The organism is uncultured Thioclava sp. (genome assembly GCF_913064665.1).
Taxonomy (GTDB): domain Bacteria; phylum Pseudomonadota; class Alphaproteobacteria; order Rhodobacterales; family Rhodobacteraceae; genus Thioclava; species Thioclava arctica.
In genome coordinates this window covers 1-111258 of the sequence record NZ_CAJYBT010000006.1, presented here as the reverse complement: position 1 = coordinate 111258, position 111258 = coordinate 1, and the positions used below count along the sequence as shown (strand labels likewise).

The 111258-nt window shown below is 60.8% G+C and carries 118 protein-coding genes (1 of these 118 only partly in view); 66 read left to right on the top strand and 52 right to left on the bottom strand.

Annotated elements, in window-relative coordinates:
• From QZ571_RS04100 to ribA, 4 genes are all read right to left on the bottom strand, one after another.
• A protein-coding gene (locus QZ571_RS04100; protein WP_295532160.1) for an ABC transporter ATP-binding protein crosses the window boundary here: on the bottom strand, nt 1-638 show its 5' portion. 490 nt of this gene lie to the left of the window's left edge; 638 of the gene's 1128 nt are visible here — the first part of the coding sequence; it begins with the start codon at nt 636-638; its stop codon lies beyond the left edge, outside the window.
• Nucleotides 639-666: 28 nt separating this feature from the next.
• Nucleotides 667-1317 carry an ABC transporter permease gene (locus QZ571_RS04095; protein WP_295532158.1) on the bottom strand — a complete coding sequence of 217 codons (651 nt, stop codon included), beginning with the start codon at nt 1315-1317 and terminating at the stop codon, nt 667-669.
• 461 nt (nt 1318-1778) lie between these two features.
• Nucleotides 1779-2294, bottom strand: coding sequence for a L,D-transpeptidase family protein (locus QZ571_RS04090; protein WP_295532157.1), 516 nt, complete (start codon nt 2292-2294; stop codon nt 1779-1781).
• Nucleotides 2294-3373 (bottom strand): GTP cyclohydrolase II, encoded by a 1080-nt coding sequence (ribA, locus tag QZ571_RS04085; RefSeq protein WP_295532156.1) that lies wholly within the window; start codon nt 3371-3373, stop codon nt 2294-2296. The genes QZ571_RS04090 and ribA overlap by 1 nt, the downstream gene beginning before the upstream one ends.
• Before the next feature lie 142 nt (nt 3374-3515).
• On the opposite strand from ribA, the gene QZ571_RS04080 reads away from it, so the two are divergent.
• On the top strand, nt 3516-4202 hold the full coding sequence (locus QZ571_RS04080; protein WP_295532195.1) for a response regulator transcription factor: 687 nt from the start codon (nt 3516-3518) through the stop codon (nt 4200-4202).
• A 102-nt stretch (nt 4203-4304) separates the two neighbouring features.
• On the opposite strand, the gene QZ571_RS04075 is transcribed toward QZ571_RS04080, so the two are convergent.
• The 10 genes from QZ571_RS04075 to QZ571_RS04030 form a co-directional block, all read right to left on the bottom strand.
• Nucleotides 4305-4649 carry a DUF3775 domain-containing protein gene (locus QZ571_RS04075; protein ID WP_295532154.1) on the bottom strand — a complete coding sequence of 115 codons (345 nt, stop codon included), beginning with the start codon at nt 4647-4649 and terminating at the stop codon, nt 4305-4307.
• Between the two features lie 58 nt (nt 4650-4707).
• Nucleotides 4708-6156 carry a DNA recombination protein RmuC gene (rmuC, locus tag QZ571_RS04070; RefSeq protein ID WP_295532152.1) on the bottom strand — a complete coding sequence of 483 codons (1449 nt, stop codon included), beginning with the start codon at nt 6154-6156 and terminating at the stop codon, nt 4708-4710.
• Nucleotides 6153-8006, bottom strand: a complete 1854-nt coding sequence (gene mutL, locus QZ571_RS04065) for a DNA mismatch repair endonuclease MutL (protein ID WP_295532150.1) — start codon at nt 8004-8006, stop codon at nt 6153-6155. The genes rmuC and mutL overlap by 4 nt, the downstream gene beginning before the upstream one ends.
• 65 nt (nt 8007-8071) lie before the next feature.
• Nucleotides 8072-9397 (bottom strand): pitrilysin family protein, encoded by a 1326-nt coding sequence (locus QZ571_RS04060; RefSeq protein WP_295532148.1) that lies wholly within the window; start codon nt 9395-9397, stop codon nt 8072-8074.
• Nucleotides 9394-10722 carry a pitrilysin family protein gene (locus QZ571_RS04055; RefSeq protein WP_295532193.1) on the bottom strand — a complete coding sequence of 443 codons (1329 nt, stop codon included), beginning with the start codon at nt 10720-10722 and terminating at the stop codon, nt 9394-9396. The genes QZ571_RS04060 and QZ571_RS04055 overlap by 4 nt, the downstream gene beginning before the upstream one ends.
• Before the next feature lie 153 nt (nt 10723-10875).
• Nucleotides 10876-11427, bottom strand: coding sequence for a DUF3035 domain-containing protein (locus QZ571_RS04050; protein WP_295532146.1), 552 nt, complete (start codon nt 11425-11427; stop codon nt 10876-10878).
• A 71-nt stretch (nt 11428-11498) separates the two neighbouring features.
• A complete protein-coding gene (lspA, locus tag QZ571_RS04045; RefSeq protein ID WP_295532144.1) occupies nt 11499-11978 on the bottom strand; it encodes a signal peptidase II in 480 nt (159 codons plus the stop codon).
• 75 nt (nt 11979-12053) lie between these two features.
• Nucleotides 12054-13640, bottom strand: coding sequence for a bifunctional phosphoribosylaminoimidazolecarboxamide formyltransferase/IMP cyclohydrolase (gene purH / locus QZ571_RS04040; protein WP_295532142.1), 1587 nt, complete (start codon nt 13638-13640; stop codon nt 12054-12056).
• 67 nt (nt 13641-13707) lie between these two features.
• A complete protein-coding gene (locus QZ571_RS04035; protein ID WP_295532140.1) occupies nt 13708-15429 on the bottom strand; it encodes a heparinase II/III family protein in 1722 nt (573 codons plus the stop codon).
• An 84-nt stretch (nt 15430-15513) separates the two neighbouring features.
• Nucleotides 15514-16785: a transcription antitermination factor NusB gene (locus QZ571_RS04030; protein ID WP_295532138.1), complete on the bottom strand. Its 1272-nt coding sequence runs from the start codon at nt 16783-16785 to the stop codon at nt 15514-15516.
• Nucleotides 16786-16865: 80 nt separating this feature from the next.
• On the opposite strand from QZ571_RS04030, the gene QZ571_RS04025 reads away from it, so the two are divergent.
• On the top strand, nt 16866-17063 hold the full coding sequence (locus QZ571_RS04025; protein ID WP_295532136.1) for a DUF1674 domain-containing protein: 198 nt from the start codon (nt 16866-16868) through the stop codon (nt 17061-17063).
• A gap of 85 nt (nt 17064-17148) precedes the next feature.
• On the opposite strand, the gene dapB is transcribed toward QZ571_RS04025, so the two are convergent.
• The gene (gene dapB / locus QZ571_RS04020; RefSeq protein WP_295532134.1) at nt 17149-17958 is read right to left on the bottom strand and encodes a 4-hydroxy-tetrahydrodipicolinate reductase; all 810 of its coding nucleotides are present in this window, start codon (nt 17956-17958) and stop codon (nt 17149-17151) included.
• A 98-nt stretch (nt 17959-18056) separates the two neighbouring features.
• On the opposite strand from dapB, the gene rbfA reads away from it, so the two are divergent.
• The 14 genes from rbfA to QZ571_RS03950 all read left to right on the top strand — a co-directional run bounded on the left by rbfA (nt 18057) and on the right by QZ571_RS03950 (nt 31852).
• The gene (rbfA, locus tag QZ571_RS04015) at nt 18057-18485 is read left to right on the top strand and encodes a 30S ribosome-binding factor RbfA (RefSeq protein WP_295532131.1); all 429 of its coding nucleotides are present in this window, start codon (nt 18057-18059) and stop codon (nt 18483-18485) included.
• Nucleotides 18466-19218 carry a phosphodiester glycosidase family protein gene (locus QZ571_RS04010; protein ID WP_295532127.1) on the top strand — a complete coding sequence of 251 codons (753 nt, stop codon included), beginning with the start codon at nt 18466-18468 and terminating at the stop codon, nt 19216-19218. The genes rbfA and QZ571_RS04010 overlap by 20 nt, the downstream gene beginning before the upstream one ends.
• Nucleotides 19219-19269: 51 nt before the next feature.
• Complete coding sequence (gene truB, locus QZ571_RS04005) at nt 19270-20178, top strand: tRNA pseudouridine(55) synthase TruB (protein WP_295532124.1); 909 nt, start codon at nt 19270-19272, stop codon at nt 20176-20178.
• A gap of 121 nt (nt 20179-20299) precedes the next feature.
• Nucleotides 20300-20830 (top strand): DUF1643 domain-containing protein, encoded by a 531-nt coding sequence (locus tag QZ571_RS04000; protein WP_295532121.1) that lies wholly within the window; start codon nt 20300-20302, stop codon nt 20828-20830.
• Nucleotides 20831-20947: 117 nt separating this feature from the next.
• A complete protein-coding gene (locus QZ571_RS03995) occupies nt 20948-22030 on the top strand; it encodes a calcium-binding protein (RefSeq protein ID WP_295532117.1) in 1083 nt (360 codons plus the stop codon).
• Nucleotides 22031-22174: 144 nt separating this feature from the next.
• Entirely contained in the window at nt 22175-22444 is a 270-nt protein-coding gene (gene rpsO / locus QZ571_RS03990; protein WP_295532114.1) for a 30S ribosomal protein S15, read from the top strand.
• Nucleotides 22445-22718: 274 nt separating this feature from the next.
• Entirely contained in the window at nt 22719-24188 is a 1470-nt protein-coding gene (gene putP, locus QZ571_RS03985) for a sodium/proline symporter PutP (protein WP_295532111.1), read from the top strand.
• A gap of 251 nt (nt 24189-24439) precedes the next feature.
• On the top strand, nt 24440-26584 hold the full coding sequence (gene pnp / locus QZ571_RS03980) for a polyribonucleotide nucleotidyltransferase (protein WP_295532109.1): 2145 nt from the start codon (nt 24440-24442) through the stop codon (nt 26582-26584).
• A gap of 92 nt (nt 26585-26676) precedes the next feature.
• The gene (locus QZ571_RS03975; protein WP_295532106.1) at nt 26677-27726 is read left to right on the top strand and encodes a glycosyltransferase family 2 protein; all 1050 of its coding nucleotides are present in this window, start codon (nt 26677-26679) and stop codon (nt 27724-27726) included.
• A 98-nt stretch (nt 27727-27824) separates the two neighbouring features.
• Complete coding sequence (locus tag QZ571_RS03970) at nt 27825-28541, top strand: FkbM family methyltransferase (protein WP_295532103.1); 717 nt, start codon at nt 27825-27827, stop codon at nt 28539-28541.
• Nucleotides 28542-28544: 3 nt separating this feature from the next.
• Entirely contained in the window at nt 28545-29306 is a 762-nt protein-coding gene (locus QZ571_RS03965) for a glycosyltransferase family 25 protein (RefSeq protein WP_295532099.1), read from the top strand.
• Entirely contained in the window at nt 29299-30366 is a 1068-nt protein-coding gene (locus QZ571_RS03960; protein ID WP_295532096.1) for a glycosyltransferase, read from the top strand. The genes QZ571_RS03965 and QZ571_RS03960 overlap by 8 nt, the downstream gene beginning before the upstream one ends.
• An 8-nt stretch (nt 30367-30374) precedes the next feature.
• A complete protein-coding gene (locus QZ571_RS03955; protein WP_295532093.1) occupies nt 30375-31130 on the top strand; it encodes a glycosyltransferase family 25 protein in 756 nt (251 codons plus the stop codon).
• The gene (locus QZ571_RS03950; protein ID WP_295532090.1) at nt 31130-31852 is read left to right on the top strand and encodes a sulfotransferase family 2 domain-containing protein; all 723 of its coding nucleotides are present in this window, start codon (nt 31130-31132) and stop codon (nt 31850-31852) included. The genes QZ571_RS03955 and QZ571_RS03950 overlap by 1 nt, the downstream gene beginning before the upstream one ends.
• Before the next feature lie 60 nt (nt 31853-31912).
• On the opposite strand, the gene QZ571_RS03945 is transcribed toward QZ571_RS03950, so the two are convergent.
• A complete protein-coding gene (locus tag QZ571_RS03945; RefSeq protein ID WP_295532087.1) occupies nt 31913-32560 on the bottom strand; it encodes a peroxiredoxin in 648 nt (215 codons plus the stop codon).
• Between the two features lie 163 nt (nt 32561-32723).
• On the opposite strand from QZ571_RS03945, the gene QZ571_RS03940 reads away from it, so the two are divergent.
• Nucleotides 32724-34160 (top strand): aldehyde dehydrogenase family protein, encoded by a 1437-nt coding sequence (locus QZ571_RS03940; protein WP_295532084.1) that lies wholly within the window; start codon nt 32724-32726, stop codon nt 34158-34160.
• Between the two features lie 181 nt (nt 34161-34341).
• Here the strand turns inward: QZ571_RS03940 and QZ571_RS03935 are convergent, their stop codons facing one another.
• On the bottom strand, nt 34342-35607 hold the full coding sequence (locus tag QZ571_RS03935; RefSeq protein ID WP_295532081.1) for an AGE family epimerase/isomerase: 1266 nt from the start codon (nt 35605-35607) through the stop codon (nt 34342-34344).
• Nucleotides 35608-35634: 27 nt separating this feature from the next.
• The gene (locus QZ571_RS03930; RefSeq protein ID WP_295532077.1) at nt 35635-36033 is read right to left on the bottom strand and encodes a hypothetical protein; all 399 of its coding nucleotides are present in this window, start codon (nt 36031-36033) and stop codon (nt 35635-35637) included.
• Nucleotides 36034-36136: 103 nt separating this feature from the next.
• Between QZ571_RS03930 and QZ571_RS03925 the strand changes: the two genes are divergently transcribed.
• The 4 genes from QZ571_RS03925 to QZ571_RS03910 all read left to right on the top strand — a co-directional run bounded on the left by QZ571_RS03925 (nt 36137) and on the right by QZ571_RS03910 (nt 38829).
• Nucleotides 36137-36925: an exodeoxyribonuclease III gene (locus QZ571_RS03925; protein WP_295532074.1), complete on the top strand. Its 789-nt coding sequence runs from the start codon at nt 36137-36139 to the stop codon at nt 36923-36925.
• A gap of 100 nt (nt 36926-37025) precedes the next feature.
• A complete protein-coding gene (locus tag QZ571_RS03920) occupies nt 37026-37940 on the top strand; it encodes a tetratricopeptide repeat protein (protein WP_295532071.1) in 915 nt (304 codons plus the stop codon).
• 26 nt (nt 37941-37966) lie between these two features.
• Complete coding sequence (locus QZ571_RS03915; RefSeq protein ID WP_295532191.1) at nt 37967-38605, top strand: LON peptidase substrate-binding domain-containing protein; 639 nt, start codon at nt 37967-37969, stop codon at nt 38603-38605.
• A 68-nt stretch (nt 38606-38673) separates the two neighbouring features.
• Entirely contained in the window at nt 38674-38829 is a 156-nt protein-coding gene (locus tag QZ571_RS03910) for a Trm112 family protein (RefSeq protein ID WP_295532189.1), read from the top strand.
• On the opposite strand, the gene QZ571_RS03905 is transcribed toward QZ571_RS03910, so the two are convergent.
• Nucleotides 38826-40052 (bottom strand): FAD-dependent monooxygenase, encoded by a 1227-nt coding sequence (locus tag QZ571_RS03905; protein WP_295532068.1) that lies wholly within the window; start codon nt 40050-40052, stop codon nt 38826-38828. The two genes, QZ571_RS03910 and QZ571_RS03905, sit on opposite strands and share 4 nt — an antisense overlap.
• Before the next feature lie 83 nt (nt 40053-40135).
• Here QZ571_RS03905 and QZ571_RS03900 point away from each other — a divergent pair, with 83 nt between their 5' ends.
• From QZ571_RS03900 to QZ571_RS03885, 4 genes are all read left to right on the top strand, one after another.
• Nucleotides 40136-41452 carry an amidase gene (locus tag QZ571_RS03900; RefSeq protein ID WP_295532065.1) on the top strand — a complete coding sequence of 439 codons (1317 nt, stop codon included), beginning with the start codon at nt 40136-40138 and terminating at the stop codon, nt 41450-41452.
• A gap of 121 nt (nt 41453-41573) precedes the next feature.
• The gene (locus tag QZ571_RS03895; protein ID WP_295532062.1) at nt 41574-42752 is read left to right on the top strand and encodes an aminotransferase class I/II-fold pyridoxal phosphate-dependent enzyme; all 1179 of its coding nucleotides are present in this window, start codon (nt 41574-41576) and stop codon (nt 42750-42752) included.
• Nucleotides 42753-42764: 12 nt separating this feature from the next.
• Complete coding sequence (locus QZ571_RS03890) at nt 42765-45887, top strand: DNA translocase FtsK (RefSeq protein WP_295532059.1); 3123 nt, start codon at nt 42765-42767, stop codon at nt 45885-45887.
• A 92-nt stretch (nt 45888-45979) separates the two neighbouring features.
• Nucleotides 45980-46576: an outer membrane lipoprotein carrier protein LolA gene (locus QZ571_RS03885; RefSeq protein WP_295532056.1), complete on the top strand. Its 597-nt coding sequence runs from the start codon at nt 45980-45982 to the stop codon at nt 46574-46576.
• 9 nt (nt 46577-46585) lie between these two features.
• Here QZ571_RS03885 and QZ571_RS03880 read toward each other — a convergent pair whose 3' ends face one another.
• Nucleotides 46586-47161, bottom strand: a complete 576-nt coding sequence (locus tag QZ571_RS03880) for a lytic transglycosylase (protein WP_295532053.1) — start codon at nt 47159-47161, stop codon at nt 46586-46588.
• A gap of 193 nt (nt 47162-47354) precedes the next feature.
• On the opposite strand from QZ571_RS03880, the gene hspQ reads away from it, so the two are divergent.
• Nucleotides 47355-47681 carry a heat shock protein HspQ gene (hspQ, locus tag QZ571_RS03875; protein ID WP_295532050.1) on the top strand — a complete coding sequence of 109 codons (327 nt, stop codon included), beginning with the start codon at nt 47355-47357 and terminating at the stop codon, nt 47679-47681.
• A gap of 5 nt (nt 47682-47686) precedes the next feature.
• On the opposite strand, the gene QZ571_RS03870 is transcribed toward hspQ, so the two are convergent.
• A complete protein-coding gene (locus tag QZ571_RS03870) occupies nt 47687-48187 on the bottom strand; it encodes an ATP-binding protein (RefSeq protein WP_295532046.1) in 501 nt (166 codons plus the stop codon).
• Nucleotides 48180-48524, bottom strand: a complete 345-nt coding sequence (locus QZ571_RS03865) for an STAS domain-containing protein (protein ID WP_295532043.1) — start codon at nt 48522-48524, stop codon at nt 48180-48182. The genes QZ571_RS03870 and QZ571_RS03865 overlap by 8 nt, the downstream gene beginning before the upstream one ends.
• Nucleotides 48525-48614: 90 nt before the next feature.
• Between QZ571_RS03865 and QZ571_RS03860 the strand changes: the two genes are divergently transcribed.
• From QZ571_RS03860 to QZ571_RS03815, 10 genes are all read left to right on the top strand, one after another.
• On the top strand, nt 48615-49793 hold the full coding sequence (locus QZ571_RS03860) for an acetyl-CoA C-acyltransferase (RefSeq protein WP_295532040.1): 1179 nt from the start codon (nt 48615-48617) through the stop codon (nt 49791-49793).
• Nucleotides 49790-50242 (top strand): GAF domain-containing protein, encoded by a 453-nt coding sequence (locus tag QZ571_RS03855; RefSeq protein ID WP_295532038.1) that lies wholly within the window; start codon nt 49790-49792, stop codon nt 50240-50242. The genes QZ571_RS03860 and QZ571_RS03855 overlap by 4 nt, the downstream gene beginning before the upstream one ends.
• 36 nt (nt 50243-50278) lie before the next feature.
• Nucleotides 50279-50926, top strand: coding sequence for a pseudouridine synthase (locus tag QZ571_RS03850; RefSeq protein WP_295532035.1), 648 nt, complete (start codon nt 50279-50281; stop codon nt 50924-50926).
• A gap of 76 nt (nt 50927-51002) precedes the next feature.
• Nucleotides 51003-51746 (top strand): pyridoxine 5'-phosphate synthase, encoded by a 744-nt coding sequence (locus tag QZ571_RS03845; RefSeq protein ID WP_295532032.1) that lies wholly within the window; start codon nt 51003-51005, stop codon nt 51744-51746.
• The gene (locus tag QZ571_RS03840; RefSeq protein WP_295532029.1) at nt 51743-52216 is read left to right on the top strand and encodes an ABZJ_00895 family protein; all 474 of its coding nucleotides are present in this window, start codon (nt 51743-51745) and stop codon (nt 52214-52216) included. Before QZ571_RS03845 ends, QZ571_RS03840 begins: the two co-directional genes overlap by 4 nt.
• A gap of 3 nt (nt 52217-52219) precedes the next feature.
• Nucleotides 52220-52621 (top strand): holo-ACP synthase, encoded by a 402-nt coding sequence (acpS, locus tag QZ571_RS03835; RefSeq protein WP_295532025.1) that lies wholly within the window; start codon nt 52220-52222, stop codon nt 52619-52621.
• 51 nt (nt 52622-52672) lie between these two features.
• The gene (gene lepB, locus QZ571_RS03830; protein ID WP_295532022.1) at nt 52673-53458 is read left to right on the top strand and encodes a signal peptidase I; all 786 of its coding nucleotides are present in this window, start codon (nt 52673-52675) and stop codon (nt 53456-53458) included.
• Nucleotides 53455-54141 (top strand): ribonuclease III, encoded by a 687-nt coding sequence (gene rnc / locus QZ571_RS03825; RefSeq protein WP_295532019.1) that lies wholly within the window; start codon nt 53455-53457, stop codon nt 54139-54141. Before lepB ends, rnc begins: the two co-directional genes overlap by 4 nt.
• Complete coding sequence (gene era / locus QZ571_RS03820; RefSeq protein WP_295532014.1) at nt 54138-55046, top strand: GTPase Era; 909 nt, start codon at nt 54138-54140, stop codon at nt 55044-55046. The genes rnc and era overlap by 4 nt, the downstream gene beginning before the upstream one ends.
• A gap of 1 nt (nt 55047) precedes the next feature.
• Nucleotides 55048-55383 carry a DUF1491 family protein gene (locus QZ571_RS03815; protein ID WP_295532011.1) on the top strand — a complete coding sequence of 112 codons (336 nt, stop codon included), beginning with the start codon at nt 55048-55050 and terminating at the stop codon, nt 55381-55383.
• Here the strand turns inward: QZ571_RS03815 and QZ571_RS03810 are convergent.
• Complete coding sequence (locus QZ571_RS03810; protein WP_295532008.1) at nt 55373-55996, bottom strand: Pr6Pr family membrane protein; 624 nt, start codon at nt 55994-55996, stop codon at nt 55373-55375. The genes QZ571_RS03815 and QZ571_RS03810 overlap by 11 nt on opposite strands.
• A gap of 84 nt (nt 55997-56080) precedes the next feature.
• Here QZ571_RS03810 and recO point away from each other — a divergent pair, with 84 nt between their 5' ends.
• A complete protein-coding gene (gene recO / locus QZ571_RS03805; RefSeq protein WP_295532005.1) occupies nt 56081-56803 on the top strand; it encodes a DNA repair protein RecO in 723 nt (240 codons plus the stop codon).
• Here recO and QZ571_RS03800 read toward each other — a convergent pair.
• The 3 genes from QZ571_RS03800 to QZ571_RS03790 all read right to left on the bottom strand — a co-directional run bounded on the left by QZ571_RS03800 (nt 56794) and on the right by QZ571_RS03790 (nt 60176).
• The gene (locus QZ571_RS03800) at nt 56794-57297 is read right to left on the bottom strand and encodes a GNAT family N-acetyltransferase (RefSeq protein WP_295532003.1); all 504 of its coding nucleotides are present in this window, start codon (nt 57295-57297) and stop codon (nt 56794-56796) included. The two genes, recO and QZ571_RS03800, sit on opposite strands and share 10 nt — an antisense overlap.
• A 56-nt stretch (nt 57298-57353) precedes the next feature.
• A complete protein-coding gene (locus tag QZ571_RS03795; protein WP_295532000.1) occupies nt 57354-58352 on the bottom strand; it encodes an NAD-dependent epimerase/dehydratase family protein in 999 nt (332 codons plus the stop codon).
• A gap of 159 nt (nt 58353-58511) precedes the next feature.
• Nucleotides 58512-60176, bottom strand: coding sequence for an acyl-CoA dehydrogenase family protein (locus QZ571_RS03790; RefSeq protein ID WP_295531997.1), 1665 nt, complete (start codon nt 60174-60176; stop codon nt 58512-58514).
• A gap of 208 nt (nt 60177-60384) precedes the next feature.
• On the opposite strand from QZ571_RS03790, the gene QZ571_RS03785 reads away from it, so the two are divergent.
• Entirely contained in the window at nt 60385-61143 is a 759-nt protein-coding gene (locus QZ571_RS03785) for a sulfite exporter TauE/SafE family protein (protein WP_295531994.1), read from the top strand.
• Between the two features lie 28 nt (nt 61144-61171).
• On the opposite strand, the gene QZ571_RS03780 is transcribed toward QZ571_RS03785, so the two are convergent.
• Together QZ571_RS03780 and QZ571_RS03775 are read right to left on the bottom strand one after the other, a co-directional pair.
• Nucleotides 61172-62275, bottom strand: a complete 1104-nt coding sequence (locus QZ571_RS03780; protein ID WP_295531991.1) for a Hint domain-containing protein — start codon at nt 62273-62275, stop codon at nt 61172-61174.
• Nucleotides 62272-62595 (bottom strand): Hint domain-containing protein, encoded by a 324-nt coding sequence (locus QZ571_RS03775; protein ID WP_295531988.1) that lies wholly within the window; start codon nt 62593-62595, stop codon nt 62272-62274. Before QZ571_RS03775 ends, QZ571_RS03780 begins: the two co-directional genes overlap by 4 nt.
• Before the next feature lie 273 nt (nt 62596-62868).
• Between QZ571_RS03775 and dapE the strand changes: the two genes are divergently transcribed.
• Both dapE and QZ571_RS03765 read left to right on the top strand, forming a co-directional pair.
• Nucleotides 62869-64011, top strand: a complete 1143-nt coding sequence (gene dapE, locus QZ571_RS03770) for a succinyl-diaminopimelate desuccinylase (protein ID WP_295531985.1) — start codon at nt 62869-62871, stop codon at nt 64009-64011.
• A complete protein-coding gene (locus QZ571_RS03765; protein ID WP_295531982.1) occupies nt 64008-64421 on the top strand; it encodes a GNAT family N-acetyltransferase in 414 nt (137 codons plus the stop codon). The genes dapE and QZ571_RS03765 overlap by 4 nt, the downstream gene beginning before the upstream one ends.
• 140 nt (nt 64422-64561) lie before the next feature.
• Here the strand turns inward: QZ571_RS03765 and QZ571_RS03760 are convergent, their stop codons facing one another.
• The 5 genes from QZ571_RS03760 to fsa all read right to left on the bottom strand — a co-directional run bounded on the left by QZ571_RS03760 (nt 64562) and on the right by fsa (nt 68129).
• Nucleotides 64562-65254 carry a CDP-alcohol phosphatidyltransferase family protein gene (locus QZ571_RS03760; RefSeq protein ID WP_295531979.1) on the bottom strand — a complete coding sequence of 231 codons (693 nt, stop codon included), beginning with the start codon at nt 65252-65254 and terminating at the stop codon, nt 64562-64564.
• Between the two features lie 71 nt (nt 65255-65325).
• Nucleotides 65326-65535 carry a hypothetical protein gene (locus QZ571_RS03755; RefSeq protein WP_295531977.1) on the bottom strand — a complete coding sequence of 70 codons (210 nt, stop codon included), beginning with the start codon at nt 65533-65535 and terminating at the stop codon, nt 65326-65328.
• 186 nt (nt 65536-65721) lie between these two features.
• Nucleotides 65722-66636 carry a tyrosine recombinase XerC gene (locus QZ571_RS03750; RefSeq protein ID WP_295532187.1) on the bottom strand — a complete coding sequence of 305 codons (915 nt, stop codon included), beginning with the start codon at nt 66634-66636 and terminating at the stop codon, nt 65722-65724.
• Nucleotides 66636-67340 (bottom strand): DUF484 family protein, encoded by a 705-nt coding sequence (locus QZ571_RS03745; RefSeq protein ID WP_295531974.1) that lies wholly within the window; start codon nt 67338-67340, stop codon nt 66636-66638. Before QZ571_RS03745 ends, QZ571_RS03750 begins: the two co-directional genes overlap by 1 nt.
• Before the next feature lie 135 nt (nt 67341-67475).
• A complete protein-coding gene (fsa, locus tag QZ571_RS03740) occupies nt 67476-68129 on the bottom strand; it encodes a fructose-6-phosphate aldolase (protein WP_295531971.1) in 654 nt (217 codons plus the stop codon).
• A 155-nt stretch (nt 68130-68284) separates the two neighbouring features.
• Here fsa and QZ571_RS03735 point away from each other — a divergent pair, with 155 nt between their 5' ends.
• Nucleotides 68285-70474, top strand: a complete 2190-nt coding sequence (locus QZ571_RS03735; RefSeq protein WP_295531968.1) for a primosomal protein N' — start codon at nt 68285-68287, stop codon at nt 70472-70474.
• Here QZ571_RS03735 and QZ571_RS03730 read toward each other — a convergent pair.
• Nucleotides 70471-71538 (bottom strand): YeeE/YedE family protein, encoded by a 1068-nt coding sequence (locus QZ571_RS03730; protein WP_295531965.1) that lies wholly within the window; start codon nt 71536-71538, stop codon nt 70471-70473. The genes QZ571_RS03735 and QZ571_RS03730 overlap by 4 nt on opposite strands.
• Nucleotides 71539-71657: 119 nt before the next feature.
• Between QZ571_RS03730 and QZ571_RS03725 the strand changes: the two genes are divergently transcribed.
• The 4 genes from QZ571_RS03725 (at nt 71658) to QZ571_RS03710 (ending at nt 74966) form a co-directional block, all read left to right on the top strand.
• The gene (locus tag QZ571_RS03725; protein WP_295531961.1) at nt 71658-72893 is read left to right on the top strand and encodes an MFS transporter; all 1236 of its coding nucleotides are present in this window, start codon (nt 71658-71660) and stop codon (nt 72891-72893) included.
• Nucleotides 72894-72942: 49 nt separating this feature from the next.
• Nucleotides 72943-73593, top strand: coding sequence for a peptide-methionine (S)-S-oxide reductase MsrA (msrA, locus tag QZ571_RS03720; protein WP_295531959.1), 651 nt, complete (start codon nt 72943-72945; stop codon nt 73591-73593).
• A 68-nt stretch (nt 73594-73661) separates the two neighbouring features.
• Entirely contained in the window at nt 73662-74531 is an 870-nt protein-coding gene (locus tag QZ571_RS03715; protein WP_295531956.1) for a 50S ribosomal protein L11 methyltransferase, read from the top strand.
• A gap of 87 nt (nt 74532-74618) precedes the next feature.
• Nucleotides 74619-74966, top strand: a complete 348-nt coding sequence (locus tag QZ571_RS03710; protein WP_295531953.1) for a hypothetical protein — start codon at nt 74619-74621, stop codon at nt 74964-74966.
• Between the two features lie 75 nt (nt 74967-75041).
• Here the strand turns inward: QZ571_RS03710 and QZ571_RS03705 are convergent, their stop codons facing one another.
• Complete coding sequence (locus QZ571_RS03705; RefSeq protein ID WP_366929937.1) at nt 75042-75227, bottom strand: DUF1127 domain-containing protein; 186 nt, start codon at nt 75225-75227, stop codon at nt 75042-75044.
• Nucleotides 75228-75445: 218 nt separating this feature from the next.
• On the opposite strand from QZ571_RS03705, the gene ruvC reads away from it, so the two are divergent.
• The 4 genes from ruvC to QZ571_RS03685 all read left to right on the top strand — a co-directional run bounded on the left by ruvC (nt 75446) and on the right by QZ571_RS03685 (nt 78221).
• Nucleotides 75446-75982 carry a crossover junction endodeoxyribonuclease RuvC gene (gene ruvC / locus QZ571_RS03700; RefSeq protein WP_295531951.1) on the top strand — a complete coding sequence of 179 codons (537 nt, stop codon included), beginning with the start codon at nt 75446-75448 and terminating at the stop codon, nt 75980-75982.
• On the top strand, nt 75979-76644 hold the full coding sequence (gene ruvA / locus QZ571_RS03695) for a Holliday junction branch migration protein RuvA (protein WP_295531948.1): 666 nt from the start codon (nt 75979-75981) through the stop codon (nt 76642-76644). Before ruvC ends, ruvA begins: the two co-directional genes overlap by 4 nt.
• A gap of 85 nt (nt 76645-76729) precedes the next feature.
• Nucleotides 76730-77764 carry a Holliday junction branch migration DNA helicase RuvB gene (gene ruvB, locus QZ571_RS03690; protein ID WP_295532183.1) on the top strand — a complete coding sequence of 345 codons (1035 nt, stop codon included), beginning with the start codon at nt 76730-76732 and terminating at the stop codon, nt 77762-77764.
• A gap of 49 nt (nt 77765-77813) precedes the next feature.
• Complete coding sequence (locus QZ571_RS03685; protein ID WP_295531945.1) at nt 77814-78221, top strand: group III truncated hemoglobin; 408 nt, start codon at nt 77814-77816, stop codon at nt 78219-78221.
• Nucleotides 78222-78284: 63 nt separating this feature from the next.
• Here the strand turns inward: QZ571_RS03685 and QZ571_RS03680 are convergent, their stop codons facing one another.
• Both QZ571_RS03680 and QZ571_RS03675 read right to left on the bottom strand, forming a co-directional pair.
• A complete protein-coding gene (locus QZ571_RS03680; RefSeq protein WP_295531942.1) occupies nt 78285-79283 on the bottom strand; it encodes a YcjF family protein in 999 nt (332 codons plus the stop codon).
• Nucleotides 79280-80683: a YcjX family protein gene (locus QZ571_RS03675; RefSeq protein WP_295531939.1), complete on the bottom strand. Its 1404-nt coding sequence runs from the start codon at nt 80681-80683 to the stop codon at nt 79280-79282. Before QZ571_RS03675 ends, QZ571_RS03680 begins: the two co-directional genes overlap by 4 nt.
• A 157-nt stretch (nt 80684-80840) precedes the next feature.
• On the opposite strand from QZ571_RS03675, the gene QZ571_RS03670 reads away from it, so the two are divergent.
• The gene (locus QZ571_RS03670; protein WP_295531936.1) at nt 80841-81482 is read left to right on the top strand and encodes a hypothetical protein; all 642 of its coding nucleotides are present in this window, start codon (nt 80841-80843) and stop codon (nt 81480-81482) included.
• On the opposite strand, the gene QZ571_RS03665 is transcribed toward QZ571_RS03670, so the two are convergent.
• Nucleotides 81473-82513 (bottom strand): hypothetical protein, encoded by a 1041-nt coding sequence (locus QZ571_RS03665; protein ID WP_295531934.1) that lies wholly within the window; start codon nt 82511-82513, stop codon nt 81473-81475. The two genes, QZ571_RS03670 and QZ571_RS03665, sit on opposite strands and share 10 nt — an antisense overlap.
• 104 nt (nt 82514-82617) lie before the next feature.
• Here QZ571_RS03665 and ybgC point away from each other — a divergent pair, with 104 nt between their 5' ends.
• From ybgC to QZ571_RS03590, 15 genes are all read left to right on the top strand, one after another.
• Complete coding sequence (gene ybgC / locus QZ571_RS03660; protein ID WP_295531931.1) at nt 82618-83019, top strand: tol-pal system-associated acyl-CoA thioesterase; 402 nt, start codon at nt 82618-82620, stop codon at nt 83017-83019.
• Nucleotides 83020-83138: 119 nt separating this feature from the next.
• On the top strand, nt 83139-83834 hold the full coding sequence (gene tolQ, locus QZ571_RS03655) for a protein TolQ (protein ID WP_295531928.1): 696 nt from the start codon (nt 83139-83141) through the stop codon (nt 83832-83834).
• A 1-nt stretch (nt 83835) separates the two neighbouring features.
• Nucleotides 83836-84315 carry a protein TolR gene (tolR, locus tag QZ571_RS03650; protein ID WP_295531925.1) on the top strand — a complete coding sequence of 160 codons (480 nt, stop codon included), beginning with the start codon at nt 83836-83838 and terminating at the stop codon, nt 84313-84315.
• A 19-nt stretch (nt 84316-84334) separates the two neighbouring features.
• Nucleotides 84335-85588: a cell envelope biogenesis protein TolA gene (locus QZ571_RS03645; protein ID WP_295531922.1), complete on the top strand. Its 1254-nt coding sequence runs from the start codon at nt 84335-84337 to the stop codon at nt 85586-85588.
• Between the two features lie 103 nt (nt 85589-85691).
• Entirely contained in the window at nt 85692-87014 is a 1323-nt protein-coding gene (gene tolB, locus QZ571_RS03640; RefSeq protein WP_295531920.1) for a Tol-Pal system beta propeller repeat protein TolB, read from the top strand.
• Nucleotides 87015-87088: 74 nt separating this feature from the next.
• A complete protein-coding gene (pal, locus tag QZ571_RS03635) occupies nt 87089-87613 on the top strand; it encodes a peptidoglycan-associated lipoprotein Pal (protein WP_295531917.1) in 525 nt (174 codons plus the stop codon).
• A gap of 6 nt (nt 87614-87619) precedes the next feature.
• Complete coding sequence (gene ybgF / locus QZ571_RS03630) at nt 87620-88468, top strand: tol-pal system protein YbgF (protein WP_366929936.1); 849 nt, start codon at nt 87620-87622, stop codon at nt 88466-88468.
• Nucleotides 88465-89685, top strand: coding sequence for a tRNA lysidine(34) synthetase TilS (gene tilS, locus QZ571_RS03625; protein WP_295531914.1), 1221 nt, complete (start codon nt 88465-88467; stop codon nt 89683-89685). Before ybgF ends, tilS begins: the two co-directional genes overlap by 4 nt.
• Nucleotides 89686-89766: 81 nt before the next feature.
• Nucleotides 89767-91680: an ATP-dependent zinc metalloprotease FtsH gene (ftsH, locus tag QZ571_RS03620; RefSeq protein WP_295531911.1), complete on the top strand. Its 1914-nt coding sequence runs from the start codon at nt 89767-89769 to the stop codon at nt 91678-91680.
• A gap of 19 nt (nt 91681-91699) precedes the next feature.
• Nucleotides 91700-92497 (top strand): methyltransferase domain-containing protein, encoded by a 798-nt coding sequence (locus tag QZ571_RS03615; protein WP_295531908.1) that lies wholly within the window; start codon nt 91700-91702, stop codon nt 92495-92497.
• Nucleotides 92497-93090 (top strand): sulfurase, encoded by a 594-nt coding sequence (locus QZ571_RS03610; protein ID WP_295531906.1) that lies wholly within the window; start codon nt 92497-92499, stop codon nt 93088-93090. The genes QZ571_RS03615 and QZ571_RS03610 overlap by 1 nt, the downstream gene beginning before the upstream one ends.
• 91 nt (nt 93091-93181) lie before the next feature.
• Nucleotides 93182-94849 (top strand): formate--tetrahydrofolate ligase, encoded by a 1668-nt coding sequence (locus QZ571_RS03605; RefSeq protein WP_295531903.1) that lies wholly within the window; start codon nt 93182-93184, stop codon nt 94847-94849.
• 66 nt (nt 94850-94915) lie between these two features.
• Complete coding sequence (locus tag QZ571_RS03600) at nt 94916-95221, top strand: chorismate mutase (RefSeq protein WP_295531900.1); 306 nt, start codon at nt 94916-94918, stop codon at nt 95219-95221.
• Nucleotides 95218-96120: a bifunctional methylenetetrahydrofolate dehydrogenase/methenyltetrahydrofolate cyclohydrolase FolD gene (gene folD, locus QZ571_RS03595; protein ID WP_295531897.1), complete on the top strand. Its 903-nt coding sequence runs from the start codon at nt 95218-95220 to the stop codon at nt 96118-96120. Before QZ571_RS03600 ends, folD begins: the two co-directional genes overlap by 4 nt.
• 75 nt (nt 96121-96195) lie before the next feature.
• The gene (locus QZ571_RS03590) at nt 96196-96954 is read left to right on the top strand and encodes a LytTR family transcriptional regulator DNA-binding domain-containing protein (protein WP_295531894.1); all 759 of its coding nucleotides are present in this window, start codon (nt 96196-96198) and stop codon (nt 96952-96954) included.
• Between the two features lie 4 nt (nt 96955-96958).
• Here the strand turns inward: QZ571_RS03590 and QZ571_RS03585 are convergent, their stop codons facing one another.
• The gene (locus QZ571_RS03585; RefSeq protein ID WP_295531891.1) at nt 96959-98269 is read right to left on the bottom strand and encodes an ATPase; all 1311 of its coding nucleotides are present in this window, start codon (nt 98267-98269) and stop codon (nt 96959-96961) included.
• A gap of 166 nt (nt 98270-98435) precedes the next feature.
• On the opposite strand from QZ571_RS03585, the gene QZ571_RS03580 reads away from it, so the two are divergent.
• On the top strand, nt 98436-100118 hold the full coding sequence (locus QZ571_RS03580; RefSeq protein WP_295531888.1) for a glycosyltransferase family 87 protein: 1683 nt from the start codon (nt 98436-98438) through the stop codon (nt 100116-100118).
• 9 nt (nt 100119-100127) lie between these two features.
• Here the strand turns inward: QZ571_RS03580 and QZ571_RS03575 are convergent, their stop codons facing one another.
• From QZ571_RS03575 to QZ571_RS03515, 13 genes are all read right to left on the bottom strand, one after another.
• Nucleotides 100128-100631: a prepilin peptidase gene (locus QZ571_RS03575; protein WP_295531885.1), complete on the bottom strand. Its 504-nt coding sequence runs from the start codon at nt 100629-100631 to the stop codon at nt 100128-100130.
• A 4-nt stretch (nt 100632-100635) separates the two neighbouring features.
• Complete coding sequence (locus QZ571_RS03570) at nt 100636-101511, bottom strand: hypothetical protein (RefSeq protein ID WP_295531882.1); 876 nt, start codon at nt 101509-101511, stop codon at nt 100636-100638.
• Nucleotides 101512-101537: 26 nt separating this feature from the next.
• A complete protein-coding gene (locus QZ571_RS03565) occupies nt 101538-102107 on the bottom strand; it encodes a tetratricopeptide repeat protein (protein WP_295531880.1) in 570 nt (189 codons plus the stop codon).
• Between the two features lie 4 nt (nt 102108-102111).
• Nucleotides 102112-103113, bottom strand: coding sequence for a type II secretion system F family protein (locus QZ571_RS03560; protein WP_295531877.1), 1002 nt, complete (start codon nt 103111-103113; stop codon nt 102112-102114).
• A 10-nt stretch (nt 103114-103123) separates the two neighbouring features.
• Complete coding sequence (locus QZ571_RS03555) at nt 103124-104089, bottom strand: type II secretion system F family protein (protein ID WP_295531874.1); 966 nt, start codon at nt 104087-104089, stop codon at nt 103124-103126.
• Nucleotides 104090-104100: 11 nt separating this feature from the next.
• On the bottom strand, nt 104101-105528 hold the full coding sequence (locus tag QZ571_RS03550; RefSeq protein ID WP_295531871.1) for a CpaF family protein: 1428 nt from the start codon (nt 105526-105528) through the stop codon (nt 104101-104103).
• Nucleotides 105529-105543: 15 nt separating this feature from the next.
• Nucleotides 105544-106806, bottom strand: coding sequence for an AAA family ATPase (locus QZ571_RS03545; protein ID WP_295531868.1), 1263 nt, complete (start codon nt 106804-106806; stop codon nt 105544-105546).
• A gap of 242 nt (nt 106807-107048) precedes the next feature.
• Nucleotides 107049-107732: an OmpA family protein gene (locus tag QZ571_RS03540; protein WP_295531866.1), complete on the bottom strand. Its 684-nt coding sequence runs from the start codon at nt 107730-107732 to the stop codon at nt 107049-107051.
• Between the two features lie 3 nt (nt 107733-107735).
• Nucleotides 107736-109166, bottom strand: coding sequence for a type II and III secretion system protein family protein (locus QZ571_RS03535; RefSeq protein ID WP_295532179.1), 1431 nt, complete (start codon nt 109164-109166; stop codon nt 107736-107738).
• Nucleotides 109167-109377: 211 nt separating this feature from the next.
• On the bottom strand, nt 109378-110247 hold the full coding sequence (gene cpaB, locus QZ571_RS03530) for a Flp pilus assembly protein CpaB (RefSeq protein WP_295531863.1): 870 nt from the start codon (nt 110245-110247) through the stop codon (nt 109378-109380).
• Nucleotides 110248-110376: 129 nt separating this feature from the next.
• On the bottom strand, nt 110377-110580 hold the full coding sequence (locus QZ571_RS03525; protein ID WP_295532178.1) for a pilus assembly protein: 204 nt from the start codon (nt 110578-110580) through the stop codon (nt 110377-110379).
• A 184-nt stretch (nt 110581-110764) separates the two neighbouring features.
• Nucleotides 110765-110965 carry a hypothetical protein gene (locus QZ571_RS03520; RefSeq protein WP_295531861.1) on the bottom strand — a complete coding sequence of 67 codons (201 nt, stop codon included), beginning with the start codon at nt 110963-110965 and terminating at the stop codon, nt 110765-110767.
• An 81-nt stretch (nt 110966-111046) separates the two neighbouring features.
• Nucleotides 111047-111258: hypothetical protein (locus tag QZ571_RS03515; protein ID WP_295531858.1), on the bottom strand; the 212-nt coding region annotated here is incomplete at its 5' end.

The window sequence follows — 111258 nt, the reverse complement described above, 5'->3', positions numbered from 1 at the left end:
AAGATCGCGACCTTGTCGCCCATCTTCACCGCCTCGTCGATATCGTGGCTGACGAACATGATCGTCTTTTTCAGCTCTGACTGCATCTTCAGGAACTCGTCCTGAATGATTTCGCGGTTGATCGGGTCAATCGCGCCGAAAGGCTCGTCCATCAGCATCACCGGCGGGTCTGCCGCCAGCGCACGGATCACGCCGATGCGCTGCTGCTGGCCACCCGAGAGTTCTTTGGGATAGCGGTGCAGGAATTGCCGCGGGTCAAGCCCCACAAGGTCAATCAGTTCGGTGGCCCGTGCCCGGGCACGCTTGATATCCCAGCCGAGCATCTTCGGAACGACGCAGATATTTTCCTCGATCGTCATGTTCGGGAACAGGCCGATCTGCTGAATTACGTAGCCGATCTGGCGGCGCAGCTCGATATCGTTGAGCCGCGCGGTATCCTCGCCATTGATCAGGATCCGCCCAGAGGTCGGCGGGATGAGCCGGTTGATCATCTTGAGCGCGGTGGTCTTGCCGCAGCCCGAAGGCCCAAGCAGGACGCAGATTTCTCCGCTTGGCACGGTCATGTTCACTTTGTCAGCGGCCACGATCGTCGTCGTCGACAGGGTGAAGGTCTTGGTCAGGTTCTCGAGCTCGATCATGTCTATAGTCCTTCAAAGCTTGGGCGGATCAGTGCTTGAGCCCGGGGGGCGTGAGGTGTTTTTGAAGCTGCAAAAGCGCCCAATCGGCAAGGATCGCGAGAAGAGAAACGGCGAGCGCGCCGGTAACGAGCTGACGCGGATCGGTTTGGCTAATCCCGCGCGAAATCAGCACCCCCAGACCGCCGGCGCCAATATAGGCGGCGATCGCGGCAACCCCGATATTCATCACCACGGCCGTGCGCACCCCGGCCATGATCACCGGCACAGCAATCGGGATCTCGACTTGCCAAAGACGTTGTGTGGCGGTCATACCCATCCCCTTCGCAGCCTCGCGCAAGGCGGGGTCGATATTGGTGATGGCGGTGTAGGTGTTGCGCACGATCGGTAACTGCGAATAGAGCAGAATCGCTATCACTGCGGGCAGCCAGCCGATCCCTTGACCGATATGTGACAGGATCGGGATCATCAGACCGAACAGCGCAATCGAGGGGATCGTGACGATGATCGACGCGATATAGAGCACAATATCGGCGGCACGTCGGTTCTGAGTAATCGCGATGCCGAGCGGCACGCCGGTCAAGATCGCGAGTCCGACCGCAGTGCCGACGATAGCGATATGCTGAAGCGCCATCCCGAGGATCGAGCTCCAGTTGTTAGCGATGAATTGGATGATGTCCATGCGTCCTCCGAAACCGCCAGATCGCGCATCTGATCGACACACGCTCAACTTATGAGGGACGATAGTGCAGGCGATGAGAGGCGGGCTGACAGGGTTCCGCCACTAAATAGCAATAATCCGCCATCTGTAGCCGCTTTACGTTAATTTTGGAGATGTGAATGTAGTTGTCGCGCCTGCTCAGCTCTTCGCTGGATCGGTTCATTCTCTGCGGTCAATAGCTCAGCCGAAGAACAGGCTGACTCAATGATAGCTGCAGTTTGGTGGGGGGCAGTTCATCCCGTTACTCAGACCGTTTGGTCCACTGAGCGGTCGTCAACTTGGTTACAACGCTGCGCTGAGCACCAATGACCGGTTTCGAGGCACGCGACCAACGCGCTGCATGCCTGTATCGGGCCGATTTCGTCCCGCCGTAGTGAGCCAGGGGGGCTCATATCCGCCGGGGTGCGCAATTGACGGCCGGGTCAGGCCCCGGAGCTCGGAGTATTTCTGGCTAGATGAATGGGGATGTCGAGCGCTTCGCCGGGCGTGACTCGCTGCGCGATCCAGATCAGGTGGTCGCGGCGAAAGGCGAGGCAGCCCTCTGTGGGATAACCCGCGCGGCGACGTTGATGCAGGAAGATCGCAGAGCCTTTTCCGGGGCGTGCATTCGGGTAGTTCCAGTCGGTGACCAGCACGATGTCATACAGTGGATCAGCGCGGCGCAGGGTCTCGTGACTGGCGGCGAAGGGCGCGCGCACATCGTGGTTGTAATCCGGGTGCCCGGACGCGTCGCACCACAGATCGCGCGGCCCGATGGGCTCGGCCCAGTCTTGCGGCGCGGGCAGGCGATCAGCGCGGTAGAGTATCCGCAGGATCTGCAGCTTGCCCACCGGGGTTGCGCCGTCGCCCTCGTGTTTGTCCATGGTGATCCCGCCGCGCCCAATCTGAACGGGAAATCGGCGGCCGCGAAACAGCAGGCCCGAAGGCGTCAGCCGCATCACAGGATATGACCCGATTTCGCCGCCTTGGTCGCGAGATAGCCCGCATTGTGGCGGCTCATCCCGACTTTGAGCGGCACGCGCTCGGTGACGTCAATGCCGTTGGCTTGCAGCATCTCGACCTTGGCGGGGTTATTGGTCAGCAGTCGCACCGCGCCAAACCCAAGCTTTTTCAGCAGCGCCGCACCGATGCGGAAATCGCGTTCATCATCCTCAAAGCCAAGGCGATGATTGGCCTCGACCGTGTCGAAGCCCTGATCCTGCAAGCTGTAGGCGCGCATCTTGTTGGCCAGCCCAATGCCGCGCCCCTCTTGGTTGAGATACAGCAGCACGCCCGCGCCCTCATGCCCCATCCGGGACAGCGCCGCGTCCAACTGCGGCCCGCAATCGCATTTCAGCGAGCCCAGCACATCGCCGGTGAAACAGGCGGAATGGAGCCGCGCCAGCACCGGTTTGCTACGGTCGGGCTGGCCGATCTCGATGGCGTAGTGTTCTTCGCTGCCATCATCGGGGCGGAAAATATGCAAGCGGCCTGCTTCGGCGGCGCGCAGAGGTACGCGGGCGGCTGACACGGGGGCAAAGGCCTGCGGGATATCGGCGGCTTGCAGCGCGTCCTGCACGGTGATCGTGGTCAGGTCTTGGGGGAGGAATTCGGGACCTGCGACGATCAACGCGGCGGGCAGAAGTTGCGCCGATTTCGTCAGCCGGATCGCAGCACGCGCGAAACCGGGGTCACCGCCGCGCACTGATTGCAGCGGCCCTTTCATCGGCACGCGCAAATCATCCGCCGGATCGGCAAGCGCGCGCAGCCAGCCCAAATCCGCATCCTTGGGAACGGCAATGCGCGCGATATCCTCGTCATAGACACGCGCCTTGAGCGTTTGCGCGCGTCGCGCTGTCAGCACCAGCGTAAGCGCCCCGATTGCGCCCAAGGCGGTTAGTCGTTCGGGGCTGAGGGTCTCGATTGCCACGGCAAGCCCGTGACCGGCCACCACAACGGGCACTCCCATGCGCAGATCTGCACGGGCGCGATTGAGTCGCTCGGTCGGGTTTGGGCCAAGGGTGATTTCTGGTTTCATCCGTTCTGAGATAGCCTCGCCTGTAACAAATTGAAATAACCAAGCGTAAATCGACACGACCGCGTGAGATAGGTTTCACCACCCTTGCCATCGGTGTGAGGGGGCAACAGCTATGTTCAGAATGCAATCGGAGGTAAATATGATGGCATCGTTAAAGAAAATCCTTTTGGTCGATGATGATACCGACCTGCGTGAAGCGCTGGCTGAACAATTGATCGCTACCGATGATTTCGAAGTCTTTGAGGCCGAGAATGGCCACGATGCCGTCGATAAGACGAAGGCCGCACTTTATGATCTGGTCGTGCTGGATGTGGGATTGCCTGATACCGATGGCCGAGAGCTGTGCAAAAAGCTGCGCAAGCATGGGGTGAAATGCCCGATCATCATGCTGACCGGGCATGACACCGATTCCGACACGATCCTTGGCCTTGATTCGGGGGCCAATGATTACATCACCAAGCCGTTCAAGTTCCCGGTGCTTTTGGCCCGTTTGCGCGCCCAGCTGCGCACGCATGAACAGTCAGAGGACGCTGTGTTCCAGCTTGGCCCATATACGTTCAAACCGGCGATGAAGATGTTGGTGGATGATCGCGACAAGAAGGTTCGTCTGACCGAGAAAGAGACCAATATCCTCAAGTTCCTCTATCGCGCCACCGACGGTGTTGTGCCGCGCGATGTGCTGTTGCACGAGGTTTGGGGTTACAATGCCGGGGTCACGACCCACACGCTGGAAACCCACATCTATCGTCTGCGCCAGAAGATTGAGCCCGACCCCTCGAATGCGCGCCTGTTGGTGACGGAATCGGGCGGCTATCGGCTCGTTGGCTAAACGGGGTTTCTGTCAGTACTCTCAGGTTACAAGTATCCTCAGCGGTCCCTTCGGGGACCGCTTTTTTCGCAGTGCGCAGCGATCAGACAGCGAAAAAAGAACTCAGACGGAGGGGTAAATGTCTTCCTCAGCCTCTTCCAGGCTGACTCCCAGCGCGCTCAGACCGTCTTCAAGGTAGTCCGCCAGCATCGGAATTCCCATCAGGTAATCTTCGGTGGGCGCTGTCGCCTCGGCCTTGGCGGTCGCGATCGCCTCGTCCAGTTCAGAGGCGTCGAACGTCTCGCGCCCGATCCACATCACTGCGGTAAGCGATGCCTGTTCGTCTTCGTTCATGGTGGCGATAAAGCTTCGCAACTCGCGGCCATGGCCCGAACCGGGTAGGCCTGCATCGAACTTGCGTGCGCGCAGAATGACAGTCGCAATTTTTGCCGGGCTGATGCTAAGCATGGTACCTCCGATTTGAGCCATTTTCACCCCGACGCAGATTTAACGCAAGCTGCAAAACTTAGTCTTCATGTGTGAAGGCGGGGGCGGACAATGTGCGGGGCTGGCTGTCGACCAGCGCGGGCGTTTCAAGCTGGCCCTCATCAGCGACCACACCCATCGCTTCGAATTTGCGCGCCGAGGGCAGCACGCGGCTTTCCAGCGAGCCGACCGCCTTGTTGTAGCTTTCGACAGACCGGGTCAGTGCCTTGCCCACCGAGTCGATATGGCCACCAAAGGTCTTGATCCGCTCATAAAGATCTTGCGCGGTCTTTTGCACTTCGACCGCATTCTTCGCCATTTTCTCTTGCTGCCAGCCATAGGCAATCGCCTTGACCAGCGCCATCAGCGTCGTGGGGCTGGCGATCAAGACCTTGTTTTGAAACGCATATTCGATCAGACTCGGATCGGCCTCGGCAGCGGCGGCGACAAAGGTTTCGCCGGGGATGAACATCACCACGAAATCCGGGGTCTCGGGAATCTGCTGTTGATAGGCCTTCGAGGCGAGCATTTTCACATGCTGGCGCACTTGCTGGGCGTGGCGAGCGAGGGCCGCGTTTTGTAGCTCGGGCGTCGCGGCCTCAAGCGCGTCAAGATAGGCTTCAAGCGGGGTTTTTGCGTCCACCACAATGCTTTTGCCGCCGGGGATATGCACGATGGCATCGGGGCGGCGTGCGCCTTCGTCGGTGGCCATGTGATGTTCGAGGTGGAAATCGACATTCTCGGTCATGCCCGCCATCTCGAAGACCTGACGCAACTGCATTTCGCCCCAGCGTCCGCGCGTTTTGGGCGCGCGCAAAGCCTGCACCAGCTTGCGGGTTTCTTGGCCCAGCGAGGATTGCCCTTCGGCCAGCGCGCGCACCTGCTGATGGATCGCGCCATAGGCCTCGTTGCGGGCTTTCTCGATCGATTGGATCTGCTCGCCGAACTCGTTGAGCCGCAAATTCAGCGGCTTGACCAGATGTTCGATGGCGTCGCGGCGGCGGTCCAGCTCGTCTTGGGCGGTCTTTTCATGCGCTTTGAAGCGCTCGCTGACCAAGCTGAGGAAGGTCTCAGAGTTCTTCTGCAAGACGCCCGAAGCGACGGTCGAAAATCGGTCCTCAATTTCCTTCTTCATGCCGCGCAATTCATCCAGCCGCGCCTGATGTTCGCGTTGCAAACTGTCATAGGCTTCGGATTTAGCGATTCGCGCCCGGTATTCGGCGTTCAGCTGCGCGCGGGTGTCGATCAGTTCGGCCTCAAGATCAGACATCCGTTCGGCCACCGCTTCGGAAGCGGCCAGCGCCTCACGCAGGTTTTGCGCCTCTTCGCGATAGGGCGCGGCCTGTGCCAGATCGGCGTTTGCCTCGGTTAAATTGCGCCGCGCGGACAGCCAGAGCCACGCAAAGATCACCATCAGAACACAGGCCGCAAGCAGGCCCTGCACCAGCGGATCGTTCAGATCCAGTGTGATATCCCCGATCTGAATCATGTGCGGCCAAACAATCGTTCAATATCGCTCAGTTTCAGTTCCACATAGGTGGGGCGACCGTGGTTGCATTGGCCGGAATGGGGCGTGGCCTCCATCTGGCGCAGCAGCGCGTTCATCTCATCGGCGCGCATCTGGCGACCCGAGCGGATTGAGCCGTGACAGGCCATGCGTGACAGCACGGCTTCGATTTTGGCTTGCACAAGCTGCGTGTCGCCCAGATCGGACAGTTCGTCGAGCACATCGCGCAATAGCGCCTCGGCGTTGATCTCGCCCAGAACGGCGGGGGTTTCGCGCACTGCAATCGCCGCGCCGCCAAAGGGCTCGATGCCCAGACCAAGTTGGCTCAGCGCCTCGGCATGTTCCAGCAGCAGCGCGGAATCCCCTGCGGAGAGTTCGACGATGTCGGGGATCAGCAGCGCCTGCGCGGGCACGCCGTTTTCGGCCATCTGGCGTTTCAACTTTTCATAGACCAGTCGTTCATGGGCGGCGTGTTGATCGACGATCACGATCCCGCTTTCGGTTTGCGCGATGATGTAATTCTCATGAACCTGCGCGCGCGCGGCTCCCAGCGGTTTCTCGGTCAGCGCGGGTTCGGGTGGGGCGGGGGACTCGGCACGTGCGGAGGGCGCATAGTCGAACACCGGAGCGCTTTCGGCGAAGGCGGGGGCTTGCCAGTCATAGGATGCGCGCGTCGCGCCTAGGCTGGGGCGGTCCATCTGGTAGATGCGCGGTGGCTGGCCCGCGGCAGGTTCGGGTCGCATCGCACCAAGGGTCGCATCGGCCACGGTCGAGGACGCGCGGTGACCAGCCTGCGCAAGCGCGTGGCGCAGTTCCGACACGATCAGCCCGCGCACCGTACCCGCCTCGCGAAAGCGCACCTCGGCCTTGGCGGGGTGCACGTTCACATCGACGCGCTCAGGATCACAGGTCAGGAACAGGCAAGCCGCCGGATGACGCTCGCGCGAGAGGAAATCCATATAGGCGGCACGCAGGGCCCCGGTGAGTTGCTTGTCACGTACCGGGCGGCCATTGACGAACAGGAACTGTTCCACCGCCGCGCCGCGCGAATAGGTCGGCAGCGCCGCATAACCGGTCAGGCGCACGCCTTCGCGTTCGGCGTCGATCCGCACAGAATTGTCGGAAAACGCCCGCCCGATCACCCGCGACAGCCGCGCGGCGAGGGCGTCGAACAGCTCTCCCTGCTCGCCATCGACGCGGAAAATCTCGCGCGATTTGTCGCCGGAATTATCGGTAAGCGTGAAGCTGACATAGGGCTCGGCCATCGCGAGGCGTTTTATCGCATCCGCGATCGCCTGCGCTTCGGCGCGGTCGGTGCGCATGAATTTCAGACGCGCGGGCGTGGCGTAGAACAAATCGCGCAACTCAACCACGGTCCCCTGATTGAGCGCGGCGGGCTTGATCGGACCCATCGCCCCCCCGGCCACCGTGATCTGCGCCGCGTCATGGCCTTGCGCGCGCGAGGTAATCGTCAGACGCCCAACGGCGCCAAGCGAGGGCAGCGCCTCGCCGCGAAAACCGAAGGTGTGGATATTGAGCAGATCCGAGCCGTCGATTTTCGACGTCGCATGGCGCGACAGCGCAAGCGGCAGATCATCGCCCGTCATCCCGCAGCCATCATCGCTGACGCGGATCAGCGTCTTGCCGCCATCGCAATAGGTGACGTCGATGCGCGAGGCTCCGGCATCCAGCGCATTTTCAACCAGTTCCTTGACGGCGCTGGCGGGACGTTCGACCACTTCGCCCGCCGCGATGCGGTTGGCGGCGGCATCGTCAAGCTGACGAATGACGGGGCGCTCATTCGCACCCATATTGCGGTTGTGCTGGTTCATGCCACTAGGGATAGCACAGCGCGCGGGTCACCCCAAGAGATTCGCGCAAGCTATCCCCAGCGAAATCAGTTCAGCCCGCTGGGACGCCCGACCACGACAAAGCGCAGCGCCGAGGGGTCAAGGATGCGTTTGGCCACCCGTGCGATGTCTTCTTTCGTCACCGCGTTCACCTGATCATTGCGCGTCGTGATGTAGCTGATCGGCATCCCGTTGAGCTGCATCCCCGTCATGATCCCCGCAATCGTGCCATTGCCATCAAAGCGCAGCGGATAGGCACCTGTCAGATAGGTCTTGGCGTCTTGCAGTTCCTTGTCGGTGACAGCGCCGGTCGCGGCCTTGGCCCATTGCTCTTTGACGACCGAGATCGCCTGCGCGACCTTTTCATTGGCCGAGGCAAAGCTGCCCTGCCAAGTCTTCGCCAGATCCTTGTCCACCAGATAGGAGGCAATGCCATAGGTCAGCCCGCGTTTTTCGCGCACCTCATCCATCAGTCTCGAGGAAAACCCGCCCGCGCCGAGGATCTGGTTGAGAACATAGGCGGCGAAGAAGTCAGGATCGCTCATCGCGATGCCCTTTTGGGCGAACATCACCACTGATTGCGGACTGTCGAAATCGACCGTGGTCACGCCGCCGGTCAGATTGGGCGTGATAGCGGCGGGCATCGGCGCGCCTTTGGCGGGCAGATCGCCCAGCAGATGATCCAGCATCGGGCCCAGTTCAGCCGGGGTGATGTCACCCACCACCGAAACCACCATGTGATCGCGGCTCATCACGCGGGCCTTGGCGTCAAACATATCTTCTTGCGTCAGCGCCTTGACGCTATCGATCGTGCCGTTCAGCGAGGTGCCATAGGGATGATCGCCAAAGGCAAGTTTGCGCATTGTCTTGGCGGCAATCGCGTTTGGGTCGGTTTTGTCAGAGGCGATGATCGACAGCACCTGCGCGCGCACCCGGTCAATCGCGGTTTGTTCAAAGCGCGGAGTGATCAGAGCGGCACGCAACAAATTAACGGATTTATCGCGGTTTTCGCTGAGCATCTGGGCGGAAACCTCGAGTGAATCATCGCCCACATCAAAGCCGAATTGTGCCGCCAATGCCTCTTGCGCCTCGGCAAATTGCTGGCTGTCCATTTGACCCGCGCCCTCTTCAAGCGTCGCGGTCATCAAATTGATCGCGCCACGTTTGTCGGGCGCATCAAGGCTCGCGCCGCCCTTGAAGGCGACATCCAGCGCGATGAAGGGAATGTCGTGATTTTCCACCAGCCACGCCTTGATCCCGCCGGGCGAGGTGACTTGCTGGATTTCAATCGCGCGTGCCGGCAGGGCGAGGATCAGGGCGAACAGGCCCGCCAGCGCAAGCCGCGCGGGTAGGGTGAAAACGGCACGAATCATTGCGTGACCTCCTGCGTGGCGGGCGGTGCCATCGGCACAGAGACCGGGGTCGGGGCCGCAGTGGCGCGTTCGGCATAGCCGGTCACCGACTCGCGGGCCTGGAACAGGTCTTTGGCGGCGGCCATCACATCGGCCTCGGTGACCGAGGTCAGCACATCGGGCCAATTCTCGACGTCTTGCACGCTAAAGCCTGAGGCCAGCGCCTCGCCATAGCGGCGCGCCAGACCTTGGGTGTTGTCGCGTGAGTAAATCTCGGCGGCTTTCACCTGCGTTTTGATGCGGGCGAATTGATCGGGGTCGATCCCGTCCTTGAGGAATTGCGCCAGCGCACCATCCAACGCCTTTTCCGCCTCGGGCAGGGAGACGTCTTTGGCGGGCATGACCGATATGTTGAAAGTCGTGGGGTCAATCGACATTCCGTCATAATAGCTTGACGCATAGATCGCCGTGCCATCGCCGTAAATCAACTTGCGCCCGAGAACCGAGGTCGCCTGATTACCCCCCAAAATCTCGGAGAGAACGGTCAGCGCAGCGGCGGTTTTCTGATCGCCGGGATTGCGTTCGGGGGCCAGATACGAGCGCATCAGATAGGGTTGCGCGATCCGGTCATCCTTGAAGGTGACCTGACGCGCCGCGCGTTGCGGCGGCTCTTGCGGGCGGGCGCGTGGTTTGAGGCCTTCAGTTGGTTTGAGCGGGCCGTAATATTTCTCGGCCAGCGTCTTTACCTCGGCCGGGGTCACATCGCCCGCAACCACGAGGATCGCGTTATTGGGGGCGTAGAATTCGTGATACCAATCCAGCGCGTTTTGTCGCGTCAGGCCTTCCATCTCTTTGCGCCAACCGATCACCGGGGTGCCATAGGGCGAATTCAGGAATTGCGCGGCGCGTTCCTGTTCGGAAAACAGCGCATTGGCGTTGGAATCGGTGCGCTGCGAACGCTCTTCGAGAATCACCTGCAACTCGGTTTTGGCGTCATCGGGCGAGATCCGCAGATTGCGCATCCGATCGGCTTCCATCTTCATCACCAAAGGCAGGCGATCCGCCGCGATACGCTGGAAATAGGCGGTGTAATCATAGCTGGTAAAGGCGTTGTCCGAGCCGCCATTGGCCGCCACGGTTTTTGACAATTCACCCGGCGCCATTGTGTCGGTGCCCTTGAACATAAGGTGCTCGAGGTAATGCGCGATGCCCGATTTGCCGCGTTGCTCATCGGCTGAGCCAACCTTGTACCAGACCATATGCACAACGACCGGGGCGCGGTGATCTTCGATCACAACCGCCTTCAATCCGTTGGGCAATTCAAAGGTCGAGACATCTCCGGCCATTGCCGGGTTCAGTCCCAACAATAGCAGCAGGGCCACCAGAAAAGCACGCAATGCCCAACTCCTTACCAAATACAGTTGGCGCGAAGATAAGCATTCCCACCCGCCGATGAAAGGGCCTGACGTTGTCGTGATTACCGAAGGGATGTCACAGGTTTACTGGTGGCTTTCCTGTGCCGCGCCCGAGGGCGGTGCTGCGGGGGTTTGTGCCCCGGCACGGCGCCAACGCTCGAGCTCTGCGGTCTGATCCAATTCCATCGGCTTGTAGGCCTTGTAATAGGTCGAAACCGAGAACAGCCGCTCTAGTAGGCGCGCGTCACGCTTTTTGCGATAGGCAAGGTCTTCGCCCGCGAGGGTCTGACGAATGCCAGCCTGCGCGCCATAGCGCGAGACCGCCGAGACCAAAGCCTGATCCGACCCCGGCACTTTGCCCGTGATATCAAGCCTGCGCGGATTGCCACCAAGGGCGGCGACAGCATCGGCTTCGGGCGTCGGGTCCGTCAGATTCTTGCCGCCCGGCGTCGGGGGCGGAAGCTGGGCAAGGTTTTCGGGCATTTGCAGCGGTTTGCTCGGCAAAATGCCAAATTCATCCGGCCCCTGGCCCGAAGAGCGCAGATTCATCAGGGTCGGCGTGCGGTCACCACCACAGGCCGCAAGCGTCAGGACCGCTACCATCGCGATGCCGAGCGTGCCGTATCGAACCTGCATGAACCACTCCCGTTGCCGTTTGCGTCCCCGTCTTAGCGCAACATTGCAGCGCCGTCACCTGCGAAAAACGCCTAGTCCTGCGCAGGATGTTTCTCTTTGCCGGTAAAGAGGACCAGCCCCAGCGCGCCCAGGAAAATGGCGACATCGGCAATGTTGAACGAAAAGGGATTGTTCCAACCGGGCAACGACATGTTGATGAAGTCGGCCACCGCGCCGTAAGCGATGCGGTCCACCACGTTGCCCAGCGCCCCGCCCACAAGCAGGCCAGCGGCCATATGGACACGCTTGCAATGGGGTTCGCGCGCGATCCAAAACCAAACCCAGCCCGAAATTGCCAACGCCAAGGCGATCAAAAGCCAGCGGCTGACATCGCCTTCGCCCGAAAACAGCCCGAAATTTACGCCCCGGTTCCATGCCATGCGGAAATTGAGCCAAGGCGACAACACATCAATCGCGCCGTGTCGATCCAGCTGCATCTGGTGCACCACGATGAATTTCGTAAGCTGATCAAGGACCAGCACGCTCGCCGCGGTTTTGCCTGCCAATTGCATCGGGATTTTTGCTTTCGCTTGGTATCGGGGACTCTGCCCCGCTCGATGGCTGAGCTAGGGGCAGAACCCGACAATTCAATGGCGGAAATGGCGCATTCCGGTGAAGACCATCGCGAGACCGCGTTCATTGGCAGCGTCGATCACCTCTTGGTCGCGCATCGAGCCGCCCGGTTGGATGATTGCTGTGGCGCCGGCCTCGGCGGCGGTGATCAGACCGTCCGCAAAGGGGAAGAACGCATCCGAAGCGACGACCGAGCCCTTGGTCGGCGTCTGATCCATCCCGCAGGCTTCCATCATGTCTTGCGCTTTGCGCGCGGCGATTCGGGTGCTGTCAACGCGGCTCATCTGGCCTGCGCCGACGCCGACCGTTGCGCCGTCTTTGACATAGATGATGGCGTTGGATTTGACGTGTTTGGCGACTTTCCACGCGAAAAGCAGGTCTTGGAGTTCGGCTTGCGTGGGCTGACGCTCGGTCACGACTTTCAGATCGTCCAGCGTGATCGCGCCGTTATCCTTGCCCTGCACAAGGAAGCCGCCCGCGACCTGGCGATAGGTGGTGATCGCCGCCATCGGGTCGGGCAGACCGCCGGTTTCCAGCAGGCGCACGTTTTTCTTCTTGGCGATCACCTCTTTCGCGGCTTCTTCGACCGAAGGCGCGATGATGACTTCCGAGAAAATTTTCGTGATCTCTTCGGCGGTGGCCGCATCAAGCGGCTTGTTCAGCGCGATAATGCCGCCAAAGGCCGAGGTGCGGTCGCAGTCAAATGCGCGTTTGTAGGCTTCGATCACGGTGTCTCCGGTGGCGACCCCGCAAGGATTGGCGTGTTTGATGATCGCGACAGTGGGCTTGTCGGTGCCGAACTCTGCGACCAGCTCAAAAGCTGCGTCAGTATCGTTGATATTGTTGTAGGACAGCTCTTTCCCCTGCAATTGCTTGGCCGTGGCCACACCGGGGCGATCGGTGCCATCCAGATAAAATGCCGCCGATTGATGCGGGTTCTCGCCGTAGCGCAGGGTCTGCGCCAAGGTGCCGGCAAAGGCGCGCCGCCGTGGGGTCTCTTCGCCAATCGCGCCCGCCATCCACGTGGAAACGGCAGCGTCATAAGCAGCGGTGCGCGCATAGGCGATTTGCGCCAGATTTTGGCGGAACGGATAGCCAATCGCGCCGTCGTTTTCGTCCATCTCGGCCAGAACTGCCGCGTAATCGTCAACATCCACCACGGTGGTCACAAAGGCGTGGTTCTTGGCCGCAGCGCGGATCATTGCGGGGCCGCCAATGTCGATATTCTCGATGCACTCGGCGTAATCGCCCCCTTTGGCCACGGTTTCTTCGAACGGGTAGAGGTTGACCACCAGCAGGTCGATCGCCTCGATCTGATGCGCCTTCATCGCGGCGAGATGTTCTTGATTGTCGCGCAGCGCGAGCAAGCCGCCATGCACCGCCGGATGCAGCGTTTTCACGCGGCCATCCATCATCTCGGGAAAGCCGGTGACCTCGGCCACGTCGCGCACGCTTAGGCCCGCTTCACGCAGGGTCTTGGCGGTGCCGCCAGTGGACAGCAATTCAACGCCGCGCGCGGCAAGCGCTTTGGCGAAATCAAGCAGGCCGGTCTTGTCAGAAACCGAAATCAGGGCACGGGTCAAAGGGATCGGGCGGGTCACGGGCAGCATCCTCGCATGGCGTTGGTCAGGAAAGCGCCCGAGGCCGGCCTTGGAATTTGCCCCAAGGTCAGGGCGCGTCGATCGCGGACGGGTTATCGCGTGCTTGCGAAAAGGTCCAGCCGATCTGACATGCGCGGTCCAGAACTCGGGCAGAAAGCACGATTTGCAGCGACGGGCGGGGCCGAATGCGCCCACGTTCCAGATAGACCGAGGGCTCCAGCGTCAATTCCGCCACCCCGTCATGGCGAAATACCCAAATCTCGCCCGAGCGTAGCGCCACCGAAACCGCATGCCCGCCCATATCCAGCGTGGCATCGCAATCGGGGTGCAGATGGAAACGGATATCAAAGGGAATGCCGCGCAGGCCTTCGCGTTCGAAAATCTGGTCAAACCGCGCGATATCATTGGGCGTCATCGCCCCCAGCGTGTCATGGCCGATCAGTTCGCGCCCATCCGCGCTGAGGTCGAGCTCGCGGATATGGGTCATGCCATGGGTCTCGACATAGCCGTCATGGCCAAACAGCATCCCGGTATCCGAGCGATCATCGCCGCGCGCCCAGACGTTGTGCGGCACCTTGTCCAAAAAGGCCCGCGGCGCGCGGCCAAACAGCCGCTCGGGGCCAAGGCGAGACGAGGAGTAGCCATAGATCGATAGCGTTGAATGGCTGGCCGTGGCCCGACCTGCGCGCGCCCAATCGCGCCCGAAATGCGTCCCCGAGCCACAATTGACGATCAACGGGCGGCGCCCGGAGGTCAGCTCAAACGCCAGCGTCGAGGCGTGCCCATTGGCCGAGGCCAGCCCTTGCGGCGGCGGCGCAGTGTCGATGATCAGCGAGCTGCGCCCGCCTTGCATGCGTGAAAATCCCATCGCCATCGGCTCGCGCCGCAGCCCGCGAATGCCCGTGGCCGACAGGGCCGCATCCAGCCGCCCCTCCAATCCGCGCCCGCCGCCATGAAACCGCGCCAAGCCGCCATCGGAATGGCGCAACGCGCGCAGGGTCGGGGCGATTCGCGAAATCGCATCAAGCACTTCACCCGGAGGGGAGCGCCCGGCGACATCCAGCGCCTCGCAGGCCCAGTTCAGCAGAGTCAGCACTTCCAGCAGCTCTTGCGGATTGCGCGTGGCGATTGCGCCCTCGGGGTTGATCCGCTTTCCGCATTCGCGTGCCAGCGCCTTGATCGCGGGATCGGCGTGATGCTCCATCCCGGTCAGGGCCAGTCCGGCATAGATCAGCCCGGTCAGCGCCTCAAAACGGGGCAGGCCGGGAGCGGTGGATTTCCAACGGTTCGACAGAAAGATCGTTTGCTGGCCGAGCGCGCGAAAAAAATGATCGGAATCGGTGCTGGAGCGTCCGTTCAAGATCAAGATTGCGTGGTTGATCCAGCGGATCAGGCGGCAGCCCGTCAGATCCGGGGTCCAGCCAGCCCCTTTGCCGGTGCCAAATCGGGTGATCCAGCCAAAGACCCAATCCTGCGCCCGCATGCGGGCCTCGCGGTCACCCACAGCGGCCAGATCATCAAGCCATGAGAAGCCATGCAAAGCCTCTTGAAAGCTTGGATCGGGCATTGTCAGGTCCCAGATATTGACACCCGGCCCTTCAACCAAAAAGCCGGAAAACAGGAAATTCCCCTGAATAAGCTGACGTCCACGCGCAAACGAGCCGATCGTGCGCGGTTCGGGTTGGCTGACAAAACCGGTCGCCGGGCGTGATCGCCCTGCACGCGCCGCCGCCAGCCGGTTCAGCGCCGTGGCGAGTTTTGCCGATGATTGGGAGCTGTCCTTGCTCATGCCTGCTGCTCTAAAGCCCTTCTGCCGGGGATAGGCGTCACGTTACCGGGGCGGCGGCCCGCTGTCACCGGTCTGACGTGCAGATCAGGCCAAGCGTTGCAGTCGCGCCATGTAAAAGCCATCCATGCCACCGCGATCGGCCCAGAAATCGGGGCGCAGACGTAATCCGCCTTCGGGTGTGATCCAGTCGGGGTCAATCCCCGCGAGGTCGGGCGGCGTGATGGATAGGTCTGCGTGGCGCTCCAGCGCGGCCTTGATTTGCGCCTCGCCTTCTTCAGGCAGCAGCGAGCAGGTTGCATAGACCAGAGTGCCGCCCGGCTTGAGCCAACCAATCGCGCGATCGAGCAAGTCGGCTTGCAGCGCAAAGAGCGGTTTGATCGTGGCGCTGTTCTTGACGAAGGGCAGGTCGGGATGACGGCGGATCGTGCCGGTGGCCGAACAGGGCGCATCCAGCAAGATCGCATCGAAGGGCGCATCGGGCTGCCAATTCAGCGCATCCGCAGCTACGATGTCTGCCGCCAGCCCGGTACGTTCGAGGTTTTCCACCAACCGCTCAAGGCGCGGGCCGGAAATATCCAGTGCGGTGACCTGCGCGCCCATCGCGGCCAGTTGCAGCGTTTTGCCCCCCGGTGCTGCGCACAGATCAAGGACGCGCGCCCCCGGTGCTGGCGCCAGCAGTTTCGCAGGCAGCGCCGCAGCGGCATCTTGCACCCACCAATCGCCACTTTCGAACCCCGGCAGATCGGTGATCTTGCCTTGCGCGGGCAGGCGCATAGAGCCGGTGGGCAGCAGTTCGGCGCCCAGCGTTTCGGCCCATTTCGCCGAGTCCGATTTCACGCTGAGATCCGTTGGTGCACCGGCCAAATGCGCGGTTTCGATCAACTGCGCCGTGCGCTTGCCATAGGCGGCCATCACGCGGCCCCGCAGCCAGCCGGGCATTTCCGGCGCGGGTTGTTTTGCCCAAGCCTCGGTTTCGACCGAGACCTTGCGCAGCACTGCATTGACCAGCCCGGAAAAGCTGCTGGTCTTGGGCCCGGCCGATTTCGCCAGCGTCACAGCCGCATCGACGACGCCATGCGGGGCCTGACCCTCTTGCAGCAACTCGACTGTCGCCAGCCGCAGGAGCGCCATGATATCGGCCGAAGGCTTGCGCCGCAGATGCGGTTTGAGCACGCCATCGGCCCGCGCGAGGTGGCGCAATGTCGTTGTTGCCAATCGTTGGGCGCGCGCGCGCTGTGCCGGTTCGAGCCCATCCAGCGCGTCTTGGCCAATTTGATCAGAGAGGCTCTCGTGATCTTCGGTCACGCCGATGATCAGGCCGAGGGCCGCAAAACGCGCTGGATCGGGACGTGCCATGGGATGCGGCCTTGTAGCTTGTTACGATTGGGTCAACGGCCTATATCATGCGCGCGCCCACTGACAAGGAACACCCTCCGATGTCCGAAGAATTTCGCGATAATCCGCAACAGCCATACGATTTGACGCCCGCCGCCCAACGTGCCTTGGCGGAGGCCGAAGAACGCCGCCGCGCCGTGAAGGGGGCCGAACTGCCCACAGAACTGGGCGGACGTGATGGCCCCGAGCCGGTGCGCTACGGCGATTGGGAAAAAAAGGGTCTCGCGATCGATTTCTGAGCGCCGCGCCCTTGGTGCACGCCGGGGGTTTTGCACCCCCGGACCCCCGCAGGATATTTTCAGAATTTGGAATGGGGGCGGCGGTTCAGAGCCCCAAGACGTCGAGCATGTCATATTCTCCGGGCGCTTTGTCTTGCCCCCAAAGCGCAGCCTTGAGTGCGCCGCGTGCAAAAATGGCGCGGTCGGTGGCAATATGGCGCAGCACGATACGCTCGCCTTGGCCTGCGAAAAGCACGTCATGCTCGCCCACGATATCGCCGCCGCGAATGGCAGAGAAGCCGATGGCTCCTTTCGCCCGCGCGCCGGTCATTCCGTCACGCCCCGATTCGCGGTGCTCGGCGAGCGTGATGCCCCGGCCTTCGGCGGCGGCCTCGCCCAGCATCAGCGCCGTTCCTGAAGGGGCGTCGACTTTTTTGTTGTGATGGGCCTCGATCACCTCGATATCCCAATCGGTATCCAGCGCGGCGGCGACCTTTTTCGTAAGCTGCGTGAGAAGATTGACCCCGAGACTCATGTTGCCCGCGCGCACGATCACCGCATGGCGGGCGCAGGGTTTGAGCGCGGCGATGTGATCTGCGCCCATGCCGGTAGTGCCGATGACATGGGTGAGGCGGGCTTGGGCGGCGAGTTTGGCGAAGGCCACGGTGGCATCAGGGGCGGTGAAGTCGATCACGGCCTGCGCGCCCGAAAACGCCACGAGCGGGTCATCGGTCACGAGCACGCCATTGGCGGCTCCACCCATCGCCTCGCCCAGATCGCGCCCGACCCAGTCATGGCCTTCGCGTTCGATTGCGCCGGCAAGACGCGCTTTGGCACTGTCTTGGATGAGGCGGATCAGCATCTGGCCCATGCGCCCCGAAGCCCCGGTCACGACGATACCTGGCAAATCGCTCATCTGACATCTCCTTCTCGCTTTGGCGCTATCTAGCCGCTTGCACGCGCCCATGCAAAGCCCCCGTTGCGCGCGCAGGCCTGAAGCATTATGTGAGCGCCATGGCTAAGAACAGTTCCTCAGCGGCCCGCGGGCCGAAACTCCGTCAGCTTCGCATGGGCGAGCTGATCCGGCACACCCTGTCGGATCTGCTTTTGCGTGGCGATGTGCATGATCCCGATCTCAACCGGATTTCGGTGACAGTGGGAGAGGTGCGGTGTTCGCCCGATCTCAAAGTTGCCACCGCTTATGTCACGCCTTTGGGCGGTCAGGGCGGCAGCGAGTTGATCGCAGCACTGGCGCGCAACAAGGGTGAGCTGCGCCATCTTCTGGGCAAAGAGATGACGGCGAAATACGTTCCCGATCTGCGGTTCCGTCTTGATGAGACCTATGACCAGATGGATGAGACGCGGCGCTTGTTTTCAGATGAAACGGTGCAACGCGACATCGCGGCGCGCGATGAAGGCGATGATGACGACGCGCGTGACTAACGTGGCGTTCGCGGTGCTTGCGCTGCTCGCGGCGCCCGCTTGGGCGCAAACGGTGCCCTGTGAAGACATGCAGTTTGACGGGCTTGGCTATACCGTTTGCACTGCGCATGCGGGCGATGATTTGCGGCTTTACCTCAATGATTCCGATGGTCAGCTGATCGGCACGCCCGAGCGCCTTGCCGCGATCCTGCCCGCTGACAAGCAGGTGGTTTTTGCGATGAATGCGGGCATGTATCATCCTGATCGCAAGCCGGTTGGGCTGTTCGTCGAGGATGGCACCCAAGAGCATAAAATTGTGACCTCCGAGGGGCCGGGGAATTTCGGGTTACTGCCCAACGGGGTGTTTTGCATTGCCGATACGCTATCGGTCATTGAATCGCGTGCCTTTGCAGCCGATCCGCCAAGCTGTCGCTATGCCACGCAATCCGGCCCGATGCTGGTGATCGACGGCGCGCTGCATCCAAAATTTCTCGCCGATGGCACCTCGACCAATATTCGCAACGGTGTCGGGGTTTCGGCGGATGGTCAGACGGCATGGTTCGCGATTTCCAACCAGCCCGTGACATTTCATCAATTCGCGCGGTTTTTCCGCGACGATCTGGGCGCGAAAGATGCGCTTTATTTTGATGGCAAGGTCTCGCGGTTGACGGTTCCTGCGCAGGGGCGCGAGGATCTGGGGCTGCCGATGGGGCCAATCGTGGCGCTGATCGCAGCGAAACCTGCCGCCAATTGACGCGGTCTGCCCCCTGCGATAGCAGACGCGCTGCAAAGATAAGGGACGATTATGGCTCGCAAAAAAGGGCGCGATATTTCAGGTTGGCTGATCGTGGACAAACCTGCGGGTGTGACGTCGACCTCTGTGGTCAATAAGGTGCGCTGGGCCTTGGACGCAAAGAAGGCAGGCCATGCCGGCACGCTTGATCCTGCGGCGACCGGCGTTCTTGCCGTGGCGCTGGGCGAGGCCACCAAAACCGTGCCTTTCATCACCGATGCGCTGAAATGCTACCGTTTCGTGGTGCAATTGGGGGCATCGACCAAGACCGACGATGCCGAAGGCGAGGTGATCGCCACCTCCGATGCGCGCCCCTCAGATGACGAAATCCGCACCGCGCTACACGCCTTTGAAGGCGATATTGAGCAAGTCCCGCCGCAATTCTCTGCCGTAAAGGTGGATGGCGAACGCGCCTATGCTTTGGCGCGCGCAGGTGAGGAAATGGATCTCGCGGCGCGCCCGCTTTTTGTGGAAAGCTTGGTGATGATTGCGCGCCTCGATGCAGATCAGGTCGAGTTGGAAATGGTCTGCGGCAAGGGTGGCTATGTGCGCTCGATCGCGCGCGATCTGGGGCAAAACCTTGGCTGCCTTGGCCATGTTGCATGGCTGCGCCGCGAATGGTCGGGGCCATTCGAGGCCAGTGACGGGATCAGCCTCGATCAGATTGATGCGCTCGCCAAGACCCCCGAACTCGACGCCAAACTGCTGCCGTTGGAACTGGGGCTGGATGACCTGCCCCAGCTCAAAGCCACGCCAGAGGGCGCTGTGCGTCTGAAGAATGGCAATCCCGGCATGGTTATTCCCGGCGCGGATGCAGTGGAATGGGGCGATGAGGCCTGGGTCAGTTTTGAGGGCAAGCCGCTTGCCGTGGGTGTCTATAAATCGGGCGAATTGCACCCCTCGCGCGTCTTCAATCTTTGATCTTTCATCTAGCCCGAAATACCTTTGATCTTTCATCTAGCCCGAAATACTCCCGCCGGAGGCTTCCGCAGCTGGAGCTTGGCGCAATCGGGGCTGGCAGAAGGAAACGGAGCGATTGGTGATGATCTCACGTGAACATATCAAGGGCGATGCGCCCTCTGTCGCGCTCTATTCCGAATGCGAGGCGTATCGCTACGCGCTGACAAGGGTGTGGGATGCTAGCAAACCGCGCGCGCTGTTCGTGATGCTCAACCCTTCGACCGCAACCGAGCGCCAGAATGACCCCACCGTCGAGCGATGCGAGCGCCGCGCCCGCGCGTTGGGTTTTGGCGCGTTCCGGGTGACCAATATTTTTGCATGGCGCGCCACCGATCCCAAGGTGATGCGCGCGCAAACCGATCCGGTTGGGCCGGACAATGACACGATGATCCGCGATAGTGTTGCATGGGCAAGCGGGCCTGACGACCGCATCATCTGTGCCTGGGGGGCGCATGGGGCGCATCTTGATCGCGGCGCTTCTGTCGAGCGCCTGCTGCGCGCGACCGGGCGTGATCTGCACCAGCTTGGGCTGACCAAGTCGGGGGCGCCCAAGCATCCGCTCTATATCGCCTATGACCGCCAACCGGCGCTTTGGCCCGGTCCACACAAGTGATTTCGTGATCGCGTCATGCGGCCTGTGTTAACAAACGCTTAGTATTTTAACCTTTTTTCATTAGAGAACCCTCTGGAAATGGCGTATCAATCACGCGAATTCACAGAGGTGTGATCGATGCTTTTTCTGTCCAGCCTATTGGGGCTTCTCGTTGCCGGGACGTCTGCGGGCATGTTTGCGTTCAAATCGGATACGTCTGAAACCGATACGGACCCTGAAACTGAGGTTTCGGACGAGTCTGAAAATAGTGACGCGCCCGATCTGTTCGATTTGGCGACCGCGACTGAGATGCAGGTCACGCCAGAGGATGCTCCCGGGCCCAATGACGTGCCAGCCGAGGTCACCGCAGGCGAAGAACGTCTTGATCCGGTTGTTTCTCCAAGCGCGGGCGCGGGTGATGATATCGTCTGGGGGGCCGCGCAGGGCGACACGATTGAGGGCGGCGCGGGCGATGATCAGATCGCAGGCTATGAGGGCAACGACACGCTGCTGGGTGGCGATGGGCGCGATCATCTGTTTGGCGATGCGGGCGATGACATGCTGGCCGGGGGCGCGGGCGATGATGCGCTGAATGGTGGGGATGGCGATGATTTGCTGGTTGCCGAAGATGGCGATGACGCGTTGGTCGGTGCCTTTGGCGCGGACACGCTGATGGGGGGCGCGGGCAGCGACACGCTGTCGGGCGGGGCCGATGGCGACTTGCTGCGCGGGGGCAGCGGCGATGACACGCTGGAGGGCGATGCAGGCGATGACACCTTGTCTGGCGATCAGGGCCATGACGAGATGTCGGGCGGGGCTGGGGATGATGTTATCCTTGGGCTTGTTCCCAATGCTGGCTTCGATGACCGAGAGGATGGCGACCTGCTGAATGGCGGCGCTGGGGCGGATACGCTGATAATGGGCTCGGGCGATTGGGCCAATGGCGGTGAGGATAGCGATCTGTTCACTTTGGGCGAATGGATTGATCCTGCCGCGCCGGCCACAATTTCCGATTACGCCCAGAGCGAAGATCAAATCGCGATCGTTTATGACCCCGAGGCGACGCCCGATCCGGTGGTGACGGTTGAGCCATCGCAAGATCATGACGCCGCGTCTTGGGTCTTGCTCAACGGGGTGCGGCTGGCCGAGGTGCTCAACGCGCGCGATCTGAGAAGCGAAGACGTGCTGCTGGCGACGCCGCAGCAATTTGCGTGGCTCTAGGACGCAGACGCCGCGAAAAATCACTTTTCTTCGCGCCGATTCGCGCCTATACGCGCCCATCCGAACCGAACAGGCTCGGTATATATGGACCCTGCTGGACGACATCCCGGCTTGCGCCCGAACCCTCGATATAAGGAGATCCCGATGTCGATCACTGTTGAAGACAAGAATGCGCTGATCAAAGAATACGCCACCAAAGAAGGCGACACCGGTTCGCCCGAAGTTCAGGTCGCGATCCTGACTAAGCGTATCGCAAACCTCACCGAGCATTTCAAAGAGCATAAAAAAGACAACCACTCGCGTCGTGGTCTGCTGATGCTCGTCGCGCAGCGCCGCAAGCTGCTCGATTACACCAAAGCCAAAGATGTGGCCCGCTACCAGTCGCTGATCGAGCGTCTCGGCCTGCGCCGCTAACCGTCGTCAGTTTTCGAACTGCGCAAGCGCCCGCCTTCACAGGCGGGCGTTTTGCTTTGACACCTGCCTTTTTGGCGGAATTTCAAGAAGTCGAATGATCTGTATTCGGCTCTTTGGTGGCGATTTGACCTAAATATTCATTTTTTAAAGACGATTTGACCAAACCATTTGCCGCGCAAGTCCAATGGCCTAATTTTCCTTCGATTTACAATTAAACTGTGTCACGAGTTCCCTGCGAACAGGACACATGAAACATTGCGACATGGAGGAGCAAATGGGAGTTGGCGTCTGGATCAGTCTGACCGCGTATTTCGTTTTGATGATCGGCATCGGCGTATACGCTTGGCGAAAATCCACATCGAATTCTGAGGAATATATGCTGGGCGGGCGCAATCTGCCCCCCGCCGTTGCCGCGCTGTCGGCTGGGGCATCTGATATGAGCGGTTGGCTGCTGCTGGGCCTACCCGGCGCGTTGTTTGTGTCTGGCCTGACGCAAAGCTGGATCGGGATCGGTCTGTTCGTCGGCGCGCTGGTGAACTGGATCGTCGTGGCCCCGCGCCTGCGCGAGCAGACCGAGCGTTATGACAACAGCCTCACCATTCCGGGCTTCTTGGGCAATCGCTTCCCCACCCAAGCCGCGCTGCTGCGCATGGTGTCGGCCGTGATCATCGTGGTGTTCTTCGCTGTGTATACCGCTTCGGGTTTGGTCGGCGGCGGCAAGCTGTTCGCCAGCGCCTTTGGTGGCAGCTACATGGCGGGTGTGATCCTGACGCTGGGGATCGTACTGGTTTACACCGTAATCGGCGGGTTTCTGGCCGTCAGTCTGACCGATTTCGTGCAGGGCTGCATCATGATGCTGGCGCTGGTGATCATGCCGATCGTGATCCTGACCACCGGGCAGGGCGATGGGGTGGGCGCTGCGGCGACCCGTCTGACCGCGATTGATCCGAACTACCTGTCGATGACGCACGGGTTGACCTTTGTGGGCTGGCTCTCGGCTGTGACTTGGGGGCTGGGCTATTTCGGTCAGCCCCATATTATCGTGCGCTTTATGGCCGTGCGCTCGGTCGCCGATGTGCCAAAAGCACGCAATATCGGCATGGGCTGGATGGCGATTTCGCTGATCGGCGCGATTTCGGTCGGGATTTTCGGGCGCGCCTATGCTGAGCGTAACGGGCTGAACGTCACTGATCCCGAGACGATCTTTATTATCCTGTCGAACCTGCTGTTCCACCCGTTGATCACCGGGTTCCTCTATGCCGCGCTACTGGCGGCGATCATGTCGACCGTGTCGAGCCAGTTGTTGGTCTCGTCCTCGTCGCTGACCGAGGATTTCTACAAGATGGTCCTCAACCGGGATGCATCGGATCGTACCTTGGTCAATGTCGGGCGTCTGGCGGTGCTGGCGGTCGGGGTCGCGGCGATTATTATCGCGCGCAATCCTGACAGCAAAGTGTTGGGTCTTGTGTCAAACGCTTGGGCCGGTTTCGGCGCAGCCTTTGGCCCGCTGATCTTACTGTCGTTGACATGGAAGCGAATGACCGGGCTCGGTGCAGTCGCTGGTTTGGTTGTCGGCGCGCTGACGGTGATCATCTGGATCGCTCTGGGGCTGAACAAGTCCTTCATGGGCGGCGCAGGGGTCTATGAGATCATCCCCGGTTTCATCGCCGCGTTCGTCGCGATTGTGGCGGTCAGTCTTGCGACCCGCGACACCGGAGAGTTCCGCGCAATCCCCGCGGAATAATCACCCCGTCCTATCACGGAAACGCCCGTCTCATGTGAGGCGGGTGTTTTTTCGTGGCTGCAACGGGCGGGGCGCGTGCAGCTTGTGCTTCCCAACTCCCTTGTTTTCCTGTATGGCGCTGCCATCTGTGACGTGACGCCCAAAGCCCCCGGGCACATGCGATTAGGATTGGGGGCGGCGGCAATGGGGCCGCCATGCAAATCGGGAGACACGGGATGGGCCCGTGGGTGCTCCCAGACAGGATACGCTGAATGTTCAATATCGTTAAAAAATCAATCCAGTGGGGCGAAGAAGAGCTCACGCTGGAAACCGGCAAAGTTGCGCGTCAGGCTGACGGCTCGGTTATCGCCACTTTGGGCGAAACCTCGGTCATGGCCAACGTGACTTTCGCCAAGGCGCCGAAGCCGGGTCAGGATTTCTTCCCGCTCACGGTGCATTACCAAGAGAAATATTACGCTGCGGGCAAAGTGCCGGGCGGCTTCTTCAAGCGCGAGGCGCGCCCGACCGAGAAAGAGACGCTGACCGCGCGTCTGATCGACCGTCCGTGCCGTCCGCTGTTCGTGCCGGGCTTCAAACATGAAGTGCTGGTGATGTGTACCGTGCTTTCGCATGATCTGGTCAACGAACCCGACGTCGTGGCGATGATCGCGGCCTCGGCTGCGCTGACCATTTCGGGCGTGCCCTTCATGGGTCCGATCGCGGCGGCGCGCGTGGGTTATGCGGATGGCGAATACATCCTCAACCCCGAAGTCGACGACATGCAGAAACTGCGCGAGAACCCCGAGCAGCGTCTCGATCTGGTTGTCGCAGGCACCAAAGACGCCGTGATGATGGTCGAATCCGAAGCTTACGAGCTGTCGGAAGCCGAGATGCTGGGCGCTGTGAAGTTCGGTCACGAGGCGATGCAGCCCGTGCTGGACCTGATCATCGATCTGGCCGAAACGGCAGCCAAAGAGCCCTTCGACTTCCAGGCTCCGGATTATTCCGCGCTGTATGGCAAGGTCAAAGCCGCTGGCGAAGCGCAGATGCGCGCCGCCTTTGCCATCAAGGACAAGCAAGAGCGCACCAATGCGATCGCCGCTGCCCGTGATGCCATCAAAGCCGCATTGAGCGAAGACGATCTGGCCGACGTCAACCTCGGTTCGGCGTTCAAAAAGCTCGAATCCTCGATCCTGCGTGGCGACATCATCAGTGGTGGCGCGCGTATCGACGGGCGTGACAACACCACCGTGCGTCCGATCGTGTCCGAAGTCGGCATCCTGCCGCGCACCCATGGCTCCTCGCTGTTCACCCGTGGTGAAACGCAGGCGCTGGTCGTGACCACGCTGGGCACCGGCGATGATGAACAGATCATCGACGCGCTGCATGGCAACTCGCGCTCCAACTTCCTGCTGCATTACAACTTCCCGCCCTACTCGGTCGGCGAAGTGGGTCGTGTGATGGGTCCGGGGCGTCGTGAAATCGGTCACGGCAAGCTGGCATGGCGCGCGCTGCAAGCGGTGCTGCCGGCTGCGACCGACTTCCCCTACACCATTCGCGTGGTGTCCGAGATCACCGAATCCAACGGTTCGTCGTCGATGGCGTCGGTCTGCGGTGGTTCGCTATCGATGATGGATGCGGGCGTTCCGCTGAAAGCTCCGGTGGCTGGTGTGGCGATGGGCCTGATCCTTGAAGAGGATGGCAAATACGCCGTGCTGACCGACATCCTGGGTGACGAAGATCACCTTGGCGACATGGACTTCAAAGTGGCGGGTACCGAGAACGGCATCACCTCGTTGCAGATGGACATCAAGGTTGCGGGCATCACGCCCGACATCATGGAGCAGGCGCTTGCGCAGGCGAAAGATGGCCGGATGCACATTCTTGGCGAGATGAACAAGGCGCTGTCGGCTGGCCGTCAGGAATTCTCCGCCCATGCTCCGCGCATCGAGACGATGCAGATCCCGACCGACAAGATCCGTGAAGTGATCGGCTCGGGCGGCAAGGTGATCCGCGAGATCGTCGAAGTGTCGGGTGCCAAGGTCGATATCAACGATGACGGTGTCATCAAGATCGCTTCGGCCAATGGTGAGGCTATCCAGAAGGCTTACGACATGATCCACGCGATCGTGGCCGAGCCCGAGGAAGGCCAGATCTACACCGGCAAAGTCGTGAAGCTCGTCGATTTCGGCGCCTTCGTGAACTTCTTCGGCAAGCGCGACGGCCTCGTCCATGTCAGCCAGATCGCCAACACCCGCCTGAACCACCCGAGCGATCTGCTCAAGGAAGGTCAGGAAGTGAAGGTGAAACTGCTCGGCTTTGACGATCGCGGTAAAGTGCGCCTCGGCATGAAGATGGTCGATCAGGAAACCGGGCAAGAGATCGCTCCGGAAAAGGCAAAAGGCGAAGACGCGTAAGCTTTTCGCTTTCGATGAAAATTGCGCTGGCCCCTGCCCAATAGCAGGGGCCTTTGCTATTTGATGTAGCCAAGCAGGTCGCAGGAGATGTCATGAACCAGACAAGCCTACTCAAGCCTATCACAGCGCTGCGCAAGTCTGGTGCGCGTTTGACATGTGTCGCACTTACTCACAATGAAGGGCGGATTTTACCAGAGTTCCTTGCGCACTACCGCTTGCTTGGAGTTGATCATTTTCTGATAGTTGATGATCGTTCGGACGACGGCTCTCGCGAACTACTTGAAGCGCAGCACGACGTGAGCCTTTTTTCGCCTGTGGATGGTTCAAGCTATTCGCGCGATAAGCGTTTCTGGCGTGCTCAACTACTGGATGAGTATTGCGATGGTTCGTGGGTCGTTGTGCCCGATGTCGACGAACATCTAGTCTATCACCAAGTGGAAGATCGTGATTTGCATACGGTTATTTCCGGCTTCGAGTCGGAAGGGGCTGAAGCTGTGCAAGCAACGATGATCGACATGTATCAGGATGCGCCGCTTAGCGAACATCGGTATCAAGAGGGGCGTTTGATCGAAACATTCCCACTTTTTGATGCCCCCGATTCTTATATGCGAATTGCCAGTCCGCGCAAATTTCGCGCAAAGTATCCGACCCCCTATTTCCAAGTGATAGGTGGCATGCGGCAGCGGATTTTCGCTCCATTGGGGGTTTCACGAGATTCCGCCGAAGCAAGAATGATACACCGATTTGCTGACGTTGGTGGCAGTTACGAACCTGGATATGTCGAGAGATTGAGGGCGGCGTTGCTTAGGCACCGGCTAAGAGCCCGACTGCGTAATGTACCGCTATACAATTTGACCAAGATACCTTTGTTACGCTGGCAGTCAGGAATGTATTTCTACAATGGAGCGCATGCACTCTCGCGCAAGCTGCCATTGGCAAAATCACGTATGGCGCTTTTGCATTTCAAGTTTACGAATGGCGTCGACCAAATCCGCTACATCGCAGACCGGGGCGAACATGCTCAGGGAAGCGCGCATTACATGCATATTGTCGAACAGGAAGCATTGCTTGCCCGTTCTCCGACCTTCACAGGCACGCGGCCCTATCAAACTAGCAAGTCACTCGGGCGGCTCTTGGGATAAGTCGTGCGCAGCTTGCCTGCTCTGGAGCCGTCGTCTATTGGACTTGTAGGGCGATCACCAAGAAGAGAGGTGATCGGGAAGCTAACAGGGAGATACGAGTGACACGCAAAAAACCGACTTTCAGAAGTCTGCGCCTCTGGCTGCATCGTGTTACACGCAGGAAAGTTACTCGCCTCGACGGGGTATGTCTGATCTGTGCCGAGGATAAGGTCCCACGTTCAGTTGCGGCAGGCATAATAAAGGGGGGCTACGAACTTGCAGAGAGGCAGCTTGCTCGCAAAGCGATCCGTTCAACTGATAGGGTGATCGAGATTGGCGCTGGGGTGGGCGTGGTTGGTCTTATCTGCACCAAAGCTGCGAGTGAAGGTCGCGTCACTTCCTATGAGGCAAATGCTACGCTAGAGACAATTATCCATGAGAATTATGCTCTCAACGGTTTGTCTCCTAACCTGATACTCAAGGCGGTTACAGTCGATGGCAGCCCGATTACTTTCTTCCGCGATCCGGGTATCGTTTCTTCCTCGGTCATAGATCGCGGCCTTAAGAGTGATCAGGTGACCGTGGAAAGTGTTCCGATCAAGCAGGCTTTGGAGGAAACCAAGGCAAATGTATTGGTAATGGACGTCGAAGGTGCTGAAATTGCACTGCTAGAAGCGGCCGATTTGTCGAGCATACGCGAAATGATTATCGAAGTGCATCCCCATATCATGGGTGAAAAGGCGATTGATGGCATGCTGGCAAATCTAGTTGAGCGTGGCTTTAACCTTCGTGAAAAGCGGCATAAAACAGTCTGGCTTAGTCGAGAGACAAGCTAACCCATGTGGCCTGCCTATGTCATAAACCTTGCCGATAATACTGTGCGGATGGATCAGGCGCGGGCGGTGCTTGAGGGGCAGGGGATTGCGTTTCAGCGAGTTGAGGCGGTGAATGGCTGGCAATTGCCGCAGGCCAAAATCGATGCCTGTTATGACGCTAAGCGCAATGCGCGTGCGGGCCGTCAGCCGCTCGTGCCTGCCGAGATTGGCTGTTACCTGTCGCATATCGACGCTTGGCGCCAGATTGCCGAGGGTCCGGCCGAAGGTGGCGTGATCTTTGAGGATGATTTCGAGGCCGACGACACGTTGCGCCCCGTGATTGAGGCGCTGTCCAACGACGGCGCGCGCGATTGGGACATGGTCAAGCTGTTCACGCTCGATCCTCAGGTCGATTTGGCGCAGGCGCGCGATCTGCTGCCCGGCATCCGCATTGGCGTTCCATATCGCGTGCCGACCTGCCTGATCGGCTATGCGCTGACCCGCGCGGCGGCGCAGCGTTTGGTTGCGCGCGCCACGCCGTTTTTCCGCCCCGTGGATGAAGATCAGAAATTCGTTTGGGAAACCGGTCTGCGGGTGGCCCTTGTGCTGCCCGGGCCCGTGCGTATTGGCGATCAACAGGCGGTCACGGGCACCATTGGCAAGGCCCGTCGTGCGGGGCGGCGCGGCGGCTTGGGCCAAGCGCTGCATTCGCTGATTTATGGGTTGCGCTATCGGCGCGCATTGGCGCGTCATCGGCGCAAGGAAGGTTGGACGCACAATGACTAAGGCGATGCCCAAACGTGTGTTGCATTTCCATTTCGGCAAAGAGGGCGGGGCGGAGCGGTTTTTCGTGAACCTCGCAGGAGCTTTCGCCGAACGCGGACTGGAGCAGCGCTTTGTGATCCGCCCGAACCGGACTTGGGAGGGGGACATCACGCCGCTCGGCCAGGTGATGCGCAACAATTTCAGCCGGATTTCGCCGCTCAGCCTGCTGGCGCATTGGCGAGCAAATGCGTGGGTGCGCGACTGGAAGCCCGATGCGGTGATGGCGTGGATGCCGCGCGCGGGGCGGTTGTTGCATGACTGGCCCGGTGTCGTGAAACTTGCGCGGATGGGGGATTTTCCCGAGAACCTCAAACATTTCGGCAAATGCGATGTGCTGGTGGGAAATCTGCCGGGGATTGCCACGCGCTGTCGCGATCTGGGCTGGCAACGCCCGGTTCTGACGATCTCGAATTTCGCCCGCAAGGTAGATGCAAGCCCGATCAATCGCGCTGCAATGGGCACCCCGGAAGGGGCGTTTGTCGTGGTAGCCTCGGGCCGTTTCGTGCCGCGCAAAGGGTTTGATACGTTGATCCGGGCGGTTGCCCGCCTGCCCGACGCCTATTTGTGGCTGCTGGGGGATGGAGAGCAACGCGGCGCACTCACGGCACTGGCGAAAGAGCTGGGCATGGCCGACCGGGTGCGTTTTGCAGGCTGGGTGAGCGAGCCGATGCATCATGTGGCGGCTGGCGATGCGTTCGTGATGCCCTCGCGCCATGAGCCCTTGGGCAATACCTTGCTTGAGGCGTGGCAGGCCGGTGTGCCGACGGTCGCGACACGCTCTGAGGGGCCGGACTGGTATATGCGCGATGGCGTCGACGGGATCGTCACCGAGATCGACGATGACTTTGCGATTGCCGCTGGTCTGGCGCGGTTGCGCGATGAGCCGGGTTTGGGTGAGATGTTCGTTGCCAATGCCCGCGAACGGCTTGACGCGTATTTCAGTCGTGATGCGGTGGTCGATGCCTATCTGCGCGTGTTTTCGGGCGATTTTACAGCCCAGACCAGACCCGATGCGGAATGAAAGCGCTGGTGATCAATCTTGACCGTGAAACGGCGCGATTGGCGTTTCAACAGGACCAAGCCGCCCGGTTGGGCTATGAGCTGACGCGGATCGCCGCTGTGACGGTCGACGCTATCGCGCCGCCCTTGGAGGCCCCGATCTGGGCGCGCTGGCAGCGCCCGTTGCGCGGCGTTGAGATCGCCACGCTGATGTCACATCGCATCGCATGGGAGCGCGTCGTTGCTGAAGGCTGCGCGATGCTTGTGCTTGAAGATGACGCTTGGCTGATGAACAGCGCGGCGGCGTTTTTGGCGCAGCTGCAAGCGGCTTCGGATGTTGAGCTTGTGACACTTGAGACGCGCGGGCGGCGCAAGATCATGGGGGGGCGTCACGCTGACCTGCCAGGGTTGCGGCGGCTGTATCTTGATCGCAGCGGGGCTGCGGCCTATGTGCTTTGGCCCGACGGCGCACGCAAGTTGTTGGCGCGGGCCGATGCAGTTCCCGCGCTGGCTGATGCGGTGCTGGTTGAGGCGGCGGGGCTGAAGCGTTGGCAAGCCGATCCGGCACAAGCGATCCAGATCGACATGGCTGACCGCTATGGGCTAAGCGCCCCAATCGCGGTGGCCAGCGCGATTTCTAGCGTGGCGCGGCCCGGGCGCGGTGGTTGGCGCTTTCGTGTCAGGCGCATCTATCGCCAAGCTGTGATGGGCTTGATAGGTTTGCGCACTCTATTTGGGGCGCAGCGGTGCGAAGTTCAGCCCGCACCACAACACGAGGGGCGTTGATGGCTGGTCTTCGTATGATCCGTAACTACCTGACTTGGCAGCTTGGTCACCCGACCCATTTGTTTCTGCACATCCCCAAGAATGCCGGGGTGAGTCTGCGCAAGCATCCCCAGTTGCAGGGGCGTATCTTGCCCGCCGATCCATATCTTCTCAAGGATCGCGCCTATCGCAAGGAACTGCTGGCAACGATGAACGCCAATGGAGAGCATCACGGCTATCAGCACGCGCGCTGGCGGGATCTGTCGCACAAAGCGCAGGCGCGCTTGCAGGCCTTTGCGGTGGTGCGCAACCCTTGGGCGCGCACGGTGTCGCGCTGGACCTTCGGCAAGCTGGCGATGGAAAAATCGACCCGCTCCAATGATTACACCGCCCAAAGCTTCGACGCGTTCCTTGAAGAGCGTCACGTCTGGGGCAACAAGCCGTTTTATTGGCATCGTGCGATCCGCGGGTGGTATCCGCAGCTTGACTACGTGACCAATGAGGCGGGTGAAATTCAGGCTGACATCTTGCGTCTTGAGCATTTGCGCGACGAACTGCCCGCCTATTTCAAGGTGGACCCCGCGCCACAACGCAACCGCTCTGCGAAGGCTGATTACCGCAGCTTCTACACCCCGCGCACGATCCAGATCGTTGCCGACTGGTATCACGCCGATATCGAGCGCTTCGGGTTTGATTTCGACACGCCTGCGCAGCGCAATTACTGGGCACAAGAGCGCGCATGAAAAAGCCCCGGCGCGGCGGCCGGGGCTTCATGCTATCGCAGGTGCTGTTCCGCCCTGACCTCAGATCTTGACGGTGCGCAGGTAGGGCAGTTTGACATCGACATCGCCATATTTCGCCTTGGCTTCCTCGGTCGACAGCGACAGGCCCACGATCACGTCTTGACCGGGCACCCAGTTGGCGGGGGTTGCCAGCGGCTGGCCGTCGGTGGCTTGCACGGCATCAAGAGCGCGCAGGATCTCGGCGAAGTTGCGACCAACGGTCATCGGGTAGATGATCATCAGGCGGATTTTCTTGTCGGGGCCGATGATAAAGGTCGTACGCACCGAAGCCGAGTCAGCCGCCGTGCGCCCGTCGGGCATATAGGCCTCTGCGGGCAGCATGTCATAGAGCTTGGAGACATTGAGCGAGGTATCGTCGATGATCGGGAAATTCGCGGGCGCACCAGCGACTTTCTCGATGTCGGCTTTCCATTTCACGTGCTCTTCGACGGTGTCGACGGAGACGCCCATCACCTTGGTGTTGCGCTTTTCGAATTCGGAGGCGAGCTGAGCGACCGCGCTGAATTCGGTGGTGCAAACCGGGGTGAAGTCTTTGGGATGCGAGAAAAGGATCGCGTAGCCGTCGCCGACCCAATCATGGAACTTGATCTCGCCAGCGGTCGAGTCAGCGGTGAAATCGGGAGCAATATCGTTGATGCGCAGGCCCATGAGGCACCTCCTGTCAGTGAAAATTCATCGTCAACCCGGATATAGGCCTTTCGCCGTCTCGCTTCCAGACGGTTGGTATTCTTTTTGGGTTGTGCCGCGTGACATCTTGTCCTTGCGCGGGCGGGGTGACAGATTTGCCCAGTATTCAGCCAAGGAGGCGGCGATGATCGAGAAGCGGGATTTTTATATCAACGGGGCATGGGTGGCACCGAAAGTAGCGCGCGATTACCAAGTGATCGACCCGGCCAGCGAAGAGCCCTGTGCGGTGATTTCTTTGGGGGATCAGGCCGATACCGATGCGGCGGTCGCTGCGGCCAAGGCGGCGCTTCCCGGCTGGAAAGCGGCCGACCCAGCGGTGCGTATCGCCGCTGTCGAGCGGATCGCCGAGATCTATGCCCGCCGCTCCGAGGAGATGGCGCAGGCGATGAGCCTTGAGATGGGCGCGCCGATTGATCTGGCGCGCAGGAACCAATGGGGCGCGGGTGCCTATCACATCGCCAATTTCATCACGGCCGCAAAGGCGTTCCCCTGGGTGCATCCGCTGGGGGATGGCACGCCCGGCGCGATGATCGCGCATGAGGCGGTGGGGGTCGTCGGGCTGATCACGCCGTGGAACTGGCCGATGAACCAAGTCACGCTCAAGGTGATTCCGGCGATTTTGGCGGGCTGCACGATGGTGCTGAAACCCTCCGAGGAATCGCCGCTATCCTCGCTACTCTTTACCGAGATTCTGGACGAGGCGGGCTTGCCGCCGGGCGTGTTCAATCTGGTGAATGGCGACGGTATGGGTGTGGGCTCACAGCTTTCGACGCATCCCGATATCGAGATGATTTCGTTCACCGGATCGACCCGCGCAGGCCGTGCAATTTCCAAGGCGGCGGCAGAGACGTTGAAACGCGTCACGCTGGAGCTGGGCGGCAAGGGGGCCAACCTCGTCTTTGCCGATGCGGATGACGAAGCGGTGGCACGCGGCGTGAAACACTGCTTCCAGAATTCGGGGCAAAGCTGCAACGCGCCAACCCGGATGCTGGTGGAACGCCCTGCCTATGACCGCGCCGTCGAGATCGCGCGCAAAACGGCGGAAGAAACCAAGGTTGCCAGCCCGCGTGAAGAGGGCGGTCATATCGGCCCGGTGGTGAACAAATCGCAATTCGAAAAGATCCAAGGGTTGATCGAACAAGGCATCGCCGAGGGGGCCAAGCTGGTCGCAGGCGGTCCGGGGCGTCCGGAAAATCTGAACCGGGGGTTCTACGTTCGCCCCACGGTCTTTGCCGATTGCGATCCGTCCATGACGATCATGAACGAGGAAATCTTTGGTCCGGTTCTGTCGATCATGCCGTTTGACTCCGAAGATCAGGCGATCGAAGTGGCCAATGCCACGCCTTACGGTCTGACGAATTACGTCCAGTCCGGAGATGGAGCGCGTCGCAACCGTCTGGCACGGGCGTTGCGCTCGGGCATGGTTGAGATGAACGGCGCAGATCGCGGCGCGGGCGCGCCATTTGGCGGCGTTGGTGCTTCGGGGCGCGCGCGTGAAGGCGGTCGCTGGGGAATCGAGGAATTCTGCGACGTTAAGTCAATCTCGGGCTGGGCAGAATAAGGGGGCGCTGTCGCAAACTTTTGGGTGAGGCCATTGGCGCCGAACAGACCATTTTGGAACATGGGGGCGACTTCGATCCCCCCCATGTCCGGTCCGACGTTTGACCCACCCGTAAGTTTGCGACGAGTCCCTTGATCCTTACCCTGTCCGTTCACCTGCCGCTACGGTGCGCGCCTCTTTGTTAAAGATTTGAGGTCTCGGCAGCACTGTCCGACTCCAACCCCTCCGCGATCCGCGACAGACGGGGCACGAGCGGGAAAAGCGCCGCCTGAAGGGAATGGTAGATGTCGGGCTTGCCGAGGAACTGACGCTCGCAGGGCGCTCCCGCCTCATCGATTTCCGGGAACCAGCCGCCCCGTGACGCATCGATGAAATGGGCCGCGGCGTAATTCCAAAGGCGGCGATACCATTCCTCGTCCGAGGCGCGGGCTTCCAGCTTGATCAGGGCCGCCATTGCGCCGATCCCTTCGCTCACCGGCCACCAGTAGCGGTCGCGGATCGCAGGGCGGCCTTCGATATCCAACGTGTAGACAAAGCCGCCATCCTCACGCCAGGCATCGCTCAGCGCCTGCTCGATCAGGTGTCGGGCTCGGATTGGTGCCTCGGGCGTGGGGCGTCCGCTCAGGTCCCAATGTTGTATCAGAAGGCGTCCCAGTTCCAGCGAATGGCCGGGTGTCGTCCCGGCGGGGCGGAACATCGGATTGCCGGCGTAATGTGGGTCGACCTCCCACGCCTCGGTGTAATGTTCGGGCAGACGCCAGCCGTGATGCGACGCGATCCGGTTGATGAAGAAATCGAGAATCCGACCCGCGCGTTGCAAAAAGACGCTCTCGCCGGTCGCTTCGTAAGCCGTGAGCATCGCCTCAATCGCGTGCATGTTCGCGTTCATGCCGCGATAGCGCGAAATCGGCGTCCAGTCGCGAGCATACTCGTCGCGAAAGAGCCCGGCCTCCTCGTCCCAATAGCGGCTGTCTAGCACATCCCAGACATCTTCCAAAAGCCGGTCGGCATCTGGGTGGCCTACGCTTTTGGCCGAGGCTGCGGCGAGCATTACGAAGACGTGGCCATAGGCGAGCTTGATGTCATCCACGGGGCCGTCGGGCGAAACGGCCCAGAAATAGCCACCATGAAGATCGTCGCGGTGTCGGGTTCTCAGCCCCTGAATTCCGGCATCGATCAAGGGCGCGCCCGCAGTGTATCCGGCCTTTTCCCCCAGCGCGTAGGAATGCACCAGCCGGGTGATGGTATGCAGTTCTTGGGTCGTGTCGGGGCGCGGAGCGCCGGTCCAGTCAAGCGTCTTGATCCAGCCGTTAGGGCCAAGGCTCGCGCGGAAGAAGTTGAGCTGCGCGCGCGCTTCGTGTTGCAAAAAGCGGCGGTGCTGCGGGTCATTAAGCCAAGTGCCTTCGGCATCTGCCGGGCCGAGGGCAGGTTGGTCCAAATTGCTCATAGTGTCTCCAGTCTGGCGGTGTCGGTGTCAAATTTCTGGTGCCCCCGTGCGCGCGCCGATCAGGTCCATCTTCGGACAAAGCGCTGTGAGCTCTGTATTATCCGGGATGCGGTCAGGCTGCGGTGCCGGGGGGGCGCCTGCGGCACAGTAGCAAATCAGTATCGTTTGGCCCACGGGAATCGAGCCGATGAATTGGGGCACCCACACGCGCGGAAAAAGGAGATCCGTATTGGCTGGCGGTCCGTGAATGCGGGCGCGGCGTTCGGTCATATCGAGGTTGCGAATGAAGCTTGTCGCGGTGGAGGCGACCTTGGCCAGCGCGTCCGCGCCAATCCGGGCCTCTTGTCCGGCGGCGAGCGCCACCCGCATCACGCCCAGCGTTCCAAGTCGCAACCCCGCGCGGCCATCCTTCTGTTTCGCGCTCACATACTGTTCGTGGAAATCCTCGGTGGCATTGCAGTCACGGATGAAAGCTCTAAAAACTTTGCGACAAGACTTTATCTGTGTGCATTGAAATGAGGAGATGGCGATGGCCTTCACGCTGGCGACTTGGAATATCAACTCGGTGCGGCTGCGCGAAGGGCTTGTCTGCAAACTTTTGCAGGAAGAAGCGCCGGATGTGTTGTGCTTGCAGGAATGTAAAAGCCCGGTTGAGAAAATCCCGACCGAGGCGTTTCGCGATCTGGGCTACACCCATATGGTTGCGCGCGGGCAAAAGGGCTATAATGGCGTTGCGATCCTGTCCAAGCTGCCAATCACCGAAGTTGGGGCGCATGATTTCGCCGATCTTGGCCATGCGCGCCATGTCGCAGCACAGCTGGAAAACGGCGTCACGATCCATAATTTCTATGTGCCTGCGGGGGGCGATGTGCCTGACCGCGCAGTGAATGAGAAATTTGGTCAAAAGCTCGATTATCTGACGCAGATGCGCGATCATTTCCACGCTGAATCGCCGAAAAAAGCGATCTTGGTGGGCGATTTGAACATCGCGCCGCGCGAAGATGATGTCTGGAGCCATAAGCAATTGCTCAAGATCGTGTCGCATACGCCCATCGAAGTAGAGCATCTGAGCGCCGCGATGGATGCCGGGGATTGGGTTGATGTGACGCGTCAGGACATTCCCGAGGGGTTGCTCTATTCATGGTGGAGCTATCGGGCGCGCGACTGGGACGCGGCGGATAAGGGGCGTCGCCTTGATCATGTCTGGGCGACCTCGGATATCGCGGCGGCGGGTCATTCCAGCCGCGTCTTGCGCGCGGCGCGCGGCTGGGAGCAACCCTCGGATCATGCGCCGGTTTTCGCCAGCTTTGATTTGTGACGGGCGGGCGCTGCAAACTGTCGCAGGTCAATCGGGGTTTGCGTTTTCAATCTTAAACGCCATATAGAAATCGAAACTCCGCAACCGGATGGAGAGAGACATGTTAGAACTTGGCACCACGCAAAACGCCGCCCCCGCGGGCGATCTGATCAAGGACGTATCCGAAGCCGACTTCATGGCCGAAGTGGTCGAGAAATCGCAGACCGTGCCGGTTATCGTCGATTTTTGGGCGCCGTGGTGTGGCCCATGCAAGCAGCTTGGCCCGGCGCTTGAGGCCGAGGTGATGGCCGCGAAGGGCGCGGTCGTGATGGCCAAGGTCAATGTCGATGAGAACCAGGGGATTGCCGGGCAGTTGCGGGTGCAGTCGATCCCCACGGTTTACGCGTTCTGGCAAGGCCAGCCGATTGACGGGTTCCAAGGCGCGCTGCCCGGCTCGGAGATCAAGAAATTCGTCGCCAAGGTGATTGAGGCCGCTGGTGGGGCCGATAACGGTCTTGCTGACGCGGTTGAGGCCGCCGAGGCGATGCTGAATGAGGGCGCGGCAGAAGATGCCGCCGAGACCTTCGTTGCGATCCTTGGCGAAGACCCGGAACTGGCCGAGGCGCATGGCGGTTTGATCCGCGCGCGCATCGCGCTGGGCGATCTGGACGCGGCGGGGGCTGCGCTTGCGGCTGTTCCGGCAAAGCTGACCGATGCGGCCCCGATTGACGCGGCGCGTGCCCAGCTTGATCTGGCCAAACAGGCGCAATCGGCGGGTCCGCTGGATGACCTCAAAGCCAAGGTCGAGGCCAATGCGGACGATCATCAAGCGCGCTTTGAATATGCGCAGGCGCTTTATGCGGCGGGCGATGCGGCGGCGGCCGTTGATCAATTGCTGGACCTATTCCGTCGCGACCGCGAGTGGGATGATGGCGCTGCGAAAACGCAGCTGTTCACGATTTTCGACGCGCTCAAGCCAAATGACCCGGTCGTGCAGTCGGGTCGTCGTCGCTTGTCGTCGATGATATTTGCCTGATCGGTCCGATGACCTACCTCGGTGGAATGATAAAGCAAGGCGATCTGCCAGACACTCTTCCACTTTTTCCATTGCCCGGAGCGCTCTTGCTGCCCCGGGCACGGCTGCCGTTGCATATTTTTGAGCCCCGCTATCTTCAAATGATTGAGGATTGCATGAAAACCCCGCAGCGGCTGATCGGGATGATCCAGCCGCTGAAAGGGCCCTCGGGGCAAAATCACCTGAATGCGATTGGCTGTGCGGGCCGTTTGACCGGGTTCTCCGAGACCGAGGACGGGCGCTATATGATCACGCTTGCGGGCGTGTCGCGGTTCCGGTTGCTGCACGAGAAAGAGGGCTTCACGCCCTATCTATGTGCAGCCGTCAACTGGGAGCCATTCGCCCGCGATCTGGGCCCGACTGAGCAAGATCCAGAGTTCGATCGCACGGCCTTTTTCGAATTGCTCGAACGCTATTTCGTGACGCAGGGGCTCGATACCGACTGGGAGTCGTTGCAAGAGGCCGAAGAAGAATTGCTGATCAATTCGCTTGGGATGCTGTTGCCGCTTGAGTCGGAAGACAAGCAGGCGATGCTTGAGGCACCTTGCCTGTCCACGCGGCGTGAAACTTTGGTAACGCTGCTGGAATATGCGCTTTATGGTGGCAGCGAGGAGAAGCTGCAATGAGCGACGATACCGAACCAACAGATAGCCCAACCGAACCTGCGCGCGCGCGGCCGCTATTTGACCGCCACATGCTTGAGGCCTTGGTTTGCCCGCTCACCCACGCGGTGTTGCAGTATGACGCCGAGGCGCAGGAACTGATCTCCAAGCGCGCCAAATTGGCATTTCCGATCCGCGGTGGCATTCCAATTTTGCTCGAAGACGAAGCCCGCCGACTCGACGACTAAAGCGGTCGTCCTTGCAGCAAGCGGGGCAGGGGGCCTGACAGCCCCGCCGCCTGACGCATGAAACCTTGGCGCAGGGCAGGCAGAGCTTGCACAAGCCCCATGCCAATGTCGCGCCCCACGCGCAGAAGCGGATTGTTGTTGGAAAACAATTTGTTGACGCTGTCCATGCCCAGTGCAAGCGCGGTGGAATCAAACCGCCGCCAGCCCTGATAGCGTTCCAATACATCCAGCGCGCCAATGTCTTCGCCGCGTCGCATCGCCTCGACCAGCACCTCGGCGAGGGCGGCGACATCGCGCAACCCAAGGTTCAACCCCTGACCCGCGATCGGGTGCACGCCATGGGCCGCGTCGCCCACCAGCGCCACGCGCGGCGCGGCATAAGACTTGGCCAGCGTCAGGTTCAGCGGATAGCTAAAGCGCGGTCCGGCCAGTTTGATCTCGCCCAGGAAATCGCCGAAACGCGGGCGCAGAACGGCCAGAAAATCGGCATCATCCAGCGCCGCGATGGCTTGGGCGGTTTCGTCTTTCTCGCTCCAGACGATCGACGAGCGGTTGCCCTTGAGCGGCAAGATCGCCAGCGGCCCTGAGGGCATGAAGAATTGATGCGCCACGCCATTATGGGGCAGCGCGTGTTCGATCGCGGCGACCAGTGCGGTCTGACCATAGCCCCAGCCTTCGCGCGTGATGCCCGCGCGTTGGGCCACGCCCGAGCGCCGCCCATCGGCCCCCACAAGCAGCTTGGTGCGCAAGCTGCGCCCGTTTGACAGCGTCGCGGTGATCACGCCCGGCGTAACCGTTTGATCGGTGACTTGGGTGTCATGGATCAAGGTGATCGCGGGATTGGCCTCCATCGCGTCCAGAAAGGCGCGATACAGAAAGCGATCTTCCAGCATGTAACCGACCGGGGCCTGATCAAGCTCGCGCGCGTCGAAATGCAGGAAAAACGGAGATGCGCCTTCGCCGGCATGGCCATCGCTTGCTTTGACTTCCATCATCGGTTGCGCGGTCTCGGCAATTGCGCCCCAAATTCCAAGCGTGGCCAGCAATTTCTGCGACGCAATCGCCAAAGCATAAGCGCGCCCGTCGAACGTATCGGTGGCGCGTTGGCGGGCGGGGGCGGCATCGACCAAGGTGACGCTGACACCAGCGGAGGCCAGTGCCAGAGCCAATGCAGGGCCGTTCAGCCCACCGCCGGCGATAAGGACATCGGAATCATATTTCATGGTGCTTACTATGGCGCGCCGTCCGGGATTGTCCATGCGCGCCGGTGTCGCTAGCGTGGCGTCGAATAAGTAAGGAGACGGGCATGGATTGGCGGCTGGCAGGTGCGGTGGAACAGGGGCGCGCGATTGCGGCTGGGCAGCTTGATCCGGTGGAGCAAACCGAAGCCTATTTAGAGGCTGCGCAACACAGCAATGACATCTATGCCCGCCTCACGCCGCAACGCGCCCGAGACGAGGCAATGGCGGCCCATCAACGCGCCAAATCGGGGCAGCGGCGCGGCGTGTTGGACGGCGTCGCGCTGAGTTGGAAGGACCTGGTTGATACCGCAGGTGTCGCGACAGAGTCGGGGTCGCGTCTGCTTGCGGGCCGGGTGCCCGACAGGGATGCGGAAGTGCTGGTTCAGGCGGGGCTTGGGGGCTCGGTCTGTCTTGGCAAGACCCATATGACCGAATTGGCGTTCTCAGGGCTTGGCGTGAACCCGATGACCGCCACGCCGGGAAATATCCATGATGTAAAGCGTGCGCCGGGTGGGTCGTCTTCGGGGGCGGCACTGTCGGTGGCGCGCGGGCTTGCGGCGGCGGCGGTCGGGTCCGACACCGGCGGATCGGTGCGTATTCCGGCGGCGTGGAACGATCTGGTGGGGCTGAAAACCACGCATGGACGGGTGTCGACGCGTGGGGTTGTGCCGCTGTGTCGCAGCTTTGATACGATCGGGCCACTGGCGCGCAATGTCGAGGATTGCGCCCATGTGCTTGCGCTGCTTGAGGGGCGCAATCCGCCGGATCTGCGCGACACAACGCTGCGTGGGGCGCGGCTGCTGGTGCTGGAAGGGCTGCCATTCGAGGGCACGCGCGAAAAGCCCGTGCAAGGGTTTGAGACGGCGGTGGATCGCCTCGCCAAAGCGGGTGCGGTGATCGAGCGGCGTGGCTTGTCGATGGTGGCACCTGCGATGGATCTGTCGGGCATTCTGTTTGCCCCCGAGGCGTATGGCGAGTGGAAGCACCTGATCGAAGCCGCGCCCGAGAAAATGTATCCGTTGATTTTGGAGCGCTTCCGCAGTGGGCGCGATGTGCTGGCCTCAGATTATGTGGCGGGTTGGCATGCGCTCGCGGACTATCGCGCGGCCTATTTGGCAGCGACGGTGGAATATGACGCAGTGTTGGTGCCCACCGCTCCGATTGCCCCCCCTGATGCGCAACGTCTGCTCACGGATCGCGTCTATTTCGAGACGGAAAATCTGCTGGCGCTGCGCAATACCCGGATCGGGAATATTCTGGGGCTCTGTGTGCTGACCTTGCCAACGGGGGTGGCGTCTTGCGGGATTTCGTTGATGGGCGCGCCGATGGGCGAAGATCGTCTGTTGCGCCTTGGCATGGCCGCCGAATCGGCGCTCGTCTGAAAAGTCACAGTCATGTCTGTCAAGCCTCTTGGAGCACTGTCTTTTTCTGGACGCAGGGGCTTGGGTTTTGTAACCTGTCTCTCAATACGGGGCGACATAGACTCCGAAGCATGAGGCAATGATGGATTTTCCCGAGCGGTTTTCGAACCTGCCCGAATATGCGTTTCCGCGTTTGCGGGGGCTGCTTGATTCGCACGCGCCCGGCGGCGCACCGCTTGCCATGTCGATTGGTGAGCCGCGTCACCCCATGCCTGCTTTCGTGGGCGAGGTGATTGCGCAAAGCCTTGAAGAATTTGGGAAATATCCGGCCAATGATGGAACGCCAGAGCTGCTGGCCGCGATTTCCGCTTGGCTGAAGCGGCGCTACGATGTCGCGATTGGCCCCGAGCGGATCATGGCGCTCAATGGCACGCGCGAAGGGTTGTTCAACGCGGCTATGGCGCTGGCGCCCGAGCTGAAGAATGGCAAACAGCCTGCGATTTTGATCCCGAACCCATTTTATCAGGTCTATGCTGTGGCGGCAGCCGCAGTCGGCGCAGAGCCAATCTTCGTGCCCGCAGGCCCTGAAACTGATTTTCTGCCTGATTATGAGGCACTTGCGCCTGAGGTTCTGGATCGCGTGAGCGTGGCCTATCTGTGCTCACCATCGAACCCGCAAGGCGCGGTAGCATCGCCCGACTATCTGGCGAACCTGCTGGCGCTGGCCGAAAAGCACGATTTCCGGATCTTCGCGGATGAATGCTATTCCGAGATCTGGCGCGAAGCACCGCCCGTGGGTGCCGCCCAAGTCGCAGCAGAACAGGGCATCAACCCCGAGCGCGTGGTGATTTTCCACTCGCTCTCGAAACGCTCGAACTTGCCGGGGCTGCGCTCGGGCTTTTTGGCCGCTGGCCCGGAAAGCATCCGCCATATCCGCCGTTTGCGCGCCTATGCAGGTGCGCCGTTGCCCCAGCCTTTGCAACGCGTCGCCGAACGTGTTTGGGCCGATGAGGCGCATGTGATCGAGAGCCGCCGTTTGTATGGCGAGAAATACGACATCGCGGGCGACGTGTTTTCGGGTGTTGACGGGTTCAGGCTGCCGCAGGGTGGGTTCTTTTTGTGGCTGCCCGTCAAGGATGGCGAAGCTGCGGCGCTGAAACTGTGGCAAGAGACCGGCATTCGGGTCTTGCCGGGCGCCTATCTGGCGCGCGACGTTAACGGAGAAAATCCCGGTAAGGGATTCATACGGGTGGCCTTGGTCGCCCCAAAAGAAGAAACGCAGCGCGGGCTTATTCAGCTACGCGACTGCCTATACGATTGAGGACGGTAGGTTATGGCATCTTATCAGGTACGACAGCGCGATCCGCTATTCGATCAGGACACGCAGGCAGTTCTTGAACGACGTGGCAAGGAGTTGGTGGGGGCCGTTCTGGTTCTGATCGGCGTGCTTGCGGCGATGATGCTGTTTTCCTACGCACCCGAAGATCCAAGCTGGATGGCAGCCTCTGATCAGCCTGTGCAGAACTGGCTGGGACGGATCGGTGCGGGCATTGCCTCGCCGCTGTTTGTCATCGTGGGTCATGGCGCGTGGTTGCTGCCCGCCGCTTTGCTGGTCTGGGGCGTGCGCTTGATCACCCATCGCGGCGAAGAGCGCGTGCTGTCGCGCATCATCTTCTTCCCGATCGCCGTTGCGATGGCCGCCGTTTACGCCGCGCTTCTGGTGCCGGGTGCGCAATGGGGGCAGGCCTTTGGTTTGGGTGGGCATTTCGGCGACATGATCGCAGGCTCGCTTTTGGGAATTGTGCCTGTGTCGGGGACCTTCGGGCTCAAGCTGTTGTCGCTGGTGCTGGCGGTGGCGATGCTGGCGATGGCGGCCTTCGTGCTGGGCTTCACCAAGCTGGAGCTGCGCGTGATCACGCGGTTCATGTGGCTTGGCACGGTGGCGGTGTATGTTGGCGTGATGAATCTGCTGGGCAAAGGCGCATCGGCCTCGGTGAACGGGGCGCGTCTGGCAGCCGAGCGTGCGCGTGAGCGCAGAGCGCAAGCCGCAGAACGTGCGGCAGAACAAGCCGCTTGGGAAGAGCAACAGGCCTTGGTCGCTGGCCATTGGGCCCCCGAGGTCGAGGCTGCGCGCCCCTCTCTTTGGACGCGCATCCGCCGCCCCGCCGAGCCGGACTATGACGCCTATGATCCGACGCCCGAGCTTTTCGAGACCGAGCCGCATTGGGATCATCTGCCCCAAGAAACGCCCAGCGATGACCGCATTCGCGCACGCATCACGCAAGCGGTGCAAAGCCGCAAAACGGCAGCGGTGGCGCCAGATTTTGCGCCCGACTATGCCCCGAAAACCGCCCCCAATCTGGCTCATGATTTGCCCGAGGCGATGGTCCAGCCCGAGCCGCAAGCCCCTGCTTCGGTGCTGGCTGCCGTGGCCAAGCGTCTGGCCCGCGCGCCGCGTCCGGCCCAACCGACGCCCGCACAACCCGCGATGCGCGCCGAACCTGTGCTGCGCGCTGAGCCGCCTTTGCACGCAACCCCGCGCTACATGCCAAATTCCGCGCCAGCTGTGCGCGTGACGCGCGAAACGCCAGCCACTGACGGGCATGACTGGACGCATCCCGATTGGACTCCGCCTGAAGAGGTCGAGACCGATGCGATGGATCTGCGCACCGATCATTTCTACACGGGCGACGAGGCGGACTTGAACGCGCTCAGTGGAGAATCCCAATGGGTGCAAGAGCCGAGCTATGACGCTTATGACGCCTATGAGACCGAGGTGCCCGACCTGCCGGTTGCTGCGCGCGGGCTTGATCGCAAGGTCATCAAGCAGCCCGAAGCAAAACGCGTCGTGCAGCCCATCAGCAAACCCGCAGCACCCTCGCGCCGCGCCCTTGAAGAGGCGCAGCCGAAACTGGCATTCGAGGCCAAGCCGAGCGCACCTTATGAAATGCCGCCGCTGTCCTTGCTGACCAACCCGGTTTCGATCCAGCGTCACCAGTTGTCCGATGAGGCGCTGGAGGAAAACGCGCGGATGCTGGAATCGGTGCTTGATGATTATGGCGTGAAGGGCGAGATCGTTTCGGTGCGTCCGGGTCCCGTGGTTACGATGTATGAACTTGAACCCGCGCCGGGTCTGAAAGCGAGCCGCGTGATCGGTCTGGCCGATGATATCGCGCGCTCGATGTCCGCACTTTCGGCGCGCGTTTCGACCGTGCCGGGGCGCTCTGTGATTGGTATCGAACTGCCCAATGAGCATCGCGAAAAGGTTGTGCTGCGCGAAATTCTTTCGGCGCGCGATTTCGAGGATAAGAATACCAAATTGCCGCTCGCGCTGGGCAAGACCATTGGCGGCGAGCCGATTGTCACCAACCTCGCCAAGATGCCTCACCTGCTGATCGCGGGCACCACGGGCTCGGGTAAATCGGTGGCGATCAACACGATGATCCTGTCGCTTCTGTATCGCCTGTCGCCCGAGGAATGCCGGTTGATCATGATCGACCCGAAGATGCTGGAATTGTCGGTTTATGACGGTATCCCGCATCTGCTGAGCCCGGTTGTGACCGATCCGAAAAAGGCGGTTGTTGCGTTGAAATGGGTGGTCTCCGAGATGGAGGACCGCTACCGCAAGATGTCCAAAATGGGCGTGCGCAACATTGAGGGCTATAACGGCCGCGTCAAAGAAAGCCTTGAGAAAGGCGAGATGTTCAAGCGCACCGTGCAGACCGGGTTCGACGAGGAAACCGGCGAGCCGATCTTTGAAACCGATGAATTCCAGCCCGCAACGCTGCCCTATATCGTCGTGATCGTCGACGAGATGGCTGACCTGATGATGGTCGCCGGTAAGGAAATCGAGGCCTGCATTCAGCGTCTTGCGCAGATGGCGCGTGCCTCGGGGATTCACCTGATCATGGCGACGCAGCGCCCATCGGTCGATGTCATCACCGGCACGATCAAGGCCAACTTCCCGACCCGGATCTCTTTCCAGGTGACCTCGAAAATCGACTCGCGCACCATTCTGGGCGAGCAAGGGGCCGAGCAGCTTTTGGGCATGGGCGACATGCTGTATATGGCGGGTGGCGGCAAGATCACGCGTTGTCACGGGCCGTTCGTGTCTGATGAAGAGGTTGAGGAAATCGTCAACCATCTCAAGAGCTTTGGTCCGCCGGAATACATGTCGGGCGTGGTCGATGGGCCTGATGATGGCACTGCATCTGAAATCGACGCGGTGCTCGGGCTGAACACTGGTGGCAATACTGGCGGCGAAGATGCGCTTTACGATCAGGCGGTGGCGATCGTGATCAAGGATCGCAAATGCTCGACCTCGTATATCCAGCGCAAACTGGGGATCGGCTATAACAAGGCTGCGAAACTGGTTGAGCAGATGGAAGATCAAAGCGTTGTCAGCGCCGCCAACCATGTCGGCAAGCGCGAGATCCTCGTGCCCGAGCAGGGATAGGCCGGCGCAAAAACGCTCACATTCTCGAAAAGCCCCGGCGCGATGATGCGCTGGGGCTTTCCCTTTGCGTAAGAGTGCCTAAATATCGTGACATGAAACAAATACGCATCCTTCTGGCCGCCGTGTTCACGCTGGCATTCGCGCTTCCGGCCATGGCTGAGAAGCTGTCGCTCAACGCCATTTCGGCCTATCTCAATGGCTTGAAGACGGCCTCGGCCGATTTCACGCAGGTCAATTCCGACGGCTCAATTGCCACCGGAAAGCTGTATCTCAAGCGGCCCGGTCAGGCGCGGTTTCAGTATAATTCGGACAAAACATTGGTCTTGGCCACGGCCAATCGGGTGGCGATATTCGATGCGAAATCGAACCAGCCACCGGAGCAATATCCGCTGGTGAAGACGCCGCTGAACTTGATTTTGGCCCGTAACATTGACCTCAATCGCAACAAGATGGTGACTGGGTATAGTTCTGACGGGGCGAAAACGCTGGTGACGGCACAAGACCCGGAACATCCCGAGTATGGCTCGATCCAGCTTGTGTTTACCTCCAGTCCGGTCGAGCTGCGCCAATGGGTGATCACCGATCAGGCGGGCGCTAAGACCACGACGATCCTGAATAACCTTCAAAAAGGTGGTGACTACCCGTCGTCGCTGTTCTCGATTGATTTGCAGATGGCGCGCGAGAACTGAGCACCGCGCCTAGCGGCGGCAGCTTTCCAATTGAATCTGATACATCTGGGCGCGTGCGGCGACTCGATTGGCCACGGCCATTAGCCAAGTTTTGGACCGGTGACTGCCGCGCGAAAACCCGCCGCGCCCCTCGTGATAGGCGAGATACTGGTTGCGCGCGTCTGATTTCGAGATCCCAAGCTGTCGTGTCGTGCCATCCATATACCAGCCCATGAAATCGGTGGCATCGAAAATGCGATTGCGCTTGGCACCGTAGCGGCCGTTTTCTTTGCGATACTCTTCCCAGGTCGCATCCAGCGCTTGGCTATAGCCATAGGCGGAGCTTTGACGGCCCAGCGGGATCACCCCAAGCGCAAAGCGATAGGGCGTTTTGGCATTGCCGTCGAACTTGCTTTCCTGATGGATCGTGGCCATTTGCACTGCAACCGGCACGCCCCACCGAGCTTCGGCTCTGCGCATTGCAGAGTAGTATTTGGGTCGCTCGTGAATGATTGCGCAAGCGTCATCAAGGTTGCGCGGGGGTCTCGGCGCACCACCGCAGGCGGCAATCAACAGCACCAAACCAAGGGCGAGAATTTTCTTCATCACTGCTCTTCTTTGCTCTAACGGCTTATTTACAGCTATATTAGGCTGTTTTTCACGTTTCGGAAACCGCAAAGGCGCATTGCTTCGGAAAGACTGTTCGTTTCGCTGGCACAGACTGTTTCCGGCAAAAATGCGGCACAAATGTGGACAGGGTGGGCCTTCACAAATTAGAAACAAAGAAAGAGGGGTCGCAATGCATAGTTCTCAGGCGAAATATCACATCGGTCAGATCGTGCGCCATCGCAAGCATCCCTTTCGGGGTGTCGTGTTTGATGTCGATGCGGTCTTCTCGAATTCGCAGGCTTGGTATGAGTCGATCCCCGAGGATGTGCGCCCCAGTAAAGATCAGCCTTTCTATCATCTGCTCGCGGAGAATGATGAAAGCTTTTACGTCGCCTATGTGTCTGAGCAGAACTTGATCGCGGATCGCACCGGAGAGCCGGTGAGCCACCCCGATCTTCCTGATCTGTTTGGGGATTTCGACAATGGCGCCTATCCCCTCCAGTTTCAGCTGAACTGATTGGCTTAGCCCGCGTTGCGGTCCAGCGTGGGCGCGAGTGGCAAGCGGAACGCCAGAAGATTGCGGTCCTGATCGCGTGAATACCCCAAATCGGTTGCCAGATCGCGGATCAGGAACCAGCCAAAGCCGCCTTCAGGCAGGCTTTCGGGGCTTGGTCTTGCGCTGTTATCCTCGGTTTTGGTCAAACAGGTCATCGGCAAAGGTACGCCATCGTCACTGACCGAACAGCTGAGCCCCTGCGAATCGCGCACCATCGACAGCGTGATCGTGCCCACCCCGGTATCTGCGTAGCTGTGTTCGACGATATTATTCAGCACCTCTGCCAAGATCAGTTCCAATGTGCCCGCCTCATCTGGTTCCATCAGCCGCATAAAACGTGCAAGCGCCGCGCGCAGGGCCGTACGCACGGAAAGCGCACTGGCTGGGAAGCTCATGCAAAAGATACGATGGGTATCCGCAGAGTCGCTATGGGGCCCGGGGCGCAGCCCCATTGACGTCTCAAGCATATTTCCGCCCTTCACTCAGCGCTGAGGTCAGATCGGTATGGATGCGAAACACCGTATCCATCCGGGTCAGGCGAAACACCTTGTCGACATTGCCCGTCAAACCGCACAGTTCAAGCTGGCGATGTGGAGCAAGGGCTTTCATCACCGCAACCACGGCGCCAAGCCCGGAACTGTCGAGAAATTCGATTTTTGACATGTCGAGAATAACCCGGTGCGCGGGTTGCGCGGTCACTTCGCGCATCTGTTCTTTAAAGCGAATCGCAACCGCCGCATCAAGGCGCGGTTCGTCCACACGCACGACCAGCGCGCCATCGCAGGCTTCAGAAAAGAGGTTCATCTATGGCTCCTGCAGCAAGATTTCTGAATGCAGGCTAGACGCCAATGCTTACCATTCGGTATCCGTGGGGCAGAATTTAGGGAGATGAAGATGGAAAACGTGGTGATCTTGGGGGCGGCACGTACCCCGATGGGCGGAATGCAGGGCGTTTTTTCCGATGTAAGCGCCTCAGAGCTGGGCGGTGTGGCGATTGCAGCGGCGCTTGCTGGGGCCGGTGTCGCACCTGCGCGGATCGAAGAACTGCTGATGGGCTGCGTGTTGCCAGCGGGTCAGGGGCAGGCCCCCGCGCGCCAAGCCGGTTTCGCGGCCGGTCTGGGCGAAGGCGTGCCCGCGACCACGCTTAACAAGATGTGCGGCTCGGGGATGAAAGCGGCGATGATTGCCTTTGATCAGGTCGCTTTGGGGCATACCGGGGTGATGGTGGCGGGCGGCATGGAGAGCATGACGAACGCCCCCTATCTGCTACCCAAAATGCGCGGCGGGGCGCGGCTGGGCCATGCGCAGGTGATCGACCACATGTTTCTCGACGGGCTGGAGGACGCCTATGACAAGGGCCGCCTGATGGGCACCTTTGCCGAGGATTGCGCGCAGGCGTTTCAATTCACCCGCGAGGCGCAGGATGACTACGCGCTGGCCTCGCTGTCACGCGCTTTGGAAGCCGAGGCATCCGGCGCTTTCGCAGATGAGATCGCGCCTGTCGCCGTCAAAAGCCGCAAGGGTGAAACGGTCGTAGGAACGGATGAGCAGCCCGCCAATGCCCGCCCCGACAAGATCCCGCAGCTCAAACCCGCCTTCCGCAAGGATGGCACGGTAACAGCCGCGAATTCGTCGTCGATCTCGGATGGGGCGGCGGCGCTGGTGCTGGCCTCGGAAAAGGTTGCGCAGGCTGAGGGGCTGACGATCCGCGCGCGCATCTTGGGTCATTCGAGCCATGCCCAAGCTCCGGCGGATTTCCCGACCGCACCGGTCCCCGCGATTGAGAAGCTGCTGCAAAAGCTGGGCTGGTCGGTCGAGGATGTCGATCTGTGGGAGGTGAACGAGGCCTTTGCTGTGGTCCCGATGGCCTTCATGCACAAGCTGGGCGTGCCGCATGACAAGGTGAACGTGAATGGCGGGGCCTGCGCGCTGGGCCATCCGATCGGGGCCTCGGGGGCGCGCATCATCGTGACGCTGCTCAACGCGCTGGAAAAGCGCGGGCTGAAGCGCGGGATCGCTGCGATCTGCATCGGCGGGGGCGAGGGCACGGCCATCGCGATTGAACGTCCATGAGCGTCGATTATGCCGATCTGGCCAAGCGCATCGCTGCACTAACGGCGGGTGAGAGCGATGAGGTCGCGCTGATGGCGACGCTTGCCTGCGAGATCCATCACAGCGATGACCGTTTCGACTGGACGGGGTTCTACCGGGTGACCGCGCCGGAGTTGCTGAAAATCGGCCCCTATCAGGGTGGGCATGGTTGCCTCGTGATCCCGTTCGCGCGCGGCGTCTGCGGGGCTGCGGCGCGCACCGGCGAGACGCAGCTGGTGCCCGATGTCGAGGCCTTCCCCGGTCATATCGCTTGCGCCAGCTCCACGCGCTCGGAATTGGTGATCCCGGTCTTCGCGACGCGCGGGGTGATCGGGGTGCTCGATATCGACAGCAATCAGCCCGATGCGTTCACGCAAGCGGATGCAGATGCGCTGGAGGCGATCTTGCGCGATGTGTTTGCCCCGCTCTGACTTGACCGCGCGGGCGCTGCGGTGCATCCCCGCGCGATGAGCTATGTCTACGATCCGCCCAAAGAGGCCCCGCGCATTCTGCATGCCGATCACGAGGTTCTCGTGGTCGACAAGCAGGCGGGGCTGCTTTCGGTGCCCGGCAAGGGGCCGGACAAGGCGGATTGCCTGTTGAGCCGGCTGAAGGCGATCCATCCGCAGGTGTTGCTGGTGCATCGTTTGGATACTGACACCTCAGGCGTGATGGTCTATGCGCTGACCCCTCATGCGCAGCGCCATCTGGGTCTGCAATTTGAGAAACGTCAGACCAAGAAGGTCTACCAGGCACGGCTTTGGGGCGAGATGGCGCAAAAGGAAGGCACGGTCGATCTGCCGCTTTGCGTCGATTGGCCCAACCGCCCGCGCCAGCATGTCGATTTTGAGAACGGCCGTGCGGCGCAGACCGATTGGCGAGTGATGCGCCACGAGGACGGCACGACGCGCATCCGTCTGATGCCGCTGACCGGGCGCAGTCACCAGCTGCGCGTGCATATGGCGGAGCTGGGCCACCCGATCTTGGGCGACCCGCTATATGCCGAGGGACCGGCGCGCGACTTCCCCCGCCTGATGCTGCACGCGGAATCCCTGCGCTTTCGTCACCCAGATGGCGGCATGCATATGAGCTTCAACGCCCCCTGTCCGTTCTAAAATCGATACAATCGCGCTCTTTTCCCCGGTCGCGCGGACGGGCATACTCTGGCCAAGTAAAACGCGGAGACCTCCCATGCCCACTTCCCTGCGCCTTGGCGTGAATATCGATCATGTCGCGACGATCCGAAATGCGCGCGGCTCGGCCTATCCCGATCCGCTGCGCGCGGCGCTGACGGCGCAAGAGGCGGGGGCGGATGGCATCACCGCGCATCTGCGCGAAGACCGCCGTCACATTCGCGATGGCGATATTGACGCGCTGATGGCGGGCATCAAAGTGCCGCTGAATTTCGAGATGGCCGCCACCCCCGAAATGCAAACCATCGCGCTGCGCCATATCCCGCACGCCTGCTGCATCGTGCCCGAAAAGCGCGAGGAGGTTACGACTGAGGGTGGCCTTGACGTGGCGGGTGATCTGGCACGCCTGACCGATTATGTTGCACCGCTGGTCGAGGCGGGCATTCGCGTGTCGATGTTCATCGGCCACGATCCTGCGCAAATCGAGGCTTCGGCCAAGATCGGCGCGCAGGTGATCGAATTGCACACCGGTCATTACTGCGACCTGCATCATGCGGGCGATTTTGCGGCGCGCGATGTCGAACTTGAGGCGCTCAAGGCGGGCGCGGCCTATGCCGACAGTCTGGGACTAGAGGTGCATGCGGGTCACGGGCTGACCTATGACACGGTGGCACCGATTGCCGCGATAAAGCAGATCCGCGAGTTGAATATCGGCCATTTCCTGATTGCCGAGGCGATCTTTTCCGGGCTCGGCCCCGCGATCACGCATATGCGCAAGCTGATGGACGCGGCGCGGGGATGAGTCGCACGCGATTTCTCTATCTGAGCTTTGGCTGGCACTGGTTCATGACCTCTGTTTTGATGGCGTTGTTATTCTCGCAACTCTTGAAGCATTTCGGGGTCGTGATGCCTCGGCTTGTCTTTGGGGTCGTTCCGCCGGCGATAGCCTCGATGATTGCAGGCATACGGTTCGCGCGCACTCACGTTGCGATGCCGACATCGCGTGAGGCATGGCATTTTGCTGCGATCGGAACGCTGATCGTCGCCATTCTCTCGGTGCTCCGCAGTCTCGTTTTGAGCGGCTTCTCACCCGCCTTGCGCGCGCAATTTGCGCCCCTGTGGACCCAGCGAGACCCATATTATTTTGCGGTTTTGGGGGCAATTTTTCTGATCGTTCTGGGGGTGGTCCTCGTGATCAATCGCTTGTTCTTTCCGATTGGCGTGCGGATTCACCTAAAGTCGTTATCGGCGGCGGACGATCGGAGCGACTGACCCATGATCCTAGGCATCGGCACCGATTTGGCCAATATCGAGCGGATCGAGCGCACACTTGCGCGCTTTGGCGACCGCTTCCGTAATCGCGTCTTCACCGAGGTCGAACAGCGCAAAGCCGAGCGGCGTCACGATGTTGCTGGCACCTACGCCAAGCGCTGGGCGGCGAAAGAGGCCTGTTCCAAGGCGTTGGGCACCGGGCTGCGTATGGGCATCTCGTGGAAAGATATGGCGGTCACAAATCTGCCAACGGGGCAGCCGGTAATGCACCTGACGGGTTGGGCGGCGGACCGGCTAAAGTCCATGACGCCAGAGGGTTACGAGGCCGTGGTGCATGTCACATTGACCGATGACCACCCTTGGGCGCAGGCCTTTGTGGTGATCGAGGCGCGCAAGCTTTCTTGACTCGGGCGTGAGGCTGGGTAAGGAGGGCGAGAATTCATGAGGGCAGGGCAGATGGCGAAAAAGAAAACCGAGGGCGGCGTCTGGGAAACCGTTAAGACGATCTTCTGGGCATTGCTGATCGCGGGCGTGTTCCGCACGCTGTTCTTTCAGCCGTTCTGGATCCCATCCGGCTCGATGAAAGACACGCTGCTGATCGGCGATTTCCTGTTCGTCAACAAGATGGCCTATGGCTATTCGAAATATTCCTGCCCGTTCTCGGCCTGCCCGATTCCGGGCCGCATCCTTGAGCGCGCGCCCACGCGCGGCGATGTCGTGGTGTTCCGCCATCCGACAAAGGATGTCGATTTCATCAAGCGTCTGATCGGGATGCCCGGCGACACGATTCAGGTCACCGATGGGCTGCTCTATATCAACGGCAAGCCAGTGCAGGAAAAACCCGATGGCGATTTCTCCGAGGTGATGGCCCCGCAAGGTCCGCAGCAGTTGATGCCGCGCTGTAGCAATGCTCCGGTGGGCGAGGGCGATACCTGCATCAAGCACCGCTATATCGAAACGCTGCCCAATGGCGTGAGCCACGAGATTCTCAAGATCACCGATGGTGGCTATGCCAATAACACCCCGGTCTTCACCGTGCCTGAGGGCGAGTATTTCTTCATGGGTGACAACCGCGACAACTCCGAAGATAGCCGGTTCTCGCAATCGGTGGGTGGTGTGGGCTATGTGCCTTTGGCCAATCTGGTCGGGCGCGCGGATCGCATCATGTTTTCCTCGGCGGGCCGCTCGTTGTTCTACTTCTGGACGTGGCGTTCGGATCGCTTCTTCAAGGCGATCAATTGAAGCTGAGCGCGGACATCAAGGCCTTTGAGGGCCGGTTGGGTTATCACTTTACCAAGCCCGAGATCTTGCTACGCGCGCTTACGCATTCGTCGATTTCGACCGCAACCCGGCCCGACAATCAGCGCCTTGAGTTTCTGGGCGACCGGGTGCTGGGGCTGGTCATGTCCGAGGCGCTGTTCTTGGCCGATCGCGCGGCCTCGGAAGGGCAGTTGGCGCCACGTTTTAACGCGCTGGTGCGCAAAGAGACCTGCGCCGATGTCGCGCGACAGATTGATCTGGGGGCGGTGCTCAAACTGGGGCGCTCCGAGATGATGACCGGCGGGCGGCGCAAAGAGGCGCTGCTGGGCGATGCGATGGAGGCGGTGATTGCCGCCGTCTATCTGGATGCCGGGTTTGAAACGGCCCGTGCCTTTATCTTACGGCTTTGGGGGGCGCGTCTGGACTCTGTCGAAGAGGACGCGCGCGATCCCAAGACCTCGCTACAAGAATGGGCGCAGGCCCGCGGTCTGCCCCCCCCGAAATATGAGATCACTGGCCGCGATGGCCCCGATCATGCCCCGAAATTTACGATTGAAGTCCTGTTGGACAATGGCGCGCGCGAAACCGCGCAGGCCAAGTCCAAGCGTCAGGGCGAAATGGCTGCTGCCAAGGCTTTGCTGGCGCGGCTGAAGGAGAGCGAATGACCAACCCGACACGCGCCGGATTCGTGGCCCTCATCGGAGAGCCCAATGCCGGAAAATCCACCCTGCTGAATGCGATGGTGGGGGCCAAGGTCTCGATCGTGACGCATAAGGTGCAGACGACGCGCGCGCGCATCCGTGGCGTTGCGATGCAAGGGCAAAGCCAGATCGTGTTCGTCGACACACCCGGCATCTTCCGCCCGCGCCGCCGTCTGGACCGTGCAATGGTGCAGGCTGCTTGGGGCGGGGCGGCTGACGCCGATGTCGTGGTGCTGCTGATCGAGGCGCATCGCGGTCTGACCGAGGGCGGCAAGGCCATTCTGGAGTCGCTCAAAGAGCGCGAAGGTCTGCGCGTGGCACTTGCGATCAACAAGATCGACAAGGTGAAATCCGAGGCGCTGCTGGGTCTTGCGGCGCAACTCAACGAAAAATTCGAGTTCGCCAAGACCTTCATGATCTCTGCCGAGCGTGGTCATGGCGTGGCGGACCTCAAGGAATGGCTGGCAGGCGAGATGCCCGAGGGGCCGTGGCTGTACCCCAAAGATCAGATCGCCGATTTGCCGCTGCGCATGATCGCCTCGGAAATCACCCGCGAAAAGCTGACACTGCGGTTGCATGAAGAACTGCCTTATCAGCTCACCGTCGAGACCGAGAATTGGGAAGAACGCGAGGATGGCTCGGTGCGCATCGATCAGCTGATCTATGTCGCGCGCGATGGCCATAAGGGCATCATCCTTGGCCATAAGGGCGAGACGATCAAGTCGATCTCCAAGGCGGCGCGGATGGAGATGATCGAATTCCTCGACCGCCCCGTGCATCTGTTCTTGCAGATCAAAGTGCGCCCGAACTGGCTGGACGATGCCGAGCGCTATTCCGAGATGGGTCTCGATTTCAAGGACGGCAACTGAGATGGCGGCGCGGCTCACGACCGATCTGTGGGTGCACGCCTATCTCAAGCGGCTGGAGTTGGCCAATATCCCCGCCTATGTGACCGCGCATGGGCAGCAAAGCTCGGGCGCGGTTCTGGTGAAATGCGCGCGTCTTGACGGCACCGCCCAAAGCTATGAACGGCGGACCGATCTGATGACGGGGGCCAGCGCGTGGATGTTGCTGCACGATGGCCCCGAGGCCGAGGTCGACGCGAGCATCGCCAAACAGCGCGGCTTTGACCCCGACCTCTGGGTGATCGAGATCGAAAGCCGGGATGGGCGCACGTTGCTGGATGAAGACGGGCTTAACGCGTAAGGCGCAGCCACGCCATCGCACGCCCCAGTGCGATTATCACGAGCCCGCCAATCCAGAACGCAATCACAAATTGCGCGCACCAGATCGCCAGCCCGTTCCAGCCAAGCTGCGTGAGATTGAGAAAGAAATACGGGTAAAATCCGGTCTCAAGCCCGCGGATCTCTGCATAGACCAGATAGATCAGCGGCCAAATCAGCCAAAGCGCCGCGTCACGCCATTGCAACGCACGCTTGGGCGCAAAGATCAGCCACCAGATCGGCAGCAAGATCGGCACGGCGGTGTGATACAGGAAATTCTCCAGCCAATCGAGGCCGTGCAAGGGTTCGTCTCCCGCGAGCAGCAGGTGATAGACCGCGCCCACGATGATCATCCACAGCGTGAGGGCCGCCAGTAATGCAGGCGAAAACAAACGTTTGCGCCAGAGCATCACGCCAAACAAAACCCCGACCAATGAGTTGGTCCAGATCGTGAAATAGCGCACCATCAGCCATAAAATCCCCAACGGCACCGAGGCATGGGGATGGGCGGCGAGATTGGTGCTGAAGCTTGCGGCGAAGGCGATTGCTTCACACAGGAAAATCAGCAATGCGAGAGAACGGGAAATACGTGTCATGGGCGCAAGTTAGGGCCAGCCAAGGCCGTTGCACAATTCACGAAGCCGCTTGCGCCGCAACGTCACCCATTCGATAGTCGCACCATGGATTGGCAAGATCACGGCACCATTCTTTCTGCGCGCCCGCATGGTGAAAACTCGATGATCGTCGAGCTGTTCACTGCCGATCACGGCCGTCATGCGGGGGTGGTGCGCGGTGGTGCGTCGCGCAAGATGGTGGGGATATTGCAGCCGGGCAATCGCGTTTCGGCTACGTGGCGGGCGCGGCTCGAAGACCATATGGGCAGCTTCACCATTGAGCCGCTGCAAAGCCGCACCGTGATCTTGTCTGATCGCTTGGCGCTGGCGGGGCTGAATGCGACCTGCGCACTGCTGCGCTTTACCCTGCCCGAGCGCGAGGCGCATATGCGTGTCTTCGCGGCGTCCGAGGCACTGTTTGATCTGTTCGTTGAGGGCGGCAATTGGGCGGCTGATTATCTGCGCTGGGAGATGGGGCTGCTTGAAGAGATGGGCTATGGTCTGGATCTAAGCCAATGCGCGGTGACTGGCACGCGCGATGATCTGGCCTATGTCAGCCCGCGCACCGGGCGCGCCGTTAGTCGTGAGGCGGCGGGCGAATGGGCGCCCAAGCTGCTGCATCTGCCGCTGTTCCTGCTGGGGCAGGGGCCGGCCTCTGGGGCTGAAATTGCACAGGGGTTGCGCCTGACCGGGTTTTTTCTGGGCGAGCGGATGGCCCCCGATCTGGGCAATCGCCCGCTGCCCGAGGCCCGTAACCGATTGGTCGATCTGCTGTCGCGTCAGGGCTGAGCGCGGTCGTCCAACACCAGTTGCAACAGCGCCAGATCCAACCAGCGCCCGAATTTCTTGCCCACTTGCGGCAGCCTCCCGACATGGGCAAACCCAAGCCGCTCATGTAGGCGCACCGACCCGGCATTGGCTGCATCAACCGCCGCGATCATGACGTGGAAACCGCCCTCACGGGCGCGCGCAATCAGCGCCTCCATCATCTGCGCGCCCTTGCCGCCTGCGCGGTGATCGCGATGAACGTAAACCGAATGTTCCACGCTTAGACGGTAGCCGTCATGGGGGCGAAACGGGCCGAAACTGACATAGCCCACCGCCTTGCCACCTGCCTCCCAGACCAGCACCGGATAGCCTGCCGCCTGCCGATCCGCGATCCAGTCACGGCGGTTCTGCGCATCGATCTCGATATCGTTCCAGATCGCGGTCGTGTTGCGCACCGCGTCATTGTAGATTTCAGCGATGGCTTCGGCGTCTTCGGATTTGGCGTCCCGGATCATCTGCGCTCTCCTTGTTCAGGCGCAGAATTGGCGCGCATCACGGCGGCGTGCAAGCCTCATTTCGCGGCGAGGAAACGCGCGGTGCGGATAACGGCCTTATCGGCAGGGGTGAATTTGACGCCCAGATCATCGGTTGCCGCGGCATGGCTGAGATGCATCTTCTTGCCGATCATCGGCAAGATCAGCGCGATCTGGGCATCGAACAAGGCCAAAAGCTTCAGCACGAATTTCGGGGCCAGTCGCTGCGAGATTTTGCGATCGGGGAAATTCGCCTGAAGGGCAGCGGCAAGATCGCGGAAATTGGCGAAACTTTCGGCGCAGATATAGCGCTTGTTGATCGCTTCGGGCGTATCCAGCGCAGCGATATGACATGCCGAGACATCGGCGACATCCACAACTGGCATGTCGAGATCAGGTTGCATCGGGTCGCGCCCCGACAACAGGCGCGCAATCACCGCGACGGAAGATCCGGTGTGCTTATCCATCGGCGTGCCGCAGACGAGGCCGGGATTGATCACGCTCAACTGCATCTCGGGATGGGTTTTGACAAAGTCCCAAGCGGCCCGTTCGGCGAAGATTTTTGAGCGCGTATAGGCGCTGCAGGTCGGGGCCTCGGGGTTGGACCAATCGGCCTCGGTCATCGGGTTCGAGGTCACGCCATGCATCACAGCCTCCATCGAGGAGGTCAGCACAACACGCGTCACACCCGCTTTATGCGCCGCTTTGAGCACGCGCTTGGTGCCCTCAACCGCCGGGCCAATGATCTGGGATTCGTCCTTGGGCTTGCTGAGGGGAAAGGGCGAGGCCGTGTGCATCACGCCGTCCACGCCGCCCATCGCTTCGGCCCAACCGCGATCCGTCATCAGATCGGCCTCGACAAAACTGAGCCGCGCCAAGGCCTCGGGTGGCAAGCCCGCGAGCGCCGCGCGCACCTCTTGGCTGCGCCCAGATTTGCGCAAGGTGCCGCGCACTGTGTCGCCGCGCGCCAGCAGATCATAGGCGATCTTCTTGGCGATAAACCCGGTGATGCCGGTGACGAGGATCGTGCGGGGCATACGGCCCTCCTAATGTGAGCGGTTGTGTTCAAATTGGGGAGGGCGGGGGTGAAGTCAAGCTTGCCCCGACGCGCTGGAGCATCACTTGTGGCGCAGTTGCCACCTATGCAAAAGGCGGCGCCTCAGGGACGCCGCCTTGAGGGTCTGGAACAAACAGCCTTAGCCGAGCAGACGCCGCGCGATGACCTGCGCCTGAATTTCTGCCGCGCCCTCAAAGATATTGAGGATGCGTGCGTCACACAGAATACGCGAGATTTGATATTCCAGCGCGAACCCGTTGCCGCCGTGGATTTGCAGCGCGTTATCGGCAGCCGCCCAAGCGACCCGCGCCCCCAGCAGTTTCGCCATGCCCGCCTCAAGATCGCAGCGATGGCCGTGATCCTTTTCCCATGCCGAGAAATAGGTCAACTGGCGCGCGATCATGGTTTCGACCGCCATCATCGCCAGTTTGGAGGCCACCCGCGGAAACTCGATCAGCGATTTGCCGAATTGCTTGCGATCAATCGCATATTGCATGCCGATTTCCAGCGCTGATTGCGCCACGCCCACGGCGCGCGCGGCGGTCTGGATGCGCGCAGATTCAAACGTCTCCATGAGCTGCTTGAAACCCTTGCCCTCTTCGCCGCCCAGCAGGTTCTCGCCCTTCACGCGAAAGCCGTCAAAGGCCAGCTCGTATTCCTTCATGCCGCGATAGCCCAGCACCTCGATCTCGCCGCCGGTCATGCCGGGCGTGGGGAAGGGGGCGTCATCGGTGCCCGGCGTCTTCTCGGCCAGGAACATCGACAGGCCCTTATAATCGCTGGAATCGGGGTTGGTGCGCGCCAGCAGCGTCATGACATGGGTGCGCGCGGCGTGGGTGATCCACGTCTTGTTGCCGGTCACGACCCAATCTTCACCATCTTTGACTGCACGGGTGCGCAACGATCCAAGATCCGATCCGGTATTGGGTTCGGTGAAGACCGCGGTGCTCAGGATCTCGCCGCTGGCCAGACCGGGCAGCCACTTTTCTTTCTGCTCTTGGGTGCCGCCGCAGATGATCAGCTCTGCCGCGATCTCGGAGCGCGTGCCAAGCGAGCCCACCCCGATATAGCCGCGCGAAAGTTCCTCGGTCACGACGGCCATCGTCGCTTTGGACAGGCCCAGCCCGCCATATTCTTCGGGGATGGTCAGGCCGAACACGCCCAGTTCCGCCAGTTCCTCGATCACCGACATCGGGATCAGCTCGTCCTTGAGGTGCCATTCATGGGCAAAGGGTTTCACCCGGTCCTCGGCGTAACGGTAGAATTGCTCGCGGATCATCTCCAGCTCGTCATCCAGACCGGATTGGCCAAAGATTGAACGGCCTTGAATATCTTGCATCAGCTCGACCAGACGCAAGCGCGCGGCGTTGGAGTTGCCTGAGGCGATCAGCGTGGCGGCAGCGTCGGATGGGGTCCAGCTGATGTCCATATCGGCAAGGCGCACCATCTCGCCCTGGTTCATCTGGATGCCGCCAGCGATCTGAGCGAGATATTCACCAAAGCCGATTTGCAGGATCAACTGTTCGATCTCACCGAACTTGCCCTCATCGGCCAGTCGCTTGGCCCAGCCATGCAACTGTTTGAGCGATTGCTCATAGGTTGTCAGCCATGCCAGTCCGTGGGCCTGATACTGATGCGCCTCAAGCAACGCGCCAGAAATGCGCCCATCCTTGCTGGCTTTCGCGCGCAAAGCTTCGGTCGCCTGCGAGACAAGCGCCGCCAGTTCAGGCAAGGCCGCTTCGCTGCGTGTTAGAAGGTCATCCAGAATGATCGTCATCACTATATCGGCCCCGTCATGCGCCATGAATCGGCTCCCTATTCTGCAGTTGCATAGTGCATAGGTATTTTGCACTCGCAGCGCAATTAAAATACGCGAGAAGCTATGCTCAAGACCTAAAATGTCGCGCCGAGTCTGGATATTTGGCTGGCACGCCCGATCTTTGCGCGATTTTGCCCGTGGGCTGGCTACGCCGACAAAACGCGCTACAAGCAAGCCAAACGGGGGGAAAGAGATGGCAGGACTAGAGACTTGGCAAATCGCCATGGCGCTGGCGGTGACGCTGTTTGCGGGATTCGTCAAAGGTGCGGTCGGATTCGCGATGCCGATGATCATGCTGTCGAGTTTTGCCTCGTTTCTACCGCCCGAGATCGCGCTGGCGCTGCTGATCCTGCCCACTTTGGTGAGCAATCTTATTCAAGCGTTCCGGCAAGGCGTGGGGGCGGCGTGGGGCTCGATCCGGCGCTATCAGATATTTATCGCAATGATTATCGTGTTCATTCCGATCAGTGCGGGCTTTGTGCGCATCATCCCGCAAAACACGATGTATCTGCTGCTGGGAGTGCCGATTGTTGCCTTTGCGATCTGGCAGCTGTCCGGGCGGCCCTTGGTGCTGCCGATGCATCATCGCAAGCTGACCGAGAGTATTTTGGGCATCATCGGCGGGTTATATGGCGGCATTTCAGGCATTTGGGGGCCGCCGCTGATCGTTTATTTGCTGTCTATTCATGCGCCCAAACGCGAAGCGGTGCGTATTCAGGGCGTCGTGTTCATGATCGGCTCGGTGATTTTGACCGGGTCGCATCTGGCGTCTGGCGTGCTGAATGCGCAGACCGTGCCGCTTTCGGCGCTGATGGTGGTGCCTGCTTTGATCGGGATGCGGTTGGGATTTGGCGCGCAGGACCGGCTGGATCCGGTGCTGTTTCGCCGCCTGACGCTGATCTTGCTGGGTCTCGCGGGCGCCAATCTGGTGCGTCGCGCCCTGATGGGCTAGGCGGCGATAGGATTTGGCGGCGATAGGATCAGGCGGCGACTGGGCCGCGCCCGTGACGGCGCGCTGCGGCCAAAGTCGTGGCCTCGTATCCGCTGGCGATCTTGAGCGCGGGTTTGCGATGCAGCGGCAAGCTGCCAGCACGCGCGAGATCGGCCAAAGCGGTTGTCGCGGCCAGCAGAGGTTGGCGCGCAAGCCGCCCGATATGCAGGCTTTCCACCTCGCACCCATCCGCGATCAGCAAATGATGCCCGCCCAGCAAGATCCCTTGCCAGCTAAGCAATCCGGGCCGATCCGGTTGTAGCGCAGTACAGGCATCGACGAGGTGATGTGCCTCGATCAGCACCTTTTCTTCGCCCAGAATATAGTCGACCGAGGGTCCACATAGCGCGATACGATGTTGCGGGAGCAGCCACAGATCCCGAGTTTTGCCGAAGACCGGGGCGCGCAACTGTACCGGGCGCAGATGGCCCAAGGCGGGTAGAGAGATGCGACCAGCCCAGACAACGTCTTGCGGCCCGGCATCGCTTGTCAGCACCTGATCGCCTGCTTTGATATGCGCTGCGGGGCGCGGTCCTTGCGGCGTCTCGATCGGGGTTGCGGGGGCAAAGCACGCGCCCGGTCCCAGCGGATGCAAATGATCGCCCAGCGCCAGCCAGGACACGCGCGGCCCGATCTTGGCGCGACCATCACCCGCAACCAGCGCCAGCGCCTCAGTGCGCGTCAGCGGCAGCGGCGCACGCCCGGAATGTTGGCGCAACGTCCCGTGATCCAGCGCCTTGAGCGTCAGCAGGCTTTCCCGGCCCGGCCCATCCCAGCGCCAGCTCAACCGCATGCGCCCGCCGGTCATGATTTCCTGCTTGGCATCAAGCGAAATCGCATGCACCAGATCGCCGCGCCGCTGCGTCAGCGCGATGCGCCCCTGCGCGTCCAGCCCGAGCGAGAGAAATTCACGCCAGCCAGCGGCGCGGTTTTCCAGATGGATCAGCGGTAGGGGGCCGTTTTCGCCCCGCACCAGCGTGAATTCCAGCATCAACGTGCCTTGCGCCAGCATCGCCGGCAAAACGCGATCATCAAAGCGGTAAGGGCCGCGATGGGCCTCAAAGGCGGCAATCCAACCAGATGTGTGACTCATGCGGCGCGCCTTTGCAGCAAGCTGGCCTCGAAGCTGCGCAGCAGCGGGCGGGCGGGTGCGCCGTAGCCTATGCCGGTGAGCGGATCGAGTTCAGGAAAAAGCGTCAGGATTTCGGCGCTCGGATCGCGCACCAGCACGCGATGCTGGGGCGACACAATCTGATCGCGGGTTGCCCCAAACGTGCCTTTGCGAATGCGGATCGGGGCAAGCTCGGTCTCCGCCGTGCCGGTTTTGGAGCCGCGCCAGACCAGCGGTTGCGCGCCAGCATCCTGTGCCATCTCTATCGCAGTCGCGCTTAGATCATAGGTCAACTCAGCCATTTCTGCCCCCGAACCCCTCGAAGACAGCGCAACACATTTGCGGTCATTGCCGCATTTCGCGGGCCATTTGGCCTCGTTTATTTGGTGTGGGCTTTTGCCCTGCTCGTGTTGCCCTGCCTCGGGCCGTTTATATTTTTCTTTATACTGACAGGTTTTACGGCGATTACGAGGCCCCGGTTTCGCAATGGCGAGCAGCGGTGGCGGTGTTGCAACAGCCATTGCCCGCACCGCGCCTGCGCTTTACTCCTGTGAGCGATATCGAAAGGAGCGCAAATGACCACCGATGCCGTTGCCCTAAGCGCCGATCTGATCCGCTGCCCCTCGGTCACCCCTGATGAGGGCGGGGCGCTGGTGTTGCTGCAATCCCTGCTTACGGGGGCTGGGTTTAGCTGCACGCGCGTGGATCGCAATGGCACGCCCAATTTGTTTGCGCGCTGGGGGGCGAAGGGGGCGGCCAAGACCTTTGGCTTCAACGGCCATACCGATGTCGTGCCGGTTGGCGACGCGCGTGCCTGGAGCCATGACCCGTTTGGTGGCGAGATAAATTCGGGCGTTTTGTGGGGACGTGGGGCGCAAGACATGAAATCGGGCGTGGCCGCCTTTGCCGCCGCTGCGGTGGATTTCGTGCGCGCCACCCCGCCCGACGGCGCGGTGATCTTGGCGATCACCGGCGATGAAGAAGGGCCGGGGCGTGATGGCACCCGCGCATTGCTTGACTGGATGGCCGATCAGGGCGAGGCGATGTCAGTCTGTCTGGTGGGTGAGCCGACCTGCCCCGAGGTGATGGGGCAGATGATGAAAATCGGGCGGCGTGGCTCGATGACATTTTACATCGAGGCCGAGGGGGTGCAGGGCCATGCTGCCTATCCCCATCGCGCGAAAAACCCGCTGCATGCATTGGTCGCTTTGCTTGGGCAGATGGTGGCAGAGCCGCTTGATCCGGGCACGAAACATTTTCAGCCGACAAGTGTGCAGATCACCACGATCGACTGCGCCAACCCGGCCAATAACGTGATCCCGGCGCGGGCCAAGGCGACGGTGAATATCCGCTTCAACGATGCCCATACGGGCGCGTCGCTAATTGCGTGGGCGCATGAACTGGCCCAAGGCATCACGACGCAAACTGGCGTTGATTTTACTCTCAACCCCGATATTTCGGGCGAAAGTTTTGTCACCCCGCCCGGCCCGTTTGTCGATTTGGTTGCGGATGCGGTTCAGGCGGAAACCGGTATGGCGCCGGAACTCTCGACGTCTGGGGGCACTTCGGATGCGCGCTTTGTCAAAGATCATTGCCCGGTCGTGGAATTCGGGCTGGTCGGGGACCGGATGCATCAGGTCGATGAGCGCGTGCCAGTGGACCAAATCGAAACCCTCAAACGGGTCTATGCCCGCGCGCTAAAGGCCTATTTCGCATGATTATCGAGACGGTTGAAGATATCTCTCTGTGCCACGCTTTGCGCCGGGCTGTGTTCATCGAGGAACAGGGCATCAGCGAACCCGATGAATGGGATGATCTGGATGGTGATGCGCTGCATTTGCTGGCGCGTGACGGGGAGACGCCCTTGGGCACCGCGCGGTTGCTGGTTGTCGGGGCAAAAGGCAAGATTGGCCGGCTTTGTGTGGCCAAGCCGATGCGCGGGACTGGCTTGGGCGCTGCTTTGGTGCGCGAGTCCTGTGCGCGGCTCAGCGCGCTGGGCTGCACGCGGGTCTATCTCTCGGCGCAGGTTTCTGCGATCGGGTTTTACGAAGGCTTGGGCTTTGTGGCCTATGGCGCGCCCTATGATGATGCAGGCATTCCCCATCGCGATATGGAAAAGCCGCTTTAAGCTGTGGTTTGGCCACCCCTGCGGGTGGGCGCGGCCGCCAGTTTGGCCGCTGTGATTTTTCCGTATGCGCGTTTTGCGCCAACGCAGTGGCGGCACTGACGTCACAACCAAATCGCCACTATTGATGTGGGGTTTGGTGTTCAGGTGCGTTCGGGAATGATTTGCTGAACGATGCCGACAAGCAGCAAGTAGAATGAGGTGATCACAAGCCCCCAATGCGCCCAGCTTGCCGGATCAAAATTGACCCACGCCGCCCAACCCGCGAAAAAGGTCCAGGCGAGTGCCACGGGCAGGGACACGACGCGCCAACGCTTGGTGCGCACGGGATGGATGAATTTCAACGGCAAGAACATTGCGACTGTCAGAGCCACGACGATGATCAAAATCGTCGTGGGGTGCGGCGAGAGCGCAAACATCACAAGCACCAGCATGTTCCACGCTCCGGGAAAGCCGGAGAAGGATTTATCCTTTGTTTTCATCCGCGTGTCCGAGAAATAGACGACACTGCCATAGGTGATCGCGATGATCGCAAGCCAGCCCGGCCAGCCCGGCAGCAAGCCCGATTTGAACAGGGCGAAGGCCGGAATGAAAACATAGGTCAGATAGTCGACGATCAGATCCATCAGTTCGCCGTCATAAAGCGGGGAGTTGGACTTTACGTCGTAGCGTCGCGCCAAAGGCCCATCAATGCCATCCACGAAAAAGGCGACGACGAGCCACAGGAACATCAGGCTCCATTTTTGGTCGGTTGCGGCCAGCAAAGCCAGCATTGACAGCACCGCGCCGGTGGCTGTGAGCAGGTGAACGCAGAGGGCTTTGATACGAATGTCCATATCTCTTCCTGCCCAAAACCTGCGTGCGACGCAAGCCACCGAACGAACGCCGCCGCCGTTCCCGGCTGGGATCAAGAAAATTCAGGCAGAAGCGCGAGATATTGGTCGTTCGCATTCATCGCACTCAACGATGTGCTGTCGGGGCTGTCATCCTCAATGCTGAGGGCGTTGAACTGCGATTCATAGAGCGTGCTTTCGCGATCATCGCTTTCGCCAGAGGCCTGTTCTGGCGGAGGTCCCGGTGGCGGCAGCGGCAGTGGGCCCGACGGGCGAGATTGCATCTTGCTTTGCGTCTTTGTGGCAATGGCCAGCGGCATGCGCGCGGTTGATGTTGTGAGTGCAGACAGGGCACTACGGGGATGAAATCGTCATGTCCTTTCCCGTTGAACATGCGGACCCGGACCAGGTCCAAGACGTGACAGAAGATCTAAAGCCGTCGAAATAAGCACCCAGGGAAATAGCGGCGTTCAGGCGCGCGGATGAGCCTTGTCATAGACCTCCATCAGGCGCGCGGCATCGACGGCGGTGTAGATCTGCGTGGTTGCAAGGCTGGCATGGCCCAACAATTCCTGAATCGCGCGCAAATCGCCCCCGGCGGCCAGAAGATGGGTGGCAAAGCTGTGGCGCATGGCGTGCGGCGTGGCGGTCGCGGGCAGTCCCAGCGCCATCCGGGCCTGTTCCATCGCACGCGACACCAATCGCGGGTTCAGCGCCCCACCGCGCTTGCCGCGAAACAGCGGCTGGCCGGGTTCGGCGGGATAGGGGCACAGGCGCACATATTCGGCCACCGCATCGCGTGCGGCCCCCAGTATCGGCACCAGTCGTTCCTTGTCGCCCTTGCCACGGATGCGCAGCACGTCGGGCAGGGGGTGCTGCTCGCCGGTCAGCCCAAGCGCCTCGGATATCCGCAATCCACCGCCGTAAAGCAGTGTCAGAACCGCCACATCCCGGGCGGCGATCCACGGGTCTGAGGCTTGCGTATCGACCTGATCGATCATCGCGCGCGCACCGTCTTCAGATAAAGGGCGCGGCAATTTTCGCTGATATTTCGGCGCGCGAGCCAGCAAGACATGGCTGGCATCGAAACCTTCGCGATCTGCCATCCAGCGGGTGAAGCTTTTGACCGAAGATAAGGCTCGCGCCAGCGAGCGCGCCGACAAGCCGCGTCCGCGCTCATGCGCCATCCAAGACCGCATATCGGTCGGACCAAGCGTGGCAAGTCGCGCCGTGCCAAATCCATCGCCATGATGGTTTTGAACGAAGCCCAGAAAGCCTGCGACATCGGCGCGATAGGCCTCGATCGTATTGTCTGCGGCACCGTCGAGCGCGCGCAAATGCGATAGCCATTCGGCCAACGCCGCCCCAAGCCCGGGGGCCAGCATCATTCCAACCAGCGTCGCATCGCGCGCTCAAACACGCCTGCGAAAAATGCTAACAGATCGGTGCCCTGCGAGGGTTTGAACTGATGCGGGTCTTCTGCGCCCATCACCAGCATCCCCGGAAGCCGCCCCTCTCCCAGATCGAGACGCATCAGCGCCTCGGATCGGATCCAGTCGGCGGCCTCGCCATAGATCGCCTCTGATCCCGGAACGGTCTGGCGCAACACCACGCCGCGCGGGGCTCCGCCGCGTCCGGCGCGTAGATATTCCTGCACGAAACCGGGCTCAGCGACGCAAAGCACCTCACCGAGAACTTGCAGCGCAGGGTCATCCTCGTTTTGTTTGCTTTCCAGCACGAGGCGCACGGAATCGACGCGCAAAATCTCGGCCACATCCGAGCGCAAATTCGTCAGGAAGGCCGGGAAATCGATGGGGTCAAGCATGCGCAGCACCGCGCGATGCACCTGATTGGTCCCCGCAAGATTTTCATACGCGGCTGCAATCACCGAACGATGAGTGTCTTCAAGCCGGTCCAGCCGGGCCTCAAGGCGGGCCATCGCCATGCCGCGCAGATCGACGATATTGCCCCCCATCGCCGCCTCATTGGCAGCGACAAGCGCGCGCATCAGATCGCGGTCTTCCAAGATGACATCGGGGTCGGAAATGATTTGTTCGCGGAGGTGCTCCACGAGGGCCGTTTCGGTCATGCCTGTCTCACTGCTCGGGTCGTTGTTCTTTTTGTCAGCATACACGACGCGGCGCGAAATGCAGCGCATAAAATCCCGAGACCGACGCAAAAGGCCCGCCAGTGTGGCGGGCCTGCGCAGCAATGAGTTTGGCGATCAGACGATCTTTTGACCCGTTGCGTCCCAATCCTTGAGGAACTGCGCCAGACCCTTGTCGGTCAGCGGATGGCTCGCCATCGCCTTGATAACATTCGGCGGCGCGGTGATCACATCGGCACCGATGCGGGCCGCGTCGGTGATATGGTTCACCGAGCGGATCGAAGCGGCAAGGATCTCGGTTTTGAAGTCATAGTTGTCGTAGATGACGCGGATATCTTCGATCAGCTGCATGCCGTCGAGGTTGATATCGTCCAGACGTCCGATGAAGGGCGAGATAAACGTCGCACCCGCCTTTGCCGCGATCAGCGCTTGCGCAGCAGAGAAGCACAACGTGACATTGACCATGTGGCCTTCGGATGCGAAAGCCTTACAGGCGGTCAGGCCGTCCCAGGTCAGAGGCACCTTGATCGCGATATTGGGGGCGATCTTGGCGAGCTTATTCCCTTCTTCGATCATCTGCTTCGCCTCGGTGGCGACAACCTCGGCAGAGACCGGGCCTGAAACCATGTCGCAGATCTCTTTGGTGACTTCGAGAATATCACGCCCCGATTTGAGGATCAGCGACGGATTGGTGGTCACGCCATCAACCATGCCCAGATCGTTCAGTTCACGAATCGCGGCGGTGTCGGCGGTATCGACGAAAAATTTCATGGGGTTTCTCCTTGGCGGCAGTTGCGCGGGTGGTAGCGCAAAAGTCGCGCGCGGGAAAGAGTGGAAAGCGCGCGAGGAGAGGGGCGCTGCCCCTCGGCGCAGATGCGCCTCACCCCGGAGTATTTCTGGCCAGATGAAAGAAGGGGCGGTCCGTTATGTCTGATCCCGGTTGGTTTGAAGAGGGTGCGCGCGTTGCGGTGTTGACGGCAGAGCCAATTGGCAAGCCGCTGGATTATCGCGCGCCCGAGGGGGGCTGTTTTTCGGGCGCGTTTGTCGAGGTGCCGCTGGGGCCACGCAAGGTTTTGGGTGTGGTTTGGGGGCGAGGTGCTGGCGATTTCGATATGGCGAAGCTGCGCTCGGTGATCCGGGTGTTCGATGTGGCACCGATGCGTGAGGAGTTGCGCGATTTTCTGCTGCGGATGGCGGATTATACGATGACGGCTTTGCCGCAGGTGTTGCGGCTGGCGACCCGCGCGCCGGGCTTGGGCGATCCGCCGGGGTTGCGCCGGATTTATCGGCTGGGCGGGGATGCGCCTGCGCGGATGACCGATGCGCGCACGCGTGTCCTTGAGGTGCTGCGCGATCATGGCGGGGCGGGGTTTCATCTGGGCGAGTTGGCGCATCTCGCCGAGGTCACTCCGCAGGTGGTCAAAGGGTTGGTCAAGACGGGCGCTGTGATCGAGGCCGAGGTGCCGCGCGATCTACCCTTCCCGCGGCTTGATCCCAACCTGCCCGGTAAGGCGCTGTCACAGGCGCAGGCGCAAGCGGCCGATGCTTTGCGTGCCGGTGCGGGCGGGTATTCGACCACGCTGCTCAAAGGCGTGACGGGCTCGGGCAAGACCGAAGTGTATCTTGAGGCGGTGGCGCACTGTCTGGCGCAGGGGCGGCAGGCCTTGGTTCTGTTGCCCGAGATTGCGCTGTCATCCGAATTTCTGGCGCGGGTCGAGGCGCGCTTTGGGGCGTTGCCCGGCGAGTGGCATTCCGGCGTGACCCAATCCGAGCGGCGGCGATTGTGGAAGGCCTGTGGGTCGGGGGATGTGCAACTGGTTGTCGGGGCGCGTTCAGCCTTGTTCTTGCCGTTTCGCGATCTGGGGTTGATCGTGGTCGATGAAGAACATGACGGGTCGTATAAGCAAGAAGAGGGCGTGTTGTATAATGCCCGCGACATGGCCGTTTTGCGCGCCTCGCTGGCAAGCGCGCAGGTGGTGTTGGCCTCGGCCACGCCGTCTTTGGAAAGCTGGGTGAACGCGAGCGCGGGGAAATATGCCCGGCTGGATTTGGGCGCGCGCTTTGGCACCGCTGAAATGCCCGATATGGGCGCGATCGACATGCGCGAAGAGGCGCTTGAGGCAGGCAGCTGGATCGGTCCGACGCTGGTCTCCGAGGTCACGCGGCGCATTGCCGAGGGCCAGCAGTCGATGCTGTTTCTCAACCGTCGCGGCTATGCGCCCGTCACGATCTGCCGCGCGTGCGGACATCAGATTGCGTGCGATCACTGCGATGCGCGCATGGTCGAGCACCGCTTTCTCAAGCGGCTCGTGTGCCATCAATGCGGCGAGACCAAGCCGATCCCAACGAAATGCCCGAGCTGCGAGGTCGAGGGCAAACTGGCCCCGGTCGGTCCTGGTGTGGAGCGGCTTGCCGAAGAGGTCACGCGCCGCTTTCCTGATGCCCGGTTATCGGTGCTGAGTTCCGATCTGTTCGGCTCGGCGCGCGCGCTGAAAGAAACCATCGTCGAGATTGCGAATGGTGGGGCCGATATCATCATCGGCACGCAGATCGTGGCCAAGGGGCATAACTTTCCCAAGCTGACGCTTGTGGGGGTGATTGACGCCGATCTTGGGTTGCAGGGGTCTGATTTGCGCGCGGCGGAGAAGACCTTTCAGTTGATGCGGCAGGTCGCGGGGCGCGCGGGGCGGGCCGAGGATAAGGGCGTGGCGCTGTTGCAGACCTTCCAGCCCGAGCATCCGGTGATCCGCGCCATTCTGGGTGGTGACGAAGAGGCGTTCTGGGCGCAAGAGGCTGCTGCGCGACAGGCGCAGGGCGTGCCCCCTTATGGGCGGATGGCGGGGATCATCCTGTCGGGCCCAGACTTGCAGCCGCTGTTCGATATTGGCAGCCAGCTTGCGCGCAATGATGGGGCGTTGCGTCGCGTGGGGGCGCAGGTCTTTGGCCCGGCCCCAGCGCCGATTGCGCGGGTGCGGGGGCGGCATCGGGTGCGGATGTTGATCAAGGCCGACAAGGGCGCACCGCTACAGGCTGCGCTGAAAGGCTGGCTCAAGGGGCTGCGCCTGCCCAATAACGCGCGCATTGCGGTCGATATCGACCCGCAAAGTTTCCTTTAGCAGGCCTGTGCGGGAGTGAGGCTGCGCTGATCGAGCAGGACATCGGTGACCATCGCGCCAATCCACATGCAAAACAGCGCCAGCCATGCCGTGCCGGCCAGCACCGAGGTGCCCGTCACGCCATTGCCGATCGCACAGCCACCCGCCAGCATCGCGCCAAAGCCCATCATCACCGCGCCGATCATCGAGCGGCGCATCACTGGCACGCTGTCAAACGCCTGCCAGGCAAATTGCCCTGCCACGAGCGAGGATAGGAACGCGCCGATCACCACGCCCGGCACTAGGCCTACATCAAATTCCAGCACCGCGTTGCGATCAAGGAAGAACATCAGCGTATTGGCCGAGGGCCCCGAGAAAGTGACCGAATTGACCGGAACCGGATCAAAGGCGACTTGTGACAGCATGAAGGTCAGAACCCAGCCAACGGCCACCGCGAATCCGACGCCGGAGGCAAATATCCAGACCTTGATCCCGATCTGATTGCGGGCCGCCAGATAGACCCCGGCCAGCGCAAAGACGATGCCCACTGCTAGCCCCGTCCAATCGGGCAAATGCAGCGCGGTCAGCAGGTTGACGTTCTCGCCGCCCTGCGTGATCCACAGGCTTGCCAGCGTGTCGCGATAGGGGGCAAGGATGCCTTTGAGGCTCATTTGTGCGGTCACGGCAAAGATCAGCCCCGCCACGACCGAGCGCAGATTGCCCGTCGCGGCCAGCACCAAAAGCCGCCCCGAGCAGCCGCGCGATAGCACCATGCCCACGCCAAAGATCAGCCCGCCGATAATCGCACCAGACCAACTGCCGGGCACGGACATCACCCGGCTATCGCCAGCGCGAAACAACCCGAGCAGCTGCGCGCTTTGCACCCAGATGAGCGCTGTGGAAAAGGTCAAGAACCAGACCGCCACCTTGCCACCAAGCTTGCCACGGGCGAATTCAATCGCCGCCGCGCGCAGGCAGAAATTCGAGCGCTGTGCGGCCACCCCGAAAATAAGCCCCGTGATCAGCCCGAAAAGCGCCGCTGTTGGCCCCTCGCCAATCCGCTCAATGATCTCGATGATATCCATGGCAAATCTCCCGTTCGCGAAAGCGTGATGCCAGATTCTGCATCAATGCACATTGATCTGAGTCAGAATACACAGTTTGTAGTCTTGCTCCTACGTATCCCTTCCCGTCTAAGGTTTTCATGTTCAAGATCCGCGAAGTCCAACTTGATGAGGCCCACCACCTGCCGCGCTGGCGCAGGCCCGAGGCGCTGCTGTATGTGTTTGCCACGGCGATGCCGATCTCGTTCGCGACCTGGTCGGCGCTGCTGAACAACTTCGTCATCGACGTGGTTAAGTTCGACGGGGTCGATATCGGCTGGCTGCAATCGTTCCGCGAGGTGCCGGGCTTTCTGGCGATTGGCGTGATCGTCGTGCTTTGGGTGATGCGTGAGCAAGTGCTGGCGATTCTTGCGCTGCTGTTGCTGGGGGCGGCGACGGCTGTGACGGCGATGTTTCCCAGCTTTGGCGGGCTGATCATGGTCACGCTGCTGTCCTCGATCGGGTTTCACTATTTTCAGGCGGTGAATCAGTCGCTGCAATTGCAATGGATCGACCGCGCACAGGCTCCGCAAACGCTGGGCCGGATTGTTGCGGTGGGATCGGGCGCGTCGCTGGTGGCCTATGCGTTGCTGGTGCTGACGTGGAAGGCCTTCGATCTGAGCTACGAATTCGTCTATGCGAGCGCCGGGATCACGACGATGGTGATGGTGGGGGCGGCCGCGCTGCTCTATCCGCAGTTTCACACCCGCGATCCGCAATCCAAACGCTTCGTGCTACGGCGTCGCTATTGGCTGTATTATGCAATCACCTTCATGGCCGGGGCGCGGCGTCAGATTTTCGTGGTCTTCGCGGCCTTTATGATGGTGCAACGTTTCGGGCTGCGGGTCGATGAAATCTCGGCGCTGTTCCTGATCAATTTCGCCGTCAATATGGCCGCTGCTCCCGCGATGGGCCGTTTCGTGGGTAAGTTCGGCGAGCGGCGCGCGTTGATCGTGGAATATATCGGTTTGACGCTGCTCTTCCTAAGCTATGGCGGGATCTACTGGTTTGGTTGGGGGCTATGGATCGCCTGCGCATTGTATGTGGTGGATCACCTGCTGTTCTCGCTGGCGTTCGCGCAAAAGACCTATTTCCAGAAAATCTGCGATCCGGCTGATATCGCGCCGACCGCTGCCGTCTCGTTCACGATCAACCATATCGCCGCCGTTTTCCTGCCCGCGAGCCTTGGCTATCTGTGGATGATCTCGCCCGGGTTCGTATTCGGGTTGGCCGCCGCGATGGCGCTTGTCTCGCTCGGGCTTGCGATGCTGGTGCCGCGTCATCCGTCAAAGGGCTATGAGACGGTGCTGCGCGGTCTCGCCCCGGCCCCGGCCTGATCTGGAATTCTGCCCGCCCGCGCCTATCTAAGAGGCTGCGATAGGGAGATTGATCATGTTGTTTGGAAAACTCGCCACCATTCCCACCAAATCCGAGGCTCTGCCCGGGCGCGATACAGAAATGCCGATCACCCAGCCGCATTTTCTCAGCGGACTTGATCTGCGCAGTGCGATCCCCGAGGGGATGGAGCAGGCGATGTTCGGCATGGGCTGTTTTTGGGGGGTCGAGCGGATTTTCTGGAACACCCAAGGCGTCTGGCTAAGCATGGTTGGCTATGCGGGCGGTCACACCCCGAATCCGAGTTATCGCGAGGTGTGCACCGGCATGACCGGCCATAACGAGGTCGTGCGCGTGATCTATGATCCCAAAGTGATCAGCTACGACGATCTGCTGCGGGTGTTCTGGGAAAATCACGACCCGACCCAAGGCATGCGTCAAGGCAATGATCGGGGCACGCAATATCGCTCGGGGATCTACACCCATACTCCCGCGCAGAAAGCTGCGGCCGAGGCGTCGTGCGCAACCTATGCCAAGCGTCTGTCAGAGGCGGGCTATGGTGCGGTCACGACGGAAATCAGTGACGCCCCGCCGTTTTATTATGCCGAAGACGATCACCAGCAATATCTCGCTAAGAACCCGGCAGGCTATTGTGGGATCGGTGGCACCGGTGTGAGCTGCCCGATCGGGCTGTCGGCGTGATCGGGGTGCGACTTGACGTAACTTGCGCCCCGGCCTAAGCCCGGCGCAACACGCGCAAAGGAGCCGCCATGACCACCTTTACCGCCTTTACCACCTTAGCCGACCGCGAGGCAGCAGAGTCGCTTGAAGAGCGGTTTGAGGATCTGGACCCGGCGCCCTACGGCACCGGCGTCTTCGAGATCGAGGATGGCAATGGGCGCTATGAGGTGTCGGGCTATTTTCTGCAACGGCCCGATGATGTGACGCTTGATTTGCTGGCCATCGCCTATGGCGCGCAGCCTTTCGTAATTTCAGAGCTGCCCGAAACCGATTGGGTCGCGCATGTGCGCCGCGAACTTGCCCCGGTGCAGGCGGGTCGGTTTTTCCTCTATGGCAGCCATGACGCTGACAAGGTGCCCGACGGTTCGGTCGCGCTGCGTATTGATGCGGCGATGGCCTTTGGTACGGGCCATCATGGCACCACCTCGGGCTGTCTGACTGCGCTGGATGATCTGGCGCGCGCCGGGCGCAGCTTTCACAACGTGGCCGATATCGGTTGCGGCACGGCGGTGCTGGCGATGGCAGCAGCCAAGCTGTGGCCCGAGACGGTGCTGGCCTCTGACATCGACCCGGTCGCGGTGGAAACCGCGCGTGCCAATGTCGCTCTGAATGATCTTGAGGGGCGCGTGATCTGCCTTGAGGCGGCTGGTTTCGGCGATCCGAAACTGCAAGACGCCGCCCCCTATGACCTGATTTTCGCCAATATTCTAAAGGCTCCACTGATCGCATTGGCCCCCGATATGGCGCGCTATTGCGCCGAATCGGGCGTGGTTATCCTTAGCGGATTGCTAAATGAGCAGGCCGATGAGGTGATCGCCGCCTATGAGGGGCAAGGCTTTGTTTCCAGTGCGCGCAATGAATTTGGCGAATGGACGACATTGGTGATGAGCCGGGCATAGTCGGCCATGTTTCCGCTCAGTTTCAGCATCATCTTGGTATAGAATGTCTTTACGGATCCTCCGTGGTGATTATCCGAGAGATGAGCAATGGCAAAAACTGATTTGGACGAATTCGAGAGACGCCTTCATCGGATCGACAAGATCCATGAGGCTGGTGGTGCGTTTGAGGCGGCGGGTTCGCTGGGGCGCAGCTATTTCGATGCAATGCGGCCGAAGTCGCGCCGTGGTTTGCCGTTGCGTGGGCTTGCCTTGCTGGCTGCGGGGATGCTGCTGTTCAAGGGCATGATGCTCGCGCAGGTCGGGTCGGACGAATATGCCAACCGCGTTGATCACCTTGCCAAGGGCAATATGGGCGAACAGATCGGCGCTTGGGTGCTGCATGCTGACCCGGCGACGCGTTACGTTGCAGGTCTGTTAAGCCCACTCATCCACTAAGATTTCGCAGAGCCATCTTGCATTCAAAAGGGCTGCCCCATCGGGACAGCCCTTTTTCAATCGAGGGTCGGTGACTTAGCGCAGGCGCGCCACGTCAAGCCGGGTCAATCCGATATCGTCCAGCGCCCGGTCGGACAGCTTGGACAAAGATTTGCGAGTTTCGCGCAGATCGTTCCATTCCAGAAAGCTACCGATCAGCGACATGATCAGGCCGGGATGGCGCGAACGGTTCAGGCGGGTTGTCATTTCCATGACGGACATTGGGAGGCTCCTCAGTTCACAGACTGCTCAAGTTTCAGGCATGATTGCTTGCAGAGCGCACTTAGGCTGGGCGGAATATAAAAACAACAGCGCTTCCCGCAGGTCCGCCATGCAATTTTTGCAAGCCCCGGCCGGGTGCCCATCCGAACAGCGGGGCTAGGCGATGTTCTCTTTTCGTGCTAATTGGGAATTAACGATAACAAACAGGGGCAAAAGCGATGCGGGTGATCGGAATCGATCCGGGGTTGCGCAATATGGGCTGGGGCGTGATCGAGATGGAGGGCTCGCGCCTGCGTCATCTTGGCAATGGCACATTGCACTCGACTGGTACCGATTTGGCACAACGCCTGCTTGAGCTTCATGGCGGCCTCTGCGCCGTGATCGCGCAACACGCCCCCGAGGCGGCGGCGGTCGAGCAAACCTTCGTCAACAAAGATGCGGTGGCCACGCTGAAACTTGGCCAAGCGCGTGGCATTGCGCTGCTCGCGCCAGCGCAGGCGGGGCTTGCGGTCGGGGAATACGCACCCAACGCCGTGAAGAAAACGGTCGTCGGCGTGGGCCATGCCGATAAGGTGCAGGTCCAGCATATGGTGCGCCACCAACTGCCCGGCGTGCAATTTGACAGCGCCGATGCCGCGGATGCCCTGGCAATCGCGATTTGCCACGCGTTCCATCTGCAATCGGCTGCCCGAATGGGGGCCGCGCAACTGTCGCGTACGCTCGCGGAACAGCCTCAAAAACGGAGACGCGCATGATCGGGCGTATCGCAGGCGTAATCGTGCATCGCGCCATGGATCACGTGATGATCGATGTGCGCGGTGTGGGCTATATCGTGCATGTCAGCGCGCGCACCGCGCAATCGCTGCCCCCGGTGGGTCAGGCCTGTGCGCTTTATACCGATCTGCTGGTGCGCGAAGATCTGCTGCAACTCTTCGGGTTTCCGAGCTTGCTGGAAAAGGAATGGCATAAGCTTCTGACATCGGTGCAGGGGATCGGTGCCAAGGCCTCGCTCGCCATTCTCGGAACGCTGGGCGCCGAAGGGCTGGGCCGCGCCATCGCGCTGGGCGATTGGGCGGCGGTCAAGGCTGCCCCCGGCGTAGGCCCGAAACTGGCCCAACGTGTCGTGCTGGAACTCAAGGAAAAGGCGCCCTCCGTCATGGCGATGGGCGCAGAATTGACCGTCGATATGGCAGAGGTGGTCGAAGACGGCCAGCCTTCGAAACCAGCCCGCACCCCCGCCCCCGCCGCGACACCTAAAACCAACTTCACCGCCGAGGCGATCTCTGCCCTCACCAACCTCGGCTACGCCCCCTCTGACGCGGCAGGTGCCGTAGCGCAAGCCGGGGATGATCCTGCCAGTACCGACACCGCCAAACTCATCCGCGCCGCGCTGCGGTTGCTGGCACCCAAGGATTGAGGGCTTCCTCTTGATCAAAATATCCCGGGGTCCGGGGCAGAGCCCCGCTTGCCTCGGCCCGCAACAGGCGCAACACTGAATGACGATGACCGACCCCGACCCAACCCTGCGCCCCGAGCGCCTGCCCGAAGACGCCGATCGCGCCCTGCGCCCGCAATCGCTTGAGGATTTCGTGGGTCAGGCAGAGGCGCGCGCCAATCTGCGCGTCTTCATCGAAAGCGCCAAGCTGCGCGGGCAGGCCATGGATCACACGCTGTTTCACGGCCCCCCCGGTCTGGGTAAGACCACACTGGCGCAGATCATGGCGCGCGAACTGGGCGTGAATTTCAAGATGACCTCGGGGCCGGTGCTGGCCAAGGCAGGCGATCTGGCAGCGATTCTCACCAATCTCGAGACGCGCGACGTGCTGTTTATCGACGAGATTCACCGCCTCAACCCGGCCGTCGAAGAGGTGCTCTATCCCGCGCTTGAGGATTTCGAGCTCGATCTGGTGATTGGCGAGGGGCCTGCCGCGCGCACTGTGCGCATCGAGTTGCAGCCCTTCACGCTGGTCGGCGCGACCACGCGATTGGGTCTGCTGACCACACCGCTGCGCGACCGCTTCGGCATCCCGACGCGGTTGGAATTCTACACCGAGGACGAGCTGGATCAGATTGTCACCCGCGGCGCGCGGCTGCTGGGCATTTCCGCCGATCCCGATGGCACCCGCGAGATCGCCAAGCGCGCGCGCGGCACGCCGCGGATTGCCGGGCGGCTGCTGCGCCGGGTCGTCGATTTCGCCTTGATCGAGGGTGACGGGCGTTTGACCCGCGCCATCGCGGATCGCGCGCTGACCCGGCTGGGAGTCGATAATCTCGGTCTCGATGGGGCGGATCGGCGCTATATGATGCTGATGGCCGAGCATTACGGCGGTGGCCCGGTAGGTGTGGAAACGCTCTCGGCGGCACTCTCGGAGGCGCGCGATGCGATCGAAGAGGTGATCGAGCCCTACCTGCTGCAGCAGGGTCTGGTTCAGCGCACTCCGCGCGGGCGGATGTTGGGGGCGCGGGCTTGGCGGCATCTTGGGCTCGAGGCTCCGCGCCCCGCTCCGCCGAAACCCGATCTGTTCGGGGATGGCTGAGACGATCTGACCGCTTGATCGCGCCAGCGCGCAGGCCTATCTGCAATCCATGACACAGCCGCTCGCCCGTTTTGATATTTCCGCCGATGACATCGACCGTGTCGTTGCGCATTTCTATAAGCGCGTGCGCGGTCATGCCATGCTTGGTCCGGTTTTTGCCGTGCATGTCACGGATTGGCCCGCGCATGAGGCCAAGGTAGCCGCGTTCTGGAAAGGCGCGATCCTACGGGAACCAGGATATGACGGCTCGCCGATGATGGCTCATCGCAAGGCCAAAAATGTGCGTCCGGGGATGTTTTCGGGGTGGCTGGAGCTGTTCGACACGGTATTGGGCGAGGAATTGCCCCCCGAGCAAGCAGCGCGCTGGTCTGCGCTGGCCCATAAGATCGGCACGAGCCTGCGCCAAGGCGTGGTGGATCGCGAAACGCTGGCGGGGGGAGTGCCGAAACTCAGGTGAGCAGGGGGCGCTGCCCCGTCTCCTGCGGAGACTCCCCGGAGTATTTTCGGCTAGATGAAAGGCCTAGGCCTCTTTCTTGCCAAACACACCCGTAAGCGAGCGCCCGATCAGATTGGTGACGCGCGGTTTTTTCAGGCGACGAAACGGCATCGGACGGCAGACCTCCAGCGCGGCGATGCCGACACGGGCCGTGAGCGCGCCGTTGATGACACCTTCGCCGAAGCGGCGCGAAATCTTGGTCATCAAATGCCCGCCGGTAACGGTTTCGATCAAATCATCGCCCGCTGCGACAGCACCAGTTGCCACCAGATGCGTCATCACCGTGCGGGCCAGACGGATCGAGCCAAGCGCGCCCGAACGCCCGCCATAGATCTCTGCGATGCGGCGGATCATGCGCAGATTGGCGGTCAGCGCTGTGACCACATCCGCCAAAGCCAGCGGCACAAGTGCCGTGACGGTTGCGACGGTGCGCGCGGCGGCCTCGATCTCTAGCCGTGCGGCAGCATCCAACGGGGCCATTAGCTCTGTCTCGGCCAGACCCATCAGCGTCTCGGTGTCGAGCACCTCATCGAAACGCTCTTTCAGCCTTGCGCGCGGCCATTCCATTTCGGCGCGCGCAGCATACAGCCCCGAGACATGGTTCACCACCTTGCGCGCGCGGTTGAGATCATCGGTGGCCAGCGCCTCGGAGACCTCTTTATGGACCTTGTCGAGCCGCGCCAGACGTGAGAACGCCGCGATCTCGCGCCCCGCGATCAGCAGCGCGCCAAGCGCGAAGGCCAGCACCAGTGCCGAGCCGATCCAGCCAAGAATCGGATGCGTGGCAAACAGCCCGTCGATGAAGCGCCACAGTGCGACCGAAACGAGGAACCCGACCAGCGCCACCAAGGCGCGCCAGAAAAACCGGGTCACACCCGAACTGCGCCGCGCCCCGAGCCGGGTCGCGATCTGCATCGCGCGGCCCTCAAGGCGTTCTTCGGTGGCGGCGGGCATATCCTCGATCGGGGCGGCCTCGGCGGGCGAGGGGGCGGCGTCGATCTCGATCATCACCGGTTTTTTCATAGCTTGTCCCCGATCAGGAATTCAGCGGCGCGATCCAGCCGGATATGCGGCGGGCCTTCGCCGGGTTTCAGGATCACCGGGGCGGGGGCGAAATTCATGATCGCGTAATCCTCATCCAGCCACGCTTGCGCGCCCTGAGCCGCAGGGGCCAGCAGATGTGCGGGGTCCGAGGGCAGTTCACCGGGATAAAGCGCCACCGACTTGCCAGTCTCAAGGCGGCCGCGCACCGCCTTCAAGGTCGCGCTATCATGGGTGATCTCTTCTTCGGTGGTCGTGCGCAGCGCTGCCAGCGACAGAGCCAGCGTCTTGGCGCCTGAGAAATCTGCGCGATCCTTGGCCTCGCGCAGCAGCGCGCCGGTGATCGCGGTCAGGCGGGCATGTTGCGAATGGTGCAAATGATCGGCCTTGGTCGCGGCAAACAGGATGCGTTCGACGCGGCGCGCGCCCAGAAGCGAGGCGAGCCAGCCCGCCGTACCGGGGCGAAATGCCGACAGGATGTCGGCCATCGAGCCGCGCAGATCTTCGAGCGCCGCTGGCCCGGCATGAATCGCGCCCAGCACATCGACTAGCACCACCTGCCGGTCGATCTTGGCAAAATGATCGCGAAAGAACGGGCGCACGATCTCGCGTTTATAGGCTTCGTAACGGCGCTCCATCTCGCGACGTAACGAGCCGCGCGGGGCCGCCCCCTCGGGCAGGGGCGCGAAGGTCAGTGCCGGCGATCCGGCCAACTCTCCGGGTAGCAGGAAGCGCCCGGGCGTGCAGTCAGAGAACCCCGCTTCGCGTGCAGCGTTCAGGTGATCGGTAAAAGCGAATGCCAGCGCTTTGGCGCTTGGTTCGTTAAACTCGGTCGTGCCATCAACGGCCTCGGCTTGTTTTAGATATTCGGCACCCTTGGGGCGGTTGGGCAAGCGGGCGAGGGCCTGCGCGCTCCATTGCGTATAGCTCTTGTCCATCAGCCCGAGATCAAGCAGCCATTCGCCGGGATAATCCACGATATCAAGATGCACCACGCGCGGGCCGCGCATTGCGCCCAGCAAACCGCGCGGCTGGATACGAAAGGAGAGGCGCAGTTCGGACACCGCACGGGTGCCTTCGGGCCAATGCGGGTTTGGGCCGGTCAGCGCGGCGAGGTGGCTTTCATAGTCAAAACGCGGCACGGTATCGTCGGGCTGGGGTTGCAGGAAGGCGGCGGTGATGTCGTTGGCCGCGCTTAGCGCAGGCATGCGTCCGCGATCGAGCAGATTGGCCACCAGCGACGTGATGAACACCGTCTTGCCCGCGCGCGACAGCCCCGTCACGCCGAGGCGCACAACCGGTTCGAACAGCGTTTGCGAGACCTGCGCGCCGATGCCTTCGAACCCGCGCGTGATCCCGTCCGCTATATCGGAAATGCCCAACTGCCGCCCCTCGCTACGATTTCTGGCCCCAAGATAAACAGTGCCCGGCGCGGTTGAAAGGTGCAATGCGCCCCGTCTGCCAGTGCCGAGCGCCCGCCTGCCCCTTTTCGAGCGCGCCGCAATCCCCTAGATTGGGGCAACCGCACAAGGAGTCAGGATGAGCGAACAGCGCCAGATCACCGAACAGACCATCGAGACGCTGTTCACACGGGGCTCGGGCGAATACCTGTTTGCGCGCTGGGGACGTCCGATCGTGCCCGTCGTATTCGGGGTCGAGGCCGGGACTTTGGCGACCGTGAAGGGCGCGGTTGAGGCCGTGGTCGCACTGGCAGGCCACAAGATGGCCGAGACCGACCCCGAGCTTGGCGCGAACCTGATGATCTTCTTCTTTCGCGACTGGCAGGAATTGCTTGAGGTGCCCAATCTCGATCACCTGATCGACGGTTTGCAAGATCTGGTCGTGCGGCTCGACGATCAGGGGGCAAGCCAGTATCGGGTGTTCCGGTTCGATCCCGACGGCGCGATCCGGGCCTGTTTCAGTTTCGTGCGTATGGATGCGGGGCTTGATGAGGTGCCCGCCGAGGTGATCGCGTTGCAACAGGCGGTGCAGATGATCGTGCTGTGGTCGGATACCGCCTTTAGCGAGCGCTCGCCTCTTGCGATGGCGCAGGGGGTCACCGTTTTGCGCCCCGAGATCGCGGCCGTCATTGCGGCGGGCTATGATCGGGTGATGCCCGCGGTGGCCAAAGACCCGAGCCACGCGCTGCGGCTGGCGGCGCGGATCGGCGCTCAAGGCTGATCGATCATCGCGTCGAGCAGTGGCGCCAACTCAGCCCGCGCGGCGGCAAAGGAGAGCAGCATCTCGGCGGGGCTCATGTGATCGAGGATGATCAACGCTTCGATCCCCTGCCGCGGCTGATACAGGATCGCGCAAAGTCGGCTCAATCCGGCCTCGGGTCTTTCGCGCAACATCTTGTCGCGGGTGTCAGAGCAGAGGATACCCACGGGCTTTTCCGTGGCGTCTGGCTTGAGCTTGGGGAGGGTCGAGGGATCGTAACCCCTCAATCTCACGGAGATCGGGGTCGAATGCCCGCCCGCCGCGCGCAGCCAGACCTCATGCGAGAGCCCGCCCATGCACCAAGGGCTTGCTGCCAATTCGGGCCGGGCTTCGCACGAGCTGTGTAGAACGCTTGGGGACAGGCACCCAACGGCGCTCGGGGTGTCCGTGCAGGAGGGGCCGAAACGGTGCAGGGTCAGGCCTTCGAGCTGCGCCACCTGATTGGGCAAGGCGGGCGGTGCGCGCATCACCCTCACGCCGCGGCGTAAGCCCATCCCGAGCTCACCGCAGTTCAGCACCCGTTCGGGCGCGGTTGCATCGCAATACTGTTCCAGCTCTAGCACCGGGGAAAAGGGCAGGCTCAGCCGCACCGCCCCGAGCTGCGCGGGCAGGGTCGGGGATTTCGACAACTCGGACCAGATCGCGGAATTGCGTTGCTCTGTGCGCCAGTCCCGGATGCCGCTCACGCTGAAATAAATGCCCGGTAGGCTGGCGATCAGCGCGGTAACGAGTGCCAATCCGCGGCGCAGATTGCGCCGCTGGACCCGGCTGATCAGTGCCGCGACCCCGTGTGAGCACAGTGCCAGAGCGCCAAATACGATCCCGCCTGCCCCACCAAAAAGGAAGGTCACGAATAAGAAGAGGATGGAAAATAGACCGCTGACAAGCGCGGAGAGCTTGATCAGGGGGTGCGCCCATTTGCCCAAGGTGCCGGCAGCGACCAAGGGCGCGCCCAATAAAGCAATCAGCAATAGGCCAAAAAAAATCATCATCAAAAACCTCAAGACTGCCGCGAGCCTGCGGCAATTCACTACACCGGTCAAGCTTGCCTGCCCGGCGCCCCCGGTCTAAGCCTTTGGCACATCAGGAGGCGCGCATGGCACATGAATTTCCGATCCGGGTCTATTACGAGGACACCGATCTCGCGGGCATCGTCTATTACGCCAACTACCTGAAATTCATTGAACGCGGGCGGTCGGAATTTATCCGCTCGCTCGGGGTCGATCAGGTGGCGCTCAAGGCCAATCATGGCATCGTTTTTGCCGTGCGCCGGGTCGAGGCAGACTATCTGCGCCCCGCGAAATTCGATGATCAACTGGTGGTCGTAACGGCGTTGGTGGCCGATACCGGGGCGCGGCTTGTGATGGATCAGGCCGTGACGCGCGATGGCGAAATGCTGTTCACAGCCACTGTGACGATCGTGTGCTTGGGCGAGGGCGGTGCGCCTCAGCGACTTCCCGCCGATATACGCCGCAAACTGGCGCCCAAACTGCATTGAATGGGGCCATTCTAGGGCGCGATTACAACGTTGTTATGGCGTTCCCCTTACTGCTGGGGTAGAATCGCTGGTAATCAGAGCCACGACAACGTGGCCCCAAAAAACGGCGAGCAGTATTCATGGACCAATCTTCGCTTGCGATGGCGCAGGAGATCGACTTCTCCCTGCTGGCACTTTTCGTGCGTGCATCGTTTACCGTCAAACTCGTAATGATCATCCTTGTGGTGGCCAGCTTTTGGTCATGGGCGATCATCGTGCGCAAATTCATCGCTTATCGCGCGGCGAAAGCCGAGGCAGAGGCCTTTGATCGCGCTTTCTGGTCGGGAGAGCCGCTTGATGAGCTGTTCGACCAGATCGGCCCGGCGCCCGATGGCGCAAGCCAAAAGATTTTCGCCGCTGGTATGATGGAGTGGCGACGCTCGCATCGACAAGACGGAGTATTGATCGCCGGGGCGCAGGCGCGCATCGAGCGCTCAATGGATGTGGCGATCCTCAAGGCGACCGAGGGGCTGAATTACGGCCTGAATTTCCTTGCAACTGTGGGCTCGATCTCGCCCTTCGTGGGGCTGTTCGGCACGGTTTGGGGAATCAAGGTCGCGTTCCAGGAAATCGCAATCTCGCAAAACACCTCGCTGGCCGTGGTTGCACCGGGTATTTCCGAGGCGCTGGTGGCAACCGCGCTGGGGCTGCTCGCGGCAATCCCGGCGGTGATCTTCTATAACAAGCTGTCTTCGGATGCCGACCGGATTGCCTCTGGCTATGAGGCGTTTGCCGACGAATTCACCACCATCCTCTCGCGTCAGTTGGACGGCTGACATGGGCGCGGGGGTTGCAAAACGTAGTTCTGGCGGGTCGCGGCGCAGACGCGGGGGTGCTTCGCGCCATACCGCGATGAGCGAGATCAATGTCACACCGATGGTGGACGTGATGCTGGTGTTGTTGGTGATTTTCATGGTGGCTGCACCGATGATGACGGTGGGTGTGCCGCTGGAGCTGCCGAAAACGGCGGCCAAGGCGGTTCCGACCGAGGCAGAAGTGCCGCTGACAGTGTCGATCCAAGCCGATGGCAAGGTGGCGCTGATGAATTCCGAAGTGCCCGCCGATCAACTGGTGGCGCGTCTTCAGGCGATCGCGAAAGAGCGCGACAGCAACAAGATCTTCCTGCGTGCAGATGGCAAGATCGCCTATTCGAAAGTGGTCGAGGTGATGGGGGCGCTCAACGGGGCGGGTTTCTCGAATATCACATTGGTCACCGATGCCGGGGGGCCGCAGATGGCGGCACCTGCCGGGAATTGAGCCCAGGGGGCACATTTCAATGAACCGGGCGGACAAGATCGGCTATGGTGTTTCGGCGGCGCTCCATGCGGGGGTGATCCTTTGGGCTATCGTGGGCGGGGCTTTGTTTAAGCCCAAGCCCAACGAGCCCACGGTGATCAGTCAGGTCGCGGTGATGTCGCAGCAGGATTTCAACGCGATGATGGCTTCGGCGCCCAAGGATGCGCCCCAGCCCACGCCCGATCCGCAAGCGCCCATCGCGCCCAAAACGCCCGATGCCGCGACGCCGCCCGACACGCCCGCACCCGATGTGCAGGCGAAGCCCGAACCCACGCCCAAACCCGTGCCTGCGCCCAAACCTGATGCGCAGCCCGATGTCAGCGCGCTGACCGAGCCGCCCGCGCCCACCGATGTTGCGCAGACGCCGCCGGTGATGGCGCCGCCTGTCGAAGTGCCGTCAGACACGCTCTCGCCCAAGATTTCGCCGCAACCCAAGCCCAAGGACGTGCCGCGCGTGGCCCCCACACCGACGCCACCACCGCCGCCGGAAGCGAAGGTGGCCGAGACCGCGAAGCCTCAGGAAACGCCCGATCCCACGGCCAAGCCCGTGCCGGTTCCGCCCAAGCCCAAACAATCCGAGGCTCCGCCCGAGGCGACCACGGAAATCGTGACCGAAGCGACGAAAACCGACACCGCGCCCGAGACCTCGGCGCCGCTGTCGTCACCGCGTCCGGCCAGCAAACCCAAACCGCCCGCGCCGACGCAAACGGCTGCGGCGGACACGCCTGCCAAGCCTGATACGCCCAGCAAACCGGAAACAGCCAAACCGGCACCGGCCAAACCTGCACCGGCCAAACCTGCACCGGCAGCACCCCCGAAAAAGGCCGATTCAAACGCGGCGGTGACGGATGCGCTGGCAGCGGCACTGGGCGGTGAAGGCACGGGCGGAACCGGTCAGGCCCCGGTGGGTCCGCCGATTACGGCGGGCGAGAAAGACGCGCTGATCGTGGATGTGAAACAGTGCTGGAACGTCGGCGCGCTCAGTTCGGATGCGCTGCGCACAACGGTCACGCTGTCGGTCGAGATGCGCCCCGATGGCCACCCGATCATCAGCTCGATCAAGCTGGTGGATTCGGCGGGCGGCACGGGGGCCGCAGTCGATCAGGCGTTCGAGGCGGGCAAGCGCGCGATTGTGCGCTGTGGCTCGGATGGTTTCCCGCTCCCGTCTGACAAATATGCACAATGGAAAACGATCGAAATCGATTTCAACCCCGAGAAGATGAGGATGAAATGAGCGTTGATCGGCGAATTTCCGCGTGCTGTCATGGGCTTGTGATGCGGGATGAGGCAAATATCCGTTACAACTCGGGGCAAGCCTCGAGGAAAGGGAGTGTAAAATGATGCGTTTCGTTCTGGCCATGCTGGTGGCGCTGTTCGCAGGCTCGTTTGGTGCGCTCGCGCAAGACCAAGCGCCGCTGCATATCACGATCACCGATGGTGTGATCGAGCCGCTTCCCTTTGCGATTGCGGGGTTCATCCCGGAAACACCCGACGCCACGGATGTCGCAGCCCAGCTAACGCAGGTTGTGTCGAGCGATCTCACTGGCACAGGCCTGTTCCGCGAGATTGCGAAATCCGCCTATATTCAGAACATCACCAATTTCGACACGCCGGTGAACTACTCCGACTGGCAGGCGATCAATGCGCAGGCGCTGGTTGTTGGCTCGGTCGCGATGTCGGGTGGCAAGGTCGTGGTGAAGTTCCGCCTGTTTGATGTGTTCTCGGGCCAGCAGATGGGCGAGGGCCAGCAGCTTGCGGCCTCGCCGGGCAGCTGGCGCAGGCTCGCGCATAAGGTTTCCGATGTGATCTATTCGCGCATCACTGGCGAGGGGCCGTATTTCGACAGTCGCGTGGTGTTCGTCTCGGAAACCGGGCCGAAAAATGCGCGCCAAAAGCGGCTTGCGGTGATGGATTACGATGGTGCGAATGTCACCTATCTGACCGATGCTTCGACGATCGTGCTGGCGCCGCGCTTTTCGCGCGATGGCACTCGGGTGCTTTACACAACGTTTGAAACAGGCTTCCCGCGTATCAAGATGCTCGATGTGGCGACGGCTAGCGCGCGGCTTTTGCCCGATGTGCCCGGCACGATGACCTTTGCGCCGCGCTTTTCGCCCGATGGCAATAAGGTGGTCTATTCGCTGGAGCAGAACGGCAATACCGACCTATGGATGATGGATATCGCCAGCGGTCAGACGCAGCGTCTGACCACAAGCCCCTCGATCGAGACCTCGCCGTCGTTTTCCCCCGATGGTTCGCGGATCGTATTTGAAAGCGACCGCTCGGGCACGCAGCAGTTGTATATCATGTCAGCCGGTGGTGGAGATGCGACCCGGATCAGCTTTGGCGATGGGCGCTATTCAACGCCGGTGTGGTCGCCGCGCGGCGATATGATCGCCTTCACCAAGCAAAATAGCGGGCGTTTCCACATTGGCGTGATGCGCACCGATGGCTCTGAGGAGCGTCTGCTGACCTCGAGCTTCCTTGACGAAGGCCCGACCTGGTCGCCTAATGGCCGTGTCATCATGTTCACCCGCGAAACGCCCGGCGCACAAGGCGAAGCGGCGCTCTATTCGGTCGATATTTCCGGTCGCAACCTCAAGAAAGTGCCCACTCCGGGGCCTGCATCTGACCCGGCTTGGTCGCCGCTGCTACCGTAAAGCGCGAATTCACAAACCAACAGTTAACTGATAAACTCGCCTCAAAAGGGCAGATCAACAAAAAGGCGGAGATCATGAATTTTGCAACGAAGGCGGCGCTGGCCGTCGCAATCCTTGGCCTCGCGGCCTGTTCGAACCCCGACAAATACGGCTCGGGCGCAACCGGACCGGGCGGCACGTTGGGGCCGGCTGGCGCAGGGATCACGCAAGGCGGCATCAATGACCCGAACTCGCCCGCGTATTTCAGCCAGACGATTGGTGACATGGTGCATTTCTCGGTCGACCAATCGACGCTGAGCGACACCGCACGCGGCATCCTCACCCAGCAGGCAAGCTGGCTGGTCAGCCATCCCAGCTATACCGCGATCATCGAAGGTCATGCTGACGAACAGGGCACGCGCGAATACAACCTTGCACTGGGCGCCCGCCGGGCCAATGCCGCGCAGGAATTTTTGGTCAGCCAAGGCGTTGCCGGCAATCGTTTGCGCACGGTGTCTTATGGTAAAGAACGCCCGCTCGCGATCTGTTCGACCGAAGAATGCTATGCCAAGAACCGGCGCGCGGTCACTGTGATCTCGCAATCGGCAGCGGGGAGCTAAGGCGCTATGCTGCGGGCTTTGACATTGAGTGCGGCGCTTTTGATAAGCGCCGCCATCCCGGGGTTCGCGCAAGATGCGAACCGTGCTCAGACATTGGCTGACATCAAGACGCAACTGGGCCAGTTGCAGAGCGAGATCGACGGTCTGCGCCAACAGCTCAAATCCTCGGGTGCGGCGGGTCTGCAACAGGCCGGGGGATCGTCCGCGCTAGAGCGGATGGATTCGATGGAGCTGTCGCTGAGCCATCTGACGGATCGTGTCGAGGAAACGGAAAACAAGATCAACCGCGTGGTGGCCGATGGCACGAACCGGGTGGGCGATCTGGAATACCGCGTCTGCGAAATGGAAGAGGGCTGCGATATCTCGACCTTGGGCAAGACCAAACCCCTCGGGGGCGGGTCTGGCGATAGCGCGGCGGTCAATTCGGTAACCGCACCTGCGCCCGATAGCGCGCCTGCAGGCCCTGATCTTGCGATCAACGAGAAATCGGATTTCGAGGCTGGGAAAAAGGCCTATGACGCGGGCGATTACGCCTCGGCTGCTGACCTGTTGGAGACGTTCAAGGAAACCTATCCCGGTTCACCCTTGATGGGCGATGCGCTGTATTATCGTGGCGATGCGCTCTCGAAAGAGGGCGATACTGCCAATGCGGCGCGGGCTTGGTTGGCCGGATTCTCGGCGGACCCCAGTGGCAAGCGCGCGGGCGACAACCTGTTGTCGCTGGGCAAGGCGCTGGGTAAATTGGGGCAGACTTCCGAGGCTTGCACGACGTTGGCTCAAGTCGGCGCACGCTTCTCCGGCTCGTCGGCCGCCATGGAGGCGCAAACCGCGCGGCAATCGCTGGGGTGCCAGTGACGAAACTCGCGACGCTTGCGACTACGGCATTTGACCCCGATGCGCCCCGGCGTGTCGGGGTTGCTGTTTCTGGCGGTTCGGATTCGATGGCCACATTGCACCTTTTGGCCCCGCTATATGACGTGCATGCCGTCACCGTCGATCATGGGCTGCGCCCCGAGGCTGCCGCAGAGGCAGAGTTTGTCGCGGCAGCCTGCGCGCGGCTGGGCGTGCCTCATGTCGTGCTGCACTGGGCCGGGGCAGAGGCCACGGGCAATCTAATGGATGCGGCGCGCCGGGCGCGCATGCGACTAATTGGTGCTTGGGCGCGCGAGCAGGGGTTGGACCATGTTGCGCTGGGCCATACGGCGGATGATCAGGCCGAGACATTTCTGATGCGACTGGCGCGCGAGGCCGGGCTTGAGGGGCTGTCGGGGATGCGGCGCAGCTATCTGGAAGAGGGCGTGCGCTGGCATCGCCCGTTTCTGGACGTAACGCGGGCCGAACTGCGTAGCTATCTGCGACAGGCGGGCGTGTCTTGGGTCGATGATCCTTCCAACAGCGATCCACGGTTTGAGCGCGTGCGGGCGCGCATGGCGCTGGCAGGGCTGTCTGACATCGGGATCACGCCCGATGGACTTGCGAGGGTCGTGGGCCATCTCGCGCAGGCGCGCGCGGCGCTTGATGCGGTCCTGGAGCCCTTCGTTGCCGAACATGTCGTGCAAGACCCCGGCGCGCTGCGCATCGACAAGAGGGCCTTTGCACAGGGATTGCCGCCGGAGTTGCAGCGGCGGTTCCTCAATGCTGCGCTGATCTGGGTCTCGGGGGCGCAATATCCGCCGCGCGCCGCCAAGCTGGAGCGGTTCTTGCACGATCTGGCGCCCTGCACGCTGCATGGCTGCCACATCACCCAAGATGAGTGTCAGTTAATTGTGTCGCGCGAACTCAAAGCGGTGGCAGATCTGCGCGTGCCGATTGATGAATCTTGGGACAACTGGCGGCTTGAGGGGCCGGGCGCGACATATGCGCCGGGACTCGAAATTGCCGCTTTGGGGGCGCAAGGGCTATGTGATTGTGTGAATTGGCGCGCAACCGGTCTGCCGCGCGAGACAGTTTTGGCCTCTCCCGCCGTTTGGGCGCAAGAAAAGCTTGTGGCCGCCCCTATTGCGGGGTTTGAAAACGGCTGGAAAGCGCGTAAGGAAGCGGGCAGTTTCGCCACGACGATATTCAGGCGTTGAACCCTGCGCCACAATACCTATTTTCACAGGGTAGACGTGGCGGCCGAGGGTCAGCCGCCTTGGACGATTGGAGGATATCCCTTGGGTAATGCACGTAATCTGGCCTTCTGGGCAGTGCTGTTCCTGTTGATTTTGGCCTTGTTCAACCTCTTTGGGGATGGGCAATCGAGCATGAACTCAAGTCAGGCCACCTATTCCGAGTTTATCGACGCGGTTAACAAGGGTGAGGTGAAAACCGTTCAGCTCGATGGCGAGAATGTGCGCTATCAACTTGCGGATGGTTCGAATTTTTCGACCGTCAAGCCGATGACGGACCCGATCGCTGAAAAGCTGATCGAGAAAAACGTCTCGGTGCGTGTCATCAAGCAACAGCAGTCGGGCTTTATGTCGCTGCTGGGTGTGTGGCTTCCCTTCCTCGTGCTGATCGGGATCTGGATTTTCTTCATGAACCGGATGCAGGGCGGCGGCAAAGGCGGCGCGATGGGCTTTGGCAAATCCAAGGCCAAGCTGCTGACCGAAAAGCAGGGCCGCGTGACCTTTGACGATGTCGCGGGCATCGACGAGGCCAAGGAAGAGCTTGAAGAAATCGTTGAATTCCTACGCAACCCGCAGAAATTCAGCCGCCTTGGCGGTAAAATTCCCAAAGGCGCGCTGCTGGTTGGCCCTCCGGGCACCGGTAAAACGCTGCTGGCACGTGCTATCGCAGGTGAGGCGGGTGTGCCCTTCTTCACCATCTCGGGCTCTGACTTCGTGGAAATGTTCGTCGGCGTTGGTGCAAGCCGTGTGCGCGACATGTTCGAGCAAGCCAAGAAAAATGCCCCCTGTATCGTCTTCATCGACGAAATCGACGCCGTGGGCCGGGCCCGTGGTGTCGGCATCGGCGGCGGCAATGACGAGCGCGAGCAGACGCTGAACCAGTTGCTGGTCGAGATGGACGGCTTTGAGGCCAATGAGGGCATCATCATCATCGCGGCAACCAACCGCAAAGATGTGCTTGATCCCGCGCTGCTGCGTCCGGGCCGCTTTGACCGTCAGATCCACGTCCCCAATCCCGACATCAAGGGCCGCGAAAAGATCCTTAGCGTGCACGCGCGCAAGGTTCCTGTTGGTCCCGATGTCGATCTGCGCACCATTGCGCGGGGCACGCCGGGCTTTTCCGGTGCCGATCTGATGAACCTCGTGAACGAGGCGGCGCTGATGGCGGCGCGCGTCGGGCGGCGGTTCGTGGCGATGGAAGATTTTGAGAACGCCAAAGACAAGGTGATGATGGGGGTCGAGCGCCGTTCGATGGTGCTGACGCCCGAGCAAAAGGAAATGACCGCCTATCACGAGGCTGGCCACGCCGTTGTCGGTATGAGCCTGCCGAAATGTGACCCTGTCTATAAGGCGACGATCATTCCGCGCGGTCAGGCCTTGGGTATGGTGGTGTCTCTGCCCGAGATCGACAAGCTCAACTACCACAAGGACGAAGCTAAGCAGAAGATCGCCATGACCATGGCGGGCAAGGCGGCTGAAATCCTGAAATGGGGCGAAGAGCATGTCTCGAACGGTCCCGCAGGCGATATCATGCAGGCCAGCGCGATTGCGCGGGCGATGGTGATGCGCTGGGGCATGTCGGATAAGGTCGGCAATATCGATTATGCCGAGGCGCATGAAGGCTATCAAGGCAACACCGCCGGGTTCTCGGTTTCGACCAAGACCAAGGAGCTGATTGAGGAAGAGGTCCGCGATCTGATCGAACAGGGCTATCTGGAAGCGCGCCGTATCCTGACCGAAAAGCAGGAAGACTGGGAGCGTTTGGCCCAAGGTCTGCTGGAATATGAAACACTGACCGGTGATGAGATCAAAAAGGTCATGTCCGGTGAGGCGCTGGGTGGCGACGACAATGACACGCCCTCGGGCAATCTTCCGTCGGTGACATCGCTGCCCAAGACCAAATCCAAAAAGGACGCGGGTACCAAAGAGGGCGACGCTTCGCCCGAGCCTTCGGCCTGATCCAGGAGCGGCATATGTGATGGCACGCCAACCAGGCGGTCCTGACTGGGATCCTGAAAGCTACAGTCGCTTTCGCAATATTCGACTACGGCCCGCGCTGGATCTTCTGGCGCGGGTTCCCGCGTTGCCCGAGCGCGGCAAGGTCGTTGATCTTGGGTGCGGCAATGGCGCCGTTGCCGAGGCGCTGTCCAACCACTTTCCCAAGCACAAACTTGTCGGCGTCGATCGCTCGCAATCAATGTTGGAACACGCCGCGGCGACCGGGGCCTATCGGCGCTGCGATCAGGCCGATATTGCGGATTGGACGCCCAACAAACCGCCCGCGCTGATCTTTTCCAACGCCGCACTGCACTGGCTGCCCGATCACGCCACGCTGATGCCGCGATTGGCGCGCGCGTTGCGTCCCGGTGGTGTTTTGGCGGTGCAAATGCCCGCCCAGCACCGTGCGCCCTCGCATCGTATCCTGCGCGAACTGGCGCAAGAGATGTTCCCGGATCGGTTTGATTTCACGGGTTGGGTGGCTCCGGTTGCCGCGACGCTTGATTATGCCCGGATGCTGCGCGGCCTTGGCGCGATCGATTTGTGGAGCAGCGAATATCTGCACGAACTCGCGCCCGCCTCTGATGGGCATCCGGTACGGTTGTTCACGCAATCCACCGCGATGCGCCCCTTCCTGCAGCAGTTGAGTGACACTGAGCGTGCCGCGTTCATCGAGCGCTATGAAACGGCACTGGCTACGGTTTATCCTGTGCAAAACGATGGCTCGGTCTTCTTTCCCTTCCGTCGGTTGTTTCTTGTGCTGCAAAAGGACGCTTGATGGCCGCGCTCAAACCTACGAACTATCAGGGCGATGTCGTTTGGCTTGGCCGAGTGACGCAAGAGGGCGCCTTGCCATCCGCGCCCGTTGAGGCGTTGGAATTCACCTTTGACGGCCCGGTGGGCGAGGTGCATGGCGGGCGCACGCGCCCCTCTTGTTCGCGCGTGAGCGATCAGCACGCCAAAGGGACCGAGATCGCCAATGTGCGGCAAATGACGATTTTGTCGGCCGAGGAGCTGGCCGAAACCGCCTTTGCGATGGGCATCCCCGAGATCCTGCCGGAATGGATTGGCGCCAGCATTGTGCTGCGTGGCTTGCCCGATCTGACCCACATTCCGCCCTCGTCGCGGTTGCAGTCCGAGACCGGGCTGACGCTGGTGGTGGATATGGAAAACCGCCCCTGCGTGCTGCCGGGCAAGGTGATTGAGCAGCATCACCCCGAAAAAGGGGCGCGCTATAAACCTGCGGCCCAAGGGCGGCGCGGTGTGACCGCTTGGGTGGAACGCCCCGGTCGGCTGGTGATTGGCGATACGTTGCGTTTGCATATTCCCGATCAGCGCCCCTGGGAGCTGATCAAGGACGTGCGCGGCTAAATCGCGCAGGGCGGTTTCGCCCCCATCCGCGTCGATTTCTGGTCTTTCGCTTTGGATGCAGCGGGTTAGTCTGTGACTCAGGAGGAGCCTCATGCCCACAGATATCGAGATTGCCCGCGCCGTCCCTTTGCGCCCGATGCCCGAGATTGCTGCAAAGCTGGATATTCCTGAAAACGCGTTGATCCCCTATGGCCGCGATAAGGCCAAGATCGACGCGGCCTTTATCGCAGGTCTCAACGGTCGCGAGAACGGCCACCTGATCCTTGTCACCGCGATTTCCCCGACGCCGGCGGGCGAAGGTAAGACGACCACAACGGTGGGTTTGGGCGATGGGTTGTCGCGCCTCGGCAAACGCGCGGCGATCTGCATTCGCGAGGCCAGCTTGGGGCCGAATTTCGGGATGAAAGGCGGCGCTGCGGGCGGAGGCCATGCGCAAATCGTGCCGATGGAGGCGATGAACCTGCATTTCACCGGCGATTTCCACGCAATCACCTCGGCGCATAATCTGCTGGCGGCGATGATCGACAATCACATCTATTGGGGCAACAGCCTAGAGATCGACGAACGCCGGGTGACGTGGAAGCGCGTGGTCGACATGAATGACCGCGCCTTGCGCGATATCGTGGTCAGCCTTGGTGGCGTCAAGAACGGCTTCCCGCGCCAAAGCGGGTTTGACATCACGGTCGCCTCCGAGGTGATGGCTTGCCTGTGTCTCAGCCGCGATCTGACCGAGATGGAGGACCGGCTGAGCCGCATCATTGTGGCCTATCGCCGCGACCGCAGCCCTGTCACCTGTGCCGATATCGGGGCGCAAGGCGCGATGGTGGTGCTGCTCAAGGACGCGCTGCAACCCAATCTTGTGCAGACGCTTGAGGGCACGCCCGCCTTTGTGCATGGCGGGCCGTTTGCCAATATCGCGCATGGCTGCAACTCGGTGATCGCCACGCAAGCCGCGTTGAAGCTGGCCGATTATGTCGTGACCGAGGCCGGGTTCGGCGCCGATCTGGGGGCCGAGAAGTTCTTCGATATCAAGTGCCGCAAGGCCGGGCTTGCGCCCTCGGCGGCGGTGCTTGTGGCGACGGTGCGCGCGCTCAAGATGAATGGCGGAGTCGCGAAATCTGATCTCGGGGCTGAAAACGTGGCGGCGGTGCAAAAGGGGTGTGCCAATCTCGACCGTCACATCGCCAATACCAAGGCGTTCGGCGTGCCGGTGGTCGTCGCGATTAACCATTTCACCACCGATACCGAAGCAGAGATCGAGGCAATCCGCCACGCCGCGCGCGCGCAGGGCGTCGAGGCGGTGCTGTGTACCCATTGGGCCGAAGGTGGGGCGGGCACCCTGGAACTGGCGCAAAAGGTCGCCAATCTATGTGAGGGGCCATCCAGTTTCGCGCCGCTCTATCCCGACGAGATGGGGCTGTTTGACAAGATCGACACCATCGCGCGGCGGATCTATCACGCGGGCGAGGTAATTGCGGATAAAACCATCCGCGCCCAGCTGCGCGAATACGAGGCGGCGGGGTATGGCGATCTGCCGATCTGCATGGCCAAGACGCAATATTCCTTTAGCTCTGATCCCCAGCTTTTGGGCGCGCCCGAGGGCCACACCCTGCCGATCCGCGAAGTGCGACTGTCGGCTGGGGCGGGGTTTGTCGTGGTGATCTGCGGCGAGATCATGACGATGCCGGGCTTGCCACGACATCCGGCGGCGGAAAAGATCGGGCTGGATGGGGACGGCCAGATCACGGGCTTGTTCTGAGCAAGTCTTGAGCTTGCCTGCACAAACTGCGATAGGAAGGCGCAATTATCTGCGGGGGCCGTGCCGATGAAATCCGCTTCACAGCTGCATACGATGGAAGAGCTGCGCGTTGAAATCGACGCGCTGGATGGCGAACTGGTCGCGATGCTAGCCGCGCGCAGCCGCCTGATCGACCGCGCCGCAGAGATCAAGCAGGGCAATGGCTGGCCCGCGCGAATCCCCGACCGGGTTGAGGATGTGGTGCAAAAAGTGCGCGCTAGGGCCGAAGCTGCCGGGCTGAACCCGGATCTGGCCGAGCGACTTTGGCGCGAAATGATGGAACATTTCATCGCACAGGAAGAACTGGTTCTGGGCAAAGGGGATCGCACATGAGCGCCAAGATTATCGACGGGAAAGCCTTTGCTGCCACGGTGCGCGAAAAGGTAGCGGGCCATGTCAGCCGCCTGCGCGAGGTGCATGGCATCGTGCCGGGGCTGGCCGTGGTGCTGGTGGGCGATGATCCGGCCTCGGAAGTTTATGTGCGCAACAAGGGCAAACAGACGCTGGAAGTCGGGATGAACTCCTACGAGCACAAGCTGCCCGAGGACACGCCCGAGGCCGATTTGCTGGCGCTGGTGGCGCGGCTTAACGCCGATCCGGCGGTGCATGGCATCCTGGTACAGCTGCCTTTGCCCGATCATATCGACGAGGAAAAAGTGATCAATTCGGTCACGCCGAGCAAGGATGTGGACGGGTTTCATATCCTCAATGTCGGGCTGCTGGCGACGGGCCAGAAGGCGATGGTGCCCTGCACGCCGCTCGGTTGTCTGATGATGCTGCGCGACCATCACGGCAGCCTGTCGGGGCTGAATGCGGTTGTGGTTGGGCGCTCCAACATCGTGGGCAAGCCGATGGCGCAGCTGCTGCTGCGCGATAGCTGCACCGTAACAATCGCCCATTCGCGCACCAAGGATCTGGCCGAGGTTTGCCGTGGCGCTGACATTTTGGTCGCTGCCGTCGGGCGGGCGCAGATGATCCCGGGCGATTGGGTGAAACCCGGCGCGACGGTGATCGACGTGGGGATCAATCGCATCCCGGCCCCCGAAAAGGGCGAGGGCAAAAGTCGTCTGGTGGGCGATGTCGATTTCGACAGCGCCGTGCAGGTCGCCGGTGCGATCACGCCGGTCCCCGGTGGCGTCGGACCAATGACCATCGCCTGCCTGCTGGCTAACACGATCACCGCCTGTTGTCGTGCGCATGATCTGCCAGAACCCTCTGGATTGACCGCGTAATCCCGAAGAAAGATTGCGCGCGCCAGATATTATGCGCTATCCGCTTGCCGCAAGGTAAGTGGGTGGGGTCGATCGATGTCGAAATTCCTAGCGCTCTATCGCCGTGTGATCTGGTTTCCCGCGCTTGGCGTGATTTGGGGCGTGGCCTCGCTGTTTGGCATCATCGCCGGGCCCTTCGGGTCTGCCATCGGGATGAGCTTGGGGGCGCGCGCCCTGTTTTGGCCGTTGGTGATTGGTGCGGGCATTTTGATCGGGACTGCGGTGCAGATATTCCTGCGCCACAGGCTGGGGCAGCGCGCGCCTTGGCGTGAGGCACCGGTGCTTGCTGCGCTTGTCGCCTTGATCCTGTCTTGGCCGATCTATTGGCTGACGGTGAAGCTGGCGCATGATCCTGAACCACCCGGCGTTGGCGTTCCCCGCATGGCGGGCGCAATTTTTGGTCTGTCGATCGCGACTTCGGTTCTGCGCTATTGGATTGCACCCAAGCGCGTGCGCCCGCCTTCGAAAACGCCAGCGATTGCGCGCCTCGTGATGCGGCTAGAGCCGGGGCTGCGCAGCCCCTTGGTTCGGCTGGCGGTGCGCGATCACTATGTGGATGTCGTCACGCAAACCGGTGCGGCGAGCGTTTTGATGCGCCTTGCCGATGCGATTGCCGAGACCGAGGGAACGCCCGGATTGCAAGTGCATCGCTCGCATTGGGTGGCGCTGGCGGCGGTGCGGGGGCAGTTGCGCGAAAACGGCAAGCTGTTCTTGAAAATGGCGGATGGCGCGCTGGTTCCGGTTTCGCGCACCTATCAGGGGGCGGTCGAGGCGGCAGGATTTCCCGCCGCCTGATACCTTAGTGAATGATGGCGCCGTCTTTGACGAACATGTTGTCCCACGCGCGATCAATCAGTTCGGGCGTCATCTGATTGGGGATGCCCTCAAACTCACAGATCGAGATCATCTGGTCGATCAGGAAGATCGGCTGATAGTTGGCGTAGATATTTTCGATGGTCGGGTATTTCACCTTGAGAAGGTGAACCAGCGCCTTCTCATCCAAGGGGACTTTACGTTTCTTCGCAACCAGTTGGAAGATTTTGAGGAAATCAGACTGGTTCGGCCCGTCAATCTTGATCTTGAAGAAGATCCGGCGCAGAGCCGCTTTGTCGAAGATCTCATTGGGGTGGAAGTTGGTCGAGAAAATCACCAGCGTATCGAAGGGAACCTCGAATTTTTCACCCGATTGCAGCGATAGGATGTCGCGGTTTTCTTCCAGCGGAACGATCCAACGGTTGACCAGTTTCTGCGGCGGCTCGGCTTGGCGACCAAGGTCATCCACGATGAACACCCCGCCCGAAGCCTTGAGCTGTAGCGGCGCGGTATAGGTGCGGGCGGTGGCGTTGTATTTCAGATCCAGCATATCGAGCGACAATTCACCGCCGGTGATGACCGTCGGGCGCTCGCAATAGACGTAGCGGGTGTCAAACTGCATCCCACGCTTGCGCAATGCAGTCGGGTCGTCTTGGGGCAGGGCGGCTGCGGTGTGCACGATCGGGTCGAATACCGTAATCACCTGCCCAGCATATTCGATCGCGCGCGGGATGTAGATCTGATCGCCGATCGCATCGCGAATACCGTTCGAGATAGAGGATTTACCGTTGCCGGGGGGACCATACATCAGCACCGAACGCCCTGACGATACCGCCGGGCCAAGCTGCCCGATCAGATCGGGTGGCAGCACCAGATGGCCCATCGCGCCGGTCAGCTGTTGGCGCGTGAGTTGGATGTTGCGGATCGACTGACGGCTCACTTGTTCGCGGTACATCTCAAGCGGCACCGGTGCAGCGCCATAATATTCCGACTGCGACAGCGCATCGAGCGCGCGTGCCTTGCCGGTATCGGACAGCTGAAAATTCATCTCACCGGTCGAATTGGCGTGCAATGTGCCCATTGCCTCGACCAAAGCCTGTTTGCGGCAAATGTCGATCAGCTCCTGAACCAGCGTAATCGGCAGGCAGATTTGTTCCGACAGCCCGTTGGCCGAGCCCACATTGGTTCGAAACATCGTCTTGAGCAGCAGATCGCGCAACATCACGGTCTTGAGCCCGGTTTCCGCCAAGCTGCGCGGAGGGAGCGGTGCGATGCCACTTCCGGCCATCATATTCATCGGTTCGTTCCTTATTGCTGCGCGCTGCCGGTATCGTGACCGGGCCTTGATTATTTTCCTGTGTGAGCGCCATTGGCGGGCCGCAATTGGCCACTATTGGGATTCACAGCTGCAGTATGCAGGGCTATTGTGGCCAAAAATGGGAAAAAACGCGGAAGAGGCGGATATGCGGGACGAAAAAGAAACAGGGGCGAAACCCGCCCGTTTGATTGCTGTGGCCGCGATACTCGCCTTTGTCATGGCGGCGGCGCCGTTTCTGAAGGGTGCGCTGATCATCGGTAAGCATGAGGGGGACACGCTTCATCTGGCCGATATCGTATTGCGCATGGCCGATTACGGGCAATTGCCGCATCTGGATTTCATGACGCCGCTGGGGATTTTGTCGGTCTTGCCGATCGTGCTGTTCGTCAAGGCGGGTTTCGGGTTTGGCATGGCTTTCGCGGCGGCGCAGGCGCTTGTGGCTGTGCTGCTGTTCGGGCCGATCTTGCGTGTTGCACTGACGCGCTTTGCGGGTTGGACGGCTTGGGCCTATACGGGGTTCGTGATTTCGATGATCCTCGCGCTGGTGCATGGCGAGGCGATTTCTGCGCTGTCTATCTCGATGCATTACAATCGCTGGGCTTGGGCGCTGGCCTATATTGCGCTGCCGCTTGCGATGCTAGAGCCGCGGGGCGCGCGTCGCCCTTGGCTTGACGGGGCGCTGATTGGACTGGCCTTTGCGATCATGCTGACGGTCAAGATTACCTATGCCGTGGCGTTTTTCCCAGCGGTCGTGTTGGCGCTTTTGCTGCGACGCGACTTCAAAGCGATTCTGGCGGCGCTGATCTTTGGTCTGGCGGTCATGGCCGTGATGACGGGGTGGCTGGGCGTGGCATATTGGCAGGCCTATTTGCGTGACCTTCTTGCGGTTGCCAATTCCAGCACGCGCTCAGCGCCGGGGCTGCCGTTGCCGGATGTGATCGCCTCGCCCGCGTATCTGGGGGGATCTATGGCATTGCTGGCCACGGTGATCTTCTTGCGCCAATCGGGGCGCATGACCGAAGGTCTGGTGCTATTGCTGCTGGCGCCAGCCTTCGCCTACGTCACCTATCAGAACTTTGGCAATGATCCGAAATGGCTGGTTCTATCGGGCTTGGTGGCGCTTAGCCTTCGCCCGGCCAATACCATCACCAACAGTCTTGGCTGGCCGCTGCGTCAAGCCTTGCTAATTTGTGGTGTGATCATGCTGGCTTTGAGCTTGCCATCCGTTCTCAACATGGCGTGGAGCCCGCTGCGCCTCTTGGCCGATAATCGGCCCGATCAGGTCCCGCTTTTGTCGCGATCCAAGCAGGGCAAAGACGTTCTGATCACGGCCGCGCGCATGTATCGCGTCGTGACCACGCAGCCCGCAGATGGCCCAGGTGAACCCTATGCCGCCTTTGCGGATCGTTACGACATGAGCAGCGATGAGAAGAAAGAGGGCGGAAATTCGGATTCGGAGCCGTTCAAACTGAATGGTGAGGCGCTGCCAATCTGCGAGATGACGACGGGCTACAACGCATTGTTCGAGACGATTGCGGACGATCTGATGCAGCAAGGTCTCAAGGGCAAAAGCGTGCTGGTGGCCGATCTGTTCTCGTCACTTTGGCTCTATGGCGATTTCAAACCCGTCGAGGGGGGCGCGCCTTGGTATTACTCGGGAACGCCGGGATTGGCGCATGCCGATTATGTGCTGGTGCCGCTCTGCCCAACAAATGACATTCGCCGCAATGATATTATGAAGGCAGCCCTGAAAGCGGGATGGCAATTCGACGAGGTGGCACGCAGCCCGATCTATCTGCTGTTCAAGCCAGTGCCACCCAAGTCGTAATCGCCGCGCTTAGCCTGAGATTGCGAGGATCAGCAAATAGGCCCAAAGCGTGCCAACCAAGGCCAAACCCATCGGAAAATCCTTGCGTGTCCAGCTCACCCAATCGGGGGCCATGGCGCGCAAGGCAGAGATAGAGCGCGCTATCCGATGGGCGGTGAACGCCGCCAGCAAGAAGGCGGTCAACAACATCACCATCAGCATGATGTGATCCCAGTTGGTCGAGAAATAGGGCGCAGCGGCGGCAGCGAATTTTGCATCCCCCGCGCCGAAATGCGCGATCTGGTTGAGGATATACCCCAGCGCAAAGATCGCCAGCGCATTCACCCAGCGCCAAGCGTACAGGTCGAAAGGCATCAAAATTGGCCCTGCAACCGCGAAAACCGCCAAAAGCGCATAGACCGCATTGTTGCGAATCTTCATGTACTTCAAGTCGGTAAAGACCACCCATGCGCATATCGGGGTGATCAATACCAGAAACGCAAGCGCCGCTTGCGACTGAGTCAGATGGAGCATGCACTTAGCCTCTGATCGTGCCCGGTGCGCCCTGATCTAGTGCCTTCAGCGCCCGGTCAGCTTCCGCAAAATATTGGGGATTGGTGTCAATGGCGTCTTGCAACAGCGTCTTGCCCATCGTCACATCGCCCCGCTTCACGGCGGCAAGCCCGGCGGTATACAGCAGATGCGCGCGCTCAGATTGCGTCATCTCGATCACGGGCAGCTCATATTTGCCTTGGCTTGCGCGCGCCAGAACCAAGTTGTTCTTGGTGGTGAAGCGATTGGGGTCGTAGGTCAGCGCCTCTTTGAACAGCTTTTCAGCCCCCTTGGCATCGCCCCGTGTCAGCTTGGAAAAGCCCCAGTTATTGTAGATGCCCGAGGGTTTTGTCGTTAGCCCAGCCGCGGTCTCATAAAAGCTGTCGGCTTTTTTCCATTGCTTTTCACTATCGGCCACCATCGCTTCAAGACGATAGCGATCAAAGGTTTCGACCGTTGGTGGGACCGTGTCGAGCGTCGTTTTCGCGCCCGACCAGTCATTGGCGCGGATCTGGGCATCGGCGAGCATCACTTTGTCTTCGTCCGTGGCGCCGGGCATCGTCAGAATATATTGCCAGACTTTCACCGCTTGATCGGGCTTGTCCGCGCGCACCAGCGATTTCGCCAGCCCGCGACGAATGTCGATCCGATCGGGGCTTTCCTTGGCGGTGCGAGCAAAGTAGTTAACCGCCTCGTTGGGGTCTGCCACGGTCAGCATGATGTTTGAGAGGTTGGTCTCATCAACGGCGTTCACGCTTTTCATGGCGCGCGCGACTTCTGCATCGCTGCTATTGCCCATGCAGCCGGAGAGAGTCGTGATAGCGCAGCCCGCAAGGGCTGCCAGAAATACGGGATGGCGCATGTTTGTGCGTCCTTTTTGCTCGAGCCTCAGTGCTTCGTCAGCAAAAGATAATCACCTACCCCACGTCTGACGAGCTTGAACTGTTCATCCTGAGGCGGAGCGTAACTCGGTTTTTGAATTTTTGCGAGCGCGAGGCGCAGGTTTTGCCGGATCGCGTCCGATTGGCCACTGTCCAGCGCATAGGCGGTGTGAAAGACCCGCGCGGCCTCGGCATATTTGCCCCGGTTCATCAGCACGACCCCGAGATTGTTCCAGGCGGGGACAAAGGTCTGGTCGCTTTCTGTGGCGCGGCGCAACATCTGTTCGGCCTGATTGAGCCGCCCCAGTTTCAGATCTGCCGAGCCAATCGCGGAAAGCACATCGACTGTCGCCCCCTGTTCGGCGGCCGCGCGATAATAGGCGCGTAACGCGAGCTCATATTCACCCGCCGCCATCAGGCGATGCCCAACCGTGAGACCGTCCACGGCCTCGGCCCCCGGTTTCGAACCTGGTGCGAAGGGGCCGTCTTTTTCACCCGAAAGGCCGCCCGTAGAACAGGCGGCCAGTGCGAGAACCAAGAATGCGGCAAAAGCGGCGCCGCGCGGCCTTAAAATCATGCGTTTACATGCCCATTTTCGCGAAGTTCTGCATCATACCATAGACCGATGGGCCGACAAGGATGATCAGAAGCGGCGGAACGGTGAACATCATGGTGCCCAGTGTCATTTTGGTGGGGATCTTGTTTGCCGCCTCTTCGGCGCGCATCACCCGCTTGTCGCGCATATCGGCCGAATACAGCCGCAAAGCCTCGGCAATAGAGGTGCCAAATTGCTGCGACTGGATCATCACCGTAACAAAGCTCGCAATATCGGACACACCCGAACGCTCGCCAAAACGGCGCAAAACATCGGTTTTATCCAAGCCTGCTTTGATCTCATGGGCGACCATCGCGAATTCCTCGGCCATCGCCGGGTAGGATTTCTTCAGCTCTTTGGACACCCGAATGATCCCCTGATCAAGCGATTGCCCCGCTTCAACGCAGACCAAGAGCATATCAAGCGAATCCGGAAACCCGTTCTGGATTTCAGCGGTGCGGGCCTCCACGCGTTTATCCACCCAGTATTTGGGCGCGTAATAGCCCGCGGCACCGGGCAGCAAAATCGCAACGATCGTCATGGTCGAGGTCAGGCCTTGCTCGCTTGAGGAGTTGGCGATCACCACATAAAGCACGCCCAATGCGAGAAAAATCAAACCGGCAGCAAACTGCGCTGCGTGGAAATTTCGCACCGCGTCGGGGCCGCGATAGCCCGCGCGTTGCATCCATTTCTTCGACTCCGTCAATTCCTCGGCGTTTTGGGGCTCGAGGAACGACGCGTATTTGTCGAGCTTGTCCGAGCCCGTTTGGCGAAGCTTTTGATCCCCGCTTGCCGCGCCATTTCTCCCGGAACGAGCGCTCGCAGAGGTGCGGCTTGAACGCAGCTTTTCATAGGGGTCCTCGCGTTTTTTCAACAATGCGGGGAGGGCGGCCAGCACAAGCAATGCGGCAACGCCGACAAGGGCGATCATGGGCCCCATCGGGCCGAGCATGTTCACGAGTGAAGTGTTGATGGCAGCGAAATCCATGAGATGCCTCTCAGACCTTGATTGTGGTCATGATCTTCATAAAGAGCACATTTGCCCCCAGAAGAACGAAAACGATAATGGCGGTGGGGATGAAAGCTGATGTGTCTTTCACTTCATCGTAATAGTGCGGTGAGGCAACCTGAATGATCACCATGATCACGACAGGAAAGGCCGAAAGAAACACTCCGGACCAGCGCGGTTCAGCCGTAATCGCACTCACGCGGCGCATCAGTTTGAAACGCGAACGAATGACTTTGGACAGCCCGTCAAGCACCTCGGCAAGGTTCCCCCCCGAGCTTTGCTGGATCGACACGGCCACCGCAAGGAAGCGCAAATCCTGCATATCCAGACGCTCGGCCATTTCCGAAATCGCCTCGGCAATGTTGCGCCCGTAAGCCGCCTCATCGGCGATGATGCCGAATTCGGTTCCCATCGGGTCAGGAATCTCGCGTGCGACGGCTTGGATCGCCGAGGCCAGCGGGTGCCCAACACGCAAGCTGCGCACCATCAGTTCGACCGCGTCGGGAAGCTGCTCTTCGCACAGCGCCATGCGTTTCTTGGCTTTTGAATGCACCCAGAAATAGACCCCGCCCACACCCATGCCAAAGGACAGGGCGACGCGGATATAAATGCCGGCATTCGAAGCAATGGACAGCGCACCAAAGGCAAGGAATGTCGCCCCGACCATGATCCCGATCAGCGCTTTGGGCGAGAACGCAATATTGGCCTTTTGCGCCTTGGTCGCGAGGATCGAATAGAATGGAATGGATTTCGCGCTGAGGTGTTGGGTCGCCTCTTTGCGCAGCCGCTCAAGCACCTCATCGCGCCGTTCGCCCTTTTCGAGCATCTCCAAGCGGCGGTTGACCCGATTGTTCAGCGAGATTGATTTGCCGAAGACCAGCAAATACAGACCTTCGACCAAAAGCAGCACAGCGACGAAGATCAGCAAATAGATGATAGGCGTGATGGAAATCATCGTGACACTCCTCAGTCCTGAACGGGTTCGTAGATCGAGGCAGGCAAGTCATAGCCCCACTGCTTGAAGCGGTCTGAGTAATGCGAGCGCACGCCGGTCGGGGTGAACCGCCCGATGATTTTGCCATCCGGGGCGAGGCCGAGGCGCTCGTAGCGGAAGACTTCCTGCATCGAGATGACATCACCTTCCATGCCGGTCACTTCGGTGATCGAGACCATCCGACGCGAGCCGTCTTGCAGACGCGAGGCCTGCACGATCAGGTTTACAGCCGACGCGATCTGGCTGCGCATTGCCTTCATCGGCATCTCGATGCCCGACATTGCGATCATGTTTTCCAGACGGGACACGCCATCGCGCGCAGAGTTCGCGTGGATCGTGGTCATCGAACCGTCGTGGCCGGTGTTCATGGCCTGCAACATGTCGATGACTTCCTCGCCACGCGTTTCGCCCACAATGATCCGGTCCGGACGCATCCGCAGGGCGTTGCGCAGACAGTCACGCTGGGTGACCGCCCCTTTGCCCTCGACGTTGGGCGGACGGCTTTCCATCCGGCCCACATGGATCTGTTGCAGCTGAAGTTCCGCCGTGTCTTCGATTGTCAGAATGCGTTCAGAATTGTCGATGAAAGACGACAGCGCGTTCAGCGTCGTCGTTTTCCCCGAACCCGTACCGCCTGAAACGATGACGTTCAGGCGCGTCGAGACGGCAGCCTGAAGATAGGCGGCCATTTCTTCGGTGAAGGCGCCAAATTTCACCAGATCGTCGATCGCCAGCTTGTCTTTTTTGAACTTACGAATCGACACCAGCGAGCCGTCCACCGCAACCGGAGGCACCATCGCGTTGAAACGCGAGCCATCGGCAAGACGGGCGTCAACATACGGGTTGGATTCGTCCACACGCCGTCCCACAGCCGACACGATCTTGTCGATGATGCGCAGCAGATGCGGCTCGTCTTTGAAGGTGATCTCGCTGAGTTCTAGCTTACCGTTGCGTTCGACGAAGATTTGCTGGGGGCCATTGACCAGAATATCGTTGACCGTCTCGTCTTTCAAAAGTGGCTCAAGCGGACCAAGGCCCATCACCTCGTCATACAGCTCTTGATGGAGCAGTTGGCGATCTTGCGAGTTCAGCGCGACCGACATTTCGATCATCGCCTCAGAGGTGATGTCTGCAATCTCGGCTTTGAGATCCATTTCGGAGGCGTGCTCAAGCGCGGCAAGGTTCAGGTTCTCAAGAAGACGCTTGTGCATCTCGACCTTGAGTTCCTGCATCCGCAGCTTGCGCTTTTTCTCTTTGTCCACGGTCGCTGCGGGGGCCGCGGCCTTGGCCACCGGCAGCGGCTTGCGCACCGAGGGTTTGACGGGCGCGGCATCGGCGCTCGCCATTGGCGGGGGCGTCATTGCCTTGGTCGCCGCATCTTTTTTGTAGCGTGAGAACATGTCACCCGCTCCTTTCTATCGAGCCGTGGCTTCTGCGGCTTCGCCAAGCGCGACGAGCGAGCCTGCGAGTTTCTGAATTTCTTTGCGCAGCGGGCATTTCGGCGCTGACAGCGCAAGCGGGAGGCCGTGGTCATTGGCCTGGGTAATCGCCTTGCCGCCGTCGGACAGTTGCAACTCGATCGAAATATCAAGGCTCTCGGCGAGGCGTTTCACGCGGGCCTTGCCGTTGAGGTCGGTGAATTTCGGCGTCCGGTTCAGCACATAGCGCAGCTTTTCAGTGGGTAGGCCTTCGGCCTTGAGCGCGCGCAAAAGACGCAGCGCGTTTTGCGCCGAGCGCATGTCCAACTCGAGCAGAGCGAAATAAAGCTGGGCCTTGTTGATCACCGTCTCGGTCCAGCTGACGACGGTCGAGGGCATGTCGATAATGACAAAATCGAACTGCGCGCGCGCGGCTTCGATCAGGCGTTCGACATCCTCGCCGTTGATCAAATCCAGCGGCAACATATCGGTCGGCGCGGTCAGCACATGGAGTTTGTCATTATAGGCCAGCAATGCCTGACGGAAGCTGTCCGCATCCATATTGTCGGTATCGCTGAGCAATTCGTAAACCACTTCGCGCTGCGGCAAATCAAGATATGTCGCGGTTGCGCCGTATTGCAGGTCAAGATCCAGCAAGCAGACGCGCGGTGAGGGGTTGGTGGCCTTCTTGTTGCCGTCGTGGACCGTTGCCATTTCCCAGGCAAGGTTCACCGCAAACGTACTTGCACCGACGCCGCCGGACAGACCATGCACAGGCAGAACCACACCATCGCGGCCGCGACCACTTTGGTAGGCCGGGCTTGCGGCTTGGGGAGGAAGAGCGGGAATGTCGCTGTCGCCCAGGCGCTCGATCGCGTCATGCAGTGCGCCTTCGGGAAGCGGGTAGGGAACGAAATCATCTGCGCCAAGGCGCAACAACTGGTGCAGAGCGATCGGGCTGACTTCCTCGGCGATCAGGATCACGCGGATGCCGTTCTCTTTCGCGGTGGTGATGATCCCGGAAATCTTCGCCAGCTCATCTTCATCATCGCCATCAACAGCGATTGCGATGAATTCAAGATGCTCTGCATCGGGTTGACCCAAGAAAATCACCGCTTCGTCAAAGCTGAGATCCCCCCAGTTTTCGCCGAGCTCGGTTTCCATATCCTCGATCAAAAGATCGAAGTTCGCGACGTCACGCGAAACCGTGCAGGCCTGAATCGGCGCTGGCTCCGGAGTCATCATAGCTGCTGCACTCATTGCCTCTGTCCTTTGCTCAGCGGGTTTACGATGTCGGGGTCGTTTCTGCCCCGTGCTTCATCGCCAAACCCGGCACGACTCGTGCCACGCCTTTTCTGCTGAGGACTAATCTGTTGCCCAATCTTGGCGAGATTGGGGCCAGACTGTTTCAATTGTGGGGTTTTGCGCGACTATAATGAAGAAAGGCGAGCTTTGTTGCCAAGCTCGCCTCTCCAGTCATGTTGATTGTTCTCAAATTGCGATCAGCCGCCGCCACCAGCGCCAGGAGATGCGGTATTAACCTTGGTGATCGGCACGACCGAGGCCGACCGGATGTATTCGCGATAGACCACTTCGGCATATTTGCCATCCATCGGGATCGGTTTGCCGCCACTGACAAATCCCGACACCTCGGTAACGGTGCGGCGATTTTGCTCGTTCGGGGCAGGGGTGTAGACCAACGGCTGTGTTTCGCCGAAGGACACCACAGCCTCAAGGCGGCGGCGCGAGATGCCCTGTGCCTCTAGGAAACTCACCACAGCACGCGCCCTGCGTAGGCCGAGCGCCTTGTTATATGCGTTCGAGCCGACGAGATCGGTATGCCCGTAGACGCGGAAGCGCACTTCGGGGAACTGTTTGATCCAATCGGCCTGTTGCAGCAGAATTTGGCGCGCCTGTGGTTCCAGCACGGAAGAGTTGAAAGCGAAATGCACCGTATTGGGCACATCAGCTGCAAATTTCCGCGTCAGATTGATCGCATAAGACTGATCGCCTGTCATCATCGCGAGGTTTTGGTTCGTCGCCGATCCAAAGCCGCCGCGCTTTGGATCAAGATCCGAGCCGGCCTCTGAGTTCAGGATTCGCGTTCCTTCCGAACAAGCGGCCAATGCCAGACCTGCCGTCAGGATGAGCGCCATGTTGCGCATCGTATGCCCGAGCCTGTTCATCACTTACTCCATCACATAACCATAGGAGCCGGAAAAGTCTTGCTTGGCAACTTCTGCCGCCGGCCCTTTGGTTGGCTTGCGGTTCTTGCCTTGCACCTTTCCGTAAAGGAACAGTTCCGATTCTGTCGGCGGCTTTACCCGATCGGTGGGCAAGGCAAGCGCCTGACCTTTGATGGGCGACACCAGATGCGGCGTCACGATGATCACAAGCTCGGATTGCTTGCGCTGATACTCGGCCGAGCGGAACAGCGCGCCCAAGATCGGAACATCGCCAAGCCATGGGATTTGCCCGTTGAGATCGGTGAAGTCGTCTTGCAGCAGTCCGGCAATCGCGAAGCTTTCGCCATCGCGCATTTCAACCGTGGTCGACGTCGAGCGCTTTTTGAAGGCGTTGACGCTGAACCCGCCCTGAGTCATCGAAACCGAAGTATCGATGGCCGAGACCGAAGCTGCAATCTCAAGGTTGATGATGTCGCCATCGACAACGCGCGGGGTGAAGGCCAGTTCAACGCCGAAGGGCTTATATTGCACCGAAACGGTATTGTCGTTCACGACCGGGATCGGATATTCGCCACCTGCGAGGAAATCGGCCTGTTGACCCGATAGCGCGGTCAGATTCGGCTCAGCCAAAGTGCGCACGACACCTTTGGATTCCAGCGCTTCTAGAAGCACTGCGAATTCCAGATTGCCAGCGGTAAAGCCCATCCCGATTGCTCCGGTTTTGTCGCTGGAGATCGGAAGGGTTCCGTTGTCAAACGCGTTGCCGATGGCGCCGCTTTGAGTGAAGTTGCCAGTGCCGCCAATCGTCCCAACCGCGCCGCTGCCACCGCCGACAATGCCGCGAACGGCAAGCGAAGAGGACAGGTTTTTGGCCACGGAGCGCTGCATTTCTGCAAAGCGAACCTTCAGCATGACCTGTTGCGTGCCTGAAACCGAAAGCAGATTCGACACCCGGTCCGGTGCATAGCGTTTTGCCAGATCCAGCGCCCGGTCAAGCTTTTGCGCCGAAGACACGGTACCCGACAGGACGATCCCGTCATTGGCCGTGCGCACGTCGATATTCTCACCCGGCAAAATTTGTTTCAGGCGCTCTTTGAACTCTGCGATGTCCGGGGTGACCTGAACATCTACGTTCGAGATCAGTTTGCCACCTTCACCGAGGATCGTCATCGTCGTGCGCCCAGGCAGTTTTCCCAGCACATAAATCGATTTGTCTGAAAGCGTTTGGACATCTGCAATGCCGGGGTTGGCGATCGACAACTCCGAGAAGGGGACATCGCTTTCGACGACCACCGCACGGTTCATCGGCACATTCAACGGTGCCTGAGTTGTTCCCGACATAATTTTCAGTGTATCCGCCTGCACGTACGGCACGACACTAAACCCAATAGCCGTAGCTAATAAGCAAGCCTTAATAAGCGTTCTCAATTCCATTGTGACCCTGCCTCTCCGATCACGCCACGTCACAGGTCTTAACGCCTGCTTTGGGACTGTTTTGTCCATTATTAATGGGAACAATGCCGCAATCCTGTTTTTATTGCAAGAATCAAAGCTTTGAGCGGCGTTCTTGATGTGGGGAAACTGCCACATATACGAAGCGAGGCCGCAGCGGGCCTCGCTCAACCCTCTGAATTGAGGCATTTTGTCAGTTTGTGCAGGGGATCTCGGTTTCGACGACGTCACTCCCCTTACGGGTCTTGATCGTGCAAACCTTCTTGGCGACCACCTTCTCAACTTGCTTTTCCTGGATGCCCAAGAGTTGGTTGCGATCAATCTCGATCTTGCCGACTTGCTTGGTGTCCAGCGCGCCGACGAGCGACAGTGTCAGGCTTCCGGTGGACTGCGCCAAAGTCAGAGCGGCGACCTGCTCGGGGCTGACTTCTGCGGTGACGGTGCGCGCAATTTGCGTTTCTGCGGTGCGATCTGCATCAGCGCTTTGGTCGATGGCGATCAGTTTCAGTCTTGGCTGGATCAGCTTGGTGACGGGCTCGCCGTTAATATTGCCTGACCAGTAGACATCCACCCGGTCGCCCGGACGCAAGAACCCTGAAACACCAGTCGAGACATTCACCTGAATGGTGAAAGCGCGCTGGTTGGGGGCCAGATTGGCCATGATACCCGCGTCAACGCCCGGTTCTGTGACCTTTTTCGCCAACAAGGGTTCAAATGGCTCAATCGAGCGCAGCATGGCCCTCGGGCGGGTCTCTCCCTCAAGGAACACGGCAGTTTTCGCTTCGGGGGTTCCTTGCTTGGCAACGATGCGCTGAAAGGCGCCAGGCGGCACGGCATCGGCCTCCACCTTGACGACGGCCAGATCCTCTTGCGTGAAGCGTGCGCCGTATTTCAGCTCCCTCTTGGAAACCACGACATCCGCAAGGCGCGGGAATTTTTTCTGCAGCTCGGCGTAATGGTCACGCTCGGCCTGGAACTGTGCGATTTGGCCTTGCGCCATGTAAACCGCTACCACGGCAAGGCCGATGCCTGCGGCGAGGAACAGAGCGAAGATCATACGCATTGTTCTACCCTTTCGTATTCAAACCGGAGACAATCCCCAGCATTCATCCATTATTATGCACGCGATCATGGCGAGATCATGGCCGAGCCAAGACTGCGTCGTGGCGAATAGTCAAAATCCGTGCGGCGTTTAGAACGAGCTGGTATTGATGCTACGCTCGCCAATAAAGGTAGCGATGTTGCCTGCTGCGGTGCCGGTCTTGCTCCAAATCACCACGCCGACCAGCATTCCGAGGGAAACGATCGCGGCGGTTAAAACCACCCAATCCACCGTAACGGCACCATCTTCGCTGCGCAGGAAAACCCGGAATTTTCTCAAAAGGGTCTTGTTCATTTTTCTAGTCCTTCTCGTCGTTTCCGGCCGCTTTTCTGGCGCGTTCCACCCTTTTTGACCCAACGTCATGGCGAAAATTTGGCCGCTTCTGGCGCAATCTATGTTTTCTGCGATCCGCAACTTAAAAAGCCGCCCCGGAGGAGCGGCTTTGTTGCGCTGCAAGGCGTCGCCCTGAAAGCGCTGATTATTTCGCGAAGTCGGTCGAGATCGAAGCCGAACCGAGATAGTCGCCGATGCTCGAAGTCAGAACGCCGGTCTTTTTGCTCACCAGCGTCATCGCTGCGGCGCCCAGGCCGACAACAGCTGCGGTCAGAACAACCCAGTCAACGGTCACTGCGCCGTCTTCTTCGTTGTGGAACTTCTTGAGTTTGAAAAATTTCATCATGGGTCTTCTCCAGGGTTTGGTTGCAAGGCCCGCGTCTTTTCGGCCTCAGCCTTGCGTCGCGGTATGTCTATATTCTGACGCTCAAAAACGGCCGGAATTGGGCGTAACGCGATCTCTTTCAAGGTATTTCCCGCGCAATTCTGTGCTTTGGCTATGCTGAGGCAGGAAAAAGCCGCCCCGGAGGAGCGGCTTTGTTGCGCTGCAAGGCGTCGCCCTGAAAGCGCTGATTATTTCGCGAAGTCGGTCGAGATCGAAGCCGAACCGAGATAGTCGCCGATGCTCGAAGTCAGAAC

Bases quoted from the DNA above. Each gene is read 5' to 3' on its own strand.
- fsa (WP_295531971.1), bottom strand. From the start codon at position 68,129: ATGAAATTTTTCGTCGATACCGCCGACACCGCCGCGATTCGTGAACTG.
- QZ571_RS04050 (WP_295532146.1), bottom strand. From the start codon at position 11,427: ATGCAGGTTCGATACGGCACGCTCGGCATCGCGATGGTAGCGGTCCTG.
- QZ571_RS03600 (WP_295531900.1), top strand. From the start codon at position 94,916: ATGAAATCCGCTTCACAGCTGCATACGATGGAAGAGCTGCGCGTTGAA.
- tolQ (WP_295531928.1), top strand. From the start codon at position 83,139: ATGGACCAATCTTCGCTTGCGATGGCGCAGGAGATCGACTTCTCCCTG.
- lepB (WP_295532022.1), top strand. From the start codon at position 52,673: ATGGCGAAAAAGAAAACCGAGGGCGGCGTCTGGGAAACCGTTAAGACG.
- QZ571_RS03610 (WP_295531906.1), top strand. From the start codon at position 92,497: ATGGCCGCGCTCAAACCTACGAACTATCAGGGCGATGTCGTTTGGCTT.
- rmuC (WP_295532152.1), bottom strand. From the start codon at position 6,156: ATGATTCAGATCGGGGATATCACACTGGATCTGAACGATCCGCTGGTG.
- ybgF (WP_366929936.1), top strand. From the start codon at position 87,620: ATGCTGCGGGCTTTGACATTGAGTGCGGCGCTTTTGATAAGCGCCGCC.
- QZ571_RS03705 (WP_366929937.1), bottom strand. From the start codon at position 75,227: ATGTCCGTCATGGAAATGACAACCCGCCTGAACCGTTCGCGCCATCCC.
- QZ571_RS03680 (WP_295531942.1), bottom strand. From the start codon at position 79,283: ATGAAAAAACCGGTGATGATCGAGATCGACGCCGCCCCCTCGCCCGCC.
- QZ571_RS03790 (WP_295531997.1), bottom strand. From the start codon at position 60,176: ATGGCGCATGACGGGGCCGATATAGTGATGACGATCATTCTGGATGAC.
- QZ571_RS04035 (WP_295532140.1), bottom strand. From the start codon at position 15,429: ATGAGCAAGGACAGCTCCCAATCATCGGCAAAACTCGCCACGGCGCTG.
- QZ571_RS03570 (WP_295531882.1), bottom strand. From the start codon at position 101,511: ATGCGCCATCCCGTATTTCTGGCAGCCCTTGCGGGCTGCGCTATCACG.
- QZ571_RS03550 (WP_295531871.1), bottom strand. From the start codon at position 105,528: ATGTTCTCACGCTACAAAAAAGATGCGGCGACCAAGGCAATGACGCCC.
- era (WP_295532014.1), top strand. From the start codon at position 54,138: ATGACCAACCCGACACGCGCCGGATTCGTGGCCCTCATCGGAGAGCCC.
- QZ571_RS03960 (WP_295532096.1), top strand. From the start codon at position 29,299: ATGACTAAGGCGATGCCCAAACGTGTGTTGCATTTCCATTTCGGCAAA.
- QZ571_RS03745 (WP_295531974.1), bottom strand. From the start codon at position 67,340: ATGACCGAAACGGCCCTCGTGGAGCACCTCCGCGAACAAATCATTTCC.
- QZ571_RS03665 (WP_295531934.1), bottom strand. From the start codon at position 82,513: ATGATGATTTTTTTTGGCCTATTGCTGATTGCTTTATTGGGCGCGCCC.
- QZ571_RS03545 (WP_295531868.1), bottom strand. From the start codon at position 106,806: ATGAGTGCAGCAGCTATGATGACTCCGGAGCCAGCGCCGATTCAGGCC.
- QZ571_RS04030 (WP_295532138.1), bottom strand. From the start codon at position 16,785: ATGGCACGTCCCGATCCAGCGCGTTTTGCGGCCCTCGGCCTGATCATC.
- QZ571_RS04080 (WP_295532195.1), top strand. From the start codon at position 3,516: ATGGCATCGTTAAAGAAAATCCTTTTGGTCGATGATGATACCGACCTG.
- QZ571_RS03725 (WP_295531961.1), top strand. From the start codon at position 71,658: ATGTTCAAGATCCGCGAAGTCCAACTTGATGAGGCCCACCACCTGCCG.
- QZ571_RS03925 (WP_295532074.1), top strand. From the start codon at position 36,137: ATGGCCTTCACGCTGGCGACTTGGAATATCAACTCGGTGCGGCTGCGC.
- QZ571_RS03845 (WP_295532032.1), top strand. From the start codon at position 51,003: ATGCCCACTTCCCTGCGCCTTGGCGTGAATATCGATCATGTCGCGACG.
- QZ571_RS04090 (WP_295532157.1), bottom strand. From the start codon at position 2,294: ATGCGGCTGACGCCTTCGGGCCTGCTGTTTCGCGGCCGCCGATTTCCC.
- QZ571_RS04075 (WP_295532154.1), bottom strand. From the start codon at position 4,649: ATGCTTAGCATCAGCCCGGCAAAAATTGCGACTGTCATTCTGCGCGCA.
- QZ571_RS03855 (WP_295532038.1), top strand. From the start codon at position 49,790: ATGAGCGTCGATTATGCCGATCTGGCCAAGCGCATCGCTGCACTAACG.
- dapB (WP_295532134.1), bottom strand. From the start codon at position 17,958: ATGAGCGATTTGCCAGGTATCGTCGTGACCGGGGCTTCGGGGCGCATG.
- QZ571_RS03645 (WP_295531922.1), top strand. From the start codon at position 84,335: ATGAACCGGGCGGACAAGATCGGCTATGGTGTTTCGGCGGCGCTCCAT.
- QZ571_RS03765 (WP_295531982.1), top strand. From the start codon at position 64,008: ATGATTATCGAGACGGTTGAAGATATCTCTCTGTGCCACGCTTTGCGC.
- ruvC (WP_295531951.1), top strand. From the start codon at position 75,446: ATGCGGGTGATCGGAATCGATCCGGGGTTGCGCAATATGGGCTGGGGC.
- QZ571_RS03580 (WP_295531888.1), top strand. From the start codon at position 98,436: ATGCGGGACGAAAAAGAAACAGGGGCGAAACCCGCCCGTTTGATTGCT.
- folD (WP_295531897.1), top strand. From the start codon at position 95,218: ATGAGCGCCAAGATTATCGACGGGAAAGCCTTTGCTGCCACGGTGCGC.
- QZ571_RS03915 (WP_295532191.1), top strand. From the start codon at position 37,967: ATGATAAAGCAAGGCGATCTGCCAGACACTCTTCCACTTTTTCCATTG.
- QZ571_RS03890 (WP_295532059.1), top strand. From the start codon at position 42,765: ATGGCATCTTATCAGGTACGACAGCGCGATCCGCTATTCGATCAGGAC.
- QZ571_RS03780 (WP_295531991.1), bottom strand. From the start codon at position 62,275: ATGAGTCACACATCTGGTTGGATTGCCGCCTTTGAGGCCCATCGCGGC.
- QZ571_RS04060 (WP_295532148.1), bottom strand. From the start codon at position 9,397: ATGATTCGTGCCGTTTTCACCCTACCCGCGCGGCTTGCGCTGGCGGGC.
- QZ571_RS03555 (WP_295531874.1), bottom strand. From the start codon at position 104,089: ATGATTTCCATCACGCCTATCATCTATTTGCTGATCTTCGTCGCTGTG.
- ribA (WP_295532156.1), bottom strand. From the start codon at position 3,373: ATGAAACCAGAAATCACCCTTGGCCCAAACCCGACCGAGCGACTCAAT.
- QZ571_RS03850 (WP_295532035.1), top strand. From the start codon at position 50,279: ATGAGCTATGTCTACGATCCGCCCAAAGAGGCCCCGCGCATTCTGCAT.
- truB (WP_295532124.1), top strand. From the start codon at position 19,270: ATGGCTCGCAAAAAAGGGCGCGATATTTCAGGTTGGCTGATCGTGGAC.
- QZ571_RS03800 (WP_295532003.1), bottom strand. From the start codon at position 57,297: ATGATCCGGGACGCCAAATCCGAAGACGCCGAAGCCATCGCTGAAATC.
- putP (WP_295532111.1), top strand. From the start codon at position 22,719: ATGGGAGTTGGCGTCTGGATCAGTCTGACCGCGTATTTCGTTTTGATG.
- QZ571_RS03910 (WP_295532189.1), top strand. From the start codon at position 38,674: ATGCTTGAGGCCTTGGTTTGCCCGCTCACCCACGCGGTGTTGCAGTAT.
- QZ571_RS03730 (WP_295531965.1), bottom strand. From the start codon at position 71,538: ATGGATATCATCGAGATCATTGAGCGGATTGGCGAGGGGCCAACAGCG.
- QZ571_RS04000 (WP_295532121.1), top strand. From the start codon at position 20,300: ATGATCTCACGTGAACATATCAAGGGCGATGCGCCCTCTGTCGCGCTC.
- tolB (WP_295531920.1), top strand. From the start codon at position 85,692: ATGATGCGTTTCGTTCTGGCCATGCTGGTGGCGCTGTTCGCAGGCTCG.
- QZ571_RS03575 (WP_295531885.1), bottom strand. From the start codon at position 100,631: ATGCTCCATCTGACTCAGTCGCAAGCGGCGCTTGCGTTTCTGGTATTG.
- QZ571_RS03560 (WP_295531877.1), bottom strand. From the start codon at position 103,113: ATGGATTTCGCTGCCATCAACACTTCACTCGTGAACATGCTCGGCCCG.
- rpsO (WP_295532114.1), top strand. From the start codon at position 22,175: ATGTCGATCACTGTTGAAGACAAGAATGCGCTGATCAAAGAATACGCC.
- QZ571_RS03535 (WP_295532179.1), bottom strand. From the start codon at position 109,166: ATGGAATTGAGAACGCTTATTAAGGCTTGCTTATTAGCTACGGCTATT.
- QZ571_RS03590 (WP_295531894.1), top strand. From the start codon at position 96,196: ATGTCGAAATTCCTAGCGCTCTATCGCCGTGTGATCTGGTTTCCCGCG.
- QZ571_RS03795 (WP_295532000.1), bottom strand. From the start codon at position 58,352: ATGCCCCGCACGATCCTCGTCACCGGCATCACCGGGTTTATCGCCAAG.
- QZ571_RS03885 (WP_295532056.1), top strand. From the start codon at position 45,980: ATGAAACAAATACGCATCCTTCTGGCCGCCGTGTTCACGCTGGCATTC.
- acpS (WP_295532025.1), top strand. From the start codon at position 52,220: ATGATCCTAGGCATCGGCACCGATTTGGCCAATATCGAGCGGATCGAG.
- QZ571_RS03585 (WP_295531891.1), bottom strand. From the start codon at position 98,269: ATGAATATGATGGCCGGAAGTGGCATCGCACCGCTCCCTCCGCGCAGC.
- mutL (WP_295532150.1), bottom strand. From the start codon at position 8,006: ATGAACCAGCACAACCGCAATATGGGTGCGAATGAGCGCCCCGTCATT.
- QZ571_RS03895 (WP_295532062.1), top strand. From the start codon at position 41,574: ATGGATTTTCCCGAGCGGTTTTCGAACCTGCCCGAATATGCGTTTCCG.
- QZ571_RS03950 (WP_295532090.1), top strand. From the start codon at position 31,130: ATGGCTGGTCTTCGTATGATCCGTAACTACCTGACTTGGCAGCTTGGT.
- QZ571_RS03810 (WP_295532008.1), bottom strand. From the start codon at position 55,996: ATGACACGTATTTCCCGTTCTCTCGCATTGCTGATTTTCCTGTGTGAA.
- QZ571_RS03870 (WP_295532046.1), bottom strand. From the start codon at position 48,187: ATGCTTGAGACGTCAATGGGGCTGCGCCCCGGGCCCCATAGCGACTCT.
- QZ571_RS03975 (WP_295532106.1), top strand. From the start codon at position 26,677: ATGAACCAGACAAGCCTACTCAAGCCTATCACAGCGCTGCGCAAGTCT.
- QZ571_RS03995 (WP_295532117.1), top strand. From the start codon at position 20,948: ATGCTTTTTCTGTCCAGCCTATTGGGGCTTCTCGTTGCCGGGACGTCT.
- QZ571_RS03755 (WP_295531977.1), bottom strand. From the start codon at position 65,535: ATGCAATCTCGCCCGTCGGGCCCACTGCCGCTGCCGCCACCGGGACCT.
- QZ571_RS03815 (WP_295532011.1), top strand. From the start codon at position 55,048: ATGGCGGCGCGGCTCACGACCGATCTGTGGGTGCACGCCTATCTCAAG.
- QZ571_RS04055 (WP_295532193.1), bottom strand. From the start codon at position 10,722: ATGGCCGGAGATGTCTCGACCTTTGAATTGCCCAACGGATTGAAGGCG.
- QZ571_RS03605 (WP_295531903.1), top strand. From the start codon at position 93,182: ATGCCCACAGATATCGAGATTGCCCGCGCCGTCCCTTTGCGCCCGATG.
- ybgC (WP_295531931.1), top strand. From the start codon at position 82,618: ATGGCACATGAATTTCCGATCCGGGTCTATTACGAGGACACCGATCTC.
- rbfA (WP_295532131.1), top strand. From the start codon at position 18,057: ATGGCTAAGAACAGTTCCTCAGCGGCCCGCGGGCCGAAACTCCGTCAG.
- QZ571_RS03840 (WP_295532029.1), top strand. From the start codon at position 51,743: ATGAGTCGCACGCGATTTCTCTATCTGAGCTTTGGCTGGCACTGGTTC.
- cpaB (WP_295531863.1), bottom strand. From the start codon at position 110,247: ATGCGTATGATCTTCGCTCTGTTCCTCGCCGCAGGCATCGGCCTTGCC.
- QZ571_RS03880 (WP_295532053.1), bottom strand. From the start codon at position 47,161: ATGAAGAAAATTCTCGCCCTTGGTTTGGTGCTGTTGATTGCCGCCTGC.
- QZ571_RS03685 (WP_295531945.1), top strand. From the start codon at position 77,814: ATGACACAGCCGCTCGCCCGTTTTGATATTTCCGCCGATGACATCGAC.
- QZ571_RS03865 (WP_295532043.1), bottom strand. From the start codon at position 48,524: ATGAACCTCTTTTCTGAAGCCTGCGATGGCGCGCTGGTCGTGCGTGTG.
- QZ571_RS04025 (WP_295532136.1), top strand. From the start codon at position 16,866: ATGTCCGAAGAATTTCGCGATAATCCGCAACAGCCATACGATTTGACG.
- QZ571_RS03900 (WP_295532065.1), top strand. From the start codon at position 40,136: ATGGATTGGCGGCTGGCAGGTGCGGTGGAACAGGGGCGCGCGATTGCG.
- QZ571_RS03750 (WP_295532187.1), bottom strand. From the start codon at position 66,636: ATGCTGGCCCCCGGGCTTGGGGCGGCGTTGGCCGAATGGCTATCGCAT.
- QZ571_RS03715 (WP_295531956.1), top strand. From the start codon at position 73,662: ATGACCACCTTTACCGCCTTTACCACCTTAGCCGACCGCGAGGCAGCA.
- dapE (WP_295531985.1), top strand. From the start codon at position 62,869: ATGACCACCGATGCCGTTGCCCTAAGCGCCGATCTGATCCGCTGCCCC.
- QZ571_RS03670 (WP_295531936.1), top strand. From the start codon at position 80,841: ATGAGCGAACAGCGCCAGATCACCGAACAGACCATCGAGACGCTGTTC.
- QZ571_RS03935 (WP_295532081.1), bottom strand. From the start codon at position 35,607: ATGAGCAATTTGGACCAACCTGCCCTCGGCCCGGCAGATGCCGAAGGC.
- QZ571_RS03525 (WP_295532178.1), bottom strand. From the start codon at position 110,580: ATGAACAAGACCCTTTTGAGAAAATTCCGGGTTTTCCTGCGCAGCGAA.
- QZ571_RS03520 (WP_295531861.1), bottom strand. From the start codon at position 110,965: ATGATGAAATTTTTCAAACTCAAGAAGTTCCACAACGAAGAAGACGGC.
- QZ571_RS04010 (WP_295532127.1), top strand. From the start codon at position 18,466: ATGACGACGCGCGTGACTAACGTGGCGTTCGCGGTGCTTGCGCTGCTC.
- QZ571_RS03945 (WP_295532087.1), bottom strand. From the start codon at position 32,560: ATGGGCCTGCGCATCAACGATATTGCTCCCGATTTCACCGCTGACTCG.
- ruvA (WP_295531948.1), top strand. From the start codon at position 75,979: ATGATCGGGCGTATCGCAGGCGTAATCGTGCATCGCGCCATGGATCAC.
- QZ571_RS03540 (WP_295531866.1), bottom strand. From the start codon at position 107,732: ATGAACAGGCTCGGGCATACGATGCGCAACATGGCGCTCATCCTGACG.
- QZ571_RS03860 (WP_295532040.1), top strand. From the start codon at position 48,615: ATGGAAAACGTGGTGATCTTGGGGGCGGCACGTACCCCGATGGGCGGA.
- lspA (WP_295532144.1), bottom strand. From the start codon at position 11,978: ATGCAATTGGCAGGCAAAACCGCGGCGAGCGTGCTGGTCCTTGATCAG.
- QZ571_RS03965 (WP_295532099.1), top strand. From the start codon at position 28,545: ATGTGGCCTGCCTATGTCATAAACCTTGCCGATAATACTGTGCGGATG.
- QZ571_RS03565 (WP_295531880.1), bottom strand. From the start codon at position 102,107: ATGATTTTAAGGCCGCGCGGCGCCGCTTTTGCCGCATTCTTGGTTCTC.
- ruvB (WP_295532183.1), top strand. From the start codon at position 76,730: ATGACCGACCCCGACCCAACCCTGCGCCCCGAGCGCCTGCCCGAAGAC.
- QZ571_RS03940 (WP_295532084.1), top strand. From the start codon at position 32,724: ATGATCGAGAAGCGGGATTTTTATATCAACGGGGCATGGGTGGCACCG.
- QZ571_RS03735 (WP_295531968.1), top strand. From the start codon at position 68,285: ATGTCTGATCCCGGTTGGTTTGAAGAGGGTGCGCGCGTTGCGGTGTTG.
- pal (WP_295531917.1), top strand. From the start codon at position 87,089: ATGAATTTTGCAACGAAGGCGGCGCTGGCCGTCGCAATCCTTGGCCTC.
- tolR (WP_295531925.1), top strand. From the start codon at position 83,836: ATGGGCGCGGGGGTTGCAAAACGTAGTTCTGGCGGGTCGCGGCGCAGA.
- QZ571_RS03710 (WP_295531953.1), top strand. From the start codon at position 74,619: ATGGCAAAAACTGATTTGGACGAATTCGAGAGACGCCTTCATCGGATC.
- QZ571_RS03615 (WP_295531908.1), top strand. From the start codon at position 91,700: ATGGCACGCCAACCAGGCGGTCCTGACTGGGATCCTGAAAGCTACAGT.
- pnp (WP_295532109.1), top strand. From the start codon at position 24,440: ATGTTCAATATCGTTAAAAAATCAATCCAGTGGGGCGAAGAAGAGCTC.
- QZ571_RS03760 (WP_295531979.1), bottom strand. From the start codon at position 65,254: ATGGACATTCGTATCAAAGCCCTCTGCGTTCACCTGCTCACAGCCACC.
- QZ571_RS03920 (WP_295532071.1), top strand. From the start codon at position 37,026: ATGTTAGAACTTGGCACCACGCAAAACGCCGCCCCCGCGGGCGATCTG.
- QZ571_RS03785 (WP_295531994.1), top strand. From the start codon at position 60,385: ATGGCAGGACTAGAGACTTGGCAAATCGCCATGGCGCTGGCGGTGACG.
- QZ571_RS03775 (WP_295531988.1), bottom strand. From the start codon at position 62,595: ATGGCTGAGTTGACCTATGATCTAAGCGCGACTGCGATAGAGATGGCA.
- recO (WP_295532005.1), top strand. From the start codon at position 56,081: ATGGATTGGCAAGATCACGGCACCATTCTTTCTGCGCGCCCGCATGGT.
- QZ571_RS03905 (WP_295532068.1), bottom strand. From the start codon at position 40,052: ATGAAATATGATTCCGATGTCCTTATCGCCGGCGGTGGGCTGAACGGC.
- hspQ (WP_295532050.1), top strand. From the start codon at position 47,355: ATGCATAGTTCTCAGGCGAAATATCACATCGGTCAGATCGTGCGCCAT.
- QZ571_RS04095 (WP_295532158.1), bottom strand. From the start codon at position 1,317: ATGGACATCATCCAATTCATCGCTAACAACTGGAGCTCGATCCTCGGG.